Source organism: Streptomyces sp. NPDC056580, assembly GCF_042793175.1.
GTDB lineage: Bacteria > Actinomycetota > Actinomycetes > Streptomycetales > Streptomycetaceae > Streptomyces.
In genome coordinates, this window is the sequence record NZ_JBHTVE010000015.1 from 1 (window position 1) to 114118 (window position 114118).

Consider the following 114118-nt stretch of genomic DNA (forward strand, 5'->3'; position numbering starts at 1 on the left):
GGCGCCGGCCGCGCGGTCCGGGCCCCGGCTGCCCGTCGCGGCGGCCGAACCCGTCGCCGCGCCGGTTCCGTCGCCGCTCCGGCGCCGTCGCCCGGACCGCCCGCCGCGCCCGGCGCCGGTCTTCTGCTCCGGGCGGGACGCCGCCGGCGCCGCCGGCTGCGGGACCTCGATGGTGACGGGCACACCGGACGGCTCGCGCGCGCCGGTGATCGTGACCAGTTCCGCGTCGCTCGACTTCACGCGGGCCGTGCGGGGGCGGATGCCGGCGTCCGACATGAGCCGGGTGATCTCCCGCTTCTGCTCCGGCAGGACCAGGGTGACCACGCTGCCGGAACCGCCGGCGCGTGCCGTGCGGCCGCCCCGGTGGAGGTAGTCCTTGTGATCGGCGGGGGGATCGACGTTCACGACGAGGTCGAGGTCGTCGACGTGTATGCCGCGGGCCGCGACGTTCGTCGCCACCAGCGCGGTGACCCGGCCGTCCTTGAACTGCTCCAGGGTGCGGTTGCGCTGCGGCTGGGAGCGGCCTCCGTGCAGTGCCGCCGCGCGGACGCCGACGGCCAGCAGCCGCTTGGCGAGCCGGTCGGCGGACCGCTTGGTGTCCAGGAAGAGGATGACCCGGCCGTCGCGGGCGGCGATGCGGGTGGTGACGGCCTCCTTGTCGGTGCCGTCCAGGACGTGGAGCACGTGGTGCTCCATGGTCGTCACCGCTCCCGCGGACGGGTCCACCGAGTGCACCACGGGGTCGGTCAGGAACCGCTGCACCAGGCGGTCGATGTTGCCGTCCAGGGTGGCCGAGAAGAGCATCCGCTGCCCGTCGGGCCGTACGCGCTGGATCAGCTTGGTGATCTGCGGCAGGAAGCCCATGTCGGTCATCTGGTCGGCCTCGTCCAGCACCGTGATGCGCACGTCGTCCAGGACGCAGTCGCCGCGCTCGACGAGGTCGTTGAGCCGGCCGGGGGTGGCCACGAGCACCTCGGCGCCGCGCCGGAGGGCGGTGGCCTGCTTGGTGATGGACAGCCCGCCGACCACGGTGGCCACCCGGAGGTTCACCGACGTCGCGTACGGGGTCAGCGCGTCCGTCACCTGCTGGGCGAGTTCCCGGGTGGGCACCAGCACGAGGGCGAGGGGCGCCTTGGGCTGCGCGCGCAGCCCGGCCGTGCGGGCCAGCAGCGCCAGCCCGAAGGCCAGGGTCTTGCCGGAGCCGGTACGGCCCCGCCCCAGCAGGTCACGCCCGGCGAGCGAGTTGGGCAGCGTGGCGGCCTGGATGGGGAAGGGGGTGGTGACGCCCTGCGCGGTGAGCGTCTTCAGCAGAGCCGCCGGCATGTCCAGGGCGGCGAAGTCCTCCACGGCGGGGAGTGCGGGTGTGGTGTTCTCCGGCAGCCGGAATTCCCTTGCCGACGACGCGGGCGGTGGGGGTGAAGAGACGCGCCGGTTCGGCTTCTGGGGTTTGCGGGGCATGCGGTGGTCTGCCTTCCTGGAAACAGCACAAACCGGGGTCCGCACCATTTCGGTGCGGGCCCCGGTGAGCGGGTACGCGTCCGGCGATCAGGCGGGAACGATGTTCTCCGCCTGCGGGCCCTTCTGGCCCGGCGTGACGTCGAAAGAGACCCGCTGGCCTTCCTGGAGCTCACGGAAGCCCTGGGTCTGGATGTTCGAGTAGTGGGCGAAGACGTCGGGGCCGCCGCCGTCCTGCGCGATGAAGCCGAAACCCTTTTCAGAGTTGAACCACTTCACGGTTCCCTGTGCCATGACTTTCTCCTTCTGTAGGCAGAGGCCCCATCCGGAGATGCCGGTAAAACAACAAATGCGCCTGAGGTGAACATTCCCGTCAGGCGCACATGAATTCATGGGTACCACAACTGCAACAGTGCAACCGTAGCACAGCCCGGCCGCCCGCCCTCGAGCCGCCCGCCGGCGGCGGACGACCGGGCGAATAAACCGGTGGCGCCGGGGCGGGCGCCGCCCTAGTGTGAAGCACGCTTCGAGCGGCGGCCGTTGGCCGTCGCTGCCGGCTGATCGAGGAACGGGAGGTGTGACCGATGGCTGTCTCCGTGACGGGCGCTGTCCGCGACCAGAAGACCATCCACTCCACCCCCGTGGTCCCCGGCTGACCTTCCTACGGCGCATACGTGCGCGGAGCCGGGGCCGCCCTTGTGAAGGGTTCCCCTTGACTCTCTCCGTTTCCTCCGCTTCCCCGGCTTCCCCGGCTTCGCCGCACCCACTCGCCGCCTACGGCTGGGACGAGGGCTGGGAGGCCGAGTTCGCTCCCCATGCCGAGCTGGGCCTGCTGCCCGGCCGTGTCGTGCGGGTCGACCGCGGCCAGTGCGACGTCGTCACGCCGGCCGGCGTCGTCCGCGCCGACACCGAGTTCGTCGTCCCCCACGACCCGGTGAAGGTCGTGTGCACCGGGGACTGGGCCGCCGTGGACCCCGAAGGCGGCGATCCGCGGTACGTACGGGCGCTGCTGCCCCGCCGTACCGCCTTCGTCCGGTCGACCTCCTCCAAGCGGTCCGAGGGACAGATCCTCGCGGCCAACGTCGACCACGCCGTGGTCGCCGTCTCCCTCGCCGTCGAACTCGACCTCGGGCGCATCGAACGGTTCCTGGCGCTGGCCTGGGAGTCCGGCGCCCAGCCCGTGGTCGCGCTCACCAAGGCCGACCTGGTCCCGGACCAGGTGACGCTGGCCCACCTCGTCCAGGATGTCGAGACAAGCGCGCCCGGCGTGCCCGTGCTCACCGTCAGCGCCCTGCACGGCGCCGGCCTGGACGTGCTCACCGCGCTCGTCGGCGGCGGCACCACCGTGCTGCTCGGGCAGTCCGGCGCGGGCAAGTCCACCCTCGCCAACGCCCTGGTCGGTGAGGACGTCATGGACGTCCGGGCCGCCCGGGACGTCGACGGCAAGGGCCGGCACACCACGACCACCCGCAACCTGCTGCCGCTGCCCACCGGAGGCGTGCTGATCGACACCCCCGGCCTGCGGGGCGTCGGGCTGTTCGACGCCGAGAGCGGGGTCGGGCAGGTGTTCGCCGAGATCGAGGAGCTGGCCCGGCGGTGCCGGTTCCAGGACTGCGCGCACGAGAGCGAGCCGGGCTGCGCGGTGCGCACCGCCGTGGACGACGGGGAGCTCCCGGTCCGGCGCCTGGAGAGCTACCGCAAGCTGCTGCGGGAGAACCAGTGGATCGTCGCCAAGACGGACGCCCGCCTGCGCGCCGAGATCAGGAAGGACTGGAAGCGGAAGGGGGCGCAGGGCCGGGCCGCGATGGAGGCCAAGCGAGGCCGCCTGCGGTAGCTGCTGCTGGAACCGGCCGGAAGCCGTCCTGACCGGAACGCGCCCCGGCTGCCGCCCGCCCGGCCCGCTGCCACCGCCCACCTGCGTGTCCGATTTCCGCCAGCCCGCCCCCGCGGGGGCGGGCCACACTGGAACACGTGATGGACGAGGACAGCAGGTACGAGGCGGTGCGCAGCCGGGACGGGCGGTTCGACGGCGCGTTCTTCTTCGCCGTCGTGACCACCGGCATCTACTGCCGGCCGAGCTGCCCGGCGGTCACCCCCAAGCGCGCCAACGTGCGGTTCTTCCGGACCGCCGCCGCGGCGCAGGGCTCCGGCTTCCGGGCCTGCCGGCGCTGCCGGCCGGACGCCGTGCCGGGATCGGCGGAGTGGAACGCCCGCGCCGACGTGGTCGGCCGGGCCATGCGCCTGATCGGGGACGGCGTCGTGGACCGCGAGGGCGTCGCCGGACTGGCCGCCCGGCTCGGCTACAGCGCCCGGCAGGTGCAGCGGCAGCTCACCGCCGAACTCGGCGCCGGACCCGTGGCGCTCGCCCGCGCCCAGCGGGCGCACAGCGCCCGCACGCTGCTGCGGACCACCGACCTGCCGGTCACCGAGATCGCGTTCGCGGCCGGGTTCGCCAGCGTGCGGCAGTTCAACGACACCATCCGCCAGGTCTACGACGCCACGCCGACCGGGGTGCGGGCCGCCGCGCCGCGGGGCCGTGGCGCCCGCCGGGCCACCGCGGACGCGGGTGTCCCGCTGCGGCTCGCCCACCGCGGCCCCTACCAGCGCGGCGCCGTCTTCGACCAGCTCGCGCGCGAGGCCGTTCCGGGCGTCGAGGAGGTCACCGGCGCCCCCGGCCGCCGTACCTACCGGCGCACCCTGCGGCTGCCCCACGGCACCGGGATCGCCGCCGTCGAGGAGCGTGCCCGTGCCCCGCAGCCGGGCGGCGGCCGGCACCCGGGCGGCTGGCTCCAGGCGCTGCTGCACCTCACCGACCCCCGGGACCTGACCACCGCCGTGCAGCGGCTGCGCCGGCTGTTCGACCTGGACGCCGACCCGTACGCGGTCGACGAGCGGCTCTCCGCCGACCCCCGGCTCGCCCCGCTGGTCGCCGCCCGGCCCGGCCTCCGCTCGCCCGGCGCCGTCGACCCCCTGGAGCCCGCCGCGCGCGCCCTCGTGGGAGTGGCCGGGGCCGAGGGACTGGTCCGGCGGTACGGCAAGGCGCTCGACGCGCCCTGCGGCAGCCTCACGCACCTCTTCCCGGAGCCCGGGGCACTCGCCGGGCCCGAGCCCGGCGGCCCGCTCGGCTCGCTCGCCGCCGCCCTAGCCGACGGCGCCGTACGGCTCGACCCGGGCGCAGACCGGGACGAGGCCCACCGGGCGCTGCTCGCGCTGCCCGGCATGGACCCGGCCGTGGCCGCCACCGTCCGGGTCCGCGCACTCGGCGACCCCGACGTGGCCCCGCCCGGCCTCGAAACCCCCGACGCGTGGCGGCCCTGGCGGTCGTACGCCCTCCAGCACCTGCGCACCTCAGGAGAGTTGACCCCGTGACGGACCTGACCTACTGGACGGCCGTGGACGCCCCGGTCGGACGGCTGCTGCTCACCGCCGGCCCGGACGGCGCCCTCACCTCGCTGTCCGTGCCCGGCCAGAAGGGCGGCCGGGCCGTCGAGCCCGGCTGGCGACAGGACCCGGGACCGTTCCGGGCCGCCCAGGACCAGCTTGCCGCCTACTTCGCCGCCGAACTGAAGGAGTTCCGGCTGCCCCTGCGCGCCCACGGCACCGAGTTCCGGCAACGGGTGTGGGCCGCCCTCGACACCGTGCCGTACGGCGCCACCACCACCTACGGCGAGATCGCCGCCCGGATCGGCGCGCCCCGCGCCGCCGTACGCGCCGTCGGCGGCGCCATCGGCGCCAACCCCCTGCTGATCCTCCGTCCCTGCCACCGCGTCATCGGCGCGACCGGCGCCCTGACCGGTTACGCGGGCGGCCTCGACCGCAAACTCTGGCTGCTGGACCTGGAGAACGCCTTGCCGGACACCGCCGGCGGCACCGGCGCGGTGACCCGGTAGCGGTACGGCCGGCGGACCCCGGCCGGGAAGCCCCGCCCCCGGATCCCGGACACCGCCCTGGGCCGAGCGGGTGGACTCTCCGGTGACGTTCCGGCGCCGTGCGCCCGCCCTGTGGCACGGTCGCCTGCGACGGTTCGTGGGAAGGGCGGGCGGTACATGATCAAGGCCGGGCGGGTGCTCGCGGCGCTGTTGCTCGCGTTGGTGCCGGGTACGACGGCGAAGGCGGTCGCGGGCACCACCGCGCCCCGCTGGACCGGCAGTTGGGAGGCGGCGCCCTCCGGTACCGCCGCCGCGCTGCCCGGCGCCGCCTTCCGCAACGTCGTCCATCTGAGCGTCGGCGGCGGCGCCGTGCGGGTCCGGCTCAGCAACCGGCTGGGCACCGCGCCGCTGCGGCTCGGCGCGGTCACCGTGGCGCTGCGGCGGGGCGCCGGTGCGGACGCCGTACCGGGTACCCTGCGCACCGCGACCTTCCAGGGCGCGCCGACGGCCACCGTCCCGCCCGGCCGGGACCTGCTGACCGACCCCGTCCCGCTGGCCGTGCCGGCCGCCGCCGACCTGCTGGTCACCGTCCTCACGCCGGACGGCTCCGGCCCCGCGACGTTCCACCGCACCGCCCTGCAGACCAGCTACCTGGCCCCCGGCGGCACGGGCCACGCGGCCGACGAGACCGGCGCCGCCTACACCCGGGCCACCGGCTCCTGGTACTACGTCACCGGCGTCGACGTCCTCGGCACCGCCGAGGGCAGCGTCGTGGCGTTCGGCGACTCGCTCACCGACGGCAACGGCTCCACCCCCGGCGCCAACCACCGCTGGCCGGACCGGCTCGCCCGACGCCTGACCCGCCTCGGCGTCCTCAACGCCGGTGTCGCCGGCAACCGCCTGCTGCGCGACGGCACCGGGCCGAGCGCCCTGGCCCGGCTGGACGCCGACGCCCTGGACCGCGCCGGGGCACGGACCCTGGTCGTGCTGGAGGGCATCAACGACATCAAGGGCACCCCGGTCGCGGACGACCCGGCCGCCTTCGCCGACGCGTACCGCGCCCTCGTCGCCCGTGCCCACGCCCACGGCATCCGGGTGGTCGGGGTCACCCTCACGCCGTACGCCGGGTACACCGCGTACACGGCCGCCGGCGAGGCCGTGCGCCGGAAGGTCAACGCGTTCATCCGCACCGGCGGCGCCTTCGACGCCGTCGCCGACGCCGACGCCGCCGTACGCGACCCGGCCCGCCCCGAGCGCATCAGGCCCGGCTACGACCCCGGGGACCACCTGCACTTCAACGACGCGGGCATGCGCGCCGTCGCCGACACCGTCGCCGCGGTCCTCGCCCGCTGACAGCTCAGCCCCACACCACCGCGCCCAGCCAGGCGCCCGCGATCAGCAGACAGGCGAACAGCCCGGCGAACACGCTGGAGCCGCCCGACCGCATGGTCGTGCGCGGCGCCGACACCGCCGCGCCGTGTCCGCCGAGCCGCCGCCGCTCGTGCAGGTAGGCGCCGGCCAGGAAACCCGGCAGCGCGCCGAGCACCGGCGGCAGCACGAATCCGATGACGGCGCCCGTCCCGGCGTACCCGGCCATACCGGGCGTGGCGCCGGCCGCCCGCAGCCGGCGCGGGGGCAGCGCCCAGCGCACGACCGGGGACAGCAGCAGCACCCCGGTCGCGCCGGCCAGCACAGCGCAGGCCACCGGACACGGGTCCTTCAGCGCCCACCACAGCACCGCCGCCCACACCAGCCAGACCCCGGCGCCCCGGGCGCCGGTACTCCGCCCAGGCCCAGCGCGATCACCACGCCGACCAGCAGGAGTTCCCACGCTCCCATCCGCCCAGCCTGCCCGATGAGCGAAGAAGCGGCAGGTCAGGGGGAATCCTCGCGGGACACCCAGCCCCGCTCGTAGGCGTGCCAGCCCAGTTGGAGCCGGGTCGTCACCCCGGCCAGCTCCATGAGCCGCTTGACCCGGCGCTGCACGGTCCGCAGGCCCAGGTCGAGCTGCTTGGCCACACTCGCGTCGGTCAGCCCGGCCAGCAGCAGCGACAGCACCTCGAGGTCGGTCGAATCCGGCCCGTCCGGCAACTGCTCGGCCACTCCCTGGACGCCCAGCCGGAGCGGCAGCGCCTCCCGCCACACCGACTCGAACAGGCCCGCCAGCAGCTCCAGCAGCCCGCTCGCGTGCACCACCAGCGCGGCCGGCTCCACCGTCCTCGTGGTGAGCGGCACCATGGCGAGCGACCGGTCGGCGATGACCAGCTTCGTCGGCACCTGGTCCACCACCCGCACCCGCTCGTTCCGGCCGAGCGCCGCCGTCAGCTCCGTCAGCCCGTGCGGCAGGTCCAGCACCGCGCGCTCCACCACCACCCGGTAGCGGACCCCGCGCCCGGCAGCCTGCTCCTCCGCGTCGTTGTCCATCCCGGAGACCACCATCGGCTTGCCGGTGACCAGCGCGCACACCTCCTCGGTGGCGCCGAGCTGCATCTGCAGGAAGCGCTGTGCCACCGCCGAGGCGCCGGTCACCACCTCCACCAGGTCGTGCACCTCAGGCTCGGCAGCCGTGACCCGGTACTCCTCGGCCAGCAGCGCCGCCGCCAGTTCGGCCTTCTCCAGCTCGTGCCGCCGCTGCGCCAGCAGCGCGCCGAGCGCCACTCCGGGCGGCGCCGCCACCCAGCGGCCCGGCCGCGCCGGGGACTGGGCCGCCAGGCCGTGCCGTTCCAGCCGGCGCAGCGCGCGCTCGGTGTCCGGCTCGGCCAGCGACAGCCGCCGCGCCAGATCGGCCACCTCGGCGGCGCCCACGGACACCAGCGCCCGGTACGCCGATTCGTGGGTCTCGTCCAGGCCTATCGCTGCCAGCATCGAGCCGCGTTCCCCTTTCCTGAGAACAAGCCGTCCAGGCGTGCGCTTGGTGGCGGGAACCGGCCACGGCGCAAACCCGCCGCCGCCCATCATCGCCGTACCGGTGGCCACTCTGCCAGGCTGAACTGCACCGGAGGACACCCGGCCGCCGGGGGCGCACAGCCGCGCCCCAGGAGTCCAGGCATGATCCGGCCGGATCCGGCCACTCGTCCGCGTGGCACCGGTCACCAGACGCCGCCGGGCGGTCCTCCCGTGGGGGGTGGGATCGCCCGGCGGCCACCACACCGTCCCCGTAAGGCAGTTCGGACTCGCCGAGGCGCGCGCCGTGCCGCGGCCGACGGTGGCGCCGCAATTTTCCGATGCCCCGTTTCCACGGCCCCCGCGCGGTGGACAATCAGGAACATGAGCCAGCAGGGGGGCAGGCCCGCCCGTCACGACGACGACTGGTGGGGAGAGCTGTACGACGACTCCACCGAGGACACGGGGCCCACGCCGGCCCCGGACTCCCTGGACGACCGTTTCACCTCGGCGCGGAACGCGGTGGGGGAGCGGCCCGGCGGGAGCGACGCAACCGGTGAGCCCGGCGGGAGCGAGGAGTCCGGTGCCGCGCCGGCACACCAGGAGCCGCCGCCCGGCCGGCCGTCCGCGGAGCGCGCCTCCCCGGGCCCGGCGGCGTCCGGGGAACGCGCGGTGCCGTTCCAGCGCGTTCCCGGCCCACCGGAGGCACCCCCGGCGGCGCCTCCCGCGCCCCCGGCAGCGCCTCCCGGGGCCTCTGCCGCACCTGCTCAGCCGCCAGTGGCGCCTCCCGGGGCCTCGGCCGCACCTCCTCAGCCTCCGGCGGCGTCTCCCGCTCCCTCGGTCGCTCACCCCGAGCCCCCGACTGCGCCTCCTCAGCCACCGGCAGTGCCTGCCGCGCCCCCGGCCGCTCCTCCCCGGTCCTCGCTCGCTCCTCCCCGGTCCCCGGCCGCACCTCCCCAGCCCCCGGCGGGACCTCCCGGGCCCCCGGCCGTATCTCCCCAGCCCCCGGCGGGACCTTCCGGGCCCTCGGCCGCATCTCCTCAGCCTCCGGCGGTGCCACCAGCGCCCCCGGCCGCACCTCCTCAGCCCTCGGGCGCACTTCCCCGGCCCCCGACGGCGTCTCCCGCGCCCCCGGTCGCTTCTCCCCAGCCCCCGGCGCCCCCGCCCGCCGCTGCCGCCGCCGTGGCACCCTCGGTCCCCTTGCCCCCCTCCGCGCTCGACCACGTCGGCTCCGGTCCCCCCACCTACGACCCCGAGCCCACGGCGTTGCCCCTCGCCGATCCGGAGCAGTTGGCGGAACAGGTGGCCGACACCGCCCTGGACGGCGCCCGGTACGGGTCCTGCACCCTGCGGGCCGTGTCGCTGCGCGGGGACTCGGCGCGGTACCGGGGCGAGCCGCGCCGGGACGCGCTGCTGACCGCGCGCTTCGGCACGGGCGAGCAGGCGCTCGTACTCGTCGCCATGGCGACCGGCGTCCGGGCGGCGCCGGAGGCGCACCGGGCGGCCGCCGAGGCGTGCCGGCTGATCGGCCGGGCCGTCGGCCGCAGTCACGGGCGGCTCGTCGAGGACATCCGGGCCGCCCGGCGCGGTGACCTGAAGTCCGGTCTGCAACGGCTGACCGACCGCACTCTCGGCAGACTGCGGGCCGACGCCGCCGAGCGGGGCCTCGACCCGGAGGAGTACATCGCCGGGCTGCGCTGCCTGCTGCTGCCCGGCGACCCGGACTGCCGTACCCGGGTGTTCTTCGGCGCAGGCGCGGGGGGACTGTTCCGGCTGCGCGGCGGCGAGTGGCAGGACATCGAGCCCGGCGTGCCGGCCGGCGGCGCGGGCGGCGAACCGGTCGTCGGCTTCGGCTCGGCCCCCGCCGAGACCCCCGAGGGCGACCGGCTCACCATGGACTTCGGCATCCCGGTCCCGCCTAGTCCGTTCGAGCCCGCGCCCGAGCCGCCCCGCGAACCCTTCCGCTTCCGCGCCTCGGTAGCCCGCCCGGGTGATGTGCTGGTGATGGCGACCGGCGGGCTCGCCGAACCGCTGCGCGGCGAGCCCGCGCTCTGCGCCTACCTGGCCCGCCGCTGGTCCGGCCGTACGCCGCCCGGCCTCGCCGAGTTCCTCGCCGACGCCCAGGTGCGGGTGAAGGGTTACGCCGACGACCGTACGGCGGCGGCCGTGTGGGAGGCGTGACGGCCGCTCCTGTGACTTGATGGACCGGGAGGGCCCATCCCGGGACAGCGAGGAACAGCGAAGGGGCAGACGACAGCCATGGCCAAACAGAACGTCGCCGAGCAGTTCGTCGACATCCTCGTCCGGGCCGGTGTGCGCCGCCTGTACGGCGTCGTCGGCGACAGCCTCAACCCCGTCGTGGACGCCGTGCGCCGCAACTCCGCCATCGACTGGATCCACGTGCGCCACGAGGAGACCGCCGCCTTCGCGGCCGGCGCCGAGGCCCAGATCACCGGCCGTCTCGCGGCCTGCGCCGGCTCCTGCGGCCCGGGCAACCTGCACCTCATCAACGGCCTGTACGACGCGCACCGCTCCATGGCCCCGGTGCTCGCCCTCGCCTCGCACATCCCCTCCAGCGAGATCGGCCTCGGCTACTTCCAGGAGACCCATCCGGACCGGCTCTTCCAGGAGTGCAGCCACTACAGCGAGCTGATCTCCAACGCCAGGCAGATGCCCCGGCTGCTGCAGACCGCCATCCAGCACGCCGTCGGGCAGCGGGGCGTGAGCGTGGTCTCGCTGCCCGGTGACATCGCCGACGAGCCGGCCCCGGAACGCGCCGCCGAGAGCGCGCTGGTCACCTCCCGGCCCACGATCCGGCCCGGCGACGCGGAGCTGGACCGGCTCGCGGACATGATCGACGCGGCCGGCAAGGTCACCCTCTTCTGCGGCGCGGGCACGGCCGGCGCGCACGCCGAGGTGATGCAGTTCGCCGAGAAGATCAAGTCCCCGGTCGGACACGCCCTCCGGGGCAAGGAGTTCATCCAGTACGACAACCCGTTCGACGTCGGCATGAGCGGGCTGCTCGGCTACGGCGCCGCCTACGAGGCCACCCACGAGTGCGACCTGCTGATCCTGCTGGGCACCGACTTCCCGTACAACGCCTTCCTGCCGGACGACGTGAAGATCGCCCAGGTCGACGTGCGGCCGGAGGTCCTCGGCCGCCGCTCGCGGCTCGACCTCGCCGTGTGGGGCGACGTGCGCGAGACGCTGCGCTGCCTCGTCCCGCGGGTGCGGGAGAAGACGAACCGGCGCTTCCTCGACCGGATGCTCAAGCGGCACGCCGACGCGCTGGAGGGCGTGGTCAAGGCCTACACCCGCAAGGTCGACAAGCACGTGCCCATCCACCCCGAGTACGTGGCCGCCGTCCTCGACGAAGTCGCCGCCGACGACGCGGTGTTCACGGTCGACACCGGCATGTGCAACGTCTGGGCCGCACGCTACGTCTCGCCCAACGGCCGCCGCCGGATCATCGGTTCCTTCTCGCACGGCTCGATGGCGAACGCGCTGCCGATGGCGATCGGCGCCCAGTTCACCGACCGGCGCCGGCAGGTCGTCTCCATGTCCGGCGACGGCGGATTCGCCATGCTGATGGGCGACTTCCTCACGCTCGTGCAGTACGACCTGCCGGTCAAGGTGGTGCTGTTCAACAACTCCGCGCTCAGCATGGTCGAGCTGGAGATGCTGGTCGCGGGGCTGCCCTCGTACGGCACCGCCAACACCAACCCCGACTTCGCCGCCGTGGCCCGGGCCTGCGGCGCCTACGGGGTGCGGGTGGAGAAGCCCAAGCAGCTCGCCGGGGCGCTGAAGGACGCCTTCCGGCACAAGGGGCCGGCGCTGGTGGACGTCGTCACCGACCCCAACGCCCTGTCCATCCCGCCGAAGATCAGCGCCGAGATGGTCACCGGGTTCGCGCTGTCCGCCTCGAAGATGGTGCTGGACGGCGGCGTCGGCCGCATGGTCCAGATGGCCCGCTCCAATCTGCGCAACGTGCCCAGGCCCTGAGACGGCGCCGGTGCTTTCCGGCCACTTTCACCGCCCGTGACGGCGGACCGCCCGGCGGTGCCGCACGTCCCGATCCGTCCGTCCTGGGGCCCCCGTGGCACGCCACGGCGGTCCTGCCCGGCCGGGCGCGGGCGCGGCGGCGCCCGGGGCGGGGCGCGAGGGGCGGGCGGCCGTGGCCGAACACACGGCGGTCGGCGGGACCCAAGGACTGGCCGGATGCGCTTTGGGAATGGATCCCCGTGAACGTGTTCGACCAGGAGGGGCAGGGCCGGAAACGTGCGGGCGGGGGTCATGAAGAGGCAGGCGCGAGGGGGCGGTCCCGTGACCATCGGGGCCTCCTCGGCTAAAGCGGGGGAAGAGACCGGCACCATCACGGAACACGAGCGGCGCCAGCAGCGGATCAGGCGCCGGCTGGGGCGGGCGGACCTCAGGGCGGTGCCCGAGGCGCGCCGGGAACTGCGCGAACTGCTGCGGCACTGGGGAAGGCCGGGCCGCTCGGAGATAGCCGAACTGCTCACCAGCGAACTCGTCACCAACGCGCTCGTGCACACCGACCGCGACGCGGTCCTGACCGCCGTCGTCTCCTCGGGCGGACTGCGCGTGGAGGTAAGGGACTTCGTGGCCCGCAGGCCACAGCCGCGCACACCGGACACCGGTGAGGACACCAACGGCCGGGGGCTGGTCCTGGTGGACTCCCTCGCGGACTCCTGGGGCGTGCTGCCGCACGGCGTGGGCAAGTCGGTCTGGTTCGAACTCGGCGCAGAGGCGGCCTGAGGCGGCCGCGGAGACGGACGCGGGACGGGGGCGTGACCGCGCGGTCACGCCCCCGTCCCGAGATGAGTCCGGCCCCCGGTCCCGTCCTAGCCGAACTGCTGCTCCAGGTCCTTCAGCTTGCGCTCCAGGGAGTCCAGGCGCGGCAGGGCCATCGTGTCGTCCTCCGCGGTGAGGTCGACGGTGACCGCCTCAGTGCCCTTGCGGACCGGCTGAAGGGACGGACGTGAGCGGACGGGCAGTTCCGGCGCCGATATGGCAGGCTCCGCGGTCGACGGGGCGGGACCGCGCTCCATGGCCTGCACCTCGACCTGCCGGCCGCCGCGGCCGCCGAAGCCGCGGTGACCCCGGCTGATGGCACGCAGCTGGGCGCGCTCCACCCGCTGCTGGTCACGCCGGCGCCGGCGCGCCTCGTCCTTCTGGCGCTTGTCTTCGCGGACCTCCTCGACCGCCTCGTCCAGGCTGCGCACGCCCTCCAGGAGCATGAGGGACCACGCCCCGTAGGTCTCGCGCGGGGCCCGCAGCCAGCGGACGATGCGGATCTGCGGCAGCGGGCGGGGCACCAGGCCCTGCTCGCGCAGGGCGGCCCGGCGGGTCTGCTTCAGCGCGCGGTCGAACAGCACGGCCGCCGACAGGGACATGCCCGCGAAGAAGTGCGGGGCGCCCGCGTGACCCAGGCCGCGGGGCGCGTGCACCCAGTTGAACCAGGCCGCCGCCGCGGCGAACATCCACACCAGTATCCGGGAGCCGAGGGCGGCGTCGCCGTGGCTGGCCTCGCGCACGGCGAGGACGGAGCAGAACATCGCCGCGCCGTCCAGACCGAACGGCACCAGGTACTGCCAGCCGCCGGTCAGTCCGAGGTTCTGCTCACCGAAGCCGACCAGGCCGTGGAAGGAGAGCGCGGCCGCGACCGCAGCACAGCAGAACAGCAGCACATAGGAGGCCGTGCCGTAGATGGCCTCCTTGCGCCTGCGGCGCTCCTCACTGCGCTCCCACGAGTCGTCCGCACTCGCGTTCTCCCCGGAGGAGCGCTTGCCGCGCGCGAGCACCGCCACCGCCGCCAGCACACCCAGGAGCAGTACGGCGCCCGGAAGCAGCCAGTTCAGCGATATGTCGGTCAGTCTCATCAGGGGTCCCTTGCATTGGGATAGGGCGTGACGCCCGCCATGGTGGCCCACTCCGGACGGCCCTCAGGGGGTTTCGGGGCAAGAGGCCGCCAAGGAGGTGCAAGGGAATGCCCAGGGCGACGTTCTGCTCGAACTGCCGCTTGAGGGGCGGGAGTTGAGTTCGAACAAGACTACCCGTACGGATGGTTCCCCGGAAAGTTCCCGGTGCGGGAGGGGAAGTTGTGAATTGCCTGTCCGCGGCGGGTGGTCCGATCGTGGTGATCTTAAGGGACGCGCGGGCGTCCCGTGTACCTGAGGGCGCCTCAGGCGGCCGCGGCGGCGGTGAGTTTGGCGATCCGGTCGCCGTCGCAGGTGCGCGGGCAGGTGGCGCAGGTGTCCTCCGGGCGCACGGTGTAGAACATGCAGCAGCTCGCCCGGTCCCGGGTGGCCAGCGGCTCGCCGTCCGGACCGGTCAGCACCCGGAACGCCGCCGAGCCGGCGTACGGCCGCGTCGCCCCCGGCAGCAGCAGTTCGAGTTCCCGCACGGCCCGCCGCTCCTCCTCGGCGCCGAACAGGTGGGCGACGTACCAGAGCCCCTCCACGACCTCGTCGGTCGCCATGCCCCACAGCGCCCGCCCGCGCCGCCGCATCCGCGGCCCGAAGGCGGCGAGCACCGGCTCCAGGTGCTCGGCGACGGCCGCGCGCACCTCGGCCCGCAGCGTCTCCTCGTCCGGCACGACGACCGCGCCGGGCAGCGCGGCCGCCGGGTCGTCCGGCAGGCAGGCGAAGGAGGCGGGACGGACGGCCATGCGGCCGGCGGCGCGGTCGTAGGCGACCCGCGTCACGGGCAGCCGCGGCACCCGGCGGTGCAGGAACCAGGGGACGGTGATCAGCAGGCAGGCCGGCCAGGCGTACCGGTGCAGACCGAAGCTCGCGACGACGTCCGGGCGGGCCTGCCTGCCGTAGTCCCGCAGCACCTGGGCCTCGTCCCAGGCGAGGAAGGCGTCGAGCCGCTCACCGCCCTCGGCGAGCCGGGCGGCGCCGACCCAGCCGCCGCCCTCGGGCAGCTCCCGCGCCGGGCCCGGCTCGGTGACCGTCAGTCCCGGGTAGGCCGCCGTGAGGCGGGTGTACGCGGCGGTGAACGGCGAGGCCGTAGCGGGCATGGCGGGATCACCGGACCTTGATCGCGGGCTGACTGCAAAGGTAAGCCTAACCTTATCCATTCTCCAGGGAATTTGAAGAGCCGCCCCGTGCGCCTATGGTGCTTGACGGACAAGTGACGACCCGCCGTCAATGACCCCAAGTGCCGACAAGCCGGAGGAGGCCCTGTGGAGCAGAGTGTGCAGGGCTCCGCCGACCCCTTCGGCGAGTCCCGGGCCCCGGCGCGGCAGCGCGCCGCCGAGCCGGCCGGCCGGCCGGACGCCGGCCCGCCCGGGGCGCGGGGCGAGCACACCCACGGGGGCGAGCACACCCACGGGGAGCCTCCCGTCCCACGGCCGAGGGCCGCCGTGCGTCGCTCCTCGGTGCGCGGGCAGATACTCGACGCGCTGCGGACGGCCCTGGTGGCGGGCGAGCTGAGACCGGGCGAGGTCTACTCGGCGCCCGCCCTCGGCGAGCGCTTCGGGGTGTCGGCGACGCCGGTGCGCGAGGCCATGCAGCAGCTCACCCTCGAGGGCGCCGTAGAGGTGGTGCCCAACCGCGGCTTCCGGGTCGTGCGGCGGGGCGCGCGGGAGCTGGCCGAGCTGGCCGAGGTGCGGGCGCTGCTGGAGGCGCCCGTGGTGCTGCGGCTGGCCCGTACGGTGCCCGCCGAGCGCTGGGCCGAACTGCGGCCGCTGGCCGAGGAGACGGTGCGCGCCGCGTCCTCCGGCTGCCCGGCCGCCTACGCGGAGACCGACCGCGCCTTCCACGGGGCGGTGCTCGCCCTCGCGGGCAACGCGCAACTGGTCCGGATGGCGGAGGACGTCCACCGGCGCTCCCAGTGGCCCCTGGCCGGCGGCCCGGCCCGGCACCGCAGCACCGACCTGATGGCCGACGCCGCCGAGCACACCGCCCTGCTGGACGCGCTGATCGCCCACGACCTCGACGTGGTGCGCAACCTGGTCGGCGACCACTTCGCGGGCGCCGCCTGAGCATGCCCGGCTGTGGCCGGGCCGGGTCGTACCGTCCCTCCGCTGTGGCCGGGCCGGACGGTACCGCCTCCCGCCGTGGCCGGAGCGGATAGTGCCGCCCCGGCCGGGGGCGTGGGTCAGGAACCGTTCCGCTCGCCGTGCGCGCTCTTGGAGTAGGCGTCGTGCCAGGCGGCCTTCGCGCCGGAGTCGCCGATGCGGTACACGTCCACCACGGCTCCGGCCGCCACCGCCAGGGACAGCACCGAGACCACGATCCGCACCGGCAGCGCGGTCAGCCGAGCGGTCCGCGCCGGGCCGTCGTCCGCGCCCTGCCGCCGCGGGCCGCGGGCCGACCACCACACGACCGCGGCCAGGACGAACAGGCCGAGCGCCCACGGCAGCAGCCCGTCGCCCAGCTCGGTGTGCCGCCGCACCAGCGCGTCGTCGTCGACGTGCCGCTCCAGCCACTCGCCGGCCTGAGTGGTCAGCGGCACGCTGACCAGGGCGACGAGGGCGAGCGAGGGCAGCAGCACGCCGAGCCGCCGGGCGGCCCGCGGCCAGACCGCGCCGGCCACCAGGGCCAGCGCGGTCAGCGGTATCAGTACGACGACCAGGTGGACCAGCAGGACATGGGCCGGCAGGCCGTTGACCAGACTCATCGAGCACTCCTGAGGGGGTCGGGGCGCGCCACACTGGCACAGCAACCTCTCAGCCCGCTCTGAGACCGCCCTCAGGCCGTCGCGGCACCCGGCGCCGGCGGCGCCAGCTGGTGGGCCAGCCAGGTCGGGACGCCGCCCAGCAGCCGGAACAGCCGCCGGGCCTCCTCGCGCAGCCGTGACGCCTCCGGCTCCGACTCCGCGTCCGCCAGGGAGGCCAGCGCGGGGGCCGTGCCCACGAGGTAGCCCAGTTCCTCGCGGATCCGCAGCGACTCGGCGAAGCCGTGCCGGGCCTCCGCCAACTCCCCGTCGCGCAGGGCAAGTCCGGCGAGGTGACGCCAGGTGAAGGACAGCAGCAGCGGATCGGCGTGCGCCGTGGCGCCCGCGTGGGCGCGGCGGTAGGCCGCCCGCGCCGCCTGCGGGGACCGGGCCAGGTTCTCCGCCAGCAGTCCCCGCCGGAAGTCCAGCACCGCCCGTCCCACGGCCCCCGGCGGGATCAGCGCCGCCGCCCGCCCCAGCGCGGCCCGTGCCTCGTCCGCCCGGTCCCGTACGCCGTGCAGCGTGGCCGCGTAGGCGAGTTGGCCGCGTTCGCAGGCGGCCGCCCCGCGCTCCTCGTCGGTGTGAGCCTGCGCCTCCGCGGTGCGCAGCGCGTCCTCCGCCTCGGCCCAGCCCCGCTCCGTGTACAGGCACCGCTCGACCAGCAGCGCCGCCCGCTGCAGGGTCGCGGCCGGGGTGTCCGCCGGCAGCATGGCCGCCGCGTCGGCCCAGCAGGCCCGCGAGCGCAACCGCCATACCGCGGTCTGGAGCGGATCGTCACCGGCGGTCGTTCCGTTACCAGACATGGCGGAATGCGCCACGTTGCCCTCCCCGAGCACGCCGTCGAGCTGTTGAGTGGTGGCGGCATTCCAGCACCAATCATGGTGCTGGGCCAAGGGGGTGGGTGAAAGAATTCACAAAGTCGGGGGACCTCGGCGTGACCGGGTCCGGCCGTGCCGTGCCCGGGTCGACTCAGCTCATCCGCAGCGCCAGGAAGAAGTCCAGCTTGTCCTCGAGGCGCGACAGGTCCCGTCCCGTCAACTGCTCGATTCGGCCGACCCGGTAGCGCAGCGTGTTGACGTGCAGGTGGAGCCGGGTGGCGCAGCGGGTCCAGGAGCCGTCGCAGTCGAGGAACGCCTCCAGGGTCGGGATCAGCTCGGCGCGGTGGCGGCGGTCGTAGTCGGTCAGCGGGTCCAGCAGGCGTGCCGTGAAGGCGCGGCGGACGTCGTCCGGGACGAACGGCAGCAGCAGCACGTGCGAGGCCAGCTCCTGGTGGCCGGCCGCGCAGACCCGGCCGGGGCGGGCCGCGGCGACCCGGCGGGCGTGCCGGGCCTCCTCCAGCGCGCCGCGCAGCCCCTCAGCCGAGTGCACGGCGGCGCTGACGCCCAGGGTCAGCCGGCCGTCGTCGGCCAGCCCCGCCGACAGCGGCTCCCGCACCGCCTGCAGCAGAGCGTCGGCGAGCAGCCCGGTCCCGGAGCCGTCCTGGTCGGCGGAGACCGCCGGGAGCGGCACCAGGGCGATCGCCTCGTCCCCGGTGTGGGCGACGGCGATCCGGTCCGAGGGCTCGGGGCCGGTGGTCTGCGGGTCCACCAGGACCTCCTCCAGCAGCGACTGGGCGACCGGGCCGCCCTCCACCGCCGCGTCGTCCCACTCGACCCGGGCCACGACCACCTGCCAGTGCGGGGCCGCCCCGAGCCCGGGCAGCAGCACCGGCGCGGCCACCCGCAGCCGCGCGGCTATCTCGGCGGGCGCCGCACCGGTCTGCACCAGCTCCAGCACTTCCTGCGCGAGCCGGCGGCGCACCGTGCGCGCCGCGTCCCGCCGGTCGCGTTCCACGGCGATCAGCTGGGTGACGCCCTGCAGCAGGTCGAGGCGCTCCTCCGGCCAGTCCCCGGCGTCCGCCTCCACCGCCAGCAGCCAGTCCGACAGGACCGTCTCGCGCGTGTCGCGGGCGGCCTGCGGGGAGCGCCCGGAGGAGCGGATGGGGAAGAGGGAGTAGGTGGTGCCGTCCAGCGGGACCCGGTGCGGGCCGCGCCGGCCGGTGCGGACGGCGGCCAGGTGCTCGGCGGCCAGCCGCGCGCAGGTCCCGGCCGGCAGCGCCGGGCCCGCGACCTTGGAGCCGGCGATCAGCCGGCCGGTGGGGGAGAGCACCCAGGCGCGCAGGTCGAGGTCGGTGCCGAGCAGGTCCAGGACCACGTCGGGGCCGCCGCCCGCCGGGCCCGAGGTCATCATCCGCCGGTGCCGGTCCACCACGGCCGCCAGATCGCCGGCCCGCTCCCCGGAGACCTGCCGCACCACGTGCTCGGTGATCGTCGCGAACGCCACCGACTCGTGCACCGCGAACAGCGGCAGCCGGTGCCGCGCGCAGGCCAGCACCAGGTCGTCCGGCACATCGCCCAGCTCGGCCTCGCCGGCCGCCAGCGCCGCCACCCCGGCCTGCACCAGGATCCGCACGAAGGGCTCGGAGTCGCCGGCGTCGCGGCGCCAGGCCAGGCCGGTCAGCACCAGCTCGCCACCGGACAGATAGCGGCTCGGATCGCGCAGGTCGGTGGTCATGACCCCGCGCACGGAGCGGTCCAGCTCGTCCTCGCCGCCGAGCAGCCGCAGCCCCAGCGCATCGGTGTCCAGCAGTGCGCGCAGCCGCATCTCGTCGCCGCCGTTCTGTGTCTCGAAATCTACGATGAATCCTGATGGGGACCCGTGACGGGCCCCGCCGGACCCGGATGTCCGGGCCGTGCGGCGGGGCCGCCGGGCCGGCACCCGCGTTTCCCGGGGAAAACGGAGAGGTTACCGATGACCTCCGTTCATACGAATCTACAAGATGCCCGTCGTGGCCAGCCAACTCCTTCATGGTTTCGGTGACTGACCCCGCCGGAGTACGGGGCGGTGTACTGAGCCCACTCCGCGTAAAGAGCACATGAACGAGCCGGGACCGCCGCACACGGATTGGCTCAATCTGCACGACTCACGAGACGAAGAAGAGAGCCGGTCATGGACTTCCTTCGCCCCGCCAGCTGGGAGGAGGCGCTCGCCGCGAAGGCCGAGCACCCCACCGCTGTGCCGATTGCGGGTGGCACCGACGTGATGGTCGAGATCAACTTCGACCACCGGCGGCCCGAGTACCTGCTCGACCTGGGCCGCGTGGGCGACCTGTACGAGTGGGAGGTCGGCGAGGACATCGTCCGGCTGGGCGCCTCGGTCCCCTACACGAAGATCATGGAGAACCTCCGTGCCGAGCTGCCGGGCCTCGCGCTCGCCTCGCACACGGTCGCATCCCCGCAGATCCGCAACCGCGGCGGCGTCGGCGGCAACCTCGGCACGGCCTCGCCCGCCGGCGACGCCCACCCCGCCCTGCTCGCGGCGGGCGCGGACGTCGAGGTGGAGTCGGCCGCCCGCGGCACCCGGCTCGTCCCGATCGACGCCTTCTACACCGGCGTCAAGCGCAACGCCCTCCAGCCCGACGAGCTGATCCGCGCGGTCCACGTCAAGAAGGCGGACGGTCCGCAGCAGTACTCCAAGGTCGGCACCCGCAACGCCATGGTGATCGCCGTGTGCGCGTTCGGCCTCGCCCTGCACCCCGAGACCCGCACCGTGCGCACCGGCATCGGCTCCGCCGCGCCCACGCCGGTCCGGGCGAAGGCGGCCGAGGAGTTCCTGAACGCGGCCCTGGAGGAGGGCGGCTTCTGGGACAACGGGAAGATCGTCACCCCGTCGGTCGCCAAGCGGTTCGCGGAGCTGTGCTCCGGCGCCTGCAACCCGATCGACGACGTCCGGGGCACCGCGAGCTACCGCCGGCACGCGGTCGGCGTCATGGCCCGCCGGACGCTCACCTGGACCTGGGAGTCCTACCGCGGCGCCCGCCGCACCACCGAGGGAGCTGCGTGATGCGAGTCAACTTCACCGTCAACGGACGCCCGCAGGAGGCCGACGACGTCTGGGAGGGCGAGTCCCTGCTGTACGTGCTGCGCGAGCGTCTCGGGCTGCCCGGTTCCAAGAACGCCTGCGAGCAGGGCGAGTGCGGCTCCTGCACGGTGCGCCTGGACGGCGTGCCGGTGTGCGCCTGCCTGGTCGCCGCCGGCCAGGCCGAGGGCCGCGAGGTGGTGACCGTCGAGGGCCTGGCGGACTACGCCAGGCAGCGCTCGTGCGGCGGCTCGGACGGCACCTCGCTGGACGAGGCCAAGGCCTGGCAGGCCAGGGGCACCGACTCGCAGACCGGCGAGGGCGCCGAACTCAGCCCCGTGCAGCAGGCGTTCATCGACGCCGGCGCCGTGCAGTGCGGCTTCTGCACCCCGGGCCTGCTGGTCGCCGCCGACGAGATGCTGGAGCACAACCCCAACCCGACCGACGCGGACATCCGCGAGGCCCTGTCGGGCAACCTGTGCCGCTGCACCGGCTACGAGAAGATCATGGACGCGGTCCGCCTGGCCGCCGCCCGCCAGTCCGAGGGAGTCTGACATGCCGTCCCCCGCTCTCGGCTCCGCTCGGACGGGCGGTGCCCCCACCGGCACTCCTACCAAGATCACGCAGGGCTCGCAGACCAAGGGCGGCGTGGGCGAGTCCACGCTCCGCCCGGACGGCACCCTGAAGGTCACCGGCGAGTTCGCGTACTCGTCCGACATGTGGCACGAGGACATGCTGTGGGGCCAGATCCTGCGCTCCACCGTCGCGCACGCCGAGATCGTGTCCATCGACACCTCCGAGGCCCTCGCCCTGCCCGGCGTGTACGCGGTGATGACCTACGACGACCTGCCCACCGAGGTGCGCAACTACGGGCTGGAGATCCAGGACACCCCCGTCCTCGCCCACGGCAAGGTGCGCCACCACGGCGAACCGGTCGCGATCGTCGCCGCCGACCACCCGGAGACCGCCCGCCGCGCCGCCGCCAAGATCAAGGTCGAGTACCGGGAACTGCCCGTCATCACCGACGAGGCCTCCGCGACCGCCCCGGACGCGGTCCTCGTGCACGAGAACCGCGACGACCACCACTTCGGGCACGTCCCGCACCCGAACATCGTGCACCGCCAGCCGATCGTCCGCGGCGACGTGGCGGCGGCACGCGGGCGGGCCGACGTCATCGTCGAGGGCGAGTACACCTTCGGCATGCAGGACCAGGCCTTCCTCGGCCCCGAGTCCGGCCTCGCGGTGCCCGAGGAGGACGGCGGCGTCCACCTCTACATCGCCACCCAGTGGCTCCACTCCGACCTGCGTCAGATGGCGCCCGTCCTCGGCCTGCCCGAGGACAAGGTGCGGATGACCCTGGCCGGCGTCGGCGGGGCCTTCGGCGGCCGTGAGGACCTGTCGATGCAGATCCACGCCTGCCTGCTGGCGATGCGCACCGGCAAGCCGGTGAAGATCGTCTACAACCGGTTCGAGTCCTTCTTCGGGCACGTCCACCGCCACCCGGCCAAGCTGTACTACGAGCACGGGGCCACCCGCGACGGCAAGCTGACCCACATGAAGTGCCGCATCGTGCTGGACGGCGGCGCCTACGCCTCCGCCTCGCCGGCGGTGGTCGGCAACGCCTCCTCGCTCAGCGTCGGGCCGTACGTCGTCGAGAACGTCGACATCGAGGCCGTCGCCCTCTACACCAACAACCCGCCCTGCGGCGCCATGCGCGGCTTCGGCGCGGTCCAGGCGTGCTTCGCCTACGAGGCGCAGATGGACAAGCTGGCCGGTGAACTCGGCATGGACCCGGTGGAGTTCCGGCAGCTCAACGCGATGGAGCAGGGCACTCTCATGCCGACCGGGCAGCCGGTCGACTCCCCGGCCCCGGTCGCCGAACTGCTGCGCCGGGTCAAGGCGATGCCGCTGCCGCCCGAGCGCCAGTGGGAGTCCAGCGAGGGCGCCGACGTGCGGCAGCTCCCCGGCGGTCTGTCCAACACCACGCACGGCGAGGGCGTCGTCCGCGGCGTCGGCTACGCGGTCGGCATCAAGAACGTCGGCTTCTCCGAGGGCTTCGACGACTACTCCACCGCGCGTGTCCGGATGGAGGTGATCGCCGGCGAACCGGTGGCCACCGTGCACACCGCGATGGCGGAGGTGGGCCAGGGCGGCGTCACCGTGCACGCGCAGATCGCCCGCACCGAGCTCGGCGTCAGCCAGGTGACCATCCACCCCGCCGACACCCAGGTGGGCAGCGCCGGTTCGACCTCGGCCTCCCGGCAGACGTACGTCACCGGCGGCGCCGTGAAGAACGCCTGCGAACTGGTCCGCGAGAAGGTCCTGGAGATCGGGCGCCGCAGGTTCGGCTCCTACCACCCGGCCTGGGCCACGGCCGAACTCCTGCTGGAGGGAGGCAAGGTGGTCACCGACGGGGGCGAGGTCCTCGGCGACCTGGTCGACGTCCTGGAGGACGAGGCCGTGGAGATCGAGGCGGAGTGGCGGCACCGGCCGACCGAACCCTTCGACCTGCGCACCGGCCAGGGCAACGGCCACGTCCAGTACTCCTTCGCCGCGCACCGCGCCGTCGTCGAGGTCGACACCGAACTCGGCCTGGTCAAGGTCGTCGAACTGGCCTGCGCCCAGGACGTCGGCAAGGCGCTCAACCCGCTCTCCGTCGTCGGCCAGATCCAGGGCGGTACGACGCAGGGGCTCGGAGTCGCGGTGATGGAGGAGATCGTCGTCGACCCGAAGACCGCCAAGGTCAGGAACCCCTCCTTCACGGACTACCTGATCCCCACGATCCTCGACACGCCGACCATCCCCGTCGACGTGCTCGAACTCGCCGACGACCACGCCCCGTACGGGCTCCGTGGCATCGGCGAAGCCCCGACCCTGTCGTCGACCCCGGCCGTCCTCGCGGCGATCCGGAACGCGACCGGACTGGAGCTGAACCGCACACCGGTCCGCCCGGAACACCTCACGGGCACCGCGTAGCACCGGCCGCCGTCGCGTGCGCGGACGCCGCGACGGCGGCACCCCGGCGCCGGGCAACGCCCGGCCCACGGCCACCCCGGCGCCGGTCAGCGAGTACCACGTTCGTCTCGGGCCGTCCCCCGGGCCGTCCAATCCCAAATCCCGCCTGCCGCCCGACGGCAGCCGGGTGCCCCTGTGAACCTTGGGAGTTGGCCCATGACCCAGCAGTCAGTGGAGCCCAGGACCACAGCCGAAGACGCGGGCGAAGGCACCCGCGTCCCGGCCGGCAGGTCCTGGCTCGACCGGTACTTCCACATAACCGGCAGAGGATCGACGGTCGCGCGTGAGGTGCGCGGCGGCATCACCACCTTCATGGCGATGGCGTACATCCTGCTGCTCAACCCCCTGATCCTGTCCGGCAAGGACGCCGCCGGTGACACCCTCGGCCAGAAGGCCCTGATCACCGCGACCGCGTTCGCCGCGGCCCTCACCACGCTGCTGATGGGCTTCGTCGGCAAGGTGCCCCTCGCGCTCGCCGCCGGACTGTCGGTCTCCGGCGTCCTGTCCTCGCAGGTCGTCCCCAACATGACCTGGCCGCAGGCCATGGGCATGTGCGTGCTGTACGGCGCCGTCATCATGCTGCTGGTCGTCACCGGCCTGCGCGAGATGATCATGAACGCGATCCCGCTCGCGCTCAAGCACGGCATCACCATGGGCATCGGCCTGTTCATCGCCCTGATCGGCTTCTACAAGGCCGGCTTCGTGCACCAGGGCAAGGCCACCCCGGTGAGCCTCGGCCCGGCCGGCGAGCTCACCGGCTGGCCGGTCCTCCTCTTCGCCGGCACCCTGCTGCTGATCTTCATGCTGCAGGCCCGGAACGTCCCCGGCGCCATCCTCATCGGCATCGTCACCGGCACGGTGGTCGCCGCCGTCCTCAACGGCCTCGGCGTGGTCGACCCCGAGCAGTGGGCCGGCGGCGCGCCCGCCCTGGAAGGCAGCGCGATCTCGATGCCCGACTTCTCGCTCTTCGGGCACGTGGAGTTCGGCGGCTGGGGCCAGGTCGGCGCGATGACCGTCGGCATGATCGTCTTCACCCTGGTGCTGGCCGGCTTCTTCGACGCGATGGCCACCATCATCGGCGTCGGCACCGAGGCGAAGCTCGCCGACGACAAGGGCCGGATGCCGGGCCTGTCCAAGGCGCTGTTCATCGACGGCGCCGGCGGCGCGATCGGCGGTGTGGCGGGCGGCTCCGGCCAGACGGTGTTCATCGAGTCGGCCACCGGGGTCGGCGAGGGCGCCCGCACGGGTCTCGCCTCGGTCGTCACCGGACTCCTCTTCGCCGCCTGCCTGTTCTTCACCCCGCTGACCGCGATCGTCCCGCAGGAGGTCGCCTCAGCCGCCCTGGTCGTCATCGGCGCCATGATGCTGATGAACGCCCGGCACGTGGACTGGGCCGACCGGGCCACCGCCATCCCGGTCTTCCTGACGGTCGTCCTGATGCCGTTCACGTACACCATCACCACCGGGGTGGCCGCGGGCGTCATCTCCTACACGGCCATCAAGACCGCCCAGGGCAGGGCCCGGGAGATCGGCGCCTTCATGTGGGGGCTGACGGTGATCTTCCTGGTCTACTTCGCCCTCCACCCGATCGAGGGCTGGCTGGGCGTCCACTAGGACCTGCCCGGCCGACTCACCCGAACCGCGATCCCGTTAGGAGACCGAGAGATGCTGGACATCGCCGAGGAGCTGAATCGGTGGGTCGAGCAGGGCCGCGACTTCGCCGTCGCCACCGTGGTGGCCGTCGGCGGCAGCGCCCCGCGGCAGCCGGGCGCCGCCCTCGCGGTGGACGCCGACGGCACGGCCGTGGGCTCGGTCTCCGGCGGGTGCGTGGAGGGCGCCGTGTACGAGCTGTGCCGGCAGGCGCTCGAGGACGGGGAGACCGTCCTCGAACGCTTCGGATACAGCGACGAGGACGCCTTCGCCGTCGGTCTGACCTGCGGCGGCGTCATCGACATCCTCGTCACGCCGGTCCGGTCGGACGGTCCCGTCCGGCCGGTGCTCGCGGCCGCGCTGGCCGCCGCCGCGAGCGGCGAGGCGGCGGCGGTCGCCCGGATCGCCGAGGGCCCGGCCGCACTGCGCGGCCGCGCCCTGCTGGTCCGTCCCGACGGGTCCCGCGAAGGCGGCTTCGGCGACCTGCCCGAACTGGACCGCACGGTGGCCGCCGAGGCCGGCGCCTTCCTGGACGCGGGCCGCACCGGCACCCTGGAGATCGGCGCCCGGGGCTCGCGCTGCGGCTCCCCGCTCACCGTGCTGGTGGAGTCCTCGGTCCCCGCGCCCCGCATGATCGTCTTCGGCGCGATCGACTTCGCCTCCGCGCTGGTGCGGGTCGGCAAGTTCCTCGGCTACCACGTCACGGTGTGCGACGCCCGCCCGGTCTTCGCCACCCGGGCCCGCTTCCCGGAGGCCGACGAGATCGTCGTCGAGTGGCCCCACGAGTACCTGGAGCGCACGGACGTCGACGGCCGCACCGTCCTGTGCGTCCTCACCCACGACGCCAAGTTCGACGTGCCGCTGCTCCGGCTGGCCCTGCGCCTGCCGGTCGCCTACGTCGGCGCGATGGGCTCGCGCCGCACCCACCTGGACCGCAACGAGCGGCTGCGCGCGGTCGGCGTCAGCGAACTCGAACTGAGCCGTCTGCGGTCCCCGATCGGCCTCGATCTCGGGGCCCGCACCCCCGAGGAGACGGCCCTGTCGATCGCCGCGGAGATCGTCGCGGGCCGCCGCGGCGGCAGCGGCGTCTCGCTCACCGGCGCCCACACACCGATCCACCACGACACGGCGCCGGCGCGCGCGGACCGCATCGGTTCGGTGGCCTGAGCGGCCGTCAGCCGGTCACGCCCGCCGGAGCAGCCGGTTCGCCGTGTGTCCGAAAATCGCCCGTGCCGTGCGGGCCACGAGCCCGTCGAAGAGGCGGGGGACGAAGCGGATCCGCGCGTCCTCCCGCCACACCACCCGGCTCCGGCCGCCCGGCCGGGGCGAGACCTCGATCTCGGCCCAGCCGAGGATCACCCGCCCGTGCTTCTCCAGGCGGCACAGCCCCGCTCCGCCGTCCGCGGGCGGGCGCCAGACGGTGACCTCCATCGGGTCGTCGAAGCCGAACGGGCCGACGCCCGTGCGGGCCACGAAACCGGTGCCGGCACGGGTCGGCGCGGGGGTGAGGACGGTGATCCGGGTGAGCGGCACCGCCTCGGCGTGGCGGGGCCACTCGGTGAGCCGCCGCCACGCCTCCTCGGGCGGGAGCGGCACGGTGCGTTCGACGGAGAAGAAGGGCACGGCACGATCGTAGGCGTGCGTCGCCGCCCGCCCGCGCCGACCGGGACCCCGGATCACCCGCCCGGGCGCGCGGCCGCGGCCCCCGGTCCGACGGGGCGCGCGGCCGCGGCCCCGGCCTGCTCAGGGCCGCGCACCCCGGCCTGCTCAGGGCCGGTACACCTTGCCCGGCTCGGCCTTCCCCGGCGCCAGCAGCTGGGGCACCGTCACGAAGACGTAGCCGCGGGCCTTCAGCGCGTCGATGATGCCGGGCACGGCCGGCACGGTGCCCCGGTATATGTCGTGCAGCAGGATGATGCCGTCCCGGGAGGCCTGCTCCAGGACCCGCTCGGTGATCAGCGCCGAGTCGTTGGTCGTGTAGTCCTTGGCGGTCACGCTCCAGAGCACCTCGGCCAGGCCCAGCTCCTTGCAGATCCGGTGCACATCGGCGTCGGTGCGGCCCTGCGGCGGGCGCATCAGCGTCGGCCGGCGCCCGGTGAGCCGCTCTATCTCCTCGTTGGGCCGCGTCAGTTCCTCGCGTATCCGCTCGTCGGGGATCCGGGTGAGGATCCGGTGGTCCCAGGTGTGGCTGGCGACCTCGTGGCCCTCGGCCGCCATCCGCTTGACCAGCTCGGGGTAGGTGTCGATGTGCCGCTTGCCGAGCAGGAAGAAGGTCGCCGGCACCTTCTTCTCCTTCAGGATGTCGAGCAGCCGGGCCGAATTCTCGCTCGGCCCCGCGTCGAAGGTCAGCGCGATGCACTTCGCCGCACGGCAGTCCACCGCCCCCAGCCCGGCCGGCGCCCCGTGTGCCCCGGCCGCTTCGGCGCGCACGGTGCTGGGCGAGGTCGTGTCGACCTGCGCGCAGCCCGAGAGCGTCAGCGCCAGACAGAGGGCCGCCGAGGAGAGCGCGGACAGACGCAACCCGCGCGCCGGTCGGCGCATCTTCCTGGGCGCGGGCAGCGGGGCCGGGCTCTTGCCGGCCGGAGTCGTGAGAGGCATGCCGGGACTATACACTCGGTTCATAGCTCAAGCATTCGATTTATTTCGGCCAAGCGAGCGCCCGGCGGCAGGGTCGTAGCACCATGGAGGGGCGGGGGAGTGAGGGACTTCCGGCGAGAGGACCGCGCATGCGCTTCCGCGACCGCGCCGAGGCCGGACGGGCGCTCGCCCGCCCGCTGGGCGACCTGCGCGACCGCGGCGAACTGCCCGACCCCGTCGTCCTGGCCCTGCCGCGCGGCGGGATCGCGGTCGCGGTGCCCGTCGCCCGGGCCCTGGGCGCACCCCTCGACGTGCTCGTCGTGCGCAAGATCGGCGCCCCGCACCACGAGGAGTTCGCCGTCGGCGCCCTCGCGGCCGGCGACCCGCCGCTCTTCGACGCCGCCACCCTCGGTCGTCTGGGCCTGAGCGAGGAGCGGCTCGCCCCGGTCGTGGAGCGGGAGCGGCGCGAACTGGCCCGCAGAGAGCGCCGGTACCGCGGCGACCGCCCGCCCCCGGAGCTGCGCGGCCGCACCGTGATCGTCGTCGACGACGGCCTGGCCACCGGCGCCACCGCCCGCGCCGCCCTGCGTCATGTGCGGCGCCGGGAACCCGCCCGGCTCGTCCTGGCCGTCCCGGTCGGCGCCCCCGACTCGCTCGACTCGCTCGCGGCGGAGGCGGACACGATCGTCTGCCCGCACCGGCCCGCCGCGTTCTGGGCGGTCGGCCAGTTCTACGACGACTTCGGTCAACTCACCGACGCCGACGTGCTCGACGCCCTGCACGTGAGCTGACCGGCCGGAGGGCGAGGAGCGGACATACCCCGACTGGGCGAGGCCGAGGCGCGACGCCGGTTCACCGCCGCCCCGGTGGCCCGGCTGGCCACCGTCGACGCGGCGGGCCGCCCGCACCAGGTGCCGGTCGTCTTCGCCCACCACGTCCCCGGCGGCGCCGACCGGCTCGTCACGGCCGTCGACCACAGACCGAAGACCACCACCCGCCTCAAGCGGCTGGCCAACCTGGCCCGGCACCCCGCGGTGTGCCTGCTCGTTGACGCCTGCGACGAGGACTGGGACCGCCTGCGGTGGGTACGCGCGGACGGCGAGGCCGGCGTCCTGCCGCCCGGCGCGGCCGACCCGGCCGTACGGCGGGCACGGGAGACGGCCCTGGCGCTGCTGTGCGCCAAGTGCCCGCGGTGCCGGGCGCGTCCGCCGGCCGGACCGGTGGCCGACATCGCCGTGCTGCGGTGGACCGGCCGGCGGACCGAGGCGTCCGAATCGCCGTGAAATCGAGGAAAGGCAACGGGGGGATGAGTTCCCCCCGTTCTGGTGGTTCGGCACCGTGATCCGCCGGAACGTCGTGCCTGTCGATGTAAAGCGCGGGAAAAGAGATTGTGCCGCCAAAACTCCTCCGAATCGGAGAACGTGCAGGTCGAGGGCTCGTAACTGCCTTGCACCGAGCGTGCGTTCGCGTAAGCTGCGCGTTATCCGTGCCGCGTTTCATGTGGCACGGTCATGGAACTTCTGAGGAGATATGTGTGCATGGCATACGTAAATGGGGGCCGACGGCGGCTGCCCTGACGCTGATGGCCGGAGCATTTCAGGGAATTCAGGCGTCACCGGCGGCCGCGGCGGACTGCTGGCGATCCACGTGTGCGGGCAAGGACCCCATACAGATGGGGTGCGACGACGACGCCGAGATCCTCCAGCAGGTGACGGAGCCGGACGAATCGGTCGCGGTCCGGCTGATGTGGTCGCCGAAGTGCCAGGGGGTCTGGGCGAAGATCTCGCGCGACCTCGACACGTCCCCCGACTACGTGTACGGGACGCTGTGGACGACCCGTGAATCCGACGGCGGCATCGAGGACTACGACACGACGGGCCTTCTCGCGGACGGTGTGGCGGGCGCCTACACCAAGATGCAGAACTGGAAGACCACCACGGCGAAGGCGTGCTGGAACGACATCGATTCCCAGTACGACCCCGCGCCGCTGAGGTACGTCAAGAACAACAACGACGCCAGCCTTCCGCTCCTGCACGGCCTGTGCACGGACTGGATATGAGGAAGATGATGCGCAGAAGAGGTTTCCGGAGACATCTCTCCACGAACCCGTTGCTGGCCCTGAGCGTGGTGGCGGCGACCGCGGCCCTGGTCCCGCTGGCTCCCTCGGACGCCACGGTGCGGACGGCCCCGGCCGCCGCCGACGGCACGACACCCCGCCTGTTCTCCGCGCCCGGCAAGGACCTGGGTGCGGGTTACGCATCGTCGGCGGACGAGATCGTGCAGGCCACCGGTGACGCCGAGGGCCTGCACATCCTCGCGGCGCGGGAGGGCGACGGGTTCTCCTTCTACGAGATCGCCCGCCTGCACCGCACGGAACTGTCCGAGGTGGGCCCCTGGACGGGCTACGTCTGCACCACGGGGTCGGGGAACTACGCGGCGGCGGTCTACGCCCCGTCGGCCTGGTCCAACGAGCCGGGCGCGTACGAGAGCGGCGCCTTCGCCGCGGTGATCCGTCTGTCCGACGGCAAGGTCACCGAGATTCCCGACCGGGTGCAGCTGGCCTACTTCACGCCGGGCTGCGGGACGGGCGACGAGGTGGCCTTCACCTCCAGTTCGGCCACCGACAGGTCGGCCGGCTCGACGACGGTGATATCGGTCGACGCGGCCAGGGGATCGGTGTCCTCCCGCCGCACGGTCGGCGGCTATCTCACGCATGTCATGCCCACATCAAAAGGCACGGTGGGTGTGCTCGGCGGCGACCTCGTCGACCTGAAGGGCAACGGCAAGAAGCTGTCGGCCCGCAAGCTCGCCGCGGTGCCCGGGCCGATGTTCGCGCTGGCCGCCTCGAAGAACGGCGCCGTGGACGTCGGCACCGTCGACGGCACCAGCAGCGTCATCTCCCGTTTCGACGGCAGGCACTTCACCGAACTGGGCCGCGCCCCCAAGGGGAACGTCAAGCTCCTTCCGGTGGCCGGCGGCGACGCGGTCGTCGGCGATGTGAAGGACATCGACACCAGCAAGGCCCCGGGGCTGGCCAAGCACGCCGTGCCCGGCCGGGTGGCCGGGATCTCCCGCCAGGGCCACCTGGTGACCAACTCGGTGTTCTCCGAGCAGATGAAGGGCATCACCACCGGCATCGGCTCGCCCTCGAAGAAGGGCGCCGGCACGCTGACCGTCAAGGCGACCGCGCTGCGGACCGGCGCCAGGGCGACCGCGCTTGTGGACGCCGACCGCAGGCGGCCGAAGCCGGACACCTCGCCGATGGACCCGGCCGCCTTCGCCATGGCCGGACCCGACGACCAGGACCCCGCCACCTGCGGCGAGGGCGGCCCGGAGTCGCAGTGCCTGTCCGGATCCGGCGCCCCGGTCTGGGGCAAGGTCGGGGAGATGGAGACCCCCTGCATCGTCAAGCGCAACGACCCCAAGCGCCAGGCGCTCCAGCCCAGCGCCAACATGGTCGAGTGGGCGGTCGACCAGGCCGTGCACGGCGATCTGACGGTGTCCCGCCCGGCCGACTGGCACGACACCGGTCTCGGCGCCTACACCCCGCAGGGCCTGTTCCCCAAGCCGAAGCTGACCGGCGGAGGGGACATCCCCGCACAGGTCATGCTGGGCATCCTCGCCCAGGAGTCCAACTTCAAGCAGGCGTCCTGGCACTCCATGAACGGTGACTCGGGCAACGTCACCAAGTCCGACTGGTACGGCAACGAGAACGGCATCCACGGCTACCCCGACCGGGAGAAGGCCGACTGCGGTTACGGCATCGCCCAGGTGACGACCGGCATGTCGGAGAAGCACGACGAGCAGCTCGACGCGCTGCACGCCGGCGCCGTCACCACGGACTACGCGGCGAACATCGCCGCCGGCCTGGGGATCCTGGCCGAGAAGTGGAACCAGCTCAAGGCGCTGGGCATGAACGTCAACGGCGGCAGCCCGGCGTACATCGAGAACTGGTACACGGCGCTGTGGGGCTACAACTCCGGCGTCTACACCTCCGGCTCCGTCGGCCTGGGCTTCTTCAACAACCCGATCAACCCGCGCTACCCGGCCGACCGGCAGCCGTTCCTGCGCTACAGCTACGACGACGCCTCCCACCCCGGCGACTGGAACTACCCGGAGAAGATCTTCGGCTGGGCAGAAGTCCCGCAGATGACCTGGGACGCGGAGGAGTCCTACTCCGAGCCGGACATGCCGTTCGGCGTCATCAAGGTCCCCCCGCGCACCCTGTTCTGCGACCCGTCCCTCAACGCGTGCGACCCGGACGCGGCCGACCCGTGCCCGAGCTGGGACGCGCAGTGCTACTGGGACGGCACCGTGGACTGGATGGGGCCGCAGAGCACCGACAACTCCACCACCGAGAAGCTCAGCTACTCGCTCGGCTCCGGCGAGCCCGAGCTCAAGAGCAAGTACGAGCACGGCCCGTGCATCGACCACCCGAGCGTCTACCCCAACGCCATCGTCGTCGACGACCTCGGCGAGCACGAGAACACCTACGGCTGCGGGGACTTCGAGGCCGCCGACGACGGCAAGTTCACCCTCCAGGCCGGTGACAACATCACCACGCTGAGGGACGACGGGACGTTCCGCGCCACCCCGTACCTGGCCCCCATCGACCTCCACCAGCTCGGCGCCGGGTACGACCACCACGTCTTCTTCACCCACAGCTACGGCGACACCGACTACTTCCACAAGATCACCGGCCGGTGGGAGGTCAACCAGGCCAAGCTGCCGTCCGGCGACCAGCCCGGCCGGCGCTACAAGGTCTTCCTGCACCTGCCCAGCCACGGCGCGGAAGCGATCGTCCGGTACAACTTCATCCCGGGCGACAACACGATCGGCGCCAAGCCCGACTACTGCCGGGTCAACCAGGCCACCCGCAGCGCGGGCAAGGACACCTGGTTCGAGATGGGCACCTTCTCCTTCTGGAAGGGCGGCCGGATCGAGGCGGACAACCTCCACGACGCCGGCACCGGGGACGACAACGTCGTGTTCGACGCGATCGCCTTCGTCCCGTTCAACTACGCCGATCCCGGCGCGTGCAACCTCAACGACGGTGGAGTGTGATGCGCGCCGCCCTCCGCGTTCCCGCCGTGCTGATGACGGTCTTCATCGGCACGGCGGGAGCCGCCTCCTGCAGCGGCGACGGCCCCGGCGCCACGGCCTCCGGCCGCCCGAGTGCCGCGGCGCGGCCCTCCGCGTCGGCCACGCCGCGGACCCCGCCGCGCGCCGCCGATCTGCCCGAGCACGCGGTGACCGGCGACAAGCGGCCCGCATTCGGCGCGGCGAGCACCATGACGCGCGGATACACCGGCAAGGAGTTCCTCGCCGGACTCGCCGCGGACTGGAAGCTGAAGCTGGACGAACCCGTCGAGCAGGAGATGCCCGACGGCGGAAAGAGGACCTACGTCAACGGGCGCGGCGGGAACGGCATGACGCTTTCCGCCGGATACGCCGATCACGAGAACATGTCGTCCCTGCTGTGCCGGACCGGCACCGGCCGGTCCGGTGGCTTCGGCTTCCTCGCCGCCTGCGCGGGGATCGACGTGGCCGGGGTCGACCACGGCAAGGCGTCCTCGTGGCTCGCCCGGGCGAAGAAGGAGACCGACTCCCTGTACGCCAGGAAGGTCGCCGAGACGGGGAACAAGAAGGAGTACGTCGTCAGCGGGGTGTTCACCTCGGGGCCGGTGACGATGGTGCTGCACCGGGCGTACGACAAGTACTCGCTGCGGATCCTCGGAGGCGCGGTGGCGTCCGGCTGACAGCCGGACCCCGGAAGAGGAGGCCCCTGCCGTCATCGGCGGGGGCCTCCCCGGCGTGATCCGGACCCTGGACCCTAGGGGTGCGAGCAGATCAGCTCCTCGCTCTTGTCCTTGTACTCCTGCATCTCCTCGGCCGTGTAGCCCGATTCCTTCAGGCTCTGCATCAGCGCCGCGGTGTCGCCGCACAGACGCGGGCGCTGGCGTGCGAGGTAGGACTTGACGCCTTCGGCGCTCAGGTCCTCCCACGCCCGCTTGATCTCGTCGTTCTTCTCATGCGCGTAGGAGAACTCGACCCATTCCCGCTGCGGGGCCGTCAGGCGGGACGTGTCGATGGACGTGTCGTCACCACCGCAGGAGGTGGCCAGCAAGGTGCACGCCACCAAGGCGAGACATGTACGCGCTTTCTTCACGACTCTCTTCTTCCGCATGGACCGCAGGCGGGCGCATCTTACGGCATGTACGTGCCAATCATGGAGGGCGGACGCCCGTTCCCCTGCCCGGCCGCTCCGACGCGAAGACCCCGTGCACACCAGTGGTACCGAGAGGCCACGCGGAGTAACCTCGGCTGACATGACGCGCACGGGGGAGCGAGCCGTCAAGTCACGGTTACGGATACCGTCCTGGATCGCCCGCATCGGGGAACCGGACGGGCTGGTGCTCGGAGCGGGGGTGCTGCTCGCGCCCGACCGGGTGCTCACCGCCGCCCACGTCGTCAGCCCCGGCCGGCCCTACGTCGTCCACTTCCTCGGCGTGCCCGGCGTACCCGGCGTGGCCGCCACGGTCCGCCCGGACGAGCACGTGCCGCAGCGCGAGGACGCCTTCGGCGACCGCAGCGGCGACCTGGCCCTGCTGCGGCTGGCCGAGCCACTGCCCGCCGAGCACACCACCCGGCTGCACCGGCTCGCCGCGCCGCACGGGCCGGTGAGCATGTACGGCTTCCCGGACGGCGACGCCGGCGGACGCTGGCACGGCGCCACCCTGGTCGCCGCCCGCGGCCGGGACAGCCAGGTGCAGCTGCGCCCGCAGACGCCGGGCGAACTGGCCCTGCCCGGCTTCAGCGGCGGGCCGGTGATCGACCACGAGACCGACCAGGTCATCGGGATCGTGCTCAGCGTCGACCAGGGGTCCGGCTCCGTCTTCAGCTACATGAGCCCCACCGAGACCGTGCTGAGCCACCTGCCGCAGGCCGCCGCCTGGAGCGCCGGCGCCGAGGCCGTGGACCCCGCGCTGCGCAGCACGGCGACGCCCGCCGCGGGCCGGCTCGACGTGCCCTTCGCCACCGAACTCGCCTCCTGGTTCCGGGGCGAGGGCTGGCCGGTGCTGGTCACGGTCGTCCCCACGCGCGGCGCACGCGCCTGGACCCTCGCCCGCGCGGTCACCCTGGCCGACCGCGAACTGCGCACCCGGCAGACCACCAGCGCCTTCACCCACGACCCGCCCGAGACCGTGCCCCCGGCCGGCGGACACGACCTGGCGCTGGACGTCGCCGACCTGACGGCCGGCCAGGTCATGCGCCGGATCGCCGAACGGCTCGGCATCAGCGGCGACCCCCGGCCGGAGCGGCTCGGCGCCCTGCGCGTCCCACTCGCCGCCGTACTGGCCGGCGTCGACCGGGCCGCCGACCCCGACGACCTGCTCGCCCTGCTGGAACGGCTCGCCCAGCAGGGCGCCCGGCTGCTGCTGGTCTTCCGCCGCCGGGGCGGCCGCGCGGACCAGGCGGCCGAGTCCTTCGTGCGGCGGCCGCTGCACGGCCGCTGGAGCCGGCTCGGCAGCGAACTCGACCACATCGTCGACGAGCTGGGCCCCGCGCTGGACGAGCGCCGGGACCGGGTGCTGGCCGACCCCGGCACGCGGCTGCTGCTGGACCAGGCCGAGGCCGGCGTACGGCGCACCCGGATGCTGCGCGAATGGGTCGCCCACACCCCCGAACGGGAACGCGAACCCGGGCGCGCCGACCTGCTGTTCACCTTCGAGGACGCCGCCGAGCGCCGCCGGCAGCGGCTGGAGCAGGCGCTGGACGCGCTCGACTCCCGGCTGCGCCGCCGGGAGGAGCTCCTCGGCCGGGTCACCGCCGAGTGGCCGCTGTGCCGACAGCGTGCCGGGTCCGGGGACGACCGGGTCATGGAGGCCTACCGGCTCTACGAACGCGCCCTGTCCCTGCTGCGGCAGACCCCCTGCGACGTCGCCGAGGCGGAGCGCGCCGCGGAGCGGTTCGTCGGCTTCTGCTCGGCGACCGCCTCCGGGAACGGGGGCGGCGCCCGATGACCTCGTGCCTGCGGCCCGGCTGCGCCGGCCACGTCATGGCCACCGGCTACTGCGACACCTGCGGCCACCGCCACCAGGAGCCGGCGGCGGGCCGGCGCACCGGACAACGCCCCGAGCCGCCGGCCCCCGGGCCGGGCGCGGGCGCCGGCGCCGAGGAGCCGCCCACCCCGGCCCCGGTGCACGTCGTGGCCGGGGTGGGCGAACTCGACCAGCACGGACTGGTCCTGCTGCCCGACGTGCCCGTCCCCGAGGGCGGACTCGTCGAGGACCCCCGGCCGCCCGCCGGCGGCCGCCGCTGCGGCGCGAACGGCTGCACGATGACCATCGGCGTCGGCTACGGCGGCCAGCCCGCCCGCGCCACCGGCCGCTGCCCGCGCTGCGGCACCCACTACTCCTTCCTGCCCCAGCTGGAGAAGGGCGACGTGGTCGCCGGCCACTACCGGATCCTCGGCTGCCTGGCCCGCGGCGGCCTCGGCTGGATCCACCTCGCCGAGGACACCCGCGCCGATGGCTACCGCGTCGTCCTCAAGGGCCTGATCAACGTGCACGACGCGCTCGCCCGCCGCAACGCCGTCGAGGAGCGCCGCTCGCTCACCGACCTGCACCACCCCGACATCGTCCGCATCATCACCTACGCCGAACACCAGGCCGCCGGCCGCTCGCCCACCGGCCACCTCGTCATGGACTACATCGCAGGCCGCTCCCTGCAGCAGCTCTTCGACGCCGACGACGCCGAGCGGATCTTCCAGGGCCGGCCCCGCCTCGACCACGTGCTCACCTACGGCTGCAAGATCCTCGGCGCCCTGCAGTACATGCACGAACGCGGCCTGCTCTACTGCGACATGAAGCCCGCCAACGTCATCCACTTCGGCCGGGCGATCAAGGTCATCGACCTCGGCGCGGTCCGCGCGATCGGCGACCGCGCCTCCGCCTACGTCTACACCCCGACCTTCGCCCCGCCGAAGGAGGAGATCGACAGCCGGGGCTGGCACGTCGACAGCGACCTCTACACCGTCGGGATGACCCTCCAGGCCCTGGCCCGGGGCGCCGAACCCGCCCGCGGGCTCGCCCCCGACTCCTTCCGCCGCGTCGTCGACCGCGCCACCCACCGCGAACCCCGCGCCCGGTTCCGGTCCGCCGCAGAGATGTCCCGTCAGCTCTGGGAGGTGCTGCGGGAGTTCCGGTCGCTGCAGTTCGGCGAGCAACTGCCGGAGAGCTCCACCCGGTTCCGCGCCTCCGAGGCCGGACTGGACGCCGGGCTCGGCGCCATCCCCGCCCTGGACCACTGGACCGGCCGCCCCGGCGGAGAGCCCGCCGCGCTGGACGTGTCGCCGCCGCCGCCCGCCCAGGTCGCCGGCGCCCTCCCGGAACCGGTCCCCGACCCCGAAGACGGCGCAGCCCTGCTGCTCGACACCTTCCCGCCCGACGCCCCCGACCGGGTCGCCCGGCAGTGGCCCCGCGAGTCCCGCCTGGGCACCCCCGAGACCGCGCTCTGGCTGTGCCGCGCCTATCTGCGCAAGGGCGAACAGGGCGAGGCGGAGAGCTGGCTGGCCGAGGCCGAGACGCTGCTCGGCGAACGCTCCGCCGCCTACGACTGGCGCATCGCCTGGCACCGGGGCGTACTGCACCTGAGCAAGGCCGAGGTACGTCAGGCCGGAAGCTGCTTCGAGGCCGTCTACCGGGCGCTGCCCGGCGAGTACGTGCCCAAGCTCGCCCTCGGCCACTGCGCCGAACACGCCGCAGACCGGGGCCAGGGCCGCGCGATGCGGTTCTACGAGGCCGTCTGGGCACGGGACTTCGCGCACACCGCCGCAGCGTTCGGACTGGCCCGCGGCCATCTGGCCGCCGGCGACCGGGACGCGGCCGTCCACGTCCTCGACGACGTGCCCGCCACGTCCCGCCACTACGACGCCGCCCGCATCGCGGCCGTACGCATCCGCGCCGGTCTCCTGCACGGCCGCCCGCCCACGCCGGCCGACCTGCGGGACGCCGTACGGCGGCTGCCGGAGCTGCACCTGGACGGCGGCGCCGCCGACGGCGGGTCGCGGGCCCGGCTGGTCGCCGAAGTCCGGGAGAACGTCCTGCACTGCCGCCCCGAACAGGGCTGGGGTCCCGACTTCCCGGCCGGCGAGCTGCTCGGATCCGGCGCCGAGAACCCGCTGCGCGCCCTGCTGGAGCAGTCCTTCCGGCAGCTCGCCGCGCAGGCGGGCAACGCCGCGGAGCACGGCCGACTGCTCGATCTGGCCCATGCCGTACGGCCGATGACCACGTTCTGAGCACACCGACCGGACCCGGGAAGCGCGAGAGGAGGCGGCGATGAGCACGGGGAGCACGGAGAGCGCCGGGGAGATCGAGGTGACCCTCGCCGTCGGCCAGAACAAGGAGCTGCCCGTGGCGCCGGCGGCGGGGCGGCCCCGCGTCCGGGAGATGCACGCCATCCTGGAGATCGGCGTCAGCGGCGGGGGCGCCCCGCTCGCCGCCGGCCCCGCCCGCGGCGCCGGGCCCGCGCTCGCCGAGGTGCTGATCGTCGACACCTCCCGCTCCATGCTGCACCCGGCGGCCAAGCTGCACGCCGCCAAGGACGCCACGGCGGCGGCCCTGCGGCTGCTCCCGGAGGGCTCCGCCTTCGCCGTGCTGTCCGGCCGGTTCGACGCCTCGGTGGTCCATCCCGGACCCGGCCAGGAGACGATGGCCGTCGCCGGACCCGCCGAGAGCGCGGCGGCCGAGCGCGCCGTACGGCTGCTGGACGCGGACGGCGGCACCGCCATCGGACACTGGCTCGACCTGGCCCGGCGGCTGCTGACCAAGCAGTCCGCGCCGGTCAAGCACGTACTGCTGCTCACCGACGGGCGGAACGAACACGACCACCGGGCCGCGATGTCCCTGGACACCGCCCTGGAGGCCTGCGACGGACGGTTCGTCTGCGACGCCTGGGGGATCGGCGACGACTGGGACGCCGACCTCCTGCTGCGCATCACCCGGCGGCTGCACGGCCGGGCCGGCGCGGTCCGCCGCGAGTCGGAACTCCCGGCCGCGTACGAGGAGCTGATGAACGCGCTGCTCGGCACGGCGGTCCCCGAGCTGCGCATCCGGCTCACCCCGACCCCCGGCACGGTGATCCGCCAGGTCAAACAGGTGGTGCCGGGCGAGCTGGAACTCCAGCCCGCGGAGAGCGCCCTGGGCGAGCGCGGCGCCGAGTACGTCACCCGCGCCTGGGGCGAGGAGACCCGGCACTTCCAGGTCGTGCTGACCGCCGACCCGGCCGGCCGCGAGACCGGCGAGGACCTCCAGCTCGCCGCCGTGGAGGTGGCCGTACCCGACTTCGGGCACCCGGTGCGGCTGCCCGAACCGCGGCCCGTGCTGGTCCGCTGGACCGACAACCCGCTCGACGCCTCCCAGCGGCATCCCGGGGTCCGCCGCCACGAGCTGTACCAGCAGACCAGCGCGGCCGTGGCCCGGGCCTACCGGGCCTGGCTGCGCCGCGCCGAGGGCAGGGCGGAGGCGGACCGCGCCCTCGCCAGGGCGCTGTCCCTGGCCGGGGAACTGGGCGACGCCCAACTGCTCGCCGCCCTGCGCCGGATCGAGGCCGGCCCGGGCGCGGGCCGGGTCCGGGACGGCCTGAAGGACGTCGACTGGCAGCACCTGATCCTCTCCAGCGCCATGACGACACCGCCGCAGCCACCGCCGGCCGGGCCGCCGCCCGCCGCCGCGGCCCCGCCGGAACCCGGGCCGCTCGCCCCGGCCGGGTCCGACGACCTGGTCGAGTGCCCGGACTGCGCCTGGCTCGGCCCGGCCGACTCGGTCTACTGCGGGGGCGAGTGCGGCCGCCTGCTGAGGGGGACGGCGTGAGCGCCGCGGGGGAGCCGGCGGCGCGCACGGAGCGGGGCCGGTCACCCGGCGGCCCGCTGCCCGCGCGCCGCACGACGGTCCCACGCGACCGCGCTCCGCTGCCCCGCCTGCTCGGCCGCCTGCTCGGCGCCGGGCGGCGGCCGGCGGACGGCGGCAGCACCACCGCCTACGACCTCGCCGTGCGCCGACGGCTGCTGCTGGCCCTGTCCGCCCTGCTCACCGTGTCCCTGTTCGCCTCCTACCAGGGCGTGCACGGGGACGCGGGCCCGCTGCGCACCTCCAGCGCGCCCGCCGTCGTCTCGATCGACACCGCGCTGTACGCGCTCGGCGAGGCGGAGGCGGACGCGACCGGGGCGACCCCGTCCACCAGCGAGTTCCAGAAGCAGATCTCGGTGGCCGCGCAGAGCCTCGCCCAGGCCGCCGCCGACGACGTGGGCGGACCGGCCGGACGGCAGGCCGTGCAGACGGTCGCGGGTCTCATCACCGAGTACACCGGAATGGTCCAGAAGGCCCAGCTCCAGCCCAGCGGCAGCGTGCTGCGGGAGGCCTACCTCAGCTACGCGACCAGCATGCTCAAGAGCGACGAGTCCGGGATAGAGGCCAGGCTGAAGCTGCTCCAGGACCAGCAGCGGGCCGCGGTGCGGCGGCAGACCTCCTTCGGCGGGCCGCTGTGGCTCGGCTGGAGTGTGGCCGGGCTGTGCGTCCTCGCACTGGGCGCGGCCCTGGCGGAGACCCAGCTCTTCCTGCGGCGCCGCTTCCGGCGCCGGTACAACCGCCAGCTCATCGGCGCGGCGGTGCTCACGGCCGGCGGGTTCGTCACCCTGGTGCTGTTCACGGTGTGGACGCACCGGGGAATGGCCGACACGCGCGGCCTGCTGGACCGGGTGGTGGCCGGGCAGGCCGTCTCCGACGCGGGTCCGCGCACCGCCTCGTACCTGGTGCACACCGGCTTCCGCGCCGCGGCCTCGGCGTGGATCGTGATAGGAGGCGTCCTGCTCATGGCACTGACCGAGACCGGTCTGCGGCCGCACATCGACGACTACCGGTTCGGGCCCCGGTGAGCGCCCCCGTCAGCGGCCGGGACGCCCCCGGTACCCGGCGCCGCGCGGTCCGCACCGTCACCGTCGTGGTGAGCTGTCTGGCCGTGCTGGCGGCGGCCGTCGTGGCCGGCGTACGCGTCCTGGGGACCGAGCCGACCGTGACCCTGCTGGCCAACTGGACCGGCAGGGACGCGCGGTACTTCCGGGAGGCGGTCATCGACCCCTTCGAGCGGGAGAACCACATCCGCGTCGACTACCAGGGCAGCTCCGCCGAGAGCCAGGTGCTCAGCGCCGACGTGGAGACCGGCACACCACCCGACGTGGTGGTGCTCACCGGCCCCGGCGAACTCGCCGACTACGCGGGGCGGCAGCGGCTCGAGCCGCTGGAGAACCTGATCCGCCGGAAGGACTTCAGCGAGTCCTGGGCCACGCCCCTGAACGGGCACGTGTACTGGTTCCCGCTGAAGGCGGACCTGAAGAGCATCGTCTGGTACCCCGCCCGCACCCGTCCGGGGACGCTGAAGGAGGTCGCGCGGCGGCCCGGCCAGTGGTGCCTGGGCATGGGCTCCGGCGCCACCAGCGGCTGGCCCGGCACCGACTGGATCGAGGACATCCTGCTGCAGCAGTACGGTCCGGGCACCTACGAGAGCTGGGCGCGCGGCCGGCTGCCCTGGCAGTCCAGGCAGGTGAAGCGGGCCTGGACCACCTGGGGCCGGCTGGTCGGCGCCGGCGGCCCCGACGATCTCGTGCGGCGCGCCCTGAAGACCGAGTACCAGAAGGCGTCGGAGCTGGTCACCACCGACCCGCCGCAGTGCACGCTGGAACACCAGGCCTCGTTCATCCGTGACCTCGACCCCTGGAAGAAGGCCGACGGCCGCTACACACCCTCGGCCCGGCTGATCCCCGGCGCCACCGCCGGCGACGCCTGGGAGGTCTCCGGCGACCTGGTCGCCCTGCTGCGCGCCACCCCGCAGGCCGAGAAGCTGATCCGCCACCTCGCCTCCGCCGGGGCCCAGCGCGCCTGGAGCGCCAAGGAGTCCGGCTTCTCCGTGCACGCCGGGGCCCAGCCGTCCGCCGAGGACGGCGGCGCCGGCTGGCACCTCTCACTGGCCCGGACCCTCCTCGACCCGGGCGCCGTGCACTGCTTCGACGCCTCCGACGCGATGCCGCCGCAGGTCCGGGACGCGTTCGCGCAGGCGACCATCGACTTCCTCGCCGACCCGGGCGAACCTCATCTGGACGAGCTGCTGAAGAACCTCGACAGCCTCAGCAGCCCGGAGAGCCTGACCTGGCTCAACTCCGTCTGCGACCACGGCACCTGAGCGCAGGCGGCCCGGGCCCGCCTCAGCCGTGGCGCCAGGGCAGCCGCAGCGCCCGGCCCTGCGCCCGGCCCGCCTCGGCGGCCGGGCCGCGGGTGCCCGGGTCCAGCGGGTTGTCGCCGATCGCCGCCTGCGCCGCCTCGTCCGGCGCCACGACCACGACCTCGGCGCCCCGGGCGCGCAGCTCCCGCACCGACCGCTCCACCGGCCGCTCGCTCGGGAAGGGCTCCGTCATGCCCATCGGCACGATCACCACCACCCGGTCGGCGCCGGCGTCGTCCACGTAGTCGAGGTTGGCCATCGAGCGCACCCCGCCGTCGACGTACCGGCGGCCGTCGATGCTGACCGGCGGCCACACACCCGGCACCGCGCAGCTCGCCGCCACCGCGTCCACCAGCGGCACCCCCGAGTCCTTGTCGAAGACCCGCGGCTCCCCGCTCTCGGCGTCCACGGCGACGATCCGCAGCGCGCGCTCCGGCCAGCCGTGCGAGGGCAGCCGCGACTCGATCACCGCCCGCCGCCGCGGCTCCGGCACGGTCGGCGCCGCCAGCGCCGCCCGCCCCACGGCCCGGCGCAGCTCCGGCACGGAGGCGTTGGCGGAGGTCGCGGCGCCGATCTCGGCGGCGAACCTCTCCAGGTCCATCACGGCCATGATCTCGGCGGACTGCAGCGCCGGGTCCACCTGGCGCGCGTACAGCTCCGCCAGGCTCAGTCCGCTGCCGAGCTGCGCCGAGACGGTGGAGCCGGCGGACGTCCCGAGCAGCAGGTCCGCCCCGGTGACGTCCTGCCCCGCGTCGGCGAGCCCCGCCAGCACCCCGGTGATCCAGGCGATCCCGCCCACACCGCCGCCGCCCAGCACCAAAGCCTCGGACATCCCTGCTCCTCGGTAGTCGGATCTTGATCCACCGGAATGACACCACACGAGGTGAAGGCGACCGTCCGGATGTGGCCACCGGGCGCCCCGGCCCGGCCGCCCGGCATGCGCCGGCGCGGACGTGCCGTCACCGGTCACCGCGGACGTGCCGTCACCGGTCACCGCGGACGTGCCGTCCGCGGTGACCGCTCGTAGCCTGGGACGACGGAACGGGAGGTTGCCGTATGAACAGGCGCTGGACCGCGCGTCTGGCCCTGGCGGCGGGCGCGGCGGCGGTGGCGGTGCTGCTGGTCTTCGCCGGGCTCGGCAGCGTCTTCCTGGTGGCCGTGGGTACGGCCGGGCTGGCGCTCACGGCGGCCGGTGTGTGGTGGCTGCTGAGCCGCACCGGATGGGTCAGGACGCTGGCCGTGCTGCTGGTGGTCGCCGTACCGCTCGCCGTCCTCGCCCTGTACGCCGCCGCCGGGCTGCTGTGGGTCGTGCTGGCCTCGCTCGGCCTGTGGACGCTGGCCGTCTCCGCGGGCCGGGCGGCGCTCGCCGGCGAGGGCACGCCGGCCATGCCGGAGCGGCCGGCGGACCGGGCCCGGCACCCCTTCCTGATCATGAATCCGCGCTCCGGCGGCGGCAAGGTCGGCAGGTTCCGCCTGGCCGAGCGGGCCAGGGAACTCGGCGCCGAGGTCGTGGTGCTGGACCCGGCCGCGCCGCGGGACGTGGCCGAGCTGGCCCGGCAGGCCGTACGGCGCGGGGCCGACCTGCTCGGCGTCGCGGGGGGCGACGGCACCCAGGCCCTGGTCGCCGGGGTGGCCGCCGAACACGGCCTCCCGTTCGTGGTGATCAGCGCCGGCACCCGCAACCACTTCGCCATGGACCTGGGCCTCGACCGGCAGGACCCCGCGGCCTGCCTGGAGGCGCTGACCGACGGCGTCGAACTCCGCGTCGACCTCGGCCGCATCGGCGGCGGCCGGGGCCCCGCGGACGGCGGCGCCGAGCGCGTCTTCGTCAACAACGCCTCGTTCGGCGTGTACGCGGCCGTGGTGCAGAGCCCCGCCTACCGCGATGACAAGGCGCGTACCACCCTGGAGATGCTGCCCGACCTGCTGACCCGGCACACCGGCCCACGGCTCGTCCTGCGGGCCCGCGGACGGACCCTGACGGGGCCCCAGGCCGTCCTGGTCAGCAACAACCCCTACCACGGCGACGACGCGGCGGGACTGGGCCACCGGGACCGGCTGGACTCGGGCCGGCTGGGCGTGCTGGCCGTCGATGTGAACGGCGCCACGGAGGCGACCGAGCTGCTGCTGCGCGGCGGACGCAGCCGCGGGCTGACCGCCTTCGAGGCCGGGGAGGTCGTGGTGGACGCCGACGCGCCCGCCGTCCCGGCCGGGGTCGACGGCGAGGCCCTGATGCTGCCCACCCCGGTGCGCTGCCGGATCGAACCGGGCGCGCTGCGCGTCCGGGTGCCGCGCCACCGCCCCGGCGCGCCCCGCACGGCCCCGGCCATGAACTGGCGCGAAGTCCGCCGCCTGGCCATGACGATGGGCCGCGCCGCCACCGGCCGCGACACCCGCTGACCCGGCCGGGCCGGACCGTCGGGCGTCCGCTTACCCCCGGCCCGCGGACCGGCGGGCGAGGTGCGTGACCGGCTCCCGCACGAGCGGCGGCGCGAGGGCGGACAGCGGGGGCCGCCCCGGTCCGCCGTTCCCGGTCCGCGTCACTTCGCTGGCCCCGGGGGTCTGCCGTGCTTCCCGCCCTTCGCGGGGCCGCCGCGCTAGGCGCCGCCCGGTGATTCCGCCGCCCGGCGGTCGCCCGGTCCCGCGTGCCGTGCCGCGTACGGGTCGGCCGGGGCGCCTGGGGGCGCCTCCCGCTCCAGCTCGCGCCGGGCGGCCAGCAGGTCCCTGCGCGCCTCCTCGCTCACCTCGGGGTAGCGGGGGCCGATCTCGATCAGGGTGTGCGCGAGGACGGCCGCCGTGCAGATCCGCGCGAACCACTTGTGGTCCGCCGGCACGACGTACCAGGGGGCCCAGGGGGTGCTGGTGGCCGACAGCATCGCGGAGAAGGCCCGCTGGTACTCGTCCCAGTGACGCCGCTCGCGGACGTCGGCCGCGGAGAACTTCCAGTTCTTCTCCGGCAGGTCGATCCGTCTCAGGAAGCGGACGCGCTGCTCCTCCTTGGAGAGGTTCAGGAAGACCTTCACGACCCTGAACCCGCCGTCGGTGAGGTGCCGTTCCCACTCGTTGATCTCGCGGTAGCGCCGCTCCCAGACGTCCGGTCCGCGCGCTTCCGCGGGCAGCCGCTGCCGTACGAGGTTCTCCGGGTGCACACGGACCACCAGGACCTCCTCGTAGTGGGAGCGGTTGAAGATGGCGATCTCACCCCGCGCGGGCAGCCGCTGGGCGTAGCGCCACAGGTAGTCGTGGTCCAGTTCCTCGTCCGAGGGCACCTTGAAGCTGCTGACGCGGACGCCCTGGGGGTTGACGCCGCTCATCACGTGCCGGATCGTGCTGTCCTTGCCCCCGGCGTCCAGCGCCTGGAGGCACAGTAGGACGCCGTAGGTGTCCTGGGCGGCCAGCCGCTGCTGGTACTCCGCCAGCAGGGCCACCCCGGTGTCCAGCATCTTCTCGGCGTCACGCTTGCGCAGCCCCGCCCGGTAGCGGGGGTCGAAGTCCCGGCCGACGTCCACCCGCGTGCCCGGCGGCACCCGCAGCGGCTCGATGAGTTCCGCGATGCGTGCGGCCGGATCGTCGGTCACCTGCGCTCAGCTCCTCTCCGGCTCGGGCGCCCTTGCTCATTCTCGGCTCACCCGTACAAGATCGCCCCCGGAGCCGGGCCGCCGGTCGCGGACAGAGGGTGTCCGCGAGGCCGGCCGGCGTGCGCCCATGACGCAGCGCAGCACCGCGCCCCGCCCCGACCCCGAGACCCCTGCCCCGCCCCGCTTCCTGCCGGAGTACGACGACCTCCCGCTCTCCCACGCCGGCCGCGGCCGCGTCGTCCCCCAGGCACCGGGGCCGCGCCCGGCGCGGCGACCAGGCCCACCGCACCCTCCTGGTCGACGGCTTCCCGGCCGGCCTGCAGAAGCCCGACGGCGCCACGCTCGTCGTCGAGCCGTTCGCCCGGCTGACGGGGGATCAGCGGGAGGCGGTCGCCGAGGAGGGCGTCCGCATGCTCGCCGCGCGGCACCCCGGCAAGCCCTGCGACGTCCGGTTCGGCACGGTCGTACCGCGGTGAGCCGCCCGCGCGTCCGTCCACGCGGATACAGCGCCTCGAACGGGACCTGGGCGCCGAACTGTTCGACCGCTCGCCGCGCCAGGTCCGGCTGACCGGGGTCGGGGAGCGGCTGCCGCCCGAGGCACGGGCGGTGCCGGCGGCGGGGGACAGGGCGCGGGCCGCCGCCGCGCCCGCGGGGCCGGCTCCACCGCACGTGCGGGCCGGTGGCCCGACGCCTGCGCCGAACGGGTGCCCGCGGTGAGCGCGGGAGTTGGAGAGGGGGGCGCTGCGGGCCGCTCGTGGTGGCTCGCAACGCCCCCCCGGCATCTACCCGAGGGGTGCTCGGGTGGTCCTCGGGGCTATGAGGCGACCTGCGCCTGCACGAGGTCGGAGAAGGTGGTCAGCCGGGTGTACACACCCGGGTAACCGGCCTCCGCGCAACCCTCGCCCCAGGAAGTGATCCCTGCCAGGACGCCCCCGATCAACAGGGGACCGCCGCTGTCGCCCTGGCAGGTGTCTACGCCGCCGGAGGTGTATCCGGCGCAAACCATGTCGGACTGGACGTAGTCCGAACCGTAGGAGCTCCTGCAACCGGCGTCCGACACGACCGGAACGGTCGCGGTCCTGAGCTGGTTGGAGGAGCTTCCGCTCTCCGAGGTGGTGCCCCAGCCCAGGATGCGGGCCGTGGTGCCGGGCGCGTACACGCCGGTCTGGGAGGAGGAGACGTACGGCGCCTTCGTGTACGGCATCGCCGTCGCCAGGGTCAGCACGGCCACGTCGTCGCCGTTGGTGGCGTCGGTGTAGTCCGGGTCGATCCAGATCCTGCTGACCTTGCTGACCGTGCCGTTGGTGCCGTTCAGATAGGTCCGGCCGCCGACCACGCGGATGCTGCCGGTCGTCTCGCCGACCATGCAGTGGGCCGCCGTCACCACCTTCTTGGCGGCCACCAGGGTGCCGCCGCAGAACTGGCTGCCGGAGGCGTCCGTGACCTGCATGACGAACGGGTACGCCGTCGTGGTGGTGGTCGTGCCCCCCACGATGGGCTGAGGAGCGTCGGCCGCGGCGGGGGAGGCGATGAGCGCGGTGGCCGCGGCGGCGGCCGTCGCCAGGAGCGCGGCGGTGGTCTTCTTTCTGGCACGTCTGAGGCCGGTCATGCGTCTCCTCGGGTTGGCCGGTGGGGGGTTCGCACGGGCGTGGGGGTGGTGCACGTGGGTGGGGGAACCCCCTGCTCGGGCGAGACCGAGCGGCTGGGGGAGGGACCGACCCCGTGTGCCCGGGCGAGCGGCACGCCCTTTACGCTAGGACCCGGGCCCCCCGGCTCCCAATGAGGGAACCCCCTAGGGGGTTGGGTGAGGGAAAACCCTCGGTCCGGCTCAGTTAACTAGCGCCCCGCTCACCGCGCTCGGCGAGCCGCCGCCAATCGGACGATGTCGACGCGCGACCGGATCCCCAGCTTGCGGTACACCCGGGTCAGGGTGGCCTCGACCGTCTTCACACTGACGAACAGCCGGGACGCTATCTCCCGGTTGGTGGCGCCCTCCATGACGAGCGCGGCGACCTGACGCTCCATCGAGGCCAGGCCGTCCAGCGCGTCCAGCGGGTCCCGGGCGGGCGGCGCTGGCTCCGGCTGCGGGGCGCGCAGCGCCTCGTCCACCTGGCGCAGCCACGGCAGCGCCCGGCAGCGCCGGAAGAGCCGCACGGCCTCGTCGTACGCCGCCCTGCGCCTGGCCGGGGTCTCCGCGTTCCGGGCGCGCAGCCGGGCCAGCGCGAACGCGGCCCGGGCCTCCTCCAGCCCGTTGCCCAGCCTGCCGAGCCGGTCCTGAGCGGACGTCAGCCGGGCGACGGCGGCCTCGTGGTCGCCGCGGGCCGCCCGGGCCAGCGCCTCCGCCCGGTCCAGGACGGCCAGGACACTCTCCCGGCCCAGCCTGACGGCGTGTGCCCGGGCGCCGTCGATGACCTGCTGCGCCTGGCCGGGCTCTCCGACCAGCACCAGGGCCTCCGCCAGGTCGCCGTGCCAGCGGCCGCGCGCCGGGTCGGTGATGCCGAGCCCCAGCTCCAGCTCCCGCACCCGGCCCAGCGACTCCACGGCGGCCCGGGCGTCCCCGGCGACGAACTGGGCGTAGCCGAGGGCGGCCAGGGCGCGGGAGAGGTACATCTGGTCGCCGTCCTCCTCGGCGTGCCCGACCGCCTCGCGGGCCAGCTCCAGGGCCCGTTCGGTGTCGCCCCCGGACGCCTCGGCGAGCGAGGCCAGCATCGCGGACGCGCTCTCTCCGATGCCCGCGTCCCGGGCCAGCCGCAGACTCTCCCGCGACAGGTCGAGGGCCCGCCCGCAGTGACCGGCGCGCAGCTCGGTCTCGGCGCACATGCGCAGGTAGTGCACCTCGCTCTCGACCATGCCGCGCCGGCGCACCTCGCGCAGCAGCGCGGTGATGGTGGCCCGGGCCTCGGTGAGCCGGTCGCTCATCAGCAGCCAGCGGTAGCGGGCGTAGCCGACGCCGTTGTGGTGGCAGGCGACGTACGGGTCCTGCGGTTCCTCCAGGGCCCGCTGGGTGGTGGCGGCGGCGTCCGGGTGCCCCATCAGGGTCTCGGTGGACGCCTGGAAGGCGCGCGCCATCAGCTCGGTGCGCCGGTCGCCGGCCCGCGCCGCCAGTTCGGCGGCGTGCGCGGCCTCCTGGCGGGCCTCGGTGAAGTCGCCCTCGACGACCAGGGCGCGCCAGGCGAGCTGGTAGCGGACCAGGGCGAGCAGTCTGGGGTCGTCGCCGGCGTCGGCCAGCGCCTGCGGGAAGACGGCGTCCACGTCGCCGAGCGCCTGCCCGGCCGACTCGATGACCACCATCCAGGCCCGCACCCGTTCGGCGGGCCGCACGGCCCGGGAGAGCACCTCGCGCGCGATGTCCCGGGCCAGGTCGGCCTCGCCGGCCGTGATGGCGTCCTCGGCGGCCCGCAGCCGCCGCTCGTCCGGCCCCGGTTCGCCGCCGGCCGGGGTGTGCCGGGCGGCCAGCAGGCCGAGCGAGGCGGCCACCGAGGGCGCTCCGCGGTCCCGTGCCAGGGCGGCGGCGCCGGCGAGCCGGCCGGCCACGTCCGGGTCGGTGCCGGTGGTGGCGAGGGCCAGGTGCCGGGCCCGTTCGATGGGGTCGAAGGCCGCCGTCGACAGCGCCGCGTGCACCGCGCGCCGCTCCTGGGCGGGCGCCTCCGCGTACAGGGCGGCGGATATGAGCGGGTGCGCGAACCGCACGGCCGGATCGTCCGTCTCGGTTGCCAGCAGCCCGAGTTCGGCGGCCTGGGCGCACTCGGCCTCGGCGTTCTCCCGGCCGGCCGCGTGCAGCAGGGCGAGGGTGGGGCGGGCGCCCGCGCTGGCCAGCAGCAGGGTGCGGCGGGCCTCCACCGAGAGCAGGTCGAGGCGGCTGAGGACCAGGGCGCGCAGCGAGGTGGGCACCGGAAGCGGCTCGCCCGGCCGGGGCGGGGCCGGGTTCTCGGCCAGGACGCGGCCCAGCTCCAGGGCGAACAGCGGGTTGCCGCCGCTGGTGCGGTGCACCTCCCGGACCGTGGAGCGGGGCAGGCCGTCGTAGCCGCGGTGGTTCAGCAGCGTGGTGAGCTCGGTTCGGGAGAGCGGGCCGAGCCGCATCGAGAGGGTGCCCGGCGGGCAGGCGCGCAGATGGCGGTCGTAGGCCTCGTCCTCGGTGCGCACCGCGCACAGCATCTGCACGGGGGTGTCGCCGAGCCGGCGGGCGGCGAAGCCGAGCAGTTCGGCGCTGGCCGGATCCAGCCACTGCAGATCGTCGGCGACGATGAGGACCGGGCCCCGGTCGGCGAGCGCCCGCAGCGCGGAGAGTACGGCGAGGCGCAGGGCGAGACCGTCGCGCTGGAGGCTGGACTCGCCGCGGCCGGTGAGCGCCGACTCCAGGGCCGTGAGCTGAGCGGCGGGCAGCCGCGGGGCGACCTCGTCGAGGGACTGGCCGAGGAGGTCGGCGAGGGCCAGGAACGGAAGATGGGATTCGGACTCGGTCGCCGAGCAGCGCAGGACCCGGCGCGCGGTGGCGCCGTATTCCTCGGCCAATGCCCGCAGGACCGTCGATTTCCCTATTCCGGCGGGGCCGTGCAGCAGCACGCTGCCACCGGAGTCGAGCCGGTCCCGCGCGCTCACGAACAGCTCTTCGCGGCCGATGACCAGGTCGGGACGGCATCGCACCGACTCCTGGAAGTCCCGTCGCACGGTCACCGCTCCCCTCCTGTCTAGTGTCCGGGCCAAATTCTAGGCAACGATCCTTGAAATTCGGACGGAAGCCGTGGTGAGGGAAATAACAAACGGTCAAGCGCAGGAAAAAATTCGCGGCATGGTCACAACAATGGGCAGGTTTCCTTACGAGCGCCGCCGACCGGCCGGTCTCTACGGCAGGAGCCCCGCCCGGCGTGCCGCGGTCACCGCCTCCCCCCGGGTGTGCGCGCCCAGTTTCCGCATCGCCGAGCGCAGATAGCCCTTCACCGTCTCCGGACGAAGACCCAGCCGCTCGGCCACGGCCGCGTTCGTCGCGCCCGCCGCCACCCAGGACAGCACGTCCAGCTCCCGCGGCGCCAGGCTCGCGCCGCCGGCCGGGCGGGCCGCGGTCAACATCCCGCAGGCCGCCAGCAGTTCGGCGCGCAGTCCGGGGTCGGTGATCCGCGGCGCCAGCGCGCGCAGCGCGGCGTGCGCCTCGCGCACCTGCTCCTGGCCGGTTACCGCCGCCCGGCGCCCACCGGCGGGCTCGGTGCGGGCCGCCGCGAGCAGCCCCCGCGCCTCCTCCCGCACCACCAGCGACTGCTCCACGTCCCGGGCCGCCGCCACCGCCGCGCCCAGCGCGCGGTCGCCGAGCGGCTGGGCCGAGCGCAGCGCGCCGTACAGCACCCCGCGCACCCGGCGCCGCACCACGACCGGCACCGCCAGCACCGAGTGGATGCCCTCGGCGGCCACCGGGACGTCGTACTCGTGGCTGATCTGCCGGGAGCCGGCGTAGTCCGTCACCGCGCACGGCCGGGCCAGCGCCACCGCCCTGCCGCCGAGCCCGTTCCCGGAGGTCACCGCGAGGGATCTGAGGGCGGCGGTGTGGGTGCCGCTCAGTTCGCTGATCCGGATCTGCGGCCGGCCTGCCTCGACCAGTCCGCCGAAGGCGACCGGGAGCCCCGTGGCGTGCCGCAGCCTGGCCAGCGCACCGCGTATCTCCGTCGTCGCCACGGCCTCTGCTGCCACCTCATCGCTCCTTCGGTGCGGCTCACCGTGGACCACACCCCCGTTCGGGGGTAGTGAGACCTGCATCACGGATTAGACGATGCCAGAGAGCCGCCCGGCAATGGTCCGGATTCTAGGAGGACACCGATGACGACGGCGACCGAGGTCTTCAGGACCGCGCGGGACTTCCTGCTGGAGCACCGCGAGGACTACACCCGCGCCTACGAGGGCTTCGCCTGGCCGCGCCCCGAGCACTTCAACTGGGCGCTGGACTGGTTCGACGTGATCGCCGAGGGCAACGACCGGACGGCGCTGCACATCATCGAGGAGGACGGCACCGAGACCAGGGTCTCCTTCGCCGAGATGGCCGAGCGCTCCGACCGCGTCGCCGGCCACCTGCGGGCGCGGGGCGTCGCCGCCGAGGACCGCATCCTCGTCATGCTGGGCAACCAGGTCGAGCTGTGGGAGACCGCGCTGGCCGCGATGAAGCTGCGCGCGGTGGTCATCCCGGCCACCCCGCTGCTCGGCCCGGCCGACCTGCGCGACCGGGTGGAGCGGGGCCGGGTCAAGCACGTGCTGGTACGGGCCGAGGACACCGCCAAGTTCGCCGAGGTGCCCGGCGCCTACACCCGGATCGCGGTCGGCGGGCTGCCGGAGGAGGGCTGGGAGCCGTACGAGGACGCGTACGCCGCCGGTGCCGACTTCGTCCCCGACGGGCCCACCCTGGCCGACGACCCGCTGATGCTGTACTTCACCTCCGGGACGACCGCCCGCCCCAAGCTGGTCGAGCACACCCACACCTCGTACCCGATCGGGCACCTGGCCACCATGTACTGGATCGGCCTCAAGCCCGGTGACGTGCACCTGAACATCTCCTCGCCCGGCTGGGCCAAGCACGCCTGGTCCAACCTCTTCGCCCCGTGGAACGCGGAGGCGACGGTCTTCATCCACAACTACACGCGCTTCGACCCCGCCCGCCTGATGGCCGAGATGGACCGGCACCGCGTCACCACCTTCTGCGCGCCGCCGACCGTGTGGCGGATGCTCATCCAGGCCGACCTGACCCAGCTCGCCACCCCGCCGCGCGAGGTGGTCGCCGCGGGCGAGCCGCTCAACCCGGAGGTCATCGAGCAGGTCCGGCGGGCCTGGGGTATCACGATCCGGGACGGCTTCGGGCAGACCGAGACGGCCGTGCAGGTCGCCAACAGCCCCGGCCAGAAGCTGAAGACGGGCTCCATGGGCCGGCCGAGCCCCGGGTACCGGGTGGAACTGCTCGACCCGGTCTCCGGCGCCCCCGGCGCCGACGAGGGCGAGATCGCCCTCGACCTGTCCGAGCGTCCCGTCGGCCTGATGACCGGTTACCACGGCGACCCCGACCGCACCGCGGAGGCGATGGCCGGCGGCTACTACCGCACCGGCGACGTCGCGTCCCGCGACGCCGAGGGGTACCTGACCTACATCGGCCGCAGCGACGACGTCTTCAAGGCCTCGGACTACAAGATCAGCCCGTTCGAGCTGGAGAGCGCGCTGCTGGAGCACGAGGCCGTCGCCGAGGCGGCCGTCGTGCCCGCCCCCGACGAACTGCGGCTCGCGGTGCCCAAGGCGTACGTGGTCCTCGCCGAGGGCTGGCAGCCCGGCCCCGGCACGGCCAAGGTGCTCTTCGAGCACTCCCGCCAGGTGCTCGCCCCCTACAAGCGCCTGCGCAGGCTGGAGTTCGCCGCGCTCCCCAAGACCGTCTCCGGCAAGATCCGCCGCATCGAGCTGCGCGAGGCCACCGCCGCCGGCTCCGACCACGAGTACCGCGAGGAGGACTTCCGGTGACCTCGGAACTGTCGTACACGCACGGAACCGGCCCCACCGCCCTGCTCGGCGACACCATCGGCGCCAATCTCGACCGCGCGGTGGCCGCCTGGCCCGGGCGCGAGGCCCTGGTCGACGTGTCCGCCGGGCGGCGCTGGACCTACGCCGAGTTCGCCGCAGACGTCGGCGGGCTGGCCCGCGCGCTGCTCGCGAGCGGCGTCGCCAAGGGCGACCGGGTCGGCATATGGGCGGTCAACTGCGCCGAGTGGGTGCTCGTGCAGTACGCCACCGCACGCGTCGGCGCGGTCATGGTCAACATCAACCCGGCCTACCGCACGCACGAGGTCGAGTACGTCCTCAACCAGGCCGGGATCTCCCTGCTGTTCGCCTCCGTCCGGCACAAGTCGAGCGACTACCGGGCGATGGTGGAGGAGGTCCGGGCCCGCTGCCCGCGGCTGAAGGAGACCGTCTACATCGGCGATCCCAGCTGGGCGGCGTTCGCCGATCGCGGCTCCGCGGTGCACGAGGACGAACTGCGGGCCCGCGAGGCCGAGTTGTCCTGCGACGACCCGATCAACATCCAGTACACCTCGGGCACCACGGGCTTCCCGAAGGGGGCCACGCTCTCCCACCACAACATCCTGAACAACGGCTACTTCGTGGGCGAGCTGGTCGCCTACACCGAGCAGGACAGGGTGTGCATCCCGGTCCCGTTCTACCACTGCTTCGGCATGGTCATGGGGAACCTGGCGGTCACCTCCCACGGCGCCTGCATGGTGGTGCCGGCGCCCTCCTTCGACCCGGAGGCAACGCTGGAGGCCGTCCAGCAGGAGCGCTGCACCTCGCTGTACGGCGTGCCGACCATGTTCATCGCGGAGCTGAACCTGCCCGGCTTCGCCGAGTACGACCTCTCCTCCCTGCGCACCGGCATCATGGCCGGCTCGCCCTGCCCGGTGGAGGTGATGAAGCGGGTGGTCGCCGAGATGCACATGGCGGAGGTCTCCATCTGCTACGGCATGACCGAGACCTCCCCGGTCTCCCTGCAGACCCGCGTCGAGGACGACCTCGAGCACCGCACAGGCACCGTCGGCCGGGTCCTGCCGCACCTGGAGGTCAAGGTCGTCGACCCGGTCTCCGGGGTCACCCTGCCGCGCGGCACGGCGGGGGAGCTCTGCACCCGCGGCTACAGCGTGATGCTCGGCTACTGGGACGAGCCGGAGAAGACGGCCGAGGCCGTCGACGCGGGCCGCTGGATGCACACCGGCGACCTGGCGGTGATGCGCGAGGACGGGTACGTCGAGATCGTCGGCCGCATCAAGGACATGATCATCCGGGGCGGCGAGAACGTCTACCCGCGCGAGATCGAGGAGTTCCTCTACGCCCACCCCAAGATCCGGGACGTCCAGGTGGTCGGCGTGCCGCACGAGAAGTACGGCGAGGAGGTCCTGGCCTGCGTCATCCCCCAGGACCCCGCGGACCCCCTCACTCTGGAGGAGCTGCACGCCTTCTGCCGCGACCGCCTCGCCCACTACAAGGTGCCCAGCCGGCTGCAGATCCTCCAGACCTTCCCGATGACGGTCTCGGGCAAGGTGCGCAAGGTGGAGCTGCGGCGGACGTACGGGAGCTGACGGCGGGGGACCCGGCGGCTCAGCCCGGGCCCCGGCCGGCGAGGTCCCGGCCGGGGCCGTTCACCGGCGTGGCCGTCCCGTCGCGGTCGAGGGCGAACAGGGGGACGGCCAGGGCGTCGGCCCGGCCGCGGGCCGCCCCGGTGTAGCCGGCACGGGAGAAGTAGACGCAGTCGGCGGACTCCGTCATGGCCGTCAGCCACAGGCACTCCACGTCCCGCACCGTGGCCGGGCGCCCGGCCGGGTCGACCCGCACGAGGAGGCCGGGCGCGGCCAGACCGATGCCGGCCGGCGGGCGCCGGCCGGCGCGCCGGACGTCCCGGTGGCCGAGCCGGCGCAGGCACAGCACGGCGGCGGTGACCGCGTCCCGCGCGGAGGAGGAGGCGGCGGACCGCGCCGGAGCGCGGTGGCCGGGGCCCGGTGACGGGGCCCCGGCCACCGGTATGCGCAGCACCGTGCCGCACGGGCAGCCCAGTTCGGGATGCGGCCACTGGTTGCGGCGGCCGCAGGCGGCGCAGCGCACGACGATCCAGTCCTCGTCCCAGGCGCGGTGGGCGAGCACGGCGGGTCGGGCCGCCGCGTCCAGCCGCGGGGCGCTGGGCGCGCCGCAGGCGCAGGGGTACGGGGGCGCGGTGTAGACGTGCTCGCGCCGGCAGGCCGGACAGTGCAGCGGAACGCTCTCGGGCATCGCCCATCCACTCCCAGGCGTGGCTTCGGGGCAGCGCCCCCATCGTCCTCCATCCCCGCCCGCCTGTCCGGCTCTTGGCGCCGTTGCCGGGCCCGGCTCCCCGCGGCGCCCCGGCTCTCTTGACGGCGTCCGGCCCCCACCTTACATTGATTCCAGATAGTAGAAGTTGTATTCCGCCATACGGAAAACAGTGCGGAAAACGTATCGACGTCAGAAGTGACGACCCTGGAGACAGTGCTCACCGCGGGGCGCGACGGGAGTACGCATCCGACAGCCGAAGCAGGAGTACTCGATGGCCCGAATGACCGCTGCCCGCGCGGCAGTTGAGATCCTCAAGCTCGAGGGCGTCAGCGACGCCTTCGGCGTGCCCGGCGCGGCGATCAACCCGTTCTACAAGGCGCTGAAGGAGGGCGGCGGCATCCACCACACGCTCGCCCGCCACGTCGAGGGCGCCTCGCACATGGCCGAGGGCTACACCCGCGCCCGCCCCGGCAACATCGGCGTCTGCATCGGCACCTCCGGGCCCGCCGGCACCGACATGATCACCGGCCTGTACTCGGCCATCGGCGACTCGATCCCGATCCTGTGCATCACCGGCCAGGCGCCCACCGGCGTGATGCACAAGGAAGACTTCCAGGCCGTCGACATCGCCTCCATCGCCCGGCCGGTGACGAAGATGGCGGTCACCGTCATGGAGGCCGCGCAGGTCCCCGGCGTGTTCCAGCAGGCCTTCCACCTGATGCGCTCCGGCCGGCCCGGCCCGGTCCTGATCGACCTGCCGATCGACGTGCAGCAGACGGAGATCGAGTTCGACCCGGAGACGTACGCGCCGCTGCCGGTCCACAAGCCCGTCGCCACCCGGGCCCAGATCGACAAGGCCCTGTCCTTCCTGCTCGCCGCCGAGCGCCCGGTCATCGTCGCCGGCGGCGGTGTCATCGGCGCCGACGCCTGCGACCTGCTGGCCGAGTTCGCCGAGCTGACCGGCACCCCGGTCATCCCGACCCTGATGGGCTGGGGCGCGCTGCCCGACGACCACGAGCTGAACGCCGGCATGGTCGGCGTCCAGACCTCGCACCGCTACGGCAACGCCACCTTCCTGGAGTCGGACTTCGTCCTCGGCATCGGCAACCGCTGGGCCAACCGCCACACCGGCTACAAGCTCGACACCTACCGCCGCGGCCGCACGTTCGTCCACGTCGACATCGAGCCCACCCAGATCGGCCGGATCTTCCCGCCGGACTACGGCGTCGTCTCCGACGCCAGGGCCGCGCTCGAGCTGTTCGTCGAGGCCGCCAGGGAGCTGAAGGCCGACGGCCGGCTGCCCGACCGCGCCGAGTGGGTCGCCTCCACCCGGGAGCGCAAGGCCACCCTGCTGCGCCGCACCCACTTCGACGACGTGCCGATGAAGCCGCAGCGCGTGTACGAGGAGATGAACCGGGCGTTCGGCCCGGAGACCCGGTACGTCACCACCATCGGCCTCTCCCAGATCGCCGGCGCGCAGATGCTGCACGTCTACAAGCCGCGCCACTGGATCAACTGCGGTCAGGCCGGCCCGCTCGGCTGGACCATCCCGGCCGCGATCGGCGTCGCCAAGGCCGACCCGGACTCCCCGGTCGTCGCCCTCTCCGGCGACTACGACTTCCAGTTCCTGATCGAGGAGCTGGCGGTCGCCGCCCAGCACCGGATCCCCTACGTGCACGTCCTGGTGAACAACGCCTACCTGGGCCTGATCCGGCAGGCGCAGCTCGGTCTCGACATCGACTTCCAGGTCAACCTGGAGTTCGAGAACGTCAACACGCCCGAGATCGGCGTCTACGGCGTCGACCACGTCAAGGTCGCCGAGGGCCTTGGCTGCAAGGCGATCCGGGTCACCGAGCCGGGCGAGCTGGGCGCCGCCTTCGAGCAGGCCAGGAAGCTGGCCGCCGAGTACCGGGTGCCGGTCGTGGTGGAGGCGATCCTGGAGCGGGTCACCAACATCTCCATGAGCCGCACCATGGACATCAGCGACATCACCGAGTTCGAGGAGCTCGCCACCGAGCCCGGCCACGCGCCGACGGCGATCAGCCCGCTGAAGGCCTGAGCAGCCTGCCCGCAGAGGGGCGGTCCGTCCGCAGGGACGGGCCGCCCCTTCGGCGTGCGGTGCGGGCGGCAGCGCTCACTCGGACCCGCCGCCGCAGCCACCGCCGAAGTCATGCCCGCCGAAGCCGTGGCCGCCGTGGGCGCCGCCGTGGTGGTGGCCGCCGTGCCCGCCGCCGTGATCGCGGCCGTCCGTGTCCCGGCCGCCGTCGTCGTCCCCGTGGTAGGCGATGGCGCGGACGCCGCCGCCCCGGCCGAAGGGGAACCGGCCCTCGTCCGCGAGGGCGCCGCGGCCGGTGAGCCCGGAGTCGCGGGCGAAACGCGGCAGCAGCGCGGTCAGCGCGCGCTCGCCGTGCAGCGCGACGGCGAGCAGCATCTCCTCCGCCGCCGGGCCGTCCGGGCCGTCCGGGCCGGCCGGGCCGTCCGGCAGCGGACGGCGCTCGCGCGACTCCGCCAAGAGCCGGCGGCCGGCCCGGGTGCGGCCCGGCGGCAGCGCCCGCAGCAGTCCCGCCGCCACGAGCTCGGCGCGCGTCCTGGCCAGCGCCCGCCGGACCACCGCCCGGCCGGTCAGCTCCCGCGGCCCGGCGGGCCGGTAGAGGCCGGTGCGGACCGCCTTCTCCAGTGGATGGCGGAAGGCTGTGGCGTCCCCGGCGCCGGTCCTGCGCAGTGTTCCCGGCCGGCCGGCGTCGACCGCCCCGCGCAGGTGCAGTGCGAGCACGGCGACGGTCACGGCGGCCCGGTCGCCGCCCCGAAGCAGGGCGATCGCGCACGGGTCCGGCGGCAGCGGCGTCGTACGGTCCATGAGGCACCCCCGTACGGGGCCCGCCGCCCCCGTGCCGGCGGACCCCGCGTGCCGACAATGTGCCCGACCGCGACGGCCGCCAGAAGCCCCTGCGCCGTTGTTCAGAGCTTGATTTGAGGTTGGCGTACGCCGGGTACGGCCACCGCCGTACCCGGCGCCGCTACCACTCGTGCTCCGTCAGGCCGGGCCAGTCCTCCGGCCCGCCGCCCTGCCACTCGACGAGGTCGCTCTCCTCGACCTCGATCCGGTCCAGGTCGGCCAGCCGCAGGATCTCCACCACGTCGTCCAGGTGGGAGGCGAGCCCCAGGGTCACGTCCCCCTCGGTGACCCGCCGGGAGCCGTCCAGGGCCGGGGCGTGGACCACGATGTGCGGATACTGCGTCGGATTTCCCATGGCTCCAGCGTCCTGCGGGCGCGGCCGGGGCGCACGCCGGCGCCCGAGCAGCACGAAGAGCGCCCCCGGAGCGGGGGCGCTCTTCGTGCCGTGTGGTGGCCGTCCGACGGCGCGAGGCTGGGCGCGACAGGACGTTCGCGCCGCCGGACGGCTGACAGGGGGGCCTCTGCGCGAGGCCGGGACAGGAGGACCGCGGCGGCCGCGACGGAACCGGGAGCCCTTCCCTCTGGTCGAGAAGGGGACCCGCGTCCTTCACCACCGCACTGGCTCGCGCGCCGCCGCGGTCCTCGCTCTGCCCGCCGCACCGAGAGGTCACCCCTCATCCGGACCCCTCGGCAGCGGGTCGTGCGCGTCCGGTCCCCGGCCTCCCCGCCGGGACCCGGACGCGGTCTTCGGGCCCTCAGTCCTCGCGCAGGGCGCGGACCGCCTCCTCCACACGCCTGCCGTAGTCGGGGTCGGCGGCGTGGAAGTGGGCCAGGTTCTTCTCGATCACGTCGTCGCGGGAGACCTGCGAGAGGCCGCCGGCGATGTTCGCGACCAGGCGCTGCCGCTCCTCCTCGGACATCAGGCGGTACAGGTCGCCCGCCTGGACGAAGTCGTCGTCCTTCGTGTGCTGCGGGGCCTCGTGGGTGCCGGTGTGACCCGACACGGGCAGCGGGGCCGACAGGGGGCGGCCGGTCTCCACCGGGCCGCCGTAGGAGTTCGGCTCGTAGTTCTTTGCGTACCGGCCCTGGGAGTTGACCGCCATGAGGCCGTCGCGGCCGTAGTTCTGCGCGGTCGTCGCCTTCGGCGCGTTGACCGCCAGCAGGGTGTGGTTGACGCCGAGGCGGTAGCGGTGGGCGTCCGCGTAGGCGAACAGGCGGCCCTGCAGCATCTTGTCCGGGGACGGGCCGATGCCGGGGACGAAGTTGTTCGGGGAGAACGCGGCCTGCTCCACCTCGGCGAACACGTTGTCCGGGTTGCGGTCCAGCACCAGCCGGCCGACCCGCTGGAGCGGGTAGTCCCGGTGCGACCACACCTTCGTCAGGTCGAACGGGTTGAAGCGGTAGTCGGCCGCCTCGGCCGCCGGCATGACCTGGACGTACAGGGTCCACGACGGGTGCACGCCCCGCTCGATGGCCTGCAGCAGGTCCGTCTGGTGGGAGCAGGGGTCCTTGCCCGCGATCTCGGCGGCCTGCTCGCTGCTCAGCGAGCGGACGCCCTGGTTCGTCTTGAAGTGGTACTTGACGAAGAAGGCCTCGCCCTCGGCGTTGGTCCACTGGTAGGTGTGCGAGCCGTAACCGTTCATGTGCCGGTACGACGCCGGGATGCCGCGGTCGCCCATCAGCCAGGTGACCTGGTGCGTGGCCTCGGGGGAGTGGGCCCAGAAGTCCCAGACGTTGTCGGGCTCCTGCCGGCCGGTGAACGGGTCGCGCTTCTGCGAGTGGATGAAGTCCGGGAACTTGACAGGGTCCTTGATGAAGAACACCGGGGTGTTGTTGCCGACCAGGTCGTAGTTGCCCTCGGCGGTGTAGAACTTCACCGCGAAGCCGCGCGGGTCGCGGACGGCGTCGGCGCCGCCGAGGGAGTCGGCGACCGTGGAGAAGCGCACGAACACCTCGGTGCGCCGGCCGGTCTCGCTCAGGAAGTCGGCGTGGGTGAAGCCGGTGACGTCGTCCGTCACCTCGAAGTGGCCGTACGCGCCGGAGCCGCGGGCGTGCACCACGCGCTCGGGGATCCGCTCGCGGTTGAAGCGCGCGAGCTTCTCCAGCAGGTGCTGGTCCTGGAGCAGGAGCGGACCGCCGACGCCGGCGGAGGCGGAGTTCTGGTTGTCGGCGACCGGGGCGCCGGACTCGGTGGTGAGCACGCGCTTCGACATCGTGGACCTTCCGTGCGGGAGTCAGCGGAAACCTGTTTCCGCTTCGTGGAGCCTAGAAGTGGGAGAACGGGGCGTCAACAGTTTGTTGAAGCCGGTTCCGGGCCGCGGCGCCGCCTGGGCGCGACAGGACAGGTGTCGGCGGCGCCGCGGCCCGGAAGTCGAGGGGGGCGGGTCAGACCTGGGCGCCGGAGAGGCGCTCGACGGCCCGCAGCAGGGCCGAGTGGTCCAGGCCGCCGTCACCCTGCGCGCGCAGCGACGCGACGAGCTGGGCGACCACGGCGCCGACCGGCAGGGCGGCCCCCACGTTGCGGGCGGCGTCGGTGACGATGCCCATGTCCTTGTGGTGCAGGTCGATCCGGAAGCCCGGCGCGAAGTCGCGGGCGAGGAAGTTGTCCTTCTTGCGCGTGAGCACGGTGGAGCCGGCGAGCCCGCCGTTCAGGACGTCCAGCGCTGCCTTCAGGTCCACGCCGGACTTCTCCAGGAACACCACGGCCTCGGCGCAGGCCTGGATGTTCACCGCGACGATGAGCTGGTTGGCGGCCTTCACGGTCTGGCCCGAGCCGTGCGGGCCGCACAGCACGATGGTCCGGCCCAGCGCCTCGAAGACGGGCCGGGCCCGGTCGAAGTCCGCCTGCTCGCCGCCGACCATGATCGACAGCACCGCCTCCACGGCGCCGGCCTCACCGCCGGAGACGGGGGCGTCGAGGACGCGGATGCCCTTGTCCGCGGCGGCCTTGGCGAGGTCGACGGAGGTCTGCGGGGTGATCGAGGACATGTCGATCAGCAGCGCGCCGGACCGCGCGTTCTCCAGGATGCCGTCGGGGCCGTAGGCGATGGCCTCGACCTGCGGGGAGGCCGGGACCATCGTGATCACGACATCGGCGCCCCGGACCGCCTCGGCGATCGAGCCGGCCGCGGTGCCGCCCGCGGCGGCCAGGCGGTCCAGCTTCTCCCGCTCCAGGGTGAAGCCGGTGACGTCGTACCCCGCCTTGATCAGGTTCTCGGACATGGGGGAGCCCATGATGCCGAGGCCGATCCAGGCGATCTTGGGAAGGTTGCTCATGGGAGGTGCCTCTCTGGCTGTCTTCGTGGTCGGGGCGCCGGAGCACGGCCCCGGCGGGGTCGTCTCAGCGGGCGGCGCGGGCCTCACGGGGCAGCCACTCGAAGGCCTCCGCGCTCGGCGAGTCGCCCGGCTTGTACTCGAGGCCGACCCAGCCGCCGTAGCCCGCCTTCGCCAGCCGGTCGAGGAGGTCTTCGAGGGGCAGTGAGCCGGTGCCGGGGGCGCCGCGTCCGGGGCTGTCGGCGATCTGCACATGGCCGGTCCTGGCGGCGTACCCCTCGATCACCGCCGGCAGGTCCTCGCCGTTCATGGCCAAGTGGTAGAGGTCCATGAGGAACGTGGCGTTGCCGAGCCCGGTCGCCTCGTTCACCCGGTCGGCGACCTCCACGGCGGCCGGCGCCGACACCAGCGGGTACAGCGGCGACTCGGGCGCGTTGAGCGCCTCGACCAGCAGCACCGCGCCGATCCGGTCCGCCGCCCGGGCCGCGAGGGCGAGGTTCTCCAGGGCGAGCGCGTCCTGTTCGGCCGGGTCCACGCCCGCCACGCGGTTGCCGTACAGGGCGTTGAGCGCCGTGCAACCGAGGGACGCGGCGAAGCCGGCGGCCACGTCGACGTTGGCGCGGAACCGCTCCGACTCCGCGCCGGGGACCGACAGGGCGCCGCGGTCCGGGCCCGGCAGCCGGCCGGCGTAGAAGTTCAGGCCCGTGAGCCGGACGCCCGCGTCCTCGACGGCCCGCCGCAGGGCGTCGAGCTCGGACTGCTCAGGGGTGGGGGAGTCGACCCAGGGCCACCACAGCTCGACCGCCGTGAAGCCCGCCGCGGCGGCGGCCGCGGGGCGCTCCAGGAGCGGGAGTTCCGTGAAGAGGATCGACAGGTTGACGGTGAAGCGCTGGTCTGCGAATCCCACGGGGGCGGCGCTCCGTTTCTGTAATTCCATAATGTGGAAGTTTGTTTCTGCGTAACGGAAGACTGCCTGTGGGTCTCGCCGCTTGTCAAGGGGTGTCGTCCGAGGGGGCCGTGCGAAGGGGCCCGCGCGGGTCCTTCGCCGGGCCTGCCCAGGGGCCGGGGCCGGGGGTTAGGTTGAGCCCGTGCGATTGAGAGTGGAGTTCACGACCGAGCCCTTCGACCTCGAGGAGGCGCCCGGGCACGCCCTGGCGGCCCGCGCGGTCATCGAGGCGGCCGAACTGGACGCCGTGGACGTCGGCCCGTTCGGCAACACGGCCGAGGGCGGTGCGGACAGCGTGCTGACGGCCGTGGACGCGCTGCTGCGCAAGTCCCTGGAGGCCGGCGCCACCCGGATCTCGCTGCAGGTCAACGTGGTCGGGGAGGGCGGGGAGTGACCGGCGCCGGGGGCGACTCCTTCATCGCGGCCGTGAAACCGCTGGTCGACGCCATGGGCGGGGAGCTGCTCCCGCCCGACGAGGCCGGCCCCGACGACGTCGTGCTCTCCTGGGAGGGCGCCGCCGTGGTCGCCGTGCGCCTGCCCCAGCTCGCCGACTCCCTGGATCACATCCTCGCCGCAATGGAGCGCAGGAAGGGCATGCCCCTGGCCGACCTGGACCGCAAGGCCAAGCAGGAGGTCGTGCGCGTGCTGGAGGCTCGCGGCGCCTTCTCCGTCCGGCACGGCGTGGAGACCGTGGCGGGCGCGCTCGGCGTCAGCCGCTTCACCGTGTACAACTACCTCAACCGGGAGAAGGAGGGCTGAGGGCCGTCCGGGATGTAACCCGGAATTTTCAACAAAGTGTTGACGCCGTGTTTCCGAGGGCGTTAGCTACAGGGCAGCCCGTTCAGCACGAAGGCCGTTTCCGGCCACGGAGGCTCCCGTGACTACGACTTCCACGCCCCCGGGCCTGGCCCGGTTCAACGTCCTGGAGGAGCGCGCGGCCCTCGCCGCCCTCCACGAGGCGTGCGCCTCCACCGAGTGGGCCCGGCGGCTGCTGGCCGGCCGGCCGTACGCCACCGTCGCCGACCTGCACCGGGCGAGCGACGCCGCGACGGCCGCGCTGAGCGCCGCCGACCTGGCGGAGGCGATGGCCGGCCACCCTCCGATCGGCCGCCCCGCGCCCGGCGATCCGACCTCCGCCAGGGAGCAGCGCGGCATGGCCGGCGCCACCGACGAACTCAAGGCCGAGATACTCGAACTCAACCTGGCCTACCAGGAGAGGTTCGGCCACGTCTTCCTCATCTGCGCCACCGGCCGCGGCGCGGCGGAGATGAGGGACGCGGCCAGGGAACGGATCGGCAACCCGCCCGAGCGGGAACGGGAGATCGTCCGGGCCGAGCTGGGGAAGATCAACCGCATCCGCCTGGCCCGACTCGTCGAAGAGGACGCCTGACATCATGAGCACCAGCACCACCGCCTCCGTGTCCACGCACATCCTGGACACCTCCGCCGGCCGCCCCGCCGAGGGCGTCGCCGTCCGGCTCGCCGCCCGCCCGGGCCGCGACGCCGACTGGCAGGCGCTCGGCGGCTCGGCGACCGACGCCGACGGCCGGTGCAAGGACCTGCCGGCGCTGCCGGAGGGCACCACCCACGTACGGCTCGACTTCGCCGTGGAGCCGTACTTCGAGAAGAAGCAAGCCGATGCGCAGCAGGACGCCCCCGCGAATCGGGACAGCGGGCCCGCGGTGTTCTTCCCCGAGGTGGCGATCACGTTCGCCGTCGTACCGGGCGAGCACTACCACGTACCGCTGCTGCTCAACCCGTTCGGCTACTCCGTTTACCGAGGGAGCTAGCTAATGCCCACCATCCTGGGTCAGAACCAGTACGGCAAGGCCGAGAACCGAGTCGTAAAGATCACGCGGGACGGCGCCACCCACCACATCAAGGACCTGAACGTCTCCGTAGCCCTCAGCGGCGACATGGAGGAGGTCCACTACTCCGGCTCCAACGCCAACGTCCTGCCGACCGACACCACCAAGAACACGGTGTTCGCCTTCGCCAAGGAGCACGGCATCGAGTCGGCCGAGCAGTTCGGCATCCACCTCGCCCGCCACTTCGTCACCTCACAGCCGGCCATCCACCGCGCCCGCATCCGCATCGAGGAGTACGCCTGGGAGCGGATCGAGACCTCCGACGCCAACTCGAAGTTCATCGGCGCGGACGAGGTCAAGCACTCCTTCGTGCGCAAGGGCCAGGAGACCCGGCTGGCGCAGGTCACGTACGACGGTTCGTCGTGGGAGGTCGTCTCGGGCCTGAAGGACCTGACGGTGATGAACTCGACCAACTCCGAGTTCTGGGGCTTCGTCAAGGACAAGTACACCACGCTGCGGGAGGCCTACGACCGCATCCTGGCCACCTCGGTGTCCGGCCGCTGGCGCTTCAACTGGACCGACGACGAGCAGAAGATGCCCAACTGGGAGAAGTCCTACGAGCAGGTGCGCAAGCACATGCTCCAGGCCTTCGCCGAGACGTACTCCCTGTCGCTGCAGCAGACGCTGTACCAGATGGGCTCGCGCATCATCAACAACCGCGGCGAGATCGACGAGGTCCGCTTCTCGCTGCCCAACAGCCACCACTTCCTGGTCGACCTCGAGCCCTTCGGGCTGAAGAACGACAACGAGGTCTACTTCGCCGCCGACCGGCCCTACGGCCTGATCGAGGCCACCGTGCTGCGGGACGGCTGCGAGCCGCGCATCCCGGTGGACCTCACCAATCTCTAGCCACATCACCCTCTCGGCACCCGTGACCGGGGAACCCATGTCCCCGGTCACGGCACTCAAATCCTCCAGGGTCCTGCCGTGCCCACCCATTTCAGTCCGCTGAGCGAAAAGGACGAATCATGGCAGCAGCCCAGCGCATCGTCATCGAGAACTGTTCGATCGCGACCGTCGACGCCGACGACACCGAGTACGCCTCCGGGTACCTGGTCATCGCCGGCAACCGCATCGAGGCGGTCGGCGCGGGCAAGGCCCCCGAGGACCTGGAGAACGTCGTACGCCGCATCGACGCCACCGGGCACCTCGTCACCCCCGGCCTGGTCAACACCCACCACCACTTCTATCAGTGGATCACCCGGGGTCTGGCCACGGACCACAACCTCTTCGACTGGCTCGTCGCGCTGTACCCGACCTGGGCGCGCATCGACGAGCCGATGGTCGACGCGGCGGCCCGGGGCTCGCTGGCGATGATGGCCCGCGGCGGCGTGACCACGGCCATGGACCACCACTACGTGTACCCGCGCGGCTCCGGCGACCTGTCCGGCGCGATCATCCGCGCCGCCCGTGAGACGGGCGTCCGCTTCACCCTGGCCCGCGGCTCCATGGACCGCAGCGAGAAGGACGGCGGCCTGCCCCCGGACTTCGCCGTCGAGTCCCTCGAGGGCGCCCTCGCCGCCACCGAGGCGACCGTCAGGGAGCACCACGACTCCTCCTTCGACGCCATGACCCAGGTCGCCGTCGCCCCCTGCTCCCCCTTCTCCGTCTCCACCGAACTGCTCAGGCAGGGCGCCGAACTGGCCCGTTCACTCGGGGTCCGGCTGCACACCCACGGCTCGGAGACCGTCGAGGAGGAGAAGTTCTGCCACGAGCTGTTCGGCATGGGCCCGACCGACTACTTCGAGTCCACCGGCTGGCTGGGCGAGGACGTGTGGATGGCGCACTGCGTCCACATGAACGACTCCGACATCGCCGCCTTCGCCCGGACCCGGACCGGTGTGGCGCACTGCCCCTCCTCCAACGCCCGCCTCGCGGCCGGCATCGCCCGCGTCCCCGACATGCTGGAGGCGGGCGTGCCCGTCGGCCTCGGCGTCGACGGCACGGCGTCCAACGAGTCGGGCGAACTGCACACCGAACTGCGCAACGCGCTCCTCATCAACCGCCTCGGCGCCCACCGCGAGGCCGCGCTCAACGCCCGGCAGGCGCTGCGTCTGGGCACCCACGGCGGTGCCCAGGTCCTCGGCCGCGCCGCCGAGACCGGCTCGCTGGAGCCGGGCAAGCTGGCCGACCTGGTGCTGTGGAAGCTGGACACCCTCGCCCACGCCTCCATCGCCGACCCGGTGACCGCCCTGGTCTTCGGCGCGGCGGCCCCGGTCACCGCCTCCTTCGTCAACGGCCGGCAGATCGTCGAGGACGGCCGCCTGCTGACCGTCGACGAGGACGCCGTCGCCCGCTCCACGCGGGACGAGGCCCGGCGTCTGGCGCGCATCGCCGCCCAGGGCTGAGCCCGCACTGGAACTCCGGCCGGGAGGGACGGCTCCCGGCCGGCAGCGGCGGACCCCAGCGGGGTCCGCAGCGGCCGGCTCCGGGGCGCGCGTGAAGGCGCGCGCCCCGGAACGGTCTCCGTTCGCGGGCCCCCTGGGGCCCACCGGTCCCGCACGACCGCCGCGCACCACCTCCCTGAAACCGCGTCAGAGCCGACGTGTCCCACCGACCGGAGGAGCCGCCGTGTCCGCCCACCCCGTCGACACCGACGAAAAGTCCGTCCACCCCGTGGACGAGAAACTCCCCGCCCTGAAGATGGCGACCAGCGGCCTGCAGCACGTGGCCGCCATGTACGCGGGGGTCGTAGCCCCGCCCCTGATCGTCGGCGCGGCCGTAGGCCTGTCCGGCACCGACCTCACCTTCCTCACCGGCGCCTGTCTCTTCACCGCCGGTCTCGCGACCTTCCTGCAGACCCTCGGCATCTGGAAGATCGGCGCCCGGCTGCCCTTCGTCAACGGGGTCACCTTCGCCGGTGTCGCCCCCATGACGGCGATCGTCGCCTCCGCCGAGGACAAGTCCGACGCCCTGCCGATGATCTTCGGCGCGGTCATCGTCGCCGGCCTCCTCGGCTTCCTCGCGGCTCCCGTCTTCTGCAAGGCGGTCCGCTTCTTCCCGCCGGTCGTCACCGGCACGGTCATCACCCTGATCGGCGTCTCGCTGCTCCCGGTCGCCTTCAACTGGGCACAGGGGCCGAACCCGGCCGCCCACGACTACGGTTCGGCCACCAACCTCACCCTGGCCGGCGTCACCCTGCTGATCGTGCTGCTGCTGCGCCGCTTCACGCGCGGCTTCGTCAAGCAGATCGCGGTCCTGCTCGGCCTGATGGCGGGCACCCTGATAGCCATACCCTTCGGCGTCACGGACTTCGCCCCGGTGACGAAGGCGGCCGTGGTGGGCTTCCCGACACCGTTCCACTTCGGCGCCCCGCAGTTCCACATCGCCGCCATCCTGTCGATGTGCGTGGTGATGGTGGTGTCGATGACCGAGTCGACGGCGGACATGCTGGCACTGGGCGAGATCGTCGAACGGCCCGCGGACGAGCGGACCATCGCGGCCGGCCTGCGCGCCGACACCCTCGGCTCGGCCCTCAGCCCCCTCTTCAACGGCTTCATGTGCAGCGCCTTCGCGCAGAACATCGGGCTCGTCGCCATGACCAGGATCCGCAGCCGCTTCGTGGTCGCCGTCGGCGGCGGCTTCCTGGTCCTGATGGGCCTGTGCCCGATGGCCGCCTCGCTCATCGCGGTCGTACCACGCCCGGTCCTCGGCGGCGCCGGCGTCGTGCTGTTCGGCTCGGTCGCGGCCAGTGGCATCCAGACCCTGGTCCGGGCCGGCCTGGAGCGGGACAACAACGTCCTGATCGTCGCCGTGTCCCTGGCCGTCGGCATCATCCCGATAACGGCGCCGGAGTTCTACCACGCGTTCCCGGACACCGCGAAGATCGTCCTGGACTCCGGTATCTCCACCGGGTGCCTCACCGCGGTCCTCCTCAACCTGGTCTTCAACCACCTGGGCCGGAACCGCGACGCCACCGACGTCACCCATCCGATGGAGTCGGGCGAGGAACTGGCTCCCGCCCACTGAGCGGGACGCGTGCGGCGGGAGGCGGCGCGGCGGCCACGGCCCCGCGCCGTCTCCTGCCGCCGGGGCGCCGCGCCCTCGTACGGGCCGCCGTCATCGGGCGGCCGGTGCGCGGAACGGCGGGAGGCGGCCGGCGGGGTTATGTTCGTGGCGATGCCGCCGTCGCCGGTCAGGGGCGCGACGGGGCCGCGTTGGCGAGCGTGCGGGCGGAAGGAGTTCCGATGTCGCGCAGGAACACCGGTGTCACCGTCCGGGCGGCGGACGCGGACGCCTGCCCGGTCCGTGAGGTCATCGACCGGGTGGCCGGCAAGTGGAGCGTGCAGATCCTCGTGGCCGCCGCCGAGGGGCCCGTACGGTTCACGGATCTGGAACGCGGCATCGAGGGCATCAGCCGCCGCATGCTCTCCCTGACCCTGCGCCACCTGGAGCGCGACGGCCTGGTCACGCGTACGGTGCACCCGACGGTTCCGCCGAAGGTGGAGTACGGACTCACGCCGGCCGCCCGCGAGTTGCAGCCGACGCTGCGCAGGCTGGCCCACTGGGCCGAGCGCAACGGGGCGTACGTCGCCGAGGCCCGGGCCCGCTACGACGCCGAGCACCCGCCCGAGCTGCTCGACGCTTAGGGCCTCTCGTCCGGATCAGGCGAAAGCCCCTGGAGCCCCTCGTCCCGATCATGCCGGGCTCGCGGTCCGGCACCGCGTCTGGCCGCGTTGTCGTCGGCTGCGATGGCTCCGCCATGCGGCCCTCCTCCGCCTTGCGACGCACGGCACCGGACCCCGCTCCCTGATCCGGCCTGATCCACACGAAAGATCCTGGGGCCCCTCGTCCGGATCATGCCGGGCTCGCGGTCCGGCACCGCGTCTGGCCGCGTTGTCGTCGGCTGCGATGGCTCCGCCATGCGGCCCTCCTCCGTCTTGCGACGCACGGCACCGGACCCCGCTCCCTGATCCGGCCTGATCCGGACGAAAGACCCTGCGGCCCTGCTGTCCGGAGGTCTTCGAGGAGGACGTCGCGGGCCGGGGCGCGGTCGCGGCCGCGCACGGTGCCGCACGGTGCCGCACGTCCGCCGCCGGACGCGTGAGGGCGCGGCCGTGCCGCGTCTCAGGTCCGCCGCGGCGATGCCAGCAGATAGCGCACCCGCGTCCGCGGCTCCGTGTACGCGCCGGCCTGCCAGCCGGCCCGCTCCAGCGTCTCCGCGCACGCCCGCAGGAACGGCTCGTCGGGCGCGTACACGGCGACCGCCTCCGGCTGCGGTGTCGCCCGCACCCGGTAGCCGTCGCCGTCCGGGCCCGCCGGGCGGTGCCCCGCCGCCTCCAGGGCGAGCGCGGCGGCCCGCACCAGGTGGGTCCGCTCCCAGCCGCACGGGCGGCCTGTCGCGCCGTCCGGGTTGGTCATCCGGCGCAGCTCCAGCAGTCCCTGCCAGGCGCTGTGCACCTCACGCAGCCGGGCGCCCGCGGACACCGGCGCCGGCTCCTCGCCGCCGACGCGCGCGGCGAAGCCCCCGCCGCCGTCGGTGCCGGGCTCCCCGGCGACGGGCGGCGCCGGTGGTTCCGCCTCGCGCACCCGGTGCCCGGCGGGCGTGAGGAAGTGGTCGTGCGGCGGCCGCGGATGGCGGAAGGCGAGCCCGCGCCTCACCAGCGCCTCCAGTTGCGCCCGCGTGCCCCGCAGCCGCCCGGTCACCGGATCGGCGGCCTCGATCAGCCGCCGCTGCGCGACAGTCGGCGGACGTGTCACGGCGAGCCCCCTTCCGCGGCGCCGGCTCCTTCGGTCACCGGACCGGCGACTCGTTCCCGAGCGTACGACGGGGGTCCGACAACGGGCCCGGCTCAGTGGGCGGCGCCGGTCAGCCGGGCACCCGGACGTTCCACCCCGCGACCACGGGCCGCCCGTGCTCGGTGCCGAGCCGGCCCAGCGCGCCGGTCCCGAGCTGGAACAGCGCCCCGTGCTGCGGCGGCAGCCCGAGCCGGCGCGCGGTGAGGACCCGCAGGAAATGGCCGTGGGCGACCAGCAGCACCACACCCTCGGTGTTCGCCAGGGCGGCGTCCACCTTGCCGAGCATCCGGTCCGCCCGCGCCCCGACCTCCTCCGGGCTCTCCCCGGGATGATCCGGCGGCCCGGGCGCGACCCCGTCCGTGAACAGGAACCAGTCGGGCCGCTCCCGCTGGATCTCCACCGTGGTCACGCCCTCGTAGCCGCCGTAGTCCCATTCGCACAGGTCGGCGTCGACCCGGGCGTCGCGGACGCCGATGAGCGCGGCGGTCTCCCGGGCCCGCTGCAGCGGGCTGACGAACGCGGCGCCGATGCGGTGCGAGCGGACCAGCGGCGCCAGCCGGCGCGCCTCCTCCCGGCCGTGCTCGGTCAGGGGCACATCGGTCCGGCCGGTGTGCCGCCCGGAGCGCGACCACTCGGTCTCCCCGTGCCGGACAAGCAAAAGGTCACCCACGTGAAACGCCCTTCTTGCTGATCTTCAGCGCATGCTCCAGCACGGTTTCACACCGCTCCGCACGTCCGCAGGGCGGGGCGGCCCGGACGCCGGCCGCTACCCCTGCCGGTACCCGCCCAGGAAGCGGCCGATCCGGCCGATCGCCGCCTCCAGGTCCTGTGCGTGCGGAAGGGTGAGGATGCGGAAGTGGTCGGGTGCGGGCCAGTTGAAGCCGGTGCCCTGGACCACCTGGATCTTCTCGCGCAGCAGCAGGTCGAGGACGAACCTCTCGTCGTCGTGGATCCGGTGCACCTTGGGGTCCAGGCGCGGGAAGGCGTACAGCGCGCCCTTGGGCTTCACGCAGGACACCCCGGGGATCTCGTTGAGCTTCTCCCAGGCCACGGTGCGCTGCTCGTACAGCCGTCCGCCGGGCGCGGTGAGGTCGCGGATGGACTGGCGGCCGCCGAGCGCCGCCTGGATGGCGTACTGCGCGGGCGCGTTGGCGCACAGCCGCATGGAGGCCAGCATCGTCAGGCCCTCCAGGTAGTCCTTCGCGTGCTGCCTTGGCCCGGTGACGACCAGCCAGCCGGAGCGGAAGCCGGCCACCCGGTACGTCTTCGACAGGCCGCAGAAGGTGAGGACCACCAGGTCGGGGGCGAGGGCGGCGGCGGAGTGGTGGACGGCGTCGTCGTAGAGGATCTGGTCGTAGATCTCGTCGGCGAGGACCATCAGGCCGTGCCGGCGGGCGAGGTCGAGGATGCCCTCCACCACCTCCTTCGGGTAGACCGCGCCGGTGGGGTTGTTCGGGTTGATGATCACCACGGCCTTGGTGCGGTCGGTGATCTTCGACTCCAGGTCGGCCAGGTCCGGGTTCCAGTCGGCCCGCTCGTCGCAGAGGTAGTGCACCGCCTTGCCGCCGGCCAGCGTCGTCACCGCCGTCCACAGCGGGAAGTCCGGGGCGGGGATGAGGATTTCGTCGCCGTCCTCGACCAGTGCCTGTACGGCCATGGAGACCAGCTCCGAGACGCCGTTGCCGAGGAACACGTCGTCGACGTCCACCGCGAGGCCGAGGGTCTGGTAGCGCTGGGCCACGGCGCGGCGGGCGGACAGGACACCGCGCGAGTCCGTGTAGCCGTGCGCCCGGGGCAGCATCCGGATCATGTCCTGGAGGATCTCCTCGGGCGCCTCGAAGCCGAACAGCGCCGGGTTGCCCGTGTTCAGGCGCAGCACGCTGTGGCCCGCCTCCTCCAGCGCGTCCGCGTGCTCGATCACCGGGCCGCGGATCTCGTAACAGACCTCGCTGAGCTTGTTCGACTGCCGGAACTCCATGCGCCCCTCCGGGAACTCGTGTTGCTTGGTTTTACCAAGCGTGAGCTTGGAAAGTCCAACAACCCGTCTAGACTGCGCCGCATGTCACCTCGCCGAAGCTACGACCAGTACTGCTCAGCAGCCCGCGCCCTGGACCTCGTGGGCGACCGCTGGACCCTGCTGATCGTCCGGGAACTGCTGGCCGGCCCGCGCCGCTACACGGACCTGCACGCCGACCTGCCCGGCGTGAGCACGGACGTACTCGCCTCCCGGCTGAAGGACATGGAACGCGACGGCATCGCCACCCGGCGGCGGCTGCCCCCGCCGGGCGCGGCCTACGTCTACGAACTCAGCGAGCGTGGACGCGCGTTGCTGCCCGTGCTGCAGGCCCTGGGGAAGTGGGGCGAGGGCGAACTGGGGGAGCTGCGGCCCACGGACGCGGTCCGCGCGCACTGGTCCGCGCTGCCCCTGCTGCGGGCCCTGGAGGGCGAAGGGATCGTCGAAGTCCTGCTGGAGGAGGGCGAGTTCCACCTCCGCCTGGGCGCCGGGGACGGCCCGGCCTACGGGGACGGGCCCGCGCCCGGCCCGGTGGACGCGCGGCTGGTGCTGGACTCGGCGACCTGCACGGCCGTCTGCCGTGGCGAGCTGACGCCGGCGGACGCCGTACGGGCCGGGCGGATCACCGTGACCGGCGACGGCGCACTCGCCGAGGCGCTGCGGGAGGGTACGGGAGGGCGGGAGGCCGGCCCGGGCGGCACGTGAGCGGAGACGCGGAAGGCCCGCCGGGGCGGCGGGCCTTCCTCTGCGAGCCGGACGCGGCCGTGGATCAGACGGACGGCGGTACCCGGGACGGGCGCCCCGAGCCGCGCGTGAGCGCGTAGCCGCCGATGCCGGCGAGCGCGGCCAGCACTCCGCCGATCGCGGTCCACACCCAGCGGTCGGACCACCAGCCGGAGGACCAGCCGTCGTCCGGTTCGACGCCCGACAGCACCGCCGACTTGGAGCCGTCCCGCTCATCGGCCCGGGACCCGGCCGCGATCCCGGGGACCAGCGGCTTCGCCAGCGAGCCGTCCACGGCCGCCGCGCCGCCGATGTCCTTGGAGCCGACGCGGACCTCGGTGCTCACCGGCTGCCCCAGGTCGGACGAGGCCAGGTCCACCACGGTCAGCCGCACGTAGTAGGTGCCCGGCAGCGGGTCGTTGGCCCACGGCTCCGCCCAGGCGCGCACCGTGCGCAGCACACAGGCCAGCTCGACCGAGGACGTCCCCTGCCCCGCGGTGCGGGTCGCGGCGCCGTACTGGCAGGACTGGCGGCGGCGCAGGCCGTCGTAGACGTCGATCTGCCAGGTCTGCGTGCCGTGCGTCCGCGGCAGCTTCACCGTCGCCTCGACCGTCGGGCGCTGTTCCGCGTCCGCGGGGAACGACCAGTACAGGTAGTCGCCGACGGAGCCGGACGCGGTGGCCCGCTGCCCCTGCTCGAGCTCCGTCGCCGTGCGGAAGGAGGTGCCCGCCCGGGTGGGCACCTTGCCGTCGTCCGAGGCGCTCGGCGACGGCGTGGAGTCGGCGGCCGCCGGTCCGGCGGCCAGCCCGAGCGCCAGCAGCGCAGCGCCCAGCACACGTGTGATTCGCATCAGTTCGTCCTCCAGACGGCGACCCGCCAGCGCGACAGCCAGCCCCACAGCAGACCGCCGACGAAGCCGGCCAGCACCAGGGCGCCGAGCAGCCACCAGCCGCGGCCGAGACCGAAGGCCGCCACGTCGCTCGCCTTCGACGGCCCGTCCACCACGTCCACGGTCAGCTCCAGCGGCAGACCCGGGCTCGTCTTGACGCCCGCGGCGGCCGAGAAGGAGTTCGTGACCTGCAGGCACACGGTCTCCGCGGTCGCGTTGTCGTCGTCGCTCTCCGGCCTCGGGTACCTGAGGCCCGTGGAGATCACGTCGGTGCGGCCGTTGCCCGCCGCCTCACCGCGCACGATCTCCCGGCCGTGCAGCGTCACCGCCCGCAGCAGGACCCCGTAGTCGGGGTTCACGGCCCGGTCGTCCGCCACGCTCACCGAGGCGCGCACCTCCTGGCCGGGGTTCACCTCGACCTTGTACCAGCGCTGCTGCCCGAACTCCTCGCGGTCGGTGTAGAGACCGGACTTCAGGGCCGGCGCCGCGGCGCACTCGCCGGCGCCCTCGGTGGCCACCGGGGTCACCACCGGATCGGCCGCCCGGTCGACCAACTGCCCTACCCGGTCGCTCAGTTCCTCCTTGTGCCGCACGGAGGTGTAGGTGCCGCCGGTCGCGTCCGCGATGCAGCTGAGCTGGTCGCGGGTCTTGGCGTCCGGGACCAGGCCGAGGGTGTCGATCGTCAGCCCGATGCCCTTGGCCGCTATCTCGCGGGCCACCTCGCACGGGTCCAGCGGCTGGCAGGTGTCCTCGCCGTCGCTGATGAGGACGATGCGGCGGGCGCCCTCGCCGCCGTCCAGGTCGTCGGCGGCCTTCAGCAGCGCGGGCCCGATCGGCGTCCAGCCGGTCGGGGCCAGGGTGGCCACCGCGGTCTTCGCCTCGGTCCGGTCCAGCGGCCCGACCGGGTAGAGCCGCGCGGTGTCCTTGCAGCCCGTCTTGCGGTCGTTTCCGCGGTAGTCGGCGCCCAGCGTGCGTATGCCGAGCTCGACCTCCTCCGGCGTGGCGTCGAGCACCTCGTTGAACGCCTGCTTCGCCGCGGCCATCCGGGTACCGCCGTCGATGTCCCGCGTCCGCATGGAGCCGCTGACGTCCAGCACGAGTTCGACCTTCGGGGCGGACTGTTCCGTCTCGTCGGCTACGGCCCCGGCGGGGAACGCGAGCCCGGCCGTCAGGGCGGCGAGGAGAGCGCACACTCCCGCCGCCAGCCGTTGTCTTCTGATCATCGGCGGATCTTATTGATCTCGGGTGCCGGGCTCCAAAACGAGCGGGTTGGGCAGCGCGGTCCACTGGTCGCCGGGGGTCTCCGGGGACAGCCGCATCAGCGTCAGCGCCTTGGCGGGCAACGGGCCTTCGCGCAGCACGGCGAGGTCGGGCGTGTCCGGCAGCGCGGGCAGGGCCGCCGCCAGCGCCGCCCCGAGCGCCGGCGCCGAGCCCGCCGTACCGGCGAGGGCGCCGGCCACCAGGGAGCCGAACAGCTTGCGGCGCAGGGCCGTTTCGTCGTCCGTGACCAGGCGGCCGGTCAGCGGGGGCGGGGCGACGCCGTGCCGGGCCAGCCGGGCGGGACTGATCCGGATGTCGGCGAGGTCCCGGTAGACCAGCCGCAACGGGGTGCCGTCCGCCGAGGTGATCACCAGCAGGTTCTGGCCGTGGGCCTCCAGGGCCACACCGAGGTCCAGCAGCCGCAGACCCACCGTCAGCGCCAGCCGGGCGAAAGCGGCCAGCCATGCGGGGGAGTCCGGCAGTCCGGTGCCGGGCAGCGCCGCGACCGGCAGCACCCGCTCGCCGGGGCCCGCGTACGCGGCGGGCGGCTCCCGCAGCAGTGCGGCCAGATCGGGGGAGTGCGCGGTGACCGCGCCCAGCGTGCGGGTGATGTGCAGCAGGCCGCCGGTGCGGCCCGCCAGGTCCGTCGCGAACGCCGACAGGGCCGCCGCCACCTCGACGGAGTATGCGGAGATGTCCCGCACCGACGAGGTCAGCCGGGCGCTCAGCGCGGTCTTGACGTGGGGGCCGCCGGGCAGGGCCAGCGTCCGCAGCGACATCAGCGGGTGCGCGGACCGCCAGGGGTCGTACGGCCGCTTGAGCACATGGTCCGCCTGCCAGGGGTGCACCGGCAGCAACAGCCTTTCACCGTCCCGGAGTTCGTCCGGCCACTCGCCCGACAGCAGACAGCTCTCGGCCGCCACCGGGACCGTCCCCAGCTCCACCACCGGAGCGTGCTCCGGTGCGTAGGCCAGCTGGTCCGCCACCGAGAAACCGGGCCGGGAACGGCAGTTGGGGTGGTAGGGATGACCGTCGGTCACCCGTTGCTCCCACTCCCAGTCCCGCTCCGCCCGGCTCCGCGAAGGATCCGCACCGGCCCGCGAGAGGGCCAGCGACGCGGTGCTGTGGGCCAGCTCGGCCGCGAAACCGGCGGCGTGCGGCACCGCGAGGTCGGCCATGAGCCGCGCCGGGTCGTCGTAGCGCTCCCGGCCGAGGCGTACGGACGTGACGTACCCGGCGGTCGCGTACGGGTCCGCGGGCGGCCCCGTCAGGTCCCGGCCGTCGGCGAGCCGCAGCACCAGGCCGTGCGCCGAACCGGTGCGGCGGGAGATCCACGGCAGCGGCTCGTACGCCAGGGCCCGCCACAGCCGGGTCAGCACCGCCGCCCGGGCGCCGGGCAGCGCGGCCCGGTACCGGGGCAGCAGACCGGGCCGGACGGAGGCCAGCTCCTCGGCCAGCCCCGCCTCGGCGGTGGCTGAGTCGTACACGTTCGGCTCCTCGGGAAAGGCCGGCTCAGGGGACGATTGTCGGGTACGGCAGACATACTGATCGCCACCGGCCCCCGGCACCGAACCGGCGGTCCGGCGCGAGCGGCCCCGACGACGGACGAGTGGATCGCGTGGACCTCAAGCCTCCCAGTGACGAAGCAGGACGGCGCGCCGACGCCTACGCGGCAGCCCCCCTGCTGAACTGCCTGCTGCGGGAGGTCGCCGAGCCGCTGCCGCCCGCCGGGGAACACCGGGTGTTCCGGCTGCCCGGCACCGGCCGGCTGCTGCGTGTGCGGGCCGGCCGCCGGCCCGCCGGCCCGGAGGTCCGCGCGGCCGGGGTCTGGCACCGCCTCGACCACGCCGAGCTGGTCAAACTGGTCGCCGAGGAGCTGCGCCGGCACACCGGCCGGCCGTGCGACGACCTGCCCGCCGAGATGATCGACAGCCGGGAGACCGTCGCCGCCCTGCTCGCGGCCCGGGCCCGGGCGACGGCGCCCGCGGACCCTTACCTGCGCTCCGAGCAGTCCCTGATCACCGGCCACCCCTGCCACCCGGCCCCCAAGGCGCGGGGCGGCGGCCCGTCCGCTGCCTGGCTGCCGTACGCCCCCGAGGCGCACGCCCGCTTCCCGCTCGCCCTGCTCGGGGTGCGCGAGGACCAGGTGGCCGAGGAGGGGGACACCAGCGCCCTCGACGCCCTCGGCTCCGCCCCGCCCGGCTACCGGCTGCTGCCCGCCCACCCCTGGCAGCTCGACCTCGCCGCCCACGCCCTGGCCCCCGCGTTCGCCGACGGCAGGCTGGTCGGGCTCGGCGCCACCGGCTTCGACACCTGGCCCACGGCGGCGATCCGCACGGTGTACGAGCCCCGGCGCGACCTGTTCCTGAAGTTCAGCCTGGACGTGCGCATCACCAACGACATCCGCCGGCTGTGGCGCCACGACCTGCTGGCACTGACCCGCGCCAACACCGCCGTGGAAGGTGCGTTCCGTGCGATGGGCCCGCCCGCCGCCTGGCTGCCCGACCGCGGCTACCGCACCGCCGCCTTCGCCTTCGAGGAACTGGCCGTGCTGGTGCGCGGCGGCCTGCGCGACGCCCTCCTGCCCGGCGCCACCGCGCTGCTCGCCGCCGGGCTGGCCGAGGGGTTCGAGGGCAGTCCGCTGGCCGTCGCCGAGGACCCCGGGGCCTGGTGGGAGGCGTACCTGCGGCAGGTCGTGCCGCCCGTCCTGACGGCCTTCGCCGGCCACGGCGTCGTCCTGGAGGCGCACCTGCAGAACACCCTGGTCGCCGTGGACCGGGCGGGCCTGCCCGTGCAGGCCCTGTTCCGGGACGCCGAGGGCGTCAAACTGCTCCCGGACGTCCCCCGGGCAGCCGGCTGGGAGCGGCTGGTGTACTGCCTGGTGGTCAACAACCTGACCGAGATCGCCGGGGCACTCGCCGAGCACCACCCGGGAATCGACCCCTGGCCCGCCGCCCGCCGTGAACTGGCCCGCCACGACCTGCCCGAGATCCCCGCCCTGCTGGCCTCGCCCACCCTCCCCGGCAAGACCAACCTGCTGCTGCGCTGGACCGGCGCGGACGGCGCCGCCGCCCGCTACCTGCCCGTGCCGAACCCGCTGGCGGGCCGCTGACGCACGCGGCGGCCGCCCGGGCGGAGGAGCCGTGTCCGCCCGGGCGGACACACACAGGGGCTCCCGCCCCCCTCGGTGGGTGAACGGCCTACTGCACCGTCACGTTGACGGTCGGCGAGTGGGTGCGGCCCGCGGCGACGCGGAAGTGCCGGCTTCCCTTCATGTGCAACCGGGTCGAGAGGGCGAAGGTGTTGCCCTTCCTCACCTTGGAGTTCACATGGAGCGGGAGCCACTTGCCGTTCTTGTCCACCTGCAGCCGTACCGCGGCTCCGGCCCGGATGCCGGTGGTGTGCCCGGCGAACCGGACCGTGTGCCCGGCCTTCACGGTCGTGGGGCCGGCCTTGACCGTGATCGAGGCGGGACGGGCCGGCGGCGTCGTGGCGGCCGGCGCCGGTCCCGCGCCGGCGCAGAGCAGCGCGGCGGACACCGCTGACGCGGCGAACCCGCGTGGATGCACGTACATTGCGGCCTCCATCCGGGAGAAGTACGACCCGTCAGAACCCGGATCGTGCGGAGCGCATCGTGCAGTCACCACGCCAGTCCTCCGCCCCGGACGACCGGGCCGCCGCCGGTGACGCGGGTAACCATGGCGTAATAGCTCGGCGTGCGGACGGTGAGAACACCGCCGTACGTCCCGGCCGGACTGCCGCCGGGGCGTACCGGGTCCGGCATTCGGACAGCCTTTCTCGCCCGGTGCTCACCTTCGCGCGGCCACGGGTCCGGCCCGCCCGGACCCGGCCGTTCAGGAGGGGACGTGGGACCGCGTGTGCGCCGGTGCGTGGCGCAGGGCGAGGAGGGCGACGTCGTCGCCGAGACGCCCGCCCGTGTGGGCGATCAGGTCGCGCCGGATGTGCTGGATCAGCGCCTGGGGGGAGCTGTCGGTCCACTGGGCGGCGCGGTCCGCGAGGGGGTAGAAGGCCCCGTCGCGGTCGCGGGCCTCCACGACGCCGTCGGTGTACAGCAGCAGCGTGTCGTGGGGCCCGAAGGGCAGGACGTCCACGGGGTGGTCCCCGGCGTCGGTCAGACCGACGCCCAGGGGCGGCGCGGGACGCAGCTCGGGGGCGGTCACGGCGCCGCCCGGATGGAGCAGGAGCGGCGCCACGTGCCCGCAACTGGTCATGCGGACGATCGGCTCCTCGTCGGGGATCTCCAGCAGCAGCGCCGTGACGAAGCGCTCCCCGGCCTCGTCCAGGGGCTCGAAGTCGGCGAGGTAGCGCGCGACGCTGCGCTCCAGCGCGAAGGCCAGCCCGGGCAGCTCTTCGTGCTGGTGGGCCGCTTCCCGGAACGCGCCGAGCACGAGGGCGGCCTCGCCGATCGCGGGCAGGGCCTTGCCCCGCACGTCGCCGATCACCACGCGGACCGCGTCCTCGGTGCGCGCGGCCGCGTAGAGGTCGCCGCCGATCTCGGCCTCGTCGGCGGCGGCCACGTAGAGGCAGGCGAGCCGCAGCGGCCCGAGCTGCTTGGGCAGGGGCCACATCAGGACGTGCTGGGCGGCCTCGGCGACCGAGCGGACCTGGGCCAGCTGGCGGCTGCGCCGCTCCCTGGCCGCGCACAGGGCCACGATCAGCGCGGTGAGCACCGCCAGCGCTATGAGCTGCACGATCTCGCCCCGCGAGGTCAGCACACTGGAGTGCCGGCCGATGAAGGCCTGGGCCGCCAGCGCCAGGGCCCCGATGCCGCCCGTGACCCAGGGGCCCCTGGACCACGCGGTGAGCGCGGGCGCGATCACCAGGAGCGGGCCGAGGACGACGTCGGACGGGGTGACGACGTCCGCGACCGTGATCAGGACGATGAGCGCGACCGGCAGCAGCAGCACGGTGTGCCGTGACCGCCGCACACGTCCGAGGCCGTGAAGGAGCCGCCGCCAGGAACCCACGCTCCCCACACTGCACCGCCGGACAACGATCGGCGAGCGCGGCCGGGCTGTGCGACGATGGCGTTCGGACTTCACGGGTTCCCGCTGCGGGGACCCGGGGCCGTCGCCCGGGGTGCATCGCGTTGGAGCTGGTCGTGGAACGTACGGTGAACGAGCCGCGGAGCTCTGGGCGATGCTGAGGGAGGTCACCGCCGACCGCTATGTGGCGCCGCTGCACTCGGGCGGCTCCGTGCCCGGCGTCGTCGAGGCCGACGACCTCGGCACCTACGTCGTGAAGTTCACCGGCTCGGCGCAGGGGCACAAGGCGCTGGTCGCCGAGGTGATCGTCGGGGAGCTCGCGCGGGCGCTCGGCCTGCGCTTCCCCGAACTGGTCCTCGTCCACTTCGATCCGGCGATCGCCGCGGCCGAGCCGCACCAGGAGGTCCGGGAGCTGCACGGCGCCAGCGCGGGCGTCAACCTCGGCATGGACTACCTGCCGGGCGCCGCCGACTTCACCCCGGAGGTCGCGAAGTCCTTCGCGGTGGACCCGCTGGAGGCGGGCCGGATCGTCTGGCTGGACGCGCTGACCGTCAACGTGGACCGCACGGTGCACAGCTCCAACCTGATGGTGTGGCCCACCCTCGGCACGGTCCCGCCGCGTCTGTGGCTCATCGACCACGGCGCCGCGCTCGTCTTCCACCATCGCTGGGACACCACCACCCCGGGCAAGCGCTACGACTTCCGCCACCACGCGCTCGGCCACTACGGTCCCGACGTACGGGCCGCCGACGCGGAACTGGCGCCCCGGGTGACCGAGGAGCTGCTGCGCGGGATCGTCGCCGAGGTGCCGGACGCCTGGCTGGCCGAGGACGCGGGCTTCGCCGCCCCCGACGACGTCCGGGCCGCCTACGTCGACTACCTCCTGCAACGGGTAAGGCTGTCGGCCGACTGGCTGCCCACCGACTTCCCGAGCCGCGCGGAACTGGCCGCCGAGGAGGCCGCCCGCGCGGCGAGGACCCAGCGGGGCCGTCCGGACTGGCTCAAGCGGGTCCCCGACCTGCACGGCAGGCCGGGGGTGGAGCAGGACGGCGCGGTGCACTTCGGCTGACCGGCGCGGGCCGCTCGGCTGACCGGCGTGGCGCCCTTCGGCTGACCGGCACGGTGCAACTCCGCCGGCCGGCGGCCCGGGGAGCCGCCCGGGCCGCCGGCCGGCCTCCGTCAGCCCCTCAGCCGCTCGTACGCCGGCAGGGTCAGGAAGTCGGCGTAGTCCTCGTCGAGGGACACCTGGAGCAGGAGGTCGTGCGCCTGCTGCCAGTGCCCGGCCGCGAAGGCCTCCTCGCCGAGCTCCTCGCGCACGGCCGCCAGTTCCTCGGCCGCGACCTTGCGGGCCAGTTCCGGGGTGGCCTTCTCGCCGTTCTCGAACTCGACGCCCGCGTTGATCCACTGCCAGATCTGGGAGCGGGAGATCTCCGCGGTGGCCGCGTCCTCCATCAGGTTGAAGATGGCGACCGCGCCGAGCCCGCGCAGCCAGGCCTCGATGTAACGGATGCCGACCTGGACGGCGTTGACGAGACCGGCGTAGGTCGGCTTCGCCTCCAGCGAGTCCACGGCGATCAGGTCGGCGGCCTCGACGTGGACGTCCTCGCGCAGCCGGTCCTTCTGGTTCGGCCTGTCGCCGAGCACCTTGTCGAAGGACTCCATGGCGATCGGGACCAGGTCGGGGTGGGCGACCCAGGAGCCGTCGAACCCGTCGTTCGCCTCGCGGTCCTTGTCGGCGCGGACCTTCTCGAAGGCGACCTTGTTGACCTCGGCGTCGCGCCGGGACGGGATGAACGCCGCCATGCCGCCGATGGCGTGCGCGCCGCGCTTGTGGCAGGTGCGGACGAGCAGTTCGGTGTACGCCCGCATGAACGGCGCGGTCATCGTGACCGCGTTGCGGTCCGGCAGCACGAACTTCGGCCCGCCGTCGCGGAAGTTCTTCACGATGGAGAACAGGTAGTCCCAGCGGCCCGCGTTCAGGCCCGATGCGTGGTCGCGGAGTTCGTAGAGGATCTCCTCCATCTCGTACGCCGCCGTGATCGTCTCGATCAGGACGGTGGCGCGCACGCTGCCCTGCGGCACGCCCACGTAGTCCTGGGCGAAGACGAACACGTCGTTCCACAGCCGGGCCTCGAGGTGCGACTCGGTCTTCGGCAGGTAGAAGTACGGGCCCTTGCCGAGGTCCAGCAGCCGCTGGGCGTTGTGGAAGAAGTACAGGCCGAAGTCGACCAGCGCGCCGGGCACCGGCTTGCCGTCGGCGTCGACGAGGTGCCGCTCGTTCAGATGCCAGCCGCGCGGGCGCATGACGACCGTGGCCAGCTCCTCGGCGGGGCGCAGGGCGTAGGACTTGCCGGACCCGGGGTCGGTGAAGTCGATGTTCCGGGTGTACGCGTCGATCAGGTTGACCTGGCCGAGGACCACGTTCTCCCAGGTGGGCGCGGAGGCGTCCTCGAAGTCGGCGAGCCAGACCCGCGCGCCCGAGTTGAGCGCGTTGATGGTCATCTTGCGGTCGGTGGGGCCGGTGATCTCGACGCGCCGGTCGTTCAGCGCGGCCGGGGCCGGGGCGACCCTCCAGGAGTCGTCCGCGCGCACGGCGGCCGTCTCCGGGAGGAAGTCGAGGGTCGAGGTGCGGGCGATCTCGGCGCGGCGCTCGGCCCGGCGGGCGAGGAGTTCGTCACGGCGCGGGGTGAACCGCCGGTGCAGCTCCGCCACGAAGGCGAGCGCCGCGTCGGTGAGGACCTCCTCCTGCCGGGGCAGGGGCTCGGCGTCGACGATGGCCAGCGGAGACGGCGCTGGTGCGGACATGAGCTGTCACTTCCTTCAGCGGTGGCACCGGGTGCCAAGTGGCACGAAATGGACGATCTGCGCCCGCTGTGCGACCGGGCGCTTCTGAGCAGTGGATAGTAGTTTCCTCATCGTGGAACTTCAATGGTTTGTTGATGTCGAGAATCTCCGGGTCGAGGCAAGGTGGCGCTCGGTGCCACCGCGTTCACTCAAGGTGGCCCAGGTCCGCCTCGGTGTCGATGTCGTACGGTTCGGCCACGTCAGCGCACTCCACCAGCCTCAGCGCCGCCGCGTGCTCCCGCAGGTAGGCACGGGCTCCGCGGTCGCCGGTGGCGGAGGCGGTGATGCCCGCCCAGTGCGCCGCGCCGAACAGCACCGGATGCCCGCGCACGCCCTCGTAGGCGGCCGACGCCAGCGAGTTCTCGTCCTCGAAGACCCCCAGCACCCGGGCCGCCGCGGCCGGTCCGATGCCCGGCTGGTCGACGAGGCTCACCAGGGCCGCGGTCACGCCCGTACCGGCCAGTGAGTCCAGCCCGGCGCGCAGGGACGAGCCCATGCCCTCGGCCCAGCCGGGGTTGCCGACCGTGACGCAACCGCTCAGGTCCGCCCGGGCCCGGACGTCGTCCGCCGCCGCGCCGAGCACCACATGGATCCGCCCGCAGCCGGCCGCGCGCAGCACCCCGACCGCGTGTTCGACCAGGGGCCGCCCCCGGTGTTCCAGCAGCGCCTTGGGCCGCCCGCCGAGCCTTCTGCCGCCGCCGGCGGCAAGCAGCAGCCCGGCGACCCTCTCCCCGTGTCCGTCCCGGTTGTCCGTCATGCGTCCTGCATACCCGAAGCGGGCCGCGTCGGCCGGGCCCCTTGGGCTGAATTTCGGCCCGCGCGGTGGCGCCGCCGGACGGCGTGGCGTTAACTGACCCGCGCACGACGGCGTGTGAGGGGGAGGGCTGTGTCGCGGAGCTTGGAGCAGAGGCCGGTGACCGGCGGCGACGAGGACGTGCGAGTGGCGGGACTGCGGACCGCGGTGTCCCGGCTGCGCCGCGAACTCGCCGCGCTTCCGGCGGACTTCCCCGACCGGGGGATAGCCGAGGACGAACTGGCCGCACTCGCGGCGATGGCCGCGGGCGGCACTCCCGACACCCCGCGGCTGCGCCGCTCCCTGTTGCTGATCGCGGGCGCGATCGGCTCGGTCAGCGCGCTGGCGCGCGGCCTGGCGGAGGTCAGGGAGGCGGTGGACCTGTTCGGCGGGCCACCCCGGAGTTAGGGCACGCCCGGCGCTTCCGGCCGCCGCGCGGCGACGACGAACGTCGCCGGACAGATCCCACCGCGCGGCCGTCCGCGACACGCTCGGCGCCGGGTGCGCCTGGACCTCGTGGTCGGGTCCGGGGGTCGCCGTGCTGGTCCGCGCCGCGCCGGGCGGCGTCGCGGAGGTGGTGGTCGCCGGCGCCGGCTCCTGTGAGGCGCTGGGGGCGGGTGCGCTTGGACCGCGTGGTCGGGTCCGCGGGTTGCCGTGCTGGTCCGCGTCGCGGAGGTGGTGGTCGCCGGCGCCGGCACCGCCACCGGTTCCTGTGAGCCGCTGGGGGCGGGTGGGCCCGGACCTCGTGGTCGGGTCCGGGGGCCGCCGTGCTGGTCCGCGCCGCGCCGGGCGACGCCGCGGAGGTGGTGGCCGCCGGCGCCGGCTCCTGCGAGCCGCCGGGGAGGGGCCTCGCGGCCGAGCCGAGCGGGTCTTGACCGCTCGGCGTCCGGGGCGGGGTCCGCGCCCGCCGTGCGGGCGGTCGCCGGACGGCTCCCGCCGCTGGACGGGGCCGGTCGACGCCCCATGGCACACCCGCGCACCGGGCGCCGGCAGGCCGGTCGTGCAGGGCCGCTCGCGCTCGGCGCCGGCGACGTCGGCTGCCGGCTGTCCGTGGCCGGCCTCCGAGTGTGCCGGCCGAGGGGGCTCAGGCCCCCGAACTCGCCAGCGCCTCGGACAGTTCCACGGCGATGCCCTGCAGTACCGGCACGATCCGCTCGGTCGCGGTCTCGGTGACCCGCCCGGCCGGTCCGGAGATGGAGATCGCGGCCGCCGTGGGGGAGTCGGGCACGGGCACCGCGAGGCAGCGGACGCCGATCTCCTGCTCGTTGTCGTCCACCGCGTACCCCTGCCGGCGCACGTCGGCCAGCGCCGCCAGGAAGCCGTCGGGCGTGGTGATGGTCTTCTCCGTCGCGGCCGGCATGCCGGTGCGGGAGAGCAGGGCGCGCACCTCGTCGTCGGGGACACCGGCCAGCAGGGCCTTGCCGACCCCTGTGGAGTGCGGCAGCACCCGGCGCCCCACCTCGGTGAACATCCGCATCGAGTGCTTGGACGGCACCTGGGCGACGTAGACGATCTCGTCGCCGTCGAGCAGGGCCATGTTCGCCGTCTCGCCGGTCTCCTCCACCAGCCTGGCGAGGTAGGGCCGCGCCCACGTGCCGAGCAGCCGGGACGCCGACTCGCCGAGCCGGATCAGCCGGGGGCCGAGCGCGTACCTGCGGTTCGGCTGCTGGCGTACGTAACCGCAGGCCACCAGGGTGCGCATCAGCCGGTGGATGGTGGGCAGCGGCAGCCCGCTGGCCGCGGACAGCTCGCTCAGGCCGACCTCACCGCCCGCGTCGGCCATCCGTTCCAGCAGGTCGAAGGCGCGCTCCAGGGACTGGACCCCGCCGCCGGCGGAGGACTTGGCGGAGTCGGTGGTGCTGGCGCTGGACGTCGGCACGGCACGTTCCTTTCGGGACTGGCGGGGAGGGCAGAAGCCTACCCGGCGGCCGGTTGACTCCCTGCTTGTACATAGCTACGTTCTGCTCATCGGAATTCTAATTCCGCTTTGTGGAAACGTCCAGGGCTGTCGTGCCCGCGCCGCCGCTGGAAAGTCTGCCCCTTGACGGCGGAGGACGGGGAGTGAAGACTCCTTCAACAGAACGTTGAAGTCCGTTACGTGGATGTAAATCCCGTTTCCCGGGCGTGAACGGCGGCAGAGAGAGGGGTCCGGGTGTCCGACGCTGAACTGGTGCTGCGCTCGACGCGCGTCATCACACCGGAGGGGACAAGGGCCGCCACGGTCACCGTGTCCGACGGCACCATCACGGCCGTGCTGCCGTACGACGCCGCCGTACCGGCCGGGGCGCGCCTTGAGGACTTCGGCGACCACGTGCTGCTGCCCGGCCTGGTCGACACCCACGTGCACGTCAACGACCCCGGCCGCACCGAGTGGGAAGGCTTCTGGACGGCGACGCGCGCGGCCGCGGCCGGCGGCATCACCACGCTCGTCGACATGCCCCTCAACTCCCTGCCGCCCACCACCACGGTCCCCAACCTGCGGGTCAAGCAGGAGGTCGCGGCCGCCAAGGCGCACATCGACGTCGGCTTCTGGGGCGGCGCCCTGCCCGGCAACGTCAAGGACCTGCGCCCGCTCCACGACGCCGGGGTCTTCGGCTTCAAGGCGTTCCTCTCCCCGTCCGGCGTCGACGAGTTCCCCCACCTCGACCAGGAGCAGCTCACCCGCTCCCTGACCGAGATCGCCGGCTTCGACGGGCTGCTGATCGTGCACGCCGAGGACCCGCACCGGCTCGCCGCCGCCCCGCAGCACGGCGGCCCCAGATACGCCGACTTCCTCGCCTCCCGCCCCCGCGACGCCGAGGACTCGGCCGTCGCCACCCTCATAGCGGAGGCGAAACGCCTCGACGCGCGCGTGCACGTGCTGCACCTCTCCTCCAGCGACGCGCTCCCGCTGATCGCGGCCGCCCGCGCCGAGGGCGTGCGCCTCACGGTGGAGACCTGCCCGCACTACCTCACCCTGACGGCGGAGGAAGTCCCGGACGGCGCCAGCGAGTTCAAGTGCTGCCCGCCCATCCGCGAGGCCGCCAACCAGGACCTGCTCTGGCAGGCCCTCGCCGACGGCACCATCGACTGCGTCGTCACCGACCACTCGCCCTCCACCGCCGACCTCAAGACGGCCGACTTCGCCACCGCCTGGGGCGGCATCTCCGGCCTCCAGCTCAGCCTGCCGGCCGTGTGGACCGAGGCCCGCCGGCGCGGCCACGGCCTGGAGGACGTCGTCCGCTGGATGTCCACCCGGACGGCCGCCCTGGCCGGCCTGGCCCGCAAGGGAGCCATCGAGGCCGGCCGCGACGCCGACTTCGCCGTCCTCGCCCCCGACGAGACCTTCACCGTCGACCCGGCCGGGCTCCAGCACCGCAACCGGGTCACCGCCTACGCCGGCCGCACCCTGTCCGGCGTGGTGAAGTCCACCTGGCTGCGCGGCGAACGGATCGTCGCCGACGGCGAGTTCACCGAACCGAAGGGCCGGCTGCTGACCCGTACCCCCTGATTCACTGCCCCCGCGACCGCGGGGACCGACCACCGGAAGGAAACCCTGATCACAGTGACGGCGATTGCGAGCTTCACCGGCGACGCGAACCCCTACGGAGGAGGCGACCCCTACGCGGACTACCGCACCACGGACCTGCCCTTCACCCAGTACGCCAACCTCGCCGACCGGCGGCTCGGCGCCGGTGTCATCGCCGCCAACGACGAGTTCTTCGCCCAGCGGGAGAACCTGCTGGTCCCCGAGCGGGCCGAGTTCGACCCGGAGCACTTCGGGCACAAGGGCAAGATCATGGACGGCTGGGAGACCCGGCGCCGGCGCGGGGCCTCCGCCGGGCACCCCTGGCCGACGGACGAGGACCACGACTGGGCGCTGGTCCGGCTGGGCGCGCCCGGCGTGATCCGGGGCATCGTGGTCGACACCGCGCACTTCCGCGGTAACTACCCGCAGGCCGTCTCGGTGGAGGGCACCTCGGTACCCGGCTCCCCGTCCCCCGAGGAACTGCTGGGCGACGACGTGAAGTGGACGACGCTCGTCCCGCGCACCCCGGTCGGCGGCCACGCGGCCAACGGCTTCGCCGTCTCCGCCGAACAGCGCTTCACGCACCTGCGGGTCAACCAGCACCCCGACGGCGGCATCGCGCGCCTGCGCGTGTACGGCGAGGTCGTCCCCGACCCGGAGTGGCTCGGGGCGCTCGGCACCTTCGACGTGGTCGCGCTGGAGAACGGCGGCCGGGTCGAGGACGCCTCCGACCTGTTCTACTCACCGGCCACCAACACCATCCAGCCCGGCCGCTCCCGAAAGATGGACGACGGCTGGGAGACACGCCGCCGCCGCGACCGGGGCAACGACTGGATCCGCTACCGGCTGGCCGCCCAGGCGCAGATCCGCGCCCTCGAGATCGACACCGCGTACCTGAAGGGCAACAGCGCCGGCTGGGCGTCGGTGTCCGTCAGGGACGGCGAGGACGGCGACTGGCGGGAGATCCTGCCCCGCACCCGCCTCCAGCCCGACACCAACCACCGGTTCGTGCTGCCGGAGCCGGCCGTCGGCACCCACGCGCGCGTGGACATCTACCCCGACGGCGGCATCTCCCGCCTGCGCGTCTTCGGCTCCCTGACCGAGGAGGGCGCGACCGCCCTCGCCGCCCGCCACCAGGAACTCGGCGGCTGAGCCGGCGCGCCGCCGCGCGCACCCGGCGGGCACGCGCGCGGCGGCGGCAGGACCGAGGGGTACGCGCACGTGGGGCGCACCGGCCGGACGGTGACGGCGCGCCGGCGCGCCGGACGGGCGGGGCCGCCGCCGGTCACCAGGGCCACCTCGCCGTCAGGAGGTCCGTTCGCCGTCGTCATCCGTCCGTACCGGCCGCCGCGGGCCCCGTTCACCGGCGGCGAACGGACATCGGCCTCGTCACACTCCGGAACTCTTCGCTCCACCTCCCGCGTTCTCTCCGCGTGACCCTTCAGCAAGAGATCGTCGGCAACGCCATGCAGATGGCGGTCGTCAACCTGCACCCCGGCCAGACCGTGTACTGCGAGGCGGGGAAGTTCCTGTTCAAGACGACGAACGTGACCATGGAGACCCGGCTGTCCGGCCCGTCGGGCAACGGCGGCCGGCAGCAGAACGGCTCCGGCGGCATGGGCGGCATGCTGCGCCAGGCCATGGGCACCGCCATGCAGGTCGGCCAGCGGGTGCTGGCCGGCGAGTCGCTGGCGTTCCAGTACTTCACCGCCCAGGGCGGCCAGGGCACGGTCGGCTTCGCGGGTGTGCTGCCCGGTGAGATGCGCGCCCTGGAGCTGGACGGCACGCGCGCGTGGTTCGCCGAGAAGGACGCCTTCGTGGCCGCCGAGTCCAGCGTCGAGTTCGGCATCGCCTTCCAGGGCGGCCGCACCGGCATGAGCGGCGGTGAGGGCTTCGTCCTGGAGAAGTTCACCGGGCACGGCACGGTGATCATCGCGGGCGCGGGCAATTTCATCGACCTGAACCCGGCCGACTTCGGCGGCCGCGTCGAGGTCGACACCGGCTGCGTCGTCGCCTTCGAGGAGGGCATCCAGTACGGCGTCCAGCGCGTCGGCGGGCTGAACCGGCAGGGCATCATGAACGCCGTGTTCGGCGGCGAGGGCCTGTCCCTGGCCACCCTGGAGGGCAACGGCCGGGTCATCCTGCAGTCCCTGACCATCGAGAGTCTCGCCAACGCCCTCAAGAAGGCCCAGGGCGGCGACAAGCAGGGCCCGACCGGCGGACTGTTCTCCACGCACGCGGGCTGAACCGGCGCTTCCCGGGCTCATGGTGTGCCCGTGCCCGGCGGAACCGCCCGGCTGCCGCGCCCCGTTCCGCGTGGGCGGAGTGGCCGGGCACGGAAGCCGTCGGCCGCCCCCGGATCCGGTCGAGGACCGGAACCACCGGGGACCCGGTCCGGCCGGGTGCGGCGGACCGGGTCCCCGGTGACCGGAACCGGCCGGAGGATCAGGCGACGGCGCCGCCGCTGTCGGCCTCCATGGCCACCCGCAGGCTCCTGGGGCGCATGTCCGTCCAGTTGTTCTCCACGAAGTCCAGGCATTCGGCCCGGCCCTCCTCGCCGAAGACGGCCCGCCAGCCCGCGGGTATCTCGGCGAAGGCCGGCCACAGCGAATACTGTTCCTCGTCGTTGGCGAGCACGAAGAACCGGCCGGACTCGTCGTCGAATGGGTTCACGCTCATGATGCCTCTCCGCAGGACGGTGCGAATTATCCGAGTGAAGGGGGTCGGCAAAGACTATCCGGCCGATTCCAAGTCCGTCCGAAAACCGGTCGAACCGCGTTCGAGCCGGTCCGGGCGGACGCGGCCCCAGCCACTGCGCGGCCTGCCCGGCGCCGCACGGACGGCGCCGGTGCCGGCCTCCCCGGGGCGCCGCTCACGGCCGGCGACCGGGCTCGGGCGAATCCCAGGCCGGCGCCGTCCCGCTGTCCTATCCTGACGTCGAGGTACGGCACGAGGACGCCGTGGTGCCGGCGGCCCGGCCGGACGCCGCGCCCGACGACCCGCCGCCGTGCGGCGCGGACCCCGGGCGGACCGCGCGGGCGGCCGCCCGCGCCATCGCCGACGACCACGCCCCTCACGAGTCTTCTCCCGAGAGGTGAGTACGTGACGATGTCCGCGCAGGACCTGTGGTTCCGCCGCTACCAGCCGGCGCACGCCCCGCGGGCCACGCTGTTCTGCTTCCCGCACGCCGGCGGCTCCGCCAGCTACTTCCACCCCCTGTGCAAGGCCCTGGCACCCGAGTTCGACGTACTGGCCGTGCAGTACCCGGGGCGTCAGGACCGCTACGGCGAGCCGCTGATACCCAGCGTCGACGCCCTGGCCGACGCCATCCACGCCGAGATCACCCCGCACATGGCGGGACCGGCCGCGTTCTTCGGGCACAGCATGGGCTCGGCCGTCGCCTTCGAGGTGGCCCGCCGCCTCGAACGCGACGGCCACCCGGCGCCCGTCCTGCTGTTCGCGTCCGGCGGCCGGGCGCCGAGCCGGGTCCACGACGACGGCGTGCACCGGCTCGGTGACGCCGGCCTCATCGCCCAACTGCGCGCCATGGGCGGCACGGACGCCCGCGTGCTCATGGACCCGGACCTGCTGGAACTGGTGCTGCCCCCGCTGCGCAACGACTACCGCGCCATCGAGACCTACCGCCAGCGGCCGGACGCCCGCATCGGCGCCCCGATCGTGGTCATGATCGCCACCGACGACCCCCGGACCAAGGCCGAGGACGTGCGGGCCTGGCACGGGCACACCACCGCCGGCGGCACCTCCCACCTGTTCCAGGGCGGCCACTTCTACCTGGAGAGCCAGGGTGCGCGGGTCGCCGAGGTCATCGGCGGCACCCTGCGGGACCACCTGGCCGGCCGGTACCGCCCCGAGGACCCCACCGGACGGGACGCCTCGCTGCACCCCTGAGGGACCGGTGCCGCCCCGACCGGCGGCACCGCACGGGCGGCATGACAGCGTCGGCAGGCGCGCCCGGCGGGCCGAAGGGAACCGAAGCGGGCACCCCCCACCCCTAGACTGCTGGGACCGCTGTGGGCGTGTGCCCGCTGGGCCTCGGGGGAGTCCGGAAGGGGAGCGATGAGCAGGCAACCGGTGATCGAGCTCAGGGAGTTCGGGGACGCGTTCCGCAGGGACCCGCACCCGGTGTACGCCAAGCTGCGCGAGCAGGGACCCGTGCACCGCGTCCGGTTCGCCGGCGCGGACAGCGGCCAACTGGTCTGGCTGGTCGTCGGGTACGAGGAGGCGCGCGCCGCGCTCGCCGACCCCCGGCTGGCCAAGGACACCGCGAGGATCGGCTCGCCCATGCTGGACGAGGAGAAGATCGGCAAGTACCTGCTGGTCGCCGACCCGCCCCAGCACACCCGGCTGCGCTCCCTGGTCACGCGCGCGTTCACCATGCGCCGGGTGGAGCGGCTGCGCCCGCGGATCCAGCGGATCACCGACGACCTGCTGGACGAGATGCTGCCGCGCGGCCGCGCCGACCTCATCGAGGCGCTCGCCTACCCGCTGCCCCTCACCGTCATCTCCGAACTCCTCGGCGTCCCGGACCTGGACCGCGCGGAGTTCCGCCGCATCTCCACCGAGGTCGTCGCGCCGACCGACGCCGACACGGAGTACGACGCCATCGTCCGCCTCGCGCGGTACCTCGCGGACCTGATCGAGGACAAGCGGTGCGCCGGCCCCACCGACGACCTGCTCAGCGACCTGATCCGGACCACCGCCGAGGACGGCGACCGGCTCTCCTCGCGGGAACTGAGCGGCATGGCCTACCTGCTGCTCATCGCCGGCCACGAGACCACCGTCAACCTCATCGGCAACGGGGTCCACGCCCTCCTCACGCACCCGGACCAACTCGCCGCCCTGCGGGCCGACATGAGCCTGCTGGACGGCGCCGTCGAGGAGATGCTGCGCTACGAGGGCCCGGTGGAGACCGCCACGTTCCGGTACGCCGCCGAGCCCCTGGAGATCGCCGGCACCGCGATCGAGCAGGGCCAGTCGGTGATGATCGGGCTCACCGCCGCCGACCGCGACGGCGGCCGCTACGCCGAGCCGGACCGCTTCGACATCCGCCGCGACGCCCGGGGCCACCTCGCCTTCGGCCACGGCATCCACTACTGCCTCGGCGCGACCCTGGCCCGCCTCGAGGGCCGCATCGCCGTCGGCACACTCCTGGAGCGCGCCCCCGGCCTCGCCCTCGACGGCTCCCCGGGCGAGTGGCTGCCGGGCATGCTGATCCGCGGGATGCGCAGCCTTCCCGTCCGCTGGTGACCCGCCCGGACCCGGCCGGAGGCATCCGCCGGTGAACGGCCGGGCTCCGGCCGGACGCCCGCGCCGGTCCGCGGCACGGGTTCAGCCGTACGACGGCTGGACCCGGTCCTGGATCTCCACCAGCCGCACCGGGCGGCGCTCCCGCCGGGAGACCTCGCAGGCCTCGGCGATCCGCAGCGCCTGCAGGGCCTCCTGGCCGTCGCACGGGTTGGGCCGCTCACCGCGCAGCACCTCGACGAAGGCGCACAGCTCGGCCTCGTAGGCGGGCCCGAACCGCTCCAGGAAGCCGGTCCAGGGCCTGGACGCGGCCGGCGGCCCGGTCGGCTCGGTGGACGCGACCGGCGTGCGGTCGTCCAGGCCCACCACGACCGTGTCCCGCTCCCCGGCCAGTTCCATGCGAACGTCGTACCCCGCCCCGTTCAGCCGGGTCGCCGTCGCCGTCGCGAGCGTGCCGTCGTCCAGGGTGAGCAGCGCCGCGCCGGTGCTCACGTCGCCGGCCTGGCGGAACATGGGCTGCCCGGCGTCCGAGCCGGCCGCGTACACGTCCGTCACCTCGCGCCCCGTCACCCAGCGCAGCGCGTCGAAGTCGTGGATCAGGGTGTCCCGGTACAGCCCGCCGGACAGCGGCAGCCACTCCGGCGGGGGAGGGGACTGGTCGGCCGTCGTCGCCCGCACCGTGTGCAGCCGCCCGAGCCGGCCCGAGCGCACCGCCTCCCTGGCGCCCGCGTAACCCGCGTCGAACCGCCGCTGGAAGCCCATCTGCAGCACCGTGCCCGCCGCCTCCACCTCGGCGAGCGCGTGCAGTGTGCCCGGCAGGTCCAGGGCGATGGGCTTCTCGCAGAAGACCGGCAGGCCGGACCGGGCCGCCCGGCCGATCAGCTCGGCGTGCGCCGCGGTCGCCGTGGTGATCACCACCGCGTCCACGCCCCATCTGAAGATCTCGTCCACCCCCGGCGCCGCCGTCTCGCCCAGCCGGTTCGCCAGCGCCTGCGCCCGTGCCGGATCCGCGTCGGTCAGGATCAGCGACCCGACCTCGCGACTGCGGCTGAGCGTGATCGCGTGAATGGTGCCGATGCGGCCCGTACCGATGACCCCGATGCGCATGGAAACAAAGTGGGGGCGGAGACCGGACCCTGTCAATCGCAATGTCCGGACAACCGGACTACACGACTTCCCGTCAACCGGGCACGCGACTACGCTCGAGCCCGTGCCCAAACCAGTCGTGGACCCGACCGTGTCACTCGATCTCCGTGTGGACCGCAGTTCCCCGGTGCCGCTGTACTTCCAGCTCTCCCAGCAGCTGGAGGCCGCCATCGAGCACGGCGGACTCACGCCCGGCAGCCTGCTGGGCAACGAGATCGAGCTGGCCGCCCGGCTGGGCCTGTCCCGGCCCACCGTCCGCCAGGCCATCCAGTCCCTCGTCGACAAGGGCCTGCTGGTCCGCCGCCGGGGCGTGGGCACCCAGGTCGTGCACAGCAAGGTCAAGCGCCCCCTGGAACTGAGCAGCCTCTACGACGACCTGGAGGCGGCCGGACAGCGTCCCGAGACCAAGGTCCTGGTCAACACCGTCGTCCCCGCCTCCATGGAGATCGCCGCCGCGCTCGCGGTGGCCGAGGGCAGCGACGTCCACCGCGTCGAACGGCTGCGCCTCGCGCACGGCGAACCGATGGCGTACCTGATCAACCACCTGCCGCCCGGCCTGCTCGACCTGGAGACCGGCCGGCTGGAGGCCACCGGCCTGTACCGGCTGATGCGCACCGCCGGGATCACCCTGCACAGCGCCCGCCAGTCCATCGGCGCCCGGGGCGCCACGGCAGGCGAGGCCGAGCGGCTGCGCGAGGCGGAGGGCGCCCCGCTGCTCACCATGCGGCGCACCACGTTCGACGACACCGGCCGCGCGGTGGAGTTCGGCGACCACGCCTACCGTCCCGGCCGCTACTCCTTCGAGTTCCAGCTGCTGGTGCGCCCCTGACCGCCCGGCCCACGGCACGTCGCAATGTCCGGACAAGGCGAGGGGCATTGCCTCCCCGGCGGTGTCACGGGTGTCCGCCGTGTTCGATACTGCAGTGTTCAGGGGCCGCCGAGCCGAGCGCGGCCCCTCGCGTACGCACGGACACGGCAAGAAGGGCACGGCCTCGTGGCACGGTTTCGGACCTGGGTAGGCATAGCGCTGGCAGGGGCGCTCACCGCGTCCCTCGCCGGGTGCAGCAGCACCGGCGGCAAACGGGCGGAGGACGCCCGCAAGGCCGCCGCGGCCCGGGGGCGGGCGGCGGTGAACACCCCCCGCTGGACCTTCGCGATGATCACCCACTCGGGAGACGGCGACACCTTCTGGGACATCGTGCAGAGCGGCGCCAAGCAGGCCGCGCTCAAGGACAACATCAACTTCCTGTACTCGCACGACGACGAGGCCCAGCAGCAGGCGCAGCTCGTGGACGCGGCGGTCGACAAGAAGGTCGACGCCATCATCGTCACCCTCGCCAAGCCCGACGCCCTCAAGGCCGCCGTCGCCCGCGCCGAGAAGGCCGGCATCCCGGTGATCACCGTGAACTCCGGCTCCGAGGAGTCCAAGGCCTTCGGCGCCCTCACCCACATCGGCCAGGACGAGACCGTCGCCGGCGAGGCCGTGGGCGACGAGCTGAACAAGCGCGGGAGGAAGAAGGCCCTGTGCGTCCTGCACGAGCAGGGCAACGTCGGCCACGAGCAGCGCTGCGACGGCGTGGCCAAGACCTTCCACGGCACCGTGCGCAAGCTGTACGTCAACGGCACCAACATGCCCGACGTGCAGTCCGCGATCGAGGCCAAGCTCCAGGCGGACGCCTCCGTCGACGCGGTCGTCACCCTCGGCGCCCCCTACGCCGACACCGCCGTGCAGGCGAAGAAGGGCGCGGGCAGCAAGGCGGAGATCGACACCTTCGACCTCAACGCCAAGGTCGCCGCCGAGCTGAAGGACGGCACCCTCGGCTTCGCCGTCGACCAGCAGCCCTACCTCCAGGGCTACCAGGCCGTGGACCTGCTGTGGCTGTACAAGTACAACGGCGACGTCCTCGGCGGCGGCCGGCCCGTGCTCACCGGCCCGCAGATCGTCACCAAGGACCAGGCCGCCGCGCTGGCCGAGTACACCGAGCGGGGCACCCGGTGAACGCCACCCTCGAACAGACGCCGGACGAGAGACTCCTGCAGGGCTCGCCGCTGCGCAAGCTGCTCGCCCGCCCGGAGCTCGGCTCGGTGGTGGGCGCGCTCGCCGTCTTCGTCTTCTTCGCCTTCGCCGCCGACGGCTTCCTGCGCGCCGCGAGCCTCAGCACGGTCCTCTACGCCTCCTCGACCATCGGCATCATGGCCGTCCCCGTGGCGCTGCTGATGATCGGCGGCGAGTTCGACCTGTCGGCCGGTGTCCTGGTGACGTCCTCGGCGCTCGTCTCGTCGATGTTCAGCTACCAGATGACGGCGAACACCTGGGTGGGCGTGGGCGTGTCCCTGCTGGTCACCCTGGCGATCGGCGCCTTCAACGGCTTCATGCTCACCCGCACGAAGCTGCCCAGCTTCATCATCACGCTCGGCACCTTCCTGATGCTGACCGGCATGAACCTCGGCTTCACCAAGCTGATCGACGACACGGTCTCCACCAAGACCATCGCCGACATGGAGGGCTTCCCGAGCGCCCACGCCGTCTTCGCCTCCACCCTCACCGTGGGCGGCGTCGACTTCAAGATCACCATCCTGTGGTGGCTGGGCCTGGTCGTCCTCGCCTCCTGGATCCTGCTGCGCACCCGCGCCGGCAACTGGATCTTCGCGGTCGGCGGCAACCAGGACGCGGCCCGCGCGGTCGGCGTCCCGGTCGCCAGGACGAAGATCGGCCTCTACATGGGCGTGGCGCTCGGCGCCTGGATCTCCGGCCAGCACCTGCTCTTCTCCTTCGACGCCGTCCAGTCCGGCGAGGGCGTCGGCAACGAGCTGATCTACATCATCGCGGCCGTCATCGGTGGCTGCCTCATCACCGGCGGCTACGGCAGCGCCGTCGGCTCGGCGGTCGGCGCGCTGCTGTTCGGCATGACCAGCAAGGGCATCGTCTTCGCCGAGTGGAACCCGGACTGGTTCAAGTTCTTCCTCGGAGCGATGCTGCTCCTCGCGACCCTGCTCAACGCCTGGGTCCGCAAGCGCGCGGAGGCCGACAAGTGACTTCTCTCGTCGAGCTGACCGACGTCAGCAAGCACTACGGCACGGTCCGCGCCCTGCAGGGCGTCTCCCTCGAGGTCCACCCCGGCGAGATCACCTGCGTCCTCGGCGACAACGGGGCCGGCAAGTCGACCCTGATCAAGATCGTCGCGGGTCTGCACCGGCACGACGGCGGCACCCTGCGCATCGAGGGCGAGGAGACCACCCTCTCCTCCCCGCGCGAGGCCCTTGACCGGGGCATCGCCACGGTCTACCAGGACCTCGCCGTCGTTCCCCTGATGCCGGTCTGGCGCAACTTCTTCCTGGGCTCCGAGCCCCGCACGGGCGTGGGCCCCTTCAAGCGCCTGGACATCGACCTCATGCGCCGCACCACCCGCGATGCCCTGCTGCGCATGGGCATCGACCTGCGCGACGTCGACCAGCCCATCGGCACCCTCTCCGGCGGCGAGCGCCAGTGCGTGGCGATCGCCCGCGCCGTCCACTTCGGCGCGAAGGTCCTGATCCTGGACGAGCCGACGGCGGCGCTGGGCGTGAAGCAGTCCGGCGTGGTGCTGAAGTACGTGGCCGCGGCACGCGACGAGGGCCTGGGCGTCGTGCTGATCACCCACAACCCGCACCACGCCTACCTGGTGGGCGACAGGTTCGTCCTGCTGCGGCGGGGCACCATGGTGGGCAATCACACAAAGGACGCGATCACCCTGGACGACCTGACGCGACAGATGGCCGGCGGCTCCGACCTGGACGCCCTCCGCCATGAACTGCGGCGTTCCTGAGGAGCGCGGGGCCCTGCCGGTCCGCGCCCCCGGGCGTGGACCGCACCCGCCCCGTCGGTGAGGCAGAATCGAGCAACGATGAGCACCTACCGCGACCTCACCGCCCCCATCGGCTCCCGCCGGGCCCCCGTGCTCCGCACGGTCGGGACAAGGGAACGCCGCTCGCACCTGACCGCGCCCCGCGTGCCCACGGTCGGCATCGACATCGGCGGCACCAAGGTCATGGCGGGTGTGGTGGACGCCGACGGCAACATCCTGGAGAAGCTCCGCGCGGAGACCCCGGACAAGTCCAAGAGCCCCAAGGTCGTCGAGGACACCATCGCCGAGCTGGTCCTGGACCTGTCCGACCGGCACGACGTGCACGCCGTCGGCATCGGCGCCGCCGGCTGGGTCGACGCCGACCGCAACCGCGTCCTGTTCGCGCCCCACCTGTCCTGGCGCAACGAGCCGCTGCGGGACCGCCTCGCCAGCCGCCTGTCCGTGCCGGTCCTGGTGGACAACGACGCCAACACCGCCGCCTGGGCGGAGTGGCGCTTCGGCGCCGGACGCGGCGAGGACCACCTGGTCATGATCACCCTCGGCACCGGCATCGGCGGCGCCATCCTGGAGGACGGCCAGGTCAAGCGCGGCAAGTACGGCGTCGCCGGTGAGTTCGGCCATATGCAGGTGGTGCCCGGCGGTCACCGGTGCCCGTGCGGCAACCGCGGCTGCTGGGAGCAGTACAGCTCCGGCAACGCGCTGGTCCGGGAGGCCAAGGAGCTGGCCGCCGCCGACTCCCCGGTGGCCTACGGGATCATCGAGCACGTCAAGGGCGCCGTCGACGACATCACCGGCCCGATGATCACCGAGCTGGCCCGCGAGGGCGACGCCATGTGCGTGGAGCTGCTGCAGGACATCGGCCAGTGGCTCGGCGTCGGCATCGCCAACCTGGCGGCGGCCCTCGACCCGTCCTGCTTCGTGATCGGCGGCGGCGTCAGCGCCGCCGACGACCTGCTCATCGGCCCTGCCCGGGACGCCTTCAAGCGCCACCTCACGGGCCGCGGCTACCGTCCCGAGGCCCGTATCACCCGCGCCCAGCTCGGCCCCGAGGCCGGCATGGTGGGCGCCGCCGACCTCGCCCGGCTGGTCGCCCGGCGCTTCCGACGGGCCAAGCGGCGCCGGGTGGAGCGCTACGAACGCTACGAGCGGTACGCGCAGGCCCGCAGCGACCAGGACACCGCATGACCACATCGCTGCCGCACCAGGCCGCGCCGCCGAAGGAGCCGCGCCGGGCCGCGGAGAACCCCCGGCACAGGGCGAAGCGCAGGGCGCTCACCCTGCTGATCATCGTGCTGCTCATCGGCGTCCCGGCGGGCTACCTGGTGATCTCCGCCAACCAGAGCCGCAACAGCGGCAGGGACAAGGAGGCCAAGTACTCGGCGACCGGGCTCACCCCGGGCTTCCCGTCCAAGGTGCAGCGCCGCCTCTACCAGGTGGCCGTACCGCACCCCGCCGACTACATCGCCTACTACGAGACCAACAACTGGAAGACCAGCCGGCTGTACATAGAGTTCCGCACCAACAGCGCGGGCCTGGACAGCTTCCTGGGCGCCATGGGCCTGCGCCGGGACGAGCTGAAGAAGGACGCCAAGCCGATCAGCGCCCGCGACCGCAAGGTCTCCGGCTGGGACTTCAGCGGGCCCGGCGCGTGGTGGGGACTGGCCCACCCGCAGAAGAACCCGGCGCCCACCCAGGACGTCGTCGTCAACATGGCCGACCCGAACTTCCCGATGGTGTACGTCGTCTCCCGCACCGTCCCGTAGCGGCGGCCCGGCCGGGCCGCCGGCCCGCCGCGGCCTTCCCGTCCGGCCGCCCGGCCCGGTTGTCAGACCCCGCCCGTAGAGTCGAGGACGGTCGACGGACGTCGGTCGGCACAGGATCCGGGCGGGAGGTGACAGGACACATGAGCGGTGGCACGGCCGCGGTCGCGGGACCCGCGGGAGGGCCCGGCCTGACCGGGAACCCGGTACCGGTGCGCCTCGCGTCCGTCTACCTGCCCGCGCCCCTCCCGCGCGAGGGCCGGATCGCCTTCTGGGACCCCGAGGGCGGCCCGCTGCCCGCCGGTGCCGGCACCGCAGCCCACGACGGGGCCGGCACGCCGGCCGTCGAGGAGCTGACCGTCGTACGGCGCCACGGACCGGGCGCCCGCCGCCGGCAGGTGCCCGCGCTGACCCTGCCCGTCGCCGAGGCCCTGCCCCTGCTGGTGCGGGCCAGGCACGACCCGGCGGCCCACCCGGCCACCGCCTGCTGGGGGGCCGCCGCGCTGCACGCCCTGCGCCTGGTCGCCCGTGGCCGCCTGCTGCCCGGCCTCACCCCGGGCGGGCACGACGCCTGGCGGGCCGGCCCGCTGGAACCCGACGACATCGCCCACCTGCGCGCGGTGGCCGCCGCCCTGCCGCCCGAGGGCCACGCCGTGCCGCTGCCGGAGCCCGGCCCGCTGCGGCTGCCCGAACCGGAGGCGCTGATCCGCTCCTTCCTCGACGCCGTGGCCGACACCCTGCCGCGCTCCCCGGCCGCCGCCCACACCGCGGGCCGGCCCTTCGCCGCCCGGGCCGCCCAGAGCCTGCCGGACGCCCACGACTGGGCGGCCGAGGTCGCCGCCGGCATGGACGCGGGCGTACGCGTCTCGCTGCGCCTGGACCTCTCCGCGTACGACGTCTTCGACGCCGGAGCCGCCGGGGGCGCCCGTGCCGCCGGAGCCGCGGTCGTCCAGGTGCACAGCCTCGCCGACCCCACCCTGATCACCGACGCGGCCGCCCTGTGGGCCGGTGAGGCGGACTCCGCCTTCGGCCCGCGCGCCCACGTGGACGCCGCCCTCGCCGTACGGCGCGCGGCCCGGGTGTGGCCGCCGCTGCACCGGCTCACCGAGCAGGACGTGCCCGACGTCCTGGCCCTGTCCGAGGACGAGCTGGGCGACCTGCTCGGCGTGGCCGCCGCCCGGCTGGGCGCCGCCGGGGTGGCCGTGCACTGGCCCCGGGACCTCGCCCGCGACCTCAGCGCGGCCGCCGTGGTGCGCCCGGCGCCCGGCTCGGCGACCGACGGCACCGGGTTCTTCGACAGCGCGGAGCTGCTGCGGTTCAGCTGGCAGCTCGCGCTCGGCGGGGAACCGCTCGGCGAGGCCGAGATGGACGCGCTCGCCGAGGCCCACCGGCCGGTCGTACGGCTGCGGGACCGATGGGTGCTGGTCGATCCGGCCCTGGTCCGCAAGGCCCGCAAACGCGAACTGGGCCTGCTCGACCCGGTCGACGCGCTGTCCGTCGCGCTCACCGGCACCGCCGAGGTCGACGGCGAGAGCGTCGAGGCCGTGCCCGCCGGCGCGCTGGCCGCCCTGCGCGACCGGCTCACCGCGGGACCGCTGCCGGCCGAACCGCCCGCCGGACTCGACGCCACCCTGCGCGACTACCAGCTCCGCGGCCTGGCCTGGCTCGACCTCATGACCTCCCTCGGGCTCGGCGGCTGCCTCGCCGACGACATGGGTCTCGGCAAGACGGTCACGCTCATCGCCCTGCACCTGAAACGGGCCCGCACCGAGCCCACCCTGGTGGTCTGCCCCGCGTCCCTGCTGGGCAACTGGCAGCGCGAGATCACCCGGTTCGCGCCCGGCGTCCCGGTCCGCCGCTTCCACGGCCCCGACCGCAGTCTGGACGGCCTGGCCGGCGGCTTCGTCCTCACCACGTACGGCACCATGCGCTCCACCGCGGAGCGGCTCGCCGAGCAGTCCTGGGGGATGGTCGTCGCCGACGAGGCGCAGCACGTCAAGAACCCGTACTCCGCGACCGCGAAGGCGCTGCGCACCATCCCGGCGCCCGCGCGTGTGGCCCTCACCGGAACCCCGGTGGAGAACAACCTCTCCGAACTGTGGGCCCTGCTCGACTGGACCACCCCCGGTCTGCTCGGCCCGCTGAAGTCCTTCCGCGCCCGGCACGCGCGCGCGGTGGAGAACGGCGAGGACCGGGAGGCCGTGGAGCGGCTGTCCCGGCTGGTCCGCCCCTTCCTGCTGCGCCGCAAGAAGTCCGACCCCGGCATCGTCCCCGAGCTGCCGCCCAAGACCGAGACCGACCACCCGGTCCCGCTCACCCGTGAACAGGCCGCGCTGTACGAGGCGGTGGTGCGCGAGTCGATGCTGGCCATCGAGACCGCGGAGGGCATCGGGCGGCGCGGCCTGGTGCTGAAGCTGCTGGGCGCGTTGAAGCAGATCTGCGACCATCCCGCGCTGTACCTGAAGGAGGAGGCCCGCGCCGACCGGCTGTCCGCCCGCTCCGGCAAACTCGCCCTGCTGGACGAGCTGCTGGACACCGTGCTCGCCGAGGACGGCTCGGTCCTCGTCTTCACCCAGTACGTCGGCATGGCCCGGCTCATCACCGCCCACCTGTCCGCCCGCGCGGTCCCCGTGGATCTGCTGCACGGCGGCACGCCGGTGCCGGAGCGCGAGCGCATGGTCGACCGCTTCCAGAGCGGCGAGACCCCGGTGCTGGTGCTGTCCCTGAAGGCGGCCGGCACGGGTCTGAACCTCACCCGCGCGGGCCACGTCGTCCACTTCGACCGCTGGTGGAACCCGGCCGTCGAGGAGCAGGCCACCGACCGCGCCTACCGCATCGGCCAGACGCAGCCCGTCCAGGTCCACCGCCTGGTCACCGAGGGCACGGTCGAGGACCGCATCGCCGAGATGCTCGCCTCCAAACGAGCCCTGGCCGACGCCGTCCTCGGCTCCGGCGAGTCCGCCCTGACGGAACTGACGGACCGCGAACTGTCCGACCTGGTCTCACTGCGGAGGACGTCATGACGACCGGGGAACAGCGCCCCGGCGACGCCGCCCGCGAGGCCCTGCGCGCGGCACGCCGGCGCACCGAGGCCGCCCGGACCGGGCCGGCCACCGAACCGGACGACCAGGCGCAGGGGTCCGACACCGGGACCGCCGGTGAGCCGCGCCCCGCCGACATCGCGAGGGCGGCCCTGCGGACCGCGACGACCGGCCCGTCCTCCGCCGAGACGGTCCCGTCCGCCGAGGGGCGGTCGTCCGCGGGTGGGTCCGGGCCGGTGCCGGGGGCTTCGTCCCAGGACGGTCGGTCGCCGGGGGGTGAGGCTCCGTCTGCCGGTGTCGTTCGGTCTGTCGGGGGGCGGGAGTCGGCTGGTGGGGTTCGGCCCGCTGGGGAGCGGTCCTCTGTCGGCTGGCCGCGTCCGGTGGAGGCGAGCCCGTCTGTCGAGGAGCGGTTGCCTGCGGGTGGGTCCGGGCCGGTGGGGGAGGCCTGGCCCGACGATGGTCGGTGGCCGGGTGGTGAGGCTCCGTCTGCCGGTGTCGTTCGGTCTGTCGAGGGGCGGTCGTCCGCGGGTGGGGCCGAGCCGGTGCCGGGGGCTTCGTCCCAGGATGATCGGTCGCCGGGTGGTGAGGCTCCGTCTGCCGGTGCCGTCCCGTCTGTCGAGAGGCCGTCGTCCGCCGGTGGGGCCGGGCCGGTGGGGGAGGCCTCGTCCGCCGAAGAGCGACCGTCCGCCGGTGGGCCCCCGCCGGCGGCGGGTCCGGCCGGCGGAGGGCGTCCCGGCGATGTCGCGCGGGAGGCGCTGCGCGCGGCTCGGCGGGAGGCGTCACGCGCCCGGGAGGCGGAAGCCGGGGCACGGCGTCCGGACCGCGCATCGGCGCGCCGGACCTCCGGGCCGTCCCGGGCGTCCGCCCATCAAGGGCAGCCCGACGATGGCCCCCGGGCGGCGCGTGCCCGAACCGTCCAGGACATGCGGCAGTTCCTGAACAGTGCCTTCCGCATGCCCTCCTGGACCGACGGCCCGGACACCCCGGAAGCCTCGATGCCCCCGGAGACCGCGGACAGCCCCGAGACCCCGGACACCTCCAAAACCCCGAAGGCCCCGAACGCCCCGGACACCTCCAAGACCCCGAAGGCCCCGAACACCCCGGACACCCCGAAGACCCTGAAGAGCCCGGAGACCACGCCCGAACCGGAGCGCTCAGGCGGCGCCCCGGCCCGACCGAACGCTCCCGCCACCGCGCCTCCGCAGGTGCCCGCCACCATGGCCACGCCGCACCGGGACTCCGAACTGCGGCGAACCTTCCCGCCGTTCCCGGCCCGCGGCGTCCGGACCGAGGACGCCGCGTTCGCCGGCACCTGGTGGGGCAACGCCTGGACCGACGCGCTGGAGCGGGGCGCGCTGGACGTCAAGCGGCTCGCCCGCGGCCGGGTTTACGCCGACGGGGGCAACGTGGACGCGATCACGGTGACCCCGGGCCTGGTGCTGGCGTACGTGCGGGGGAGCCGCCCGCGCCCGTACCGGGTGCAGGTGCGCCTGCGCACGCTGGAGGACGACGACTGGGAGCGGTTCCTGGACGCGGCCGCGGACCGGCCGGGACACATCGCGGCCCTGCTCGACAAGGAACTGCCCGAGTCCCTCGCCGACTGCGGTGTGCCCCTGCTGCCCGGCCCCGGCGACCTGGCGCCCCGCTGCAGCTGCCCCGACTCCGGGCACCCCTGCAAGCACGCGGCGGCCCTCTGCTACCAGACGGCACGCCTGCTCGACGCCGACCCCTTCGTGCTGCTCCTGCTGCGCGGCCGCGGCGAACGCGAGCTGCTGGACGCGCTGTCCCGCCGCAGCGCCGCCCGCGCGGCCCGCGCCGCCCAGGAAGGCGCCCCGCGCTCCCTGCCGGGCGTCCGCGCCGCCGACGCCCTCGCCCCGCGCCGGCTGCCGCCGCCGCCCCAGCCGCTGCCCGCGCCGCCGCACCCCGAGCAGCCCCCGGTGTACCCGGCGGCGCCCGGCGGCCCCGACCCGTTCGCGCTGGACCAGCTGGCCACCGACGCCGCCGCCCGCGCCCACGCCCTGCTCACCACCGGGCACGACCCGGTCGGCGGACTCACCCTCTGGCAGGACGCGGTGCGGCTCGCCGCCGCCCGCCCGGGCTCCGGCCTGACCGCCGCCACCCGCGCCCTGTACGCCACGCTCGCCGCCGCGGCCGGCCGCACCCCGGCCGACCTGGCCCGCGCCGTCGCCGCCTGGCGGCAGGGCGGCCCGGAGGGGCTGGCCGTCCTGGAGGACCCCTGGGACCCGCCGGCCGGCCGCTTCGACCGGGCCCGCCCGCTGCTGCTCGCCGCCGACCTCCCGGCGTTCCGCCCCTGGCGCAACCACCTCACCCACCCGCGCGGCCACGTCCAGCTCCGGCTGGGCCGCGACGGCCTGTGGTACGCCTACGAGTCGGAGCCGGGCCAGGACGACTGGTGGCCCCGGGGCACCCCCGACCCGGACCCGGTGGGAGCGCTGACCGGTCTGGGCACCCCGGACGACCTGTGAGCCGTGGCCCGGCATCCGGGGCACGGCTCACAGGGTGGCGGGCGCCGCGATCGGGCCGTCGTGAACGGCGGCTCCGGACTCGACGGGTGGGCGGCGTCGCGGTACCCCGCCGACCGCCGACGCCGCAAGCACCTGCCGACGGCGTCCACGGTCCTCGGCTGAAGCCCAGCAGGCGGCCGGCGCCGCAGGCGTGCGTGCCTCACTCGGGCGGCGTCAGGAGTTGCTCGGTCCAGATGGTCTTGCCGCCGGGGTGGTAGCGGCTGCCCCAGCGGTGGGTCAGCTGGGCGACCAGGAACAGGCCCCGGCCGCCCTCGTCGGACAGGCGGGCCCGGCGCAGGTACGGCTGGGACTGGCTGGGGTCGGTGACCTCGCAGATCAGGCGGTCGTGCCGGGTCAGCCGCAGCCCGACCGGGCCGCCGGCGTAGCGGACGGCGTTGGTGACCAGCTCGCTGACGATCATCTCGGTGGTGAAGGCCAGCTCGTCCAGGCCCCAGTGCGCCAGCTGCCCCGCGGCCAGGGAACGGGCGTGCGCCACCTGGGCGGGGTCGGCGGGCAGCTCCCAGAAGGCCGTGTCCCCGGGCGCGACCCGGCCGACGCGGGCCAGCAGCAGGGCGATGTCCTCCGGGCGCGGCTCGCGGCGCAGCCGGGCCTTGAGCAGCTCCGCGACCTCGAGCAGCGGCCGGGTGCCGCCCGCTGCGTCGCGGGCGGCGTCGCACAGGTCGCGCAGCTCCCGCTCGGTGTCCTGGCCGCGTCCGGTGAGCGGGCCGCTGTGGAAGGCGAGCACGTCGCCCGGCGACAGCCGCAGCTCCAGCGGTTCGAAGGGCTCGGTGCCCCCGCCCAGCGCCGGGCCCGGCCGAAGCTTGACCACGTCCCCGGCGTCCCCGGCCCCCCGCACCAGGACCGGCGCCGGATGGCCTGCGCTGGCGAGCCGGCACCGGCCCGAGACCGGATCGTGGACGGCGTACAGGCAGGTCGCGCCGTGCAGCGCACTGGGGGCCGAGGCGTTCTCGCGGTGCTCGTCCTCGCCGATGCGGGTCACCAGGTCGTCCAGATGACCGAGCAGTTCCTCCGGCGGCGGATCGAGGTCGGCCAGGGTCTGCACCGCCGAGCGCAGCCGCCCCATCGTCCCCGCGGCCGCCACGCCGTGTCCCGCCACCCTGCCCACCACGAAGGCGACCCGGGCGCCGGAAAGCCGGATCACGTCGTACCAGCTCCCGCCCGTACCGGCGGCGGTGCTCGCGGGCGCGTACGCCCCCGCCGTCTCCGCCGTGCCCAGCCGGGTCACCGGCGGCGGCAGCAGGCTGAGCTGCAGCGACTCCACGGTCCGCCGCTCCCGGGTGTAGCGCCGGGCGTTGTCGAGGCCGAGCGCGAGCCGGGAGCCGATCTCCTCGACCAGCGAGCCGTCGGCCGGCCCGAACGGCTCGCGGTCCCCGCACCGCCACAGCGCGACCGCGCCCAGCACGGCCCCGCGTGCCTGCAGCGGGAAGACGAGCAGGGAGGTGGCGCCGTCCGGCAGCATGAGCCGGGTCTGCCGGGGATCGTTCCGCGCCGCCTGACGCACCGGCGCCAGATCCGCGATCACACCGGCCGCGCCGAGACGCGCGTGTTCGGCCTGGACCCGGTCGAGCGTGACCGGCTCGCCGAGACCGTAGACGTCCTCGGGCCAGGTCCCCGAGGCGGCGGCCACCGCGACCCGGCGCAGCGATGTCCCGTGCTCGAAGTGCCCGGGCTCCCGGCCGGCGAGCACGTCCTCGGTGAGGTCCACGGCTCCGTAGTCTGCGAAGACGGGTACCAGCAGCTCCACGACCTCCCTGGCGTTCTCCGTCACGTCCAGGGAGCCGCCGATGCGCACCGCCGCCCCGTGCAGCAGGTCCAGCCGCTGCTGCGCGCGCGGGTCGGCAGCGGCGAGACCGTCGCCGGACAGCGCAACCCGCATCCCCCACGCGTCCTCGCGTGCCGACTCCTCCGCGGGCAGCAGCCGGACCAGGAAGCGCGCCCCGCCGTCCCCGGTGAGCGACGCCACCTGCGCGTCGACGTCCAGCCGACCGCCGCCGGGGCGGCGCAGCGTCACCCGGGCGCAGGCGTCCCGGCCGGCCGCGGCGGCCCCGGCCAGACGGTCCCACACCGCGGGATCCGTCACGAGCGAGGGCAGGTGGAGCACGCTCGGGGCCGTGTCCGCGCCGCCCAGCAGCTCCAGTGCCTGCGGTGTGCACGCCTGTACCGTGCCGGCGCCGTCCAGCACCAGCTCCCAGGTGGTCCCGCCGGCCGCCGGCCGGTCACTTCTTCGGATCGTGACCCCAGTTCATGAGCGAGTAGCGCCATCTGGTGTCGGTGATGTCGCCGTCGGGGCGCTGCGCGACGTGGCGCCTGACGTAGCCGACCACCTTGCGCATGTGGGCGAGGTCTTCCTCGCCGAGATCCGCCTTCCTGGTGCGCAGCAGGGTGACGATGCGCCGCCCGGACTCGTGTCCGACGCTCTCGCCGCCGTCGCTCTGCCCCGCGCTCTTCGACTCGTCGGTCTCCAGCCACTTCTCGAGTTCGCCGGCCGTCATGTTGACGGCGTCGCCGAACGCGTGCCGGACGTCGTCGTCCTCGCTGCCGCTCTTCTGTGCGGACATCAACGATGGTCACCCCTCACGTCACCTGGTTGTCTCACTCGCCCAGGTTCGTCCAGGTCACCGGTGCGCGCATCCTCAGACCCCGGCGCCCTCCACCCCGTCGGCCTCGCGCGCGCCGGGTACGGGCGCGACGCCGTCGGGCGGCAGGACACCGGGCCACCAGGCCCGCGGGCCGATGTCGAGCACCAGGGCCGGGACCAGCAGCGAGCGGACCACCAGGGTGTCCAGCAGCACGCCGAAGGCCACGATGAAGGCGATCTGCACCAGGAAGGCCAGCGGGATCACCGTCAGCGCGGCGAACGTCGCGGCCAGCACCACGCCGGCCGAGGTGATCACCCCTCCGGTCGTGGTCAGGCCGCGCAGCACACCCTGCCGGTTGCCGTGCACGAGTGCCTCCTCCCGCACCCGGGACATCAGGAAGATGTTGTAGTCGACGCCCAGCGCCACCAGGAACACGAACCCGTACAGCGGCACCGACGCGTCCGCCCCGCCGAACCCGAGGACGTGCTTGAACACGAGCGAGGAAACGCCGAGCGTGGCCAGGAAGTTGAGCGCCACCGTCGCCACCAGCAGCACCGGCACGAGCAGGGAGCGCAGCAGCAGCACGAGGATCAGCAGGATGATCCCCAGGACGACCGGCACGATGACGGTGCGGTCCCGGGCGGAGGTCTGCTGGGTGTCGTACTGCTGGGCCGTGTAGCCGCCGACCAGCGCGTCGGCCCCGGGCACCGCGTGCACCCGGGCGCGCAGCCGCTCGATCGTCCGCTTGGCGGCGTCGCCGTCCGCCGCGGCCTCCAGGGTGGCGTCGATGCGGACCCGCCCGTCCACGACCTTCGGCGCCCCGCCGCCGGGCCGCCCGGACGCCGAGACGGCGGCGGCCGACGCCACGCCCTCGGTGCCCTTCGCCGCGGCGGTCACCTGAGCGGCCCGGCCGGCGTCGGCGATGATGACGGCCGGGTTGCCGGAGCCGCCGGGGAAGTGCTCGCCGAGCGTCTTCTGGGCGGCGACCGACGGGGCGTCGTTCACGAAGATCTCGTCGAGCGGCACACCCTTCGCGGACAGCGAGGGGGCGAAGGCCGCGAGCACGGCCAGGCCGATCGCCGTCACCGTCCAGACCGCGCGCGGACGGGCGCCCACCTTGCCGGCGACGCGGTGCCACACGCCGTGCCCCTCCACGGAGGCGTCCGACTCCCGCGGCCGGGACGGCCAGTAGGCGGTGCGGCCCAGCAGCGCCAGCACGGCCGGCAGGAAGGTGAGAGCGCAGAGCACGGCGCAGACGATGCCGATGGCGCCGACCGGCCCGAGCGCGCGGTTGTTGGTGAGGTCGCCGGCGAGCAGCGCCAGCAGCGCGAGGGCCACGGTGGCGGCGCTGGCGGTGATCGCGCCGAACGACCTGCGCACCGCCGCCAGCGCGGCCGCGGCACGGTCCTGGCCCGTCGCCAGTTCCTCGCGGAACCGCGCGGCCAGCAGCAGCGCGTAGTCGGTGGCGGCGCCGATCACGAGGATGGAGAGGATGCCCTGCACCTGCCCGTCCACCCGGACCACGTCGTGGTCGGCCAGCGGGTAGACGACCGCGCAGGCCAGTCCGAGGGCGAACACCGCCCCGAGGATGATCACGAAGGGCAGCAGGACGCTCCGGTAGACCAGGAGCAGGATCAGCAGCACGGCGCCCAGCGCCACGCCCAGCAGCAGCCCGTCGATACCGGCGAACGCGTCCCCCAGGTCGGCCTGGCTCGCCGCCGGGCCTGCGATCTCCGCGGTCGTGCCCGGCACGCTTCCCGCGGCCCGGCGCACGGCGTCCAGCACTTCGGGCAGCCGGTCGCCCAGGTCCGGCCGCAGCTGGACGACGGCCTGCAGCGCCTTGCCGTCCGCGGAGGGCAGGGCGGGTGAGGGCGCGCCGACGATCCCGGCCCGCCCGGCGAGGGCGCCGACGGCCCGGGTGGCGGTGGTGCGCCGGTCGTCCGGGACGGGCTTGCCGTCCGCCGTCCAGACGACGATCGCGGGCAGCGTCTCCGCCTCGTCGAACGCCTCGCGGGCCTTGAGCACCTTGGTCGACTCCGCGCTCTGCGGGAGGAAGGCGGACTGGTCGTTGGTGGCGACCTCGCCCAGCTTCCCGGCGTAGGGCCCGAGCGTTCCGCCCACGCCGAGCCAGACGAACAGCAGCACGAGCGGCACGAGCCAACGGGTCCGGCCGGGTGTCGCCCTCATGCGTCTCCTCGAAGATCTCCGTGCGCCGAATAACTCAGTCATTAAGTATCTCAATGATTGAGTAACCATATACTGGAGCGATGCACGGGACCGAACACGCCTCGCCGCCTCTTCCGGCGGACGACCCCACGGGGTTGCAGTACTTCGCGGTCCTTCTGCGACGGCTCAACGGCGAGTTCAACCGCGTCGCCCACGAGTTCGCCCAGACCCAGGGTCTCCACCTCACCGACGTCCAGGCCCTCGTCGCGATCCTGGACGCCGATCCGGAGGAGGGGCCCATGACGCCCGGGCGGCTGCGCGGGCTGCTCGACCTGACCTCCGGCGCCATGACCGCCTGCCTGGACCGCCTGGAGCGGGCGGGGCACATCCGGCGCGTCCGCGCGGCCGACGACCGCCGCGTCGTCCACCTGCACTACGCGGAGGCGGCCAGAGGCGTCGCCCGGGACTTCTTCCAGCCCCTGGCCCGCGGCACCGAGGCCGCACGGCAGCGTTTCAGCGCCGAGGAGCTGGCCGTGGTCTCCCGCTTCCTCGTGGAGATGAACCGGGAACTCGCCCTGCTGCGCAGCGGTCCCGCCTCCCGCGCCTGAGGTCGCGAAGATCCGCACCCGGCCGACGGGCCGTCACGAAGTACGGGCATGCCGGCGCCGGCCGCGACCGACTGGAGCTCGGCCGGCCGGCCGCGGGCGCGCCGAGCACGGCGTCCCGTGGACGCTCGCGCTGATCTCTGACCCGACGCGGCGACGAGCGCAGGGCCGGTCGGGCCCGGTCCGCGGCGGCGTGGGACGCGGCGGTGTGGCAGGCGGCAGCGGCGCGCGGCCCTTGGCGCCGCCCGCGCCGCACGGGGCCGCCGCACCGGTCCGCCCGTGGAGCCGGGCAGGTGCCGGGCCCGCCGGTTGGGCACCGGGCCCGTGTCCCCCGCCGATCGATGGAAAGCGCGGCTCAGGCCGCCAGCGCCTGACGCCACCGCACCGGCGCGCCCACCCGCAGCACCGAGTTGCGGTAGATCCTCCCGGCGAGAAGCATGCAGCAGGCCGTGACCACCAGCAGGGCGGCGGCGGAGGCGAGCTGTTCCTGCACGGTCGCCGTGCCCACCGAGGCCTTGAGCGGCATGAGCAGGCCGGAGAAGGGCGGTATGTACTGCACGACGGAGACCCAGGGCGCGGAGAGGTGGGCGGCGGCCGCCGTCGCCGCGCCGACCGGCGCCAGGGCGAGCAGCATCACCGGCGTCAGCACGCCCTGCAGGTCCTCGGGCCTGGACACCAGTGATCCGGCCGCCGCGTACAGCGAGGCGAACATGGCGAAGGTCAGGAGGAACCAGAGCACCGTCACCACCAGCGCCCGCAACCCCGGCATCGCGGTGGTCTCTCCGGACATCACCGACTGCGCCCCGGCCACCGCGCCCAGCATCGTGGCCACCTGCAGCATGCCGGCCGTGACGATCCCGGAGACCTTGCCCACGAGCAGTTCCAGCGGAGTGAGCGTGGCGAGCAGCACCTCCACCACCCGGGTGGACTTCTCCTCGACCACGCCCTGCGCGATCACCGACCCCTGATTGACGATCTGCATGAACAACACGATGATCAGGCTCGCCGCGGCGCCCAGTTGGAGCGAGCCCACGGACTTCCCGACCGTCACGGTGGTGGGCTGGGCCGCCGCGGTGTCCCGTGCCAGCCGCCCCAGGTCCACGTCCTGCCGCAGCAGGGCCTGTTGGCCTGCCCAGGCCCTGGCCAGCGCTTCGGCGCCCGCCCGTGCCTGATCGCTGGAGTCGGCGCGGGTCAGGAGGGACGCGTGGCCTCCGGCGACGACCACCGCCGCGTCCGCGTCCTTGCTCTCCACCAGCTTGCGCGCCCCTGGCATGCCGTCGCACGACGTCACCCGCACTCCGGGCGGGGCGGTGCCGAGCGACGCGGCCGGAGTGCCGCAGACGGTCACGGTGGCGGAGGTGCTGCGCCCCATGAAGTTGAAGCCGATGACCAGACCGAACGTGACCAGGGAGAGCAGAACCAGGCTGACCAGATAGCCTCTGGTGTACATCCGCGCCCGCAGTTCCCGGACATAGACGAGGCGGACGCGGGTCGGGTTCAACGACTGCTGCTCGGAGCCGGAGCGCTTCACGCGGACACCTCGTCCAGGTCGGAGGTACGGGCCTTCGCCGGGGACGGCGCACCGGTGGCCGCGGAGCCCGCGGGCGGCGCGTCCCCGACCGGTTCGACCAGGTCGCGGAAGAGCTCGGCGAGGCCGGGCACGTGCCGCCGCAGCTGCCTTACGGTGCCGTGCCGCACGGCCTCCACCAGCAGGTCGTTCTCGGTGCGGCCCCCGACGAGATCGATCAGGACCCCCTGCTGGTGCGCCCGGAAGCCGGCGACCGCGGCGCAGCCCGCGGGCCAGTCCTCGCCGGCGCCCTCGACCTCCACGTACACCTGGCCGCTCGCCTCCGCGGGCCGCAGCTCGTCGAGGGTCCCGCAGGCCACGCGGCGTCCGGCGCGCACGATCGAGACCCGGTCGCAGAGCTGCTCGACCAGATCCAGTTGGTGGCTGGAGAAGAGCACGGGCACACCCTGTGCCGCCTTCTCGCGAAGGACGTCGCTCATGTCGTCGACGGCGAGCGGGTCGAGCCCTGAGAACGGCTCGTCGAGGACGAGCACTTCGGGATCGTGGACCAGGGCGGCGGCCAGCTGGACGCGCTGCTGGTTGCCCAGACTGAGGGTGTTCACCCGCTTGTCGCGGTGCTCGGCGATCCGCAGCCGCTCCGTCCAGCGGACCATCGCCTCACGGGCATCGGCGTGGGACAGTCCGTGGAGCTCGCCGAAGTAGATCAGCTGCCGGGCCACGGTCATCCTGGGGTACAGCCCGCGCTCTTCGGGCATGTAGCCGAACCGCGCCGACTCCAGTCTCCCGACCGGCGCCTCGCCCCAGAGCACCTGTCCGCGGTCCGGAGCGAGCACCCCTACGCCGATGCGCATGGCAGTGGTCTTGCCTGCTCCGTTGCCGCCGACGAAGCCGGATATCTCCCCCGGCCGCACGGTCAACGTGAGTGAATCCAGCGCCTGCCGGGTTCCGAAGCGCTTCGACACTTCCTCGAGTAGCAAAGGTTTCACGGGCCTCCCCTTCCGTCTTCCTGTGCTGTGGACGTGTGCGCGGAGTCTACTTTCCTGTCAGGAAACTACCTGCTACTTTCTCGATAGGAAAGTAGAGGTGCTCCTCAGGAGGGTGTGAGGGCCGATGACGTCCGACGACAGACACGACAGGGACCCCTTCGACCGGCAGGCCGTGACGCCGGCCGACGCGCAGGCCGCGCTCGACGACATCCGCGGGCGGCAGGAACAGTCCGGTGTGGCCGAACTGCGGTTCGGGCTGTCACGTTCCTCCGTCGTGACGGCGGCGCTGCTGCTGTTCGTCTCCTTCGCGTCCTTCGACCTGCCCAATCCCTGGGGTGGCGCGGTGCTGCTCCCGGGGCTGCTGCTGGTGGCGCTGATCGTGGTCCGCCACACCCACGGTGCGCCGGTCCGCAACAGGCCGGGCGCCACGGGCGCGCTGGTGGGGGTGGTCTGCGGGATCGCCGCGTTCGGGGTGTTCCTGGGGCTGGCGGCGGCGCTCTCCTCGGGCGGGGTGCCGACGCCCCATCTCGTCGCCGCCGCGGTGGTGGTCGGGGCGTGCCTGCTGGCGGCGCCCCGTGCCCGCCGGGCCGCGGAGGCACGGCTGCGGCGCCGGGTGGAGCGGCGGTTCTGATGGACGCCGACTTCGACGCTTTCCTGCACCCGGCCCCACGGCTGACGATCGTCGCCCTGCTGGCGCCCGCGGGATGGACCGAGTTCGGATTCATCCGGGACGCGATCGGCACCAGTGACTCAGCCCTGTCCAAGCAGTTGTCGGCGCTCGCGGCCGAGGGGTATGTCGAGGTGCGCAAGCAGGTCGGTGTGGGCGCCCGGCGCACGCTCGCACGGCTCACGCCGAAGGGGCGGGAGGCGTTCGTGCGGCACGCCGCGGCGCTGGAGCGGATCGCGGCGACGGCGCGTGCCGCGCGACCGGCCGACTGACCGCTCGGGACGGCGCGGTGGTTCCGGCGGCCGCCGGCGGCTCCGGTCGCCCGGGGGCCACCCCGCGGTCTGACGTGGCGCCGGGACGGGCGCGGAGGGCCTGAGGACGAGTCCGGCACCGGCCCCGCCTTTCGGCACCCATGCTCATACACGGAACGTTAGTCATGGGAGACACAGTGTGATGATCGAAGTGCGAGAGCTGACGAAATGTTATGGAAAGACCCGGGCGGTCGATGAACTGAGCTTCCGCGTGGAGCCGGGACGCGTGACCGGCTTCCTGG

At 73.9% G+C, this 114118-nt stretch carries 97 protein-coding genes and 2 pseudogenes (1 of these 99 cut by a window edge); 58 read left to right on the forward strand and 41 right to left on the reverse strand.

The window, feature by feature from the left end; translation table 11 throughout:
* Both ACFQ9Z_RS29720 and ACFQ9Z_RS29725 read right to left on the reverse strand, forming a co-directional pair.
* On the reverse strand, positions 1–1458 hold a 1458-nt coding region (locus tag ACFQ9Z_RS29720), incomplete at its 3' end, for a DEAD/DEAH box helicase (RefSeq protein WP_383025749.1).
* 87 nt (positions 1459–1545) lie between these two features.
* Positions 1546–1749 carry a cold-shock protein gene (locus ACFQ9Z_RS29725; protein WP_383025752.1) on the reverse strand — a complete coding sequence of 68 codons (204 nt, stop codon included), beginning with the start codon at positions 1747–1749 and terminating at the stop codon, positions 1546–1548.
* Positions 1750–2167: 418 nt separating this feature from the next.
* Here ACFQ9Z_RS29725 and rsgA point away from each other — a divergent pair, with 418 nt between their 5' ends.
* The 4 genes from rsgA to ACFQ9Z_RS29745 all read left to right on the forward strand — a co-directional run bounded on the left by rsgA (position 2168) and on the right by ACFQ9Z_RS29745 (position 6677).
* The gene (rsgA, locus tag ACFQ9Z_RS29730; RefSeq protein WP_383025756.1) at positions 2168–3289 is read left to right on the forward strand and encodes a ribosome small subunit-dependent GTPase A; all 1122 of its coding nucleotides are present in this window, start codon (positions 2168–2170) and stop codon (positions 3287–3289) included.
* Between the two features lie 140 nt (positions 3290–3429).
* Complete coding sequence (locus ACFQ9Z_RS29735) at positions 3430–4824, forward strand: DNA-3-methyladenine glycosylase 2 family protein (RefSeq protein WP_383026445.1); 1395 nt, start codon at positions 3430–3432, stop codon at positions 4822–4824.
* Positions 4821–5345, forward strand: coding sequence for a methylated-DNA--[protein]-cysteine S-methyltransferase (locus tag ACFQ9Z_RS29740; RefSeq protein ID WP_383025759.1), 525 nt, complete (start codon positions 4821–4823; stop codon positions 5343–5345). Before ACFQ9Z_RS29735 ends, ACFQ9Z_RS29740 begins: the two co-directional genes overlap by 4 nt.
* 156 nt (positions 5346–5501) lie before the next feature.
* Positions 5502–6677: a GDSL-type esterase/lipase family protein gene (locus ACFQ9Z_RS29745; protein ID WP_383025762.1), complete on the forward strand. Its 1176-nt coding sequence runs from the start codon at positions 5502–5504 to the stop codon at positions 6675–6677.
* 4 nt (positions 6678–6681) lie between these two features.
* Here the strand turns inward: ACFQ9Z_RS29745 and ACFQ9Z_RS29750 are convergent.
* Positions 6682–7163 (reverse strand): annotated as a pseudogene (locus ACFQ9Z_RS29750) (DUF456 domain-containing protein).
* 36 nt (positions 7164–7199) lie between these two features.
* Entirely contained in the window at positions 7200–8189 is a 990-nt protein-coding gene (locus ACFQ9Z_RS29755) for a helix-turn-helix domain-containing protein (protein WP_383025765.1), read from the reverse strand.
* 1218 nt (positions 8190–9407) lie between these two features.
* Here ACFQ9Z_RS29755 and ACFQ9Z_RS29760 point away from each other — a divergent pair.
* The 3 genes from ACFQ9Z_RS29760 to ACFQ9Z_RS29770 all read left to right on the forward strand — a co-directional run bounded on the left by ACFQ9Z_RS29760 (position 9408) and on the right by ACFQ9Z_RS29770 (position 12983).
* A complete protein-coding gene (locus ACFQ9Z_RS29760; protein WP_383025768.1) occupies positions 9408–10388 on the forward strand; it encodes a protein phosphatase 2C domain-containing protein in 981 nt (326 codons plus the stop codon).
* Positions 10389–10466: 78 nt separating this feature from the next.
* Positions 10467–12209 (forward strand): pyruvate dehydrogenase, encoded by a 1743-nt coding sequence (locus ACFQ9Z_RS29765; protein WP_383025771.1) that lies wholly within the window; start codon positions 10467–10469, stop codon positions 12207–12209.
* A 321-nt stretch (positions 12210–12530) separates the two neighbouring features.
* Positions 12531–12983 carry an ATP-binding protein gene (locus ACFQ9Z_RS29770; protein WP_383025774.1) on the forward strand — a complete coding sequence of 151 codons (453 nt, stop codon included), beginning with the start codon at positions 12531–12533 and terminating at the stop codon, positions 12981–12983.
* A gap of 86 nt (positions 12984–13069) precedes the next feature.
* Here ACFQ9Z_RS29770 and ACFQ9Z_RS29775 read toward each other — a convergent pair whose 3' ends face one another.
* Together ACFQ9Z_RS29775 and ACFQ9Z_RS29780 are read right to left on the reverse strand one after the other, a co-directional pair.
* Positions 13070–14107: a DUF2637 domain-containing protein gene (locus ACFQ9Z_RS29775; protein WP_383025777.1), complete on the reverse strand. Its 1038-nt coding sequence runs from the start codon at positions 14105–14107 to the stop codon at positions 13070–13072.
* Positions 14108–14409: 302 nt separating this feature from the next.
* Complete coding sequence (locus tag ACFQ9Z_RS29780) at positions 14410–15249, reverse strand: (2Fe-2S)-binding protein (RefSeq protein ID WP_383025780.1); 840 nt, start codon at positions 15247–15249, stop codon at positions 14410–14412.
* Positions 15250–15414: 165 nt separating this feature from the next.
* Between ACFQ9Z_RS29780 and ACFQ9Z_RS29785 the strand changes: the two genes are divergently transcribed.
* Positions 15415–16215: a GntR family transcriptional regulator gene (locus tag ACFQ9Z_RS29785; RefSeq protein ID WP_383025783.1), complete on the forward strand. Its 801-nt coding sequence runs from the start codon at positions 15415–15417 to the stop codon at positions 16213–16215.
* 116 nt (positions 16216–16331) lie between these two features.
* Here the strand turns inward: ACFQ9Z_RS29785 and ACFQ9Z_RS29790 are convergent, their stop codons facing one another.
* From ACFQ9Z_RS29790 to ACFQ9Z_RS29800, 3 genes are all read right to left on the reverse strand, one after another.
* Positions 16332–16853: a DUF2231 domain-containing protein gene (locus ACFQ9Z_RS29790; protein ID WP_383025786.1), complete on the reverse strand. Its 522-nt coding sequence runs from the start codon at positions 16851–16853 to the stop codon at positions 16332–16334.
* A gap of 71 nt (positions 16854–16924) precedes the next feature.
* Entirely contained in the window at positions 16925–17692 is a 768-nt protein-coding gene (locus tag ACFQ9Z_RS29795) for a hypothetical protein (RefSeq protein ID WP_383025789.1), read from the reverse strand.
* 166 nt (positions 17693–17858) lie between these two features.
* Positions 17859–19532, reverse strand: a complete 1674-nt coding sequence (locus tag ACFQ9Z_RS29800) for a PucR family transcriptional regulator (RefSeq protein WP_383025792.1) — start codon at positions 19530–19532, stop codon at positions 17859–17861.
* Between the two features lie 345 nt (positions 19533–19877).
* On the opposite strand from ACFQ9Z_RS29800, the gene ACFQ9Z_RS29805 reads away from it, so the two are divergent.
* The 5 genes from ACFQ9Z_RS29805 (at position 19878) to ACFQ9Z_RS29825 (ending at position 26618) form a co-directional block, all read left to right on the forward strand.
* On the forward strand, positions 19878–20771 hold the full coding sequence (locus tag ACFQ9Z_RS29805) for an FAD binding domain-containing protein (RefSeq protein ID WP_383025795.1): 894 nt from the start codon (positions 19878–19880) through the stop codon (positions 20769–20771).
* Positions 20771–21340, forward strand: coding sequence for a (2Fe-2S)-binding protein (locus tag ACFQ9Z_RS29810; RefSeq protein ID WP_383025800.1), 570 nt, complete (start codon positions 20771–20773; stop codon positions 21338–21340). The genes ACFQ9Z_RS29805 and ACFQ9Z_RS29810 overlap by 1 nt, the downstream gene beginning before the upstream one ends.
* Before the next feature lies 1 nt (position 21341).
* A complete protein-coding gene (locus ACFQ9Z_RS29815; protein WP_383025803.1) occupies positions 21342–23762 on the forward strand; it encodes a xanthine dehydrogenase family protein molybdopterin-binding subunit in 2421 nt (806 codons plus the stop codon).
* A 195-nt stretch (positions 23763–23957) separates the two neighbouring features.
* Positions 23958–25415, forward strand: coding sequence for an NCS2 family permease (locus ACFQ9Z_RS29820; protein WP_383025806.1), 1458 nt, complete (start codon positions 23958–23960; stop codon positions 25413–25415).
* A 51-nt stretch (positions 25416–25466) separates the two neighbouring features.
* The gene (locus tag ACFQ9Z_RS29825) at positions 25467–26618 is read left to right on the forward strand and encodes an XdhC family protein (RefSeq protein ID WP_383025809.1); all 1152 of its coding nucleotides are present in this window, start codon (positions 25467–25469) and stop codon (positions 26616–26618) included.
* 15 nt (positions 26619–26633) lie between these two features.
* Here ACFQ9Z_RS29825 and ACFQ9Z_RS29830 read toward each other — a convergent pair whose 3' ends face one another.
* A complete protein-coding gene (locus tag ACFQ9Z_RS29830) occupies positions 26634–27074 on the reverse strand; it encodes an SRPBCC family protein (protein ID WP_383025814.1) in 441 nt (146 codons plus the stop codon).
* Between the two features lie 144 nt (positions 27075–27218).
* Positions 27219–27992 (reverse strand): polysaccharide deacetylase family protein, encoded by a 774-nt coding sequence (locus ACFQ9Z_RS29835; protein ID WP_383026448.1) that lies wholly within the window; start codon positions 27990–27992, stop codon positions 27219–27221.
* A gap of 185 nt (positions 27993–28177) precedes the next feature.
* On the opposite strand from ACFQ9Z_RS29835, the gene ACFQ9Z_RS29840 reads away from it, so the two are divergent.
* The 5 genes from ACFQ9Z_RS29840 (at position 28178) to ACFQ9Z_RS29860 (ending at position 33787) form a co-directional block, all read left to right on the forward strand.
* Positions 28178–28819: a phosphoribosyltransferase gene (locus ACFQ9Z_RS29840; protein ID WP_383025817.1), complete on the forward strand. Its 642-nt coding sequence runs from the start codon at positions 28178–28180 to the stop codon at positions 28817–28819.
* 24 nt (positions 28820–28843) lie between these two features.
* On the forward strand, positions 28844–29311 hold the full coding sequence (locus tag ACFQ9Z_RS29845; RefSeq protein WP_383026453.1) for a TIGR03668 family PPOX class F420-dependent oxidoreductase: 468 nt from the start codon (positions 28844–28846) through the stop codon (positions 29309–29311).
* A gap of 299 nt (positions 29312–29610) precedes the next feature.
* On the forward strand, positions 29611–30087 hold the full coding sequence (locus ACFQ9Z_RS29850; protein WP_383025820.1) for a DUF2690 domain-containing protein: 477 nt from the start codon (positions 29611–29613) through the stop codon (positions 30085–30087).
* Entirely contained in the window at positions 30084–33092 is a 3009-nt protein-coding gene (locus ACFQ9Z_RS29855) for a hypothetical protein (RefSeq protein WP_383025824.1), read from the forward strand. The genes ACFQ9Z_RS29850 and ACFQ9Z_RS29855 overlap by 4 nt, the downstream gene beginning before the upstream one ends.
* Positions 33092–33787, forward strand: a complete 696-nt coding sequence (locus tag ACFQ9Z_RS29860) for a hypothetical protein (protein ID WP_383025827.1) — start codon at positions 33092–33094, stop codon at positions 33785–33787. The genes ACFQ9Z_RS29855 and ACFQ9Z_RS29860 overlap by 1 nt, the downstream gene beginning before the upstream one ends.
* A 74-nt stretch (positions 33788–33861) precedes the next feature.
* Here the strand turns inward: ACFQ9Z_RS29860 and ACFQ9Z_RS29865 are convergent, their stop codons facing one another.
* Complete coding sequence (locus ACFQ9Z_RS29865; RefSeq protein WP_383025830.1) at positions 33862–34197, reverse strand: hypothetical protein; 336 nt, start codon at positions 34195–34197, stop codon at positions 33862–33864.
* Positions 34198–34357: 160 nt separating this feature from the next.
* On the opposite strand from ACFQ9Z_RS29865, the gene ACFQ9Z_RS29870 reads away from it, so the two are divergent.
* From ACFQ9Z_RS29870 to ACFQ9Z_RS29890, 5 genes are read left to right on the forward strand one after another with little or no spacing between them, the layout of a single operon-like run.
* Positions 34358–36052 (forward strand): trypsin-like serine peptidase, encoded by a 1695-nt coding sequence (locus tag ACFQ9Z_RS29870; RefSeq protein ID WP_383025834.1) that lies wholly within the window; start codon positions 34358–34360, stop codon positions 36050–36052.
* A complete protein-coding gene (locus ACFQ9Z_RS29875) occupies positions 36049–38328 on the forward strand; it encodes a tetratricopeptide repeat protein (RefSeq protein WP_383025839.1) in 2280 nt (759 codons plus the stop codon). The genes ACFQ9Z_RS29870 and ACFQ9Z_RS29875 overlap by 4 nt, the downstream gene beginning before the upstream one ends.
* A gap of 40 nt (positions 38329–38368) precedes the next feature.
* Positions 38369–39901: a VWA domain-containing protein gene (locus ACFQ9Z_RS29880; RefSeq protein WP_383025842.1), complete on the forward strand. Its 1533-nt coding sequence runs from the start codon at positions 38369–38371 to the stop codon at positions 39899–39901.
* Positions 39898–40962 (forward strand): hypothetical protein, encoded by a 1065-nt coding sequence (locus ACFQ9Z_RS29885; RefSeq protein ID WP_383025845.1) that lies wholly within the window; start codon positions 39898–39900, stop codon positions 40960–40962. The genes ACFQ9Z_RS29880 and ACFQ9Z_RS29885 overlap by 4 nt, the downstream gene beginning before the upstream one ends.
* Positions 40959–42263: an extracellular solute-binding protein gene (locus ACFQ9Z_RS29890; RefSeq protein ID WP_383025849.1), complete on the forward strand. Its 1305-nt coding sequence runs from the start codon at positions 40959–40961 to the stop codon at positions 42261–42263. The genes ACFQ9Z_RS29885 and ACFQ9Z_RS29890 overlap by 4 nt, the downstream gene beginning before the upstream one ends.
* Before the next feature lie 22 nt (positions 42264–42285).
* Here ACFQ9Z_RS29890 and ACFQ9Z_RS29895 read toward each other — a convergent pair whose 3' ends face one another.
* Positions 42286–43134, reverse strand: a complete 849-nt coding sequence (locus ACFQ9Z_RS29895) for a patatin-like phospholipase family protein (RefSeq protein ID WP_383025852.1) — start codon at positions 43132–43134, stop codon at positions 42286–42288.
* Between the two features lie 224 nt (positions 43135–43358).
* On the opposite strand from ACFQ9Z_RS29895, the gene ACFQ9Z_RS29900 reads away from it, so the two are divergent.
* On the forward strand, positions 43359–44702 hold the full coding sequence (locus ACFQ9Z_RS29900) for a diacylglycerol/lipid kinase family protein (protein WP_383025855.1): 1344 nt from the start codon (positions 43359–43361) through the stop codon (positions 44700–44702).
* 197 nt (positions 44703–44899) lie between these two features.
* Here ACFQ9Z_RS29900 and ACFQ9Z_RS29905 read toward each other — a convergent pair whose 3' ends face one another.
* On the reverse strand, positions 44900–45880 hold the full coding sequence (locus tag ACFQ9Z_RS29905) for a polyphosphate kinase 2 family protein (RefSeq protein ID WP_383025859.1): 981 nt from the start codon (positions 45878–45880) through the stop codon (positions 44900–44902).
* A 145-nt stretch (positions 45881–46025) separates the two neighbouring features.
* On the opposite strand from ACFQ9Z_RS29905, the pseudogene ACFQ9Z_RS29910 reads away from it, so the two are divergent.
* Both ACFQ9Z_RS29910 and ACFQ9Z_RS29915 read left to right on the forward strand, forming a co-directional pair.
* Positions 46026–46356: pseudogene (locus ACFQ9Z_RS29910) on the forward strand (DNA glycosylase AlkZ-like family protein); the annotation flags it as partial.
* 58 nt (positions 46357–46414) lie between these two features.
* Entirely contained in the window at positions 46415–46597 is a 183-nt protein-coding gene (locus ACFQ9Z_RS29915; RefSeq protein ID WP_383026456.1) for a hypothetical protein, read from the forward strand.
* A gap of 97 nt (positions 46598–46694) precedes the next feature.
* Here the strand turns inward: ACFQ9Z_RS29915 and ACFQ9Z_RS29920 are convergent, their stop codons facing one another.
* The 3 genes from ACFQ9Z_RS29920 to ACFQ9Z_RS29930 all read right to left on the reverse strand — a co-directional run bounded on the left by ACFQ9Z_RS29920 (position 46695) and on the right by ACFQ9Z_RS29930 (position 51625).
* Positions 46695–47489, reverse strand: coding sequence for a S1 family peptidase (locus ACFQ9Z_RS29920; RefSeq protein WP_383025862.1), 795 nt, complete (start codon positions 47487–47489; stop codon positions 46695–46697).
* Positions 47490–47728: 239 nt separating this feature from the next.
* On the reverse strand, positions 47729–50554 hold the full coding sequence (locus tag ACFQ9Z_RS29925; protein ID WP_383025865.1) for a helix-turn-helix transcriptional regulator: 2826 nt from the start codon (positions 50552–50554) through the stop codon (positions 47729–47731).
* A gap of 168 nt (positions 50555–50722) precedes the next feature.
* Positions 50723–51625, reverse strand: a complete 903-nt coding sequence (locus tag ACFQ9Z_RS29930) for a LuxR C-terminal-related transcriptional regulator (protein WP_383026459.1) — start codon at positions 51623–51625, stop codon at positions 50723–50725.
* Positions 51626–51685: 60 nt separating this feature from the next.
* Here ACFQ9Z_RS29930 and ACFQ9Z_RS29935 point away from each other — a divergent pair, with 60 nt between their 5' ends.
* Both ACFQ9Z_RS29935 and ACFQ9Z_RS29940 read left to right on the forward strand, forming a co-directional pair.
* A complete protein-coding gene (locus tag ACFQ9Z_RS29935; protein ID WP_383025869.1) occupies positions 51686–53359 on the forward strand; it encodes an AMP-binding protein in 1674 nt (557 codons plus the stop codon).
* The gene (locus ACFQ9Z_RS29940; RefSeq protein WP_383025872.1) at positions 53356–54966 is read left to right on the forward strand and encodes an AMP-binding protein; all 1611 of its coding nucleotides are present in this window, start codon (positions 53356–53358) and stop codon (positions 54964–54966) included. Before ACFQ9Z_RS29935 ends, ACFQ9Z_RS29940 begins: the two co-directional genes overlap by 4 nt.
* A 19-nt stretch (positions 54967–54985) precedes the next feature.
* On the opposite strand, the gene ACFQ9Z_RS29945 is transcribed toward ACFQ9Z_RS29940, so the two are convergent.
* Positions 54986–55651: a hypothetical protein gene (locus ACFQ9Z_RS29945; RefSeq protein ID WP_383025875.1), complete on the reverse strand. Its 666-nt coding sequence runs from the start codon at positions 55649–55651 to the stop codon at positions 54986–54988.
* Positions 55652–55943: 292 nt separating this feature from the next.
* Between ACFQ9Z_RS29945 and gcl the strand changes: the two genes are divergently transcribed.
* Complete coding sequence (gcl, locus tag ACFQ9Z_RS29950) at positions 55944–57731, forward strand: glyoxylate carboligase (protein ID WP_383025879.1); 1788 nt, start codon at positions 55944–55946, stop codon at positions 57729–57731.
* Positions 57732–57806: 75 nt separating this feature from the next.
* Here the strand turns inward: gcl and ACFQ9Z_RS29955 are convergent, their stop codons facing one another.
* The 5 genes from ACFQ9Z_RS29955 to ACFQ9Z_RS29975 form a co-directional block, all read right to left on the reverse strand.
* Complete coding sequence (locus ACFQ9Z_RS29955) at positions 57807–58529, reverse strand: TIGR04222 domain-containing membrane protein (protein ID WP_383025882.1); 723 nt, start codon at positions 58527–58529, stop codon at positions 57807–57809.
* A gap of 160 nt (positions 58530–58689) precedes the next feature.
* Entirely contained in the window at positions 58690–58923 is a 234-nt protein-coding gene (locus tag ACFQ9Z_RS29960) for a hypothetical protein (protein WP_383025886.1), read from the reverse strand.
* Between the two features lie 400 nt (positions 58924–59323).
* Complete coding sequence (locus ACFQ9Z_RS29965; protein WP_383025889.1) at positions 59324–60781, reverse strand: catalase; 1458 nt, start codon at positions 60779–60781, stop codon at positions 59324–59326.
* Positions 60782–60953: 172 nt separating this feature from the next.
* On the reverse strand, positions 60954–61844 hold the full coding sequence (locus ACFQ9Z_RS29970; RefSeq protein ID WP_383025893.1) for a 2-hydroxy-3-oxopropionate reductase: 891 nt from the start codon (positions 61842–61844) through the stop codon (positions 60954–60956).
* Between the two features lie 64 nt (positions 61845–61908).
* Entirely contained in the window at positions 61909–62748 is an 840-nt protein-coding gene (locus ACFQ9Z_RS29975) for a TIM barrel protein (RefSeq protein WP_383025897.1), read from the reverse strand.
* A 181-nt stretch (positions 62749–62929) separates the two neighbouring features.
* Here ACFQ9Z_RS29975 and ACFQ9Z_RS29980 point away from each other — a divergent pair, with 181 nt between their 5' ends.
* From ACFQ9Z_RS29980 to ACFQ9Z_RS30015, 8 genes are all read left to right on the forward strand, one after another.
* A complete protein-coding gene (locus ACFQ9Z_RS29980; protein WP_383025900.1) occupies positions 62930–63181 on the forward strand; it encodes a hypothetical protein in 252 nt (83 codons plus the stop codon).
* Positions 63178–63546 carry a helix-turn-helix domain-containing protein gene (locus ACFQ9Z_RS29985; protein WP_383025904.1) on the forward strand — a complete coding sequence of 123 codons (369 nt, stop codon included), beginning with the start codon at positions 63178–63180 and terminating at the stop codon, positions 63544–63546. Before ACFQ9Z_RS29980 ends, ACFQ9Z_RS29985 begins: the two co-directional genes overlap by 4 nt.
* 118 nt (positions 63547–63664) lie before the next feature.
* Entirely contained in the window at positions 63665–64177 is a 513-nt protein-coding gene (uraD, locus tag ACFQ9Z_RS29990) for a 2-oxo-4-hydroxy-4-carboxy-5-ureidoimidazoline decarboxylase (protein ID WP_383025907.1), read from the forward strand.
* A gap of 4 nt (positions 64178–64181) precedes the next feature.
* Positions 64182–64577, forward strand: coding sequence for a hydroxyisourate hydrolase (gene uraH, locus ACFQ9Z_RS29995; RefSeq protein WP_281293588.1), 396 nt, complete (start codon positions 64182–64184; stop codon positions 64575–64577).
* A 3-nt stretch (positions 64578–64580) separates the two neighbouring features.
* On the forward strand, positions 64581–65504 hold the full coding sequence (gene pucL, locus ACFQ9Z_RS30000) for a factor-independent urate hydroxylase (RefSeq protein WP_383025912.1): 924 nt from the start codon (positions 64581–64583) through the stop codon (positions 65502–65504).
* Between the two features lie 119 nt (positions 65505–65623).
* Positions 65624–67003, forward strand: a complete 1380-nt coding sequence (locus ACFQ9Z_RS30005) for an 8-oxoguanine deaminase (protein ID WP_383025915.1) — start codon at positions 65624–65626, stop codon at positions 67001–67003.
* Between the two features lie 295 nt (positions 67004–67298).
* Positions 67299–68624, forward strand: coding sequence for a nucleobase:cation symporter-2 family protein (locus ACFQ9Z_RS30010; RefSeq protein ID WP_383026462.1), 1326 nt, complete (start codon positions 67299–67301; stop codon positions 68622–68624).
* Between the two features lie 218 nt (positions 68625–68842).
* Positions 68843–69244, forward strand: coding sequence for a winged helix-turn-helix transcriptional regulator (locus tag ACFQ9Z_RS30015; RefSeq protein ID WP_383025918.1), 402 nt, complete (start codon positions 68843–68845; stop codon positions 69242–69244).
* Positions 69245–69722: 478 nt separating this feature from the next.
* Here ACFQ9Z_RS30015 and ACFQ9Z_RS30020 read toward each other — a convergent pair whose 3' ends face one another.
* The 3 genes from ACFQ9Z_RS30020 to ACFQ9Z_RS30030 all read right to left on the reverse strand — a co-directional run bounded on the left by ACFQ9Z_RS30020 (position 69723) and on the right by ACFQ9Z_RS30030 (position 72372).
* On the reverse strand, positions 69723–70355 hold the full coding sequence (locus ACFQ9Z_RS30020; RefSeq protein ID WP_383025921.1) for a hypothetical protein: 633 nt from the start codon (positions 70353–70355) through the stop codon (positions 69723–69725).
* 109 nt (positions 70356–70464) lie between these two features.
* Positions 70465–71064 carry a histidine phosphatase family protein gene (locus ACFQ9Z_RS30025; protein ID WP_383025924.1) on the reverse strand — a complete coding sequence of 200 codons (600 nt, stop codon included), beginning with the start codon at positions 71062–71064 and terminating at the stop codon, positions 70465–70467.
* 96 nt (positions 71065–71160) lie between these two features.
* On the reverse strand, positions 71161–72372 hold the full coding sequence (locus tag ACFQ9Z_RS30030; protein ID WP_383025927.1) for a pyridoxal phosphate-dependent aminotransferase: 1212 nt from the start codon (positions 72370–72372) through the stop codon (positions 71161–71163).
* Positions 72373–72453: 81 nt separating this feature from the next.
* On the opposite strand from ACFQ9Z_RS30030, the gene ACFQ9Z_RS30035 reads away from it, so the two are divergent.
* A complete protein-coding gene (locus ACFQ9Z_RS30035) occupies positions 72454–73113 on the forward strand; it encodes a winged helix-turn-helix transcriptional regulator (RefSeq protein WP_383025930.1) in 660 nt (219 codons plus the stop codon).
* 64 nt (positions 73114–73177) lie between these two features.
* On the opposite strand, the gene ACFQ9Z_RS30040 is transcribed toward ACFQ9Z_RS30035, so the two are convergent.
* Genes ACFQ9Z_RS30040 through ACFQ9Z_RS30050 form a run of 3 tightly spaced genes read right to left on the reverse strand, consistent with a single transcriptional unit; the run spans position 73178 to position 76767 of the window.
* Positions 73178–73981 carry a hypothetical protein gene (locus ACFQ9Z_RS30040; protein ID WP_383025933.1) on the reverse strand — a complete coding sequence of 268 codons (804 nt, stop codon included), beginning with the start codon at positions 73979–73981 and terminating at the stop codon, positions 73178–73180.
* A complete protein-coding gene (locus ACFQ9Z_RS30045; protein WP_383025936.1) occupies positions 73981–75243 on the reverse strand; it encodes a VWA domain-containing protein in 1263 nt (420 codons plus the stop codon). The genes ACFQ9Z_RS30040 and ACFQ9Z_RS30045 overlap by 1 nt, the downstream gene beginning before the upstream one ends.
* 9 nt (positions 75244–75252) lie before the next feature.
* Entirely contained in the window at positions 75253–76767 is a 1515-nt protein-coding gene (locus tag ACFQ9Z_RS30050; RefSeq protein ID WP_383025940.1) for an IucA/IucC family protein, read from the reverse strand.
* A 122-nt stretch (positions 76768–76889) separates the two neighbouring features.
* Between ACFQ9Z_RS30050 and ACFQ9Z_RS30055 the strand changes: the two genes are divergently transcribed.
* Positions 76890–78392 carry an IucA/IucC family protein gene (locus ACFQ9Z_RS30055; RefSeq protein WP_383025943.1) on the forward strand — a complete coding sequence of 501 codons (1503 nt, stop codon included), beginning with the start codon at positions 76890–76892 and terminating at the stop codon, positions 78390–78392.
* Between the two features lie 88 nt (positions 78393–78480).
* Here ACFQ9Z_RS30055 and ACFQ9Z_RS30060 read toward each other — a convergent pair whose 3' ends face one another.
* Both ACFQ9Z_RS30060 and ACFQ9Z_RS30065 read right to left on the reverse strand, forming a co-directional pair.
* The gene (locus ACFQ9Z_RS30060) at positions 78481–78855 is read right to left on the reverse strand and encodes a hypothetical protein (RefSeq protein WP_383025946.1); all 375 of its coding nucleotides are present in this window, start codon (positions 78853–78855) and stop codon (positions 78481–78483) included.
* 279 nt (positions 78856–79134) lie between these two features.
* Positions 79135–80229, reverse strand: a complete 1095-nt coding sequence (locus tag ACFQ9Z_RS30065; RefSeq protein ID WP_383025951.1) for a PP2C family protein-serine/threonine phosphatase — start codon at positions 80227–80229, stop codon at positions 79135–79137.
* Between the two features lie 211 nt (positions 80230–80440).
* On the opposite strand from ACFQ9Z_RS30065, the gene ACFQ9Z_RS30070 reads away from it, so the two are divergent.
* Entirely contained in the window at positions 80441–81355 is a 915-nt protein-coding gene (locus ACFQ9Z_RS30070; RefSeq protein ID WP_383025954.1) for a HipA family kinase, read from the forward strand.
* A gap of 110 nt (positions 81356–81465) precedes the next feature.
* Here ACFQ9Z_RS30070 and aceB read toward each other — a convergent pair whose 3' ends face one another.
* Both aceB and ACFQ9Z_RS30080 read right to left on the reverse strand, forming a co-directional pair.
* Complete coding sequence (gene aceB, locus ACFQ9Z_RS30075) at positions 81466–83091, reverse strand: malate synthase A (protein ID WP_383025957.1); 1626 nt, start codon at positions 83089–83091, stop codon at positions 81466–81468.
* A gap of 184 nt (positions 83092–83275) precedes the next feature.
* The gene (locus ACFQ9Z_RS30080; protein ID WP_383025961.1) at positions 83276–83887 is read right to left on the reverse strand and encodes an NTP transferase domain-containing protein; all 612 of its coding nucleotides are present in this window, start codon (positions 83885–83887) and stop codon (positions 83276–83278) included.
* Positions 83888–84016: 129 nt separating this feature from the next.
* Between ACFQ9Z_RS30080 and ACFQ9Z_RS30085 the strand changes: the two genes are divergently transcribed.
* Positions 84017–84331, forward strand: a complete 315-nt coding sequence (locus ACFQ9Z_RS30085) for a DUF5955 family protein (RefSeq protein WP_383025964.1) — start codon at positions 84017–84019, stop codon at positions 84329–84331.
* Positions 84332–85007: 676 nt separating this feature from the next.
* Here the strand turns inward: ACFQ9Z_RS30085 and ACFQ9Z_RS30090 are convergent.
* Complete coding sequence (locus tag ACFQ9Z_RS30090) at positions 85008–85802, reverse strand: IclR family transcriptional regulator (RefSeq protein WP_383025967.1); 795 nt, start codon at positions 85800–85802, stop codon at positions 85008–85010.
* Between the two features lie 273 nt (positions 85803–86075).
* On the opposite strand from ACFQ9Z_RS30090, the gene allB reads away from it, so the two are divergent.
* The 3 genes from allB to ACFQ9Z_RS30105 all read left to right on the forward strand — a co-directional run bounded on the left by allB (position 86076) and on the right by ACFQ9Z_RS30105 (position 89677).
* Entirely contained in the window at positions 86076–87413 is a 1338-nt protein-coding gene (gene allB, locus ACFQ9Z_RS30095) for an allantoinase AllB (protein WP_383025972.1), read from the forward strand.
* A 54-nt stretch (positions 87414–87467) separates the two neighbouring features.
* Complete coding sequence (gene alc, locus ACFQ9Z_RS30100) at positions 87468–88583, forward strand: allantoicase (protein ID WP_383025975.1); 1116 nt, start codon at positions 87468–87470, stop codon at positions 88581–88583.
* 281 nt (positions 88584–88864) lie between these two features.
* Complete coding sequence (locus ACFQ9Z_RS30105) at positions 88865–89677, forward strand: AIM24 family protein (RefSeq protein ID WP_383025978.1); 813 nt, start codon at positions 88865–88867, stop codon at positions 89675–89677.
* A gap of 199 nt (positions 89678–89876) precedes the next feature.
* Here ACFQ9Z_RS30105 and ACFQ9Z_RS30110 read toward each other — a convergent pair whose 3' ends face one another.
* Positions 89877–90110 (reverse strand): MbtH family protein, encoded by a 234-nt coding sequence (locus ACFQ9Z_RS30110; RefSeq protein WP_383025982.1) that lies wholly within the window; start codon positions 90108–90110, stop codon positions 89877–89879.
* Between the two features lie 429 nt (positions 90111–90539).
* Between ACFQ9Z_RS30110 and ACFQ9Z_RS30115 the strand changes: the two genes are divergently transcribed.
* Together ACFQ9Z_RS30115 and ACFQ9Z_RS30120 are read left to right on the forward strand one after the other, a co-directional pair.
* Positions 90540–91340: a thioesterase II family protein gene (locus ACFQ9Z_RS30115; RefSeq protein ID WP_383026465.1), complete on the forward strand. Its 801-nt coding sequence runs from the start codon at positions 90540–90542 to the stop codon at positions 91338–91340.
* A 168-nt stretch (positions 91341–91508) separates the two neighbouring features.
* On the forward strand, positions 91509–92699 hold the full coding sequence (locus ACFQ9Z_RS30120) for a cytochrome P450 (RefSeq protein ID WP_383025985.1): 1191 nt from the start codon (positions 91509–91511) through the stop codon (positions 92697–92699).
* 81 nt (positions 92700–92780) lie between these two features.
* Here ACFQ9Z_RS30120 and ACFQ9Z_RS30125 read toward each other — a convergent pair whose 3' ends face one another.
* Positions 92781–93803: a Gfo/Idh/MocA family oxidoreductase gene (locus ACFQ9Z_RS30125; protein WP_383025987.1), complete on the reverse strand. Its 1023-nt coding sequence runs from the start codon at positions 93801–93803 to the stop codon at positions 92781–92783.
* Between the two features lie 130 nt (positions 93804–93933).
* Between ACFQ9Z_RS30125 and ACFQ9Z_RS30130 the strand changes: the two genes are divergently transcribed.
* From ACFQ9Z_RS30130 to ACFQ9Z_RS30165, 8 genes are all read left to right on the forward strand, one after another.
* Entirely contained in the window at positions 93934–94671 is a 738-nt protein-coding gene (locus ACFQ9Z_RS30130; protein WP_383026468.1) for a GntR family transcriptional regulator, read from the forward strand.
* A gap of 165 nt (positions 94672–94836) precedes the next feature.
* Positions 94837–95841 carry a sugar ABC transporter substrate-binding protein gene (locus ACFQ9Z_RS30135; RefSeq protein WP_383025990.1) on the forward strand — a complete coding sequence of 335 codons (1005 nt, stop codon included), beginning with the start codon at positions 94837–94839 and terminating at the stop codon, positions 95839–95841.
* Entirely contained in the window at positions 95838–96878 is a 1041-nt protein-coding gene (locus ACFQ9Z_RS30140) for an ABC transporter permease (RefSeq protein ID WP_383025993.1), read from the forward strand. Before ACFQ9Z_RS30135 ends, ACFQ9Z_RS30140 begins: the two co-directional genes overlap by 4 nt.
* On the forward strand, positions 96845–97648 hold the full coding sequence (locus tag ACFQ9Z_RS30145; protein WP_383026472.1) for an ATP-binding cassette domain-containing protein: 804 nt from the start codon (positions 96845–96847) through the stop codon (positions 97646–97648). The genes ACFQ9Z_RS30140 and ACFQ9Z_RS30145 overlap by 34 nt, the downstream gene beginning before the upstream one ends.
* 78 nt (positions 97649–97726) lie before the next feature.
* Positions 97727–98872 carry an ROK family glucokinase gene (locus tag ACFQ9Z_RS30150; protein ID WP_383025997.1) on the forward strand — a complete coding sequence of 382 codons (1146 nt, stop codon included), beginning with the start codon at positions 97727–97729 and terminating at the stop codon, positions 98870–98872.
* The gene (locus ACFQ9Z_RS30155; RefSeq protein WP_383026000.1) at positions 98869–99450 is read left to right on the forward strand and encodes a sugar kinase; all 582 of its coding nucleotides are present in this window, start codon (positions 98869–98871) and stop codon (positions 99448–99450) included. The genes ACFQ9Z_RS30150 and ACFQ9Z_RS30155 overlap by 4 nt, the downstream gene beginning before the upstream one ends.
* Positions 99451–99590: 140 nt before the next feature.
* Positions 99591–102470, forward strand: coding sequence for an SNF2-related protein (locus ACFQ9Z_RS30160; protein WP_383026003.1), 2880 nt, complete (start codon positions 99591–99593; stop codon positions 102468–102470).
* 941 nt (positions 102471–103411) lie between these two features.
* Positions 103412–104974, forward strand: coding sequence for an SWIM zinc finger family protein (locus ACFQ9Z_RS30165; protein ID WP_383026008.1), 1563 nt, complete (start codon positions 103412–103414; stop codon positions 104972–104974).
* Positions 104975–105173: 199 nt separating this feature from the next.
* Here ACFQ9Z_RS30165 and ACFQ9Z_RS30170 read toward each other — a convergent pair whose 3' ends face one another.
* The 3 genes from ACFQ9Z_RS30170 to ACFQ9Z_RS30180 all read right to left on the reverse strand — a co-directional run bounded on the left by ACFQ9Z_RS30170 (position 105174) and on the right by ACFQ9Z_RS30180 (position 109800).
* Entirely contained in the window at positions 105174–107216 is a 2043-nt protein-coding gene (locus tag ACFQ9Z_RS30170; RefSeq protein ID WP_383026012.1) for a SpoIIE family protein phosphatase, read from the reverse strand.
* A 34-nt stretch (positions 107217–107250) separates the two neighbouring features.
* A complete protein-coding gene (locus ACFQ9Z_RS30175; RefSeq protein WP_383026015.1) occupies positions 107251–107592 on the reverse strand; it encodes a DUF3140 domain-containing protein in 342 nt (113 codons plus the stop codon).
* A 75-nt stretch (positions 107593–107667) separates the two neighbouring features.
* On the reverse strand, positions 107668–109800 hold the full coding sequence (locus tag ACFQ9Z_RS30180; RefSeq protein WP_383026019.1) for an MMPL family transporter: 2133 nt from the start codon (positions 109798–109800) through the stop codon (positions 107668–107670).
* 80 nt (positions 109801–109880) lie between these two features.
* Here ACFQ9Z_RS30180 and ACFQ9Z_RS30185 point away from each other — a divergent pair, with 80 nt between their 5' ends.
* On the forward strand, positions 109881–110387 hold the full coding sequence (locus ACFQ9Z_RS30185; RefSeq protein WP_383026023.1) for a MarR family winged helix-turn-helix transcriptional regulator: 507 nt from the start codon (positions 109881–109883) through the stop codon (positions 110385–110387).
* Between the two features lie 352 nt (positions 110388–110739).
* On the opposite strand, the gene ACFQ9Z_RS30190 is transcribed toward ACFQ9Z_RS30185, so the two are convergent.
* Positions 110740–111915 (reverse strand): ABC transporter permease, encoded by a 1176-nt coding sequence (locus tag ACFQ9Z_RS30190; protein WP_383026026.1) that lies wholly within the window; start codon positions 111913–111915, stop codon positions 110740–110742.
* Positions 111912–112898, reverse strand: coding sequence for an ABC transporter ATP-binding protein (locus ACFQ9Z_RS30195; protein WP_383026029.1), 987 nt, complete (start codon positions 112896–112898; stop codon positions 111912–111914). Before ACFQ9Z_RS30195 ends, ACFQ9Z_RS30190 begins: the two co-directional genes overlap by 4 nt.
* Before the next feature lie 124 nt (positions 112899–113022).
* Here ACFQ9Z_RS30195 and ACFQ9Z_RS30200 point away from each other — a divergent pair, with 124 nt between their 5' ends.
* From ACFQ9Z_RS30200 to ACFQ9Z_RS30210, 3 genes are all read left to right on the forward strand, one after another.
* Positions 113023–113529: a hypothetical protein gene (locus ACFQ9Z_RS30200; RefSeq protein ID WP_383026032.1), complete on the forward strand. Its 507-nt coding sequence runs from the start codon at positions 113023–113025 to the stop codon at positions 113527–113529.
* Positions 113529–113837, forward strand: coding sequence for a transcriptional regulator (locus tag ACFQ9Z_RS30205; protein ID WP_351665490.1), 309 nt, complete (start codon positions 113529–113531; stop codon positions 113835–113837). Before ACFQ9Z_RS30200 ends, ACFQ9Z_RS30205 begins: the two co-directional genes overlap by 1 nt.
* A gap of 181 nt (positions 113838–114018) precedes the next feature.
* On the forward strand, positions 114019–114118 hold the start of the coding sequence (locus tag ACFQ9Z_RS30210) for an ATP-binding cassette domain-containing protein (protein ID WP_383026035.1). 818 nt of this gene lie beyond the right edge of the window; 100 of the gene's 918 nt are visible here — the first part of the coding sequence; the start codon lies at positions 114019–114021; its stop codon lies off the right edge, out of view.

Excerpts from the sequence above, each read along its gene's own strand:
- ACFQ9Z_RS30125 (WP_383025987.1), bottom strand. The coding sequence starts at position 93,803 with ATGCGCATCGGGGTCATCGGTACGGGCCGCATCGGCACCATTCACGCG.
- ACFQ9Z_RS29875 (WP_383025839.1), top strand. The coding sequence starts at position 36,049 with ATGACCTCGTGCCTGCGGCCCGGCTGCGCCGGCCACGTCATGGCCACC.
- ACFQ9Z_RS30205 (WP_351665490.1), top strand. The coding sequence starts at position 113,529 with ATGGACGCCGACTTCGACGCTTTCCTGCACCCGGCCCCACGGCTGACG.
- ACFQ9Z_RS30180 (WP_383026019.1), bottom strand. The coding sequence starts at position 109,800 with ATGAGGGCGACACCCGGCCGGACCCGTTGGCTCGTGCCGCTCGTGCTG.
- ACFQ9Z_RS30030 (WP_383025927.1), bottom strand. The coding sequence starts at position 72,372 with ATGGAGTTCCGGCAGTCGAACAAGCTCAGCGAGGTCTGTTACGAGATC.
- ACFQ9Z_RS29955 (WP_383025882.1), bottom strand. The coding sequence starts at position 58,529 with ATGGACCGTACGACGCCGCTGCCGCCGGACCCGTGCGCGATCGCCCTG.
- ACFQ9Z_RS29755 (WP_383025765.1), bottom strand. The coding sequence starts at position 8,189 with ATGCTGGCAGCGATAGGCCTGGACGAGACCCACGAATCGGCGTACCGG.
- ACFQ9Z_RS30060 (WP_383025946.1), bottom strand. The coding sequence starts at position 78,855 with ATGTACGTGCATCCACGCGGGTTCGCCGCGTCAGCGGTGTCCGCCGCG.
- ACFQ9Z_RS30120 (WP_383025985.1), top strand. The coding sequence starts at position 91,509 with ATGAGCAGGCAACCGGTGATCGAGCTCAGGGAGTTCGGGGACGCGTTC.
- ACFQ9Z_RS30035 (WP_383025930.1), top strand. The coding sequence starts at position 72,454 with ATGTCACCTCGCCGAAGCTACGACCAGTACTGCTCAGCAGCCCGCGCC.
- ACFQ9Z_RS29825 (WP_383025809.1), top strand. The coding sequence starts at position 25,467 with ATGCTGGACATCGCCGAGGAGCTGAATCGGTGGGTCGAGCAGGGCCGC.
- ACFQ9Z_RS29780 (WP_383025780.1), bottom strand. The coding sequence starts at position 15,249 with ATGCCCGCTACGGCCTCGCCGTTCACCGCCGCGTACACCCGCCTCACG.
- ACFQ9Z_RS29725 (WP_383025752.1), bottom strand. The coding sequence starts at position 1,749 with ATGGCACAGGGAACCGTGAAGTGGTTCAACTCTGAAAAGGGTTTCGGC.
- ACFQ9Z_RS30150 (WP_383025997.1), top strand. The coding sequence starts at position 97,727 with ATGAGCACCTACCGCGACCTCACCGCCCCCATCGGCTCCCGCCGGGCC.
- ACFQ9Z_RS30005 (WP_383025915.1), top strand. The coding sequence starts at position 65,624 with ATGGCAGCAGCCCAGCGCATCGTCATCGAGAACTGTTCGATCGCGACC.
- ACFQ9Z_RS29860 (WP_383025827.1), top strand. The coding sequence starts at position 33,092 with ATGCGCGCCGCCCTCCGCGTTCCCGCCGTGCTGATGACGGTCTTCATC.
- ACFQ9Z_RS29870 (WP_383025834.1), top strand. The coding sequence starts at position 34,358 with ATGACGCGCACGGGGGAGCGAGCCGTCAAGTCACGGTTACGGATACCG.
- ACFQ9Z_RS29745 (WP_383025762.1), top strand. The coding sequence starts at position 5,502 with ATGATCAAGGCCGGGCGGGTGCTCGCGGCGCTGTTGCTCGCGTTGGTG.
- ACFQ9Z_RS30160 (WP_383026003.1), top strand. The coding sequence starts at position 99,591 with ATGAGCGGTGGCACGGCCGCGGTCGCGGGACCCGCGGGAGGGCCCGGC.
- ACFQ9Z_RS29900 (WP_383025855.1), top strand. The coding sequence starts at position 43,359 with ATGAACAGGCGCTGGACCGCGCGTCTGGCCCTGGCGGCGGGCGCGGCG.
- ACFQ9Z_RS29920 (WP_383025862.1), bottom strand. The coding sequence starts at position 47,489 with ATGACCGGCCTCAGACGTGCCAGAAAGAAGACCACCGCCGCGCTCCTG.
- ACFQ9Z_RS29880 (WP_383025842.1), top strand. The coding sequence starts at position 38,369 with ATGAGCACGGGGAGCACGGAGAGCGCCGGGGAGATCGAGGTGACCCTC.
- ACFQ9Z_RS29795 (WP_383025789.1), bottom strand. The coding sequence starts at position 17,692 with ATGTCTGGTAACGGAACGACCGCCGGTGACGATCCGCTCCAGACCGCG.
- ACFQ9Z_RS30175 (WP_383026015.1), bottom strand. The coding sequence starts at position 107,592 with ATGTCCGCACAGAAGAGCGGCAGCGAGGACGACGACGTCCGGCACGCG.
- ACFQ9Z_RS29970 (WP_383025893.1), bottom strand. The coding sequence starts at position 61,844 with ATGAGCAACCTTCCCAAGATCGCCTGGATCGGCCTCGGCATCATGGGC.
- ACFQ9Z_RS30015 (WP_383025918.1), top strand. The coding sequence starts at position 68,843 with ATGTCGCGCAGGAACACCGGTGTCACCGTCCGGGCGGCGGACGCGGAC.
- ACFQ9Z_RS29935 (WP_383025869.1), top strand. The coding sequence starts at position 51,686 with ATGACGACGGCGACCGAGGTCTTCAGGACCGCGCGGGACTTCCTGCTG.
- ACFQ9Z_RS29855 (WP_383025824.1), top strand. The coding sequence starts at position 30,084 with ATGAGGAAGATGATGCGCAGAAGAGGTTTCCGGAGACATCTCTCCACG.
- ACFQ9Z_RS30110 (WP_383025982.1), bottom strand. The coding sequence starts at position 90,110 with ATGAGCGTGAACCCATTCGACGACGAGTCCGGCCGGTTCTTCGTGCTC.
- ACFQ9Z_RS30070 (WP_383025954.1), top strand. The coding sequence starts at position 80,441 with ATGCTGAGGGAGGTCACCGCCGACCGCTATGTGGCGCCGCTGCACTCG.
- ACFQ9Z_RS30165 (WP_383026008.1), top strand. The coding sequence starts at position 103,412 with ATGCGGCAGTTCCTGAACAGTGCCTTCCGCATGCCCTCCTGGACCGAC.
- ACFQ9Z_RS30010 (WP_383026462.1), top strand. The coding sequence starts at position 67,299 with ATGGCGACCAGCGGCCTGCAGCACGTGGCCGCCATGTACGCGGGGGTC.
- ACFQ9Z_RS30040 (WP_383025933.1), bottom strand. The coding sequence starts at position 73,981 with ATGCGAATCACACGTGTGCTGGGCGCTGCGCTGCTGGCGCTCGGGCTG.
- ACFQ9Z_RS30080 (WP_383025961.1), bottom strand. The coding sequence starts at position 83,887 with ATGACGGACAACCGGGACGGACACGGGGAGAGGGTCGCCGGGCTGCTG.
- ACFQ9Z_RS29945 (WP_383025875.1), bottom strand. The coding sequence starts at position 55,651 with ATGCCCGAGAGCGTTCCGCTGCACTGTCCGGCCTGCCGGCGCGAGCAC.
- uraH (WP_281293588.1), top strand. The coding sequence starts at position 64,182 with ATGAGCACCAGCACCACCGCCTCCGTGTCCACGCACATCCTGGACACC.
- ACFQ9Z_RS30045 (WP_383025936.1), bottom strand. The coding sequence starts at position 75,243 with ATGATCAGAAGACAACGGCTGGCGGCGGGAGTGTGCGCTCTCCTCGCC.
- pucL (WP_383025912.1), top strand. The coding sequence starts at position 64,581 with ATGCCCACCATCCTGGGTCAGAACCAGTACGGCAAGGCCGAGAACCGA.
- ACFQ9Z_RS29775 (WP_383025777.1), bottom strand. The coding sequence starts at position 14,107 with ATGAGACTGACCGACATATCGCTGAACTGGCTGCTTCCGGGCGCCGTA.
- ACFQ9Z_RS30115 (WP_383026465.1), top strand. The coding sequence starts at position 90,540 with ATGTCCGCGCAGGACCTGTGGTTCCGCCGCTACCAGCCGGCGCACGCC.
- ACFQ9Z_RS29960 (WP_383025886.1), bottom strand. The coding sequence starts at position 58,923 with ATGGGAAATCCGACGCAGTATCCGCACATCGTGGTCCACGCCCCGGCC.
- ACFQ9Z_RS29835 (WP_383026448.1), bottom strand. The coding sequence starts at position 27,992 with ATGCGCCGACCGGCGCGCGGGTTGCGTCTGTCCGCGCTCTCCTCGGCG.
- ACFQ9Z_RS29735 (WP_383026445.1), top strand. The coding sequence starts at position 3,430 with ATGGACGAGGACAGCAGGTACGAGGCGGTGCGCAGCCGGGACGGGCGG.
- aceB (WP_383025957.1), bottom strand. The coding sequence starts at position 83,091 with ATGTCCGCACCAGCGCCGTCTCCGCTGGCCATCGTCGACGCCGAGCCC.
- ACFQ9Z_RS29840 (WP_383025817.1), top strand. The coding sequence starts at position 28,178 with ATGCGCTTCCGCGACCGCGCCGAGGCCGGACGGGCGCTCGCCCGCCCG.
- ACFQ9Z_RS29965 (WP_383025889.1), bottom strand. The coding sequence starts at position 60,781 with ATGTCGAAGCGCGTGCTCACCACCGAGTCCGGCGCCCCGGTCGCCGAC.
- ACFQ9Z_RS30185 (WP_383026023.1), top strand. The coding sequence starts at position 109,881 with ATGCACGGGACCGAACACGCCTCGCCGCCTCTTCCGGCGGACGACCCC.
- ACFQ9Z_RS29815 (WP_383025803.1), top strand. The coding sequence starts at position 21,342 with ATGCCGTCCCCCGCTCTCGGCTCCGCTCGGACGGGCGGTGCCCCCACC.
- ACFQ9Z_RS29800 (WP_383025792.1), bottom strand. The coding sequence starts at position 19,532 with ATGCGGCTGCGCGCACTGCTGGACACCGATGCGCTGGGGCTGCGGCTG.
- ACFQ9Z_RS29790 (WP_383025786.1), bottom strand. The coding sequence starts at position 16,853 with ATGAGTCTGGTCAACGGCCTGCCGGCCCATGTCCTGCTGGTCCACCTG.
- ACFQ9Z_RS29820 (WP_383025806.1), top strand. The coding sequence starts at position 23,958 with ATGACCCAGCAGTCAGTGGAGCCCAGGACCACAGCCGAAGACGCGGGC.
- ACFQ9Z_RS29805 (WP_383025795.1), top strand. The coding sequence starts at position 19,878 with ATGGACTTCCTTCGCCCCGCCAGCTGGGAGGAGGCGCTCGCCGCGAAG.
- ACFQ9Z_RS30200 (WP_383026032.1), top strand. The coding sequence starts at position 113,023 with ATGACGTCCGACGACAGACACGACAGGGACCCCTTCGACCGGCAGGCC.
- ACFQ9Z_RS29895 (WP_383025852.1), bottom strand. The coding sequence starts at position 43,134 with ATGTCCGAGGCTTTGGTGCTGGGCGGCGGCGGTGTGGGCGGGATCGCC.
- ACFQ9Z_RS29930 (WP_383026459.1), bottom strand. The coding sequence starts at position 51,625 with ATGCAGGTCTCACTACCCCCGAACGGGGGTGTGGTCCACGGTGAGCCG.
- ACFQ9Z_RS29850 (WP_383025820.1), top strand. The coding sequence starts at position 29,611 with ATGGCCGGAGCATTTCAGGGAATTCAGGCGTCACCGGCGGCCGCGGCG.
- ACFQ9Z_RS29810 (WP_383025800.1), top strand. The coding sequence starts at position 20,771 with ATGCGAGTCAACTTCACCGTCAACGGACGCCCGCAGGAGGCCGACGAC.
- ACFQ9Z_RS29765 (WP_383025771.1), top strand. The coding sequence starts at position 10,467 with ATGGCCAAACAGAACGTCGCCGAGCAGTTCGTCGACATCCTCGTCCGG.
- ACFQ9Z_RS30155 (WP_383026000.1), top strand. The coding sequence starts at position 98,869 with ATGACCACATCGCTGCCGCACCAGGCCGCGCCGCCGAAGGAGCCGCGC.
- gcl (WP_383025879.1), top strand. The coding sequence starts at position 55,944 with ATGGCCCGAATGACCGCTGCCCGCGCGGCAGTTGAGATCCTCAAGCTC.